At 37.1% G+C, this 115,343-nt stretch carries 121 protein-coding genes, 2 tRNA genes and 1 other annotated feature (1 of these 124 running past the window's edge); of the genes, 93 read left to right on the top strand and 30 right to left on the bottom strand.

The features are described 5' to 3' along the window. The 12 genes from BDR01S_RS03080 to BDR01S_RS03030 form a co-directional block, all read left to right on the top strand. A protein-coding gene (locus BDR01S_RS03080; protein WP_066256823.1) for an aspartate aminotransferase family protein crosses the window boundary here: on the top strand, positions 1-1,119 show its 3' portion. The gene continues 228 nt to the left of window position 1, outside the view; 1,119 of the gene's 1,347 nt are visible here — the last part of the coding sequence; its start codon lies off the left edge, out of view; it ends in the stop codon at positions 1,117-1,119. Between the two features lie 5 nt (positions 1,120-1,124). Further along, positions 1,125-1,817, top strand: coding sequence for a CoA transferase subunit A (locus tag BDR01S_RS03075; RefSeq protein WP_066256819.1), 693 nt, complete (start codon positions 1,125-1,127; stop codon positions 1,815-1,817). Then, positions 1,802-2,467, top strand: a complete 666-nt coding sequence (locus tag BDR01S_RS03070; protein ID WP_066256816.1) for a 3-oxoacid CoA-transferase subunit B — start codon at positions 1,802-1,804, stop codon at positions 2,465-2,467. Before BDR01S_RS03075 ends, BDR01S_RS03070 begins: the two co-directional genes overlap by 16 nt. 45 nt (positions 2,468-2,512) lie before the next feature. Next, entirely contained in the window at positions 2,513-3,766 is a 1,254-nt protein-coding gene (locus BDR01S_RS03065; protein WP_066260211.1) for a peptidase, read from the top strand. A gap of 148 nt (positions 3,767-3,914) precedes the next feature. Beyond that, positions 3,915-4,769 carry a putative beta-lysine N-acetyltransferase gene (gene ablB, locus BDR01S_RS03060; protein ID WP_066256814.1) on the top strand — a complete coding sequence of 285 codons (855 nt, stop codon included), beginning with the start codon at positions 3,915-3,917 and terminating at the stop codon, positions 4,767-4,769. A 65-nt stretch (positions 4,770-4,834) separates the two neighbouring features. Next, positions 4,835-6,235: a sigma-54 interaction domain-containing protein gene (locus BDR01S_RS03055; protein WP_066256811.1), complete on the top strand. Its 1,401-nt coding sequence runs from the start codon at positions 4,835-4,837 to the stop codon at positions 6,233-6,235. Between the two features lie 144 nt (positions 6,236-6,379). Next, positions 6,380-7,819 (top strand): lysine 2,3-aminomutase, encoded by a 1,440-nt coding sequence (kamA, locus tag BDR01S_RS03050; RefSeq protein ID WP_066256808.1) that lies wholly within the window; start codon positions 6,380-6,382, stop codon positions 7,817-7,819. Between the two features lie 11 nt (positions 7,820-7,830). Continuing rightward, positions 7,831-8,115: a YokU family protein gene (locus BDR01S_RS03045; protein WP_066256805.1), complete on the top strand. Its 285-nt coding sequence runs from the start codon at positions 7,831-7,833 to the stop codon at positions 8,113-8,115. Between the two features lie 138 nt (positions 8,116-8,253). Then, positions 8,254-8,478: a YozE family protein gene (locus tag BDR01S_RS03040; protein WP_174523426.1), complete on the top strand. Its 225-nt coding sequence runs from the start codon at positions 8,254-8,256 to the stop codon at positions 8,476-8,478. 19 nt (positions 8,479-8,497) lie between these two features. Continuing rightward, positions 8,498-8,815 (top strand): YodN-related protein, encoded by a 318-nt coding sequence (locus tag BDR01S_RS26790; protein ID WP_082797286.1) that lies wholly within the window; start codon positions 8,498-8,500, stop codon positions 8,813-8,815. Beyond that, positions 8,757-10,232, top strand: coding sequence for a recombinase family protein (locus BDR01S_RS03035; protein ID WP_066256801.1), 1,476 nt, complete (start codon positions 8,757-8,759; stop codon positions 10,230-10,232). The genes BDR01S_RS26790 and BDR01S_RS03035 overlap by 59 nt, the downstream gene beginning before the upstream one ends. A gap of 178 nt (positions 10,233-10,410) precedes the next feature. Continuing rightward, on the top strand, positions 10,411-10,758 hold the full coding sequence (locus BDR01S_RS03030) for a hypothetical protein (RefSeq protein WP_066256798.1): 348 nt from the start codon (positions 10,411-10,413) through the stop codon (positions 10,756-10,758). Between the two features lie 181 nt (positions 10,759-10,939). Here BDR01S_RS03030 and BDR01S_RS03025 read toward each other — a convergent pair whose 3' ends face one another. The 3 genes from BDR01S_RS03025 to BDR01S_RS03015 form a co-directional block, all read right to left on the bottom strand. Beyond that, positions 10,940-11,818 carry a DUF2971 domain-containing protein gene (locus BDR01S_RS03025; RefSeq protein ID WP_066256794.1) on the bottom strand — a complete coding sequence of 293 codons (879 nt, stop codon included), beginning with the start codon at positions 11,816-11,818 and terminating at the stop codon, positions 10,940-10,942. A gap of 282 nt (positions 11,819-12,100) precedes the next feature. Continuing rightward, entirely contained in the window at positions 12,101-12,997 is an 897-nt protein-coding gene (locus BDR01S_RS03020; protein ID WP_066256791.1) for an AbiTii domain-containing protein, read from the bottom strand. A gap of 205 nt (positions 12,998-13,202) precedes the next feature. Continuing rightward, positions 13,203-13,907, bottom strand: coding sequence for a hypothetical protein (locus BDR01S_RS03015; protein ID WP_066256789.1), 705 nt, complete (start codon positions 13,905-13,907; stop codon positions 13,203-13,205). A 239-nt stretch (positions 13,908-14,146) separates the two neighbouring features. Here BDR01S_RS03015 and BDR01S_RS03010 point away from each other — a divergent pair, with 239 nt between their 5' ends. From BDR01S_RS03010 to yodN, 12 genes are all read left to right on the top strand, one after another. After that, positions 14,147-14,329, top strand: a complete 183-nt coding sequence (locus tag BDR01S_RS03010) for a hypothetical protein (RefSeq protein WP_066256787.1) — start codon at positions 14,147-14,149, stop codon at positions 14,327-14,329. A 229-nt stretch (positions 14,330-14,558) separates the two neighbouring features. Continuing rightward, the gene (locus BDR01S_RS03005) at positions 14,559-15,026 is read left to right on the top strand and encodes a replication initiator protein A (protein WP_235846484.1); all 468 of its coding nucleotides are present in this window, start codon (positions 14,559-14,561) and stop codon (positions 15,024-15,026) included. A 97-nt stretch (positions 15,027-15,123) separates the two neighbouring features. Next, a complete protein-coding gene (locus tag BDR01S_RS03000) occupies positions 15,124-15,597 on the top strand; it encodes a hypothetical protein (RefSeq protein WP_066256782.1) in 474 nt (157 codons plus the stop codon). A gap of 387 nt (positions 15,598-15,984) precedes the next feature. Continuing rightward, positions 15,985-17,505, top strand: coding sequence for a phage major capsid protein (locus tag BDR01S_RS02995; protein ID WP_066256777.1), 1,521 nt, complete (start codon positions 15,985-15,987; stop codon positions 17,503-17,505). 92 nt (positions 17,506-17,597) lie between these two features. Further along, positions 17,598-18,014 carry a phage major tail protein, TP901-1 family gene (locus BDR01S_RS02990; RefSeq protein ID WP_066256774.1) on the top strand — a complete coding sequence of 139 codons (417 nt, stop codon included), beginning with the start codon at positions 17,598-17,600 and terminating at the stop codon, positions 18,012-18,014. Positions 18,015-18,089: 75 nt separating this feature from the next. Then, positions 18,090-18,311 carry a hypothetical protein gene (locus BDR01S_RS02985; protein WP_066256770.1) on the top strand — a complete coding sequence of 74 codons (222 nt, stop codon included), beginning with the start codon at positions 18,090-18,092 and terminating at the stop codon, positions 18,309-18,311. Positions 18,312-18,461: 150 nt separating this feature from the next. After that, entirely contained in the window at positions 18,462-18,992 is a 531-nt protein-coding gene (locus tag BDR01S_RS02980; protein ID WP_066256768.1) for a P27 family phage terminase small subunit, read from the top strand. Beyond that, positions 18,982-19,248: a hypothetical protein gene (locus BDR01S_RS02975; RefSeq protein ID WP_066256766.1), complete on the top strand. Its 267-nt coding sequence runs from the start codon at positions 18,982-18,984 to the stop codon at positions 19,246-19,248. The genes BDR01S_RS02980 and BDR01S_RS02975 overlap by 11 nt, the downstream gene beginning before the upstream one ends. A 215-nt stretch (positions 19,249-19,463) precedes the next feature. Further along, positions 19,464-20,441, top strand: coding sequence for an ABC-three component system protein (locus tag BDR01S_RS02970; protein WP_066256763.1), 978 nt, complete (start codon positions 19,464-19,466; stop codon positions 20,439-20,441). 16 nt (positions 20,442-20,457) lie between these two features. After that, on the top strand, positions 20,458-20,655 hold the full coding sequence (locus BDR01S_RS02965) for an ABC-three component system middle component 6 (protein WP_235846480.1): 198 nt from the start codon (positions 20,458-20,460) through the stop codon (positions 20,653-20,655). Positions 20,656-20,675: 20 nt separating this feature from the next. Beyond that, positions 20,676-22,373 carry a DUF2326 domain-containing protein gene (locus tag BDR01S_RS02960; protein WP_235846479.1) on the top strand — a complete coding sequence of 566 codons (1,698 nt, stop codon included), beginning with the start codon at positions 20,676-20,678 and terminating at the stop codon, positions 22,371-22,373. Between the two features lie 497 nt (positions 22,374-22,870). Further along, complete coding sequence (gene yodN / locus BDR01S_RS02955; protein WP_501193407.1) at positions 22,871-23,449, top strand: germination protein YodN; 579 nt, start codon at positions 22,871-22,873, stop codon at positions 23,447-23,449. A gap of 6 nt (positions 23,450-23,455) precedes the next feature. On the opposite strand, the gene BDR01S_RS25205 is transcribed toward yodN, so the two are convergent. Beyond that, a complete protein-coding gene (locus BDR01S_RS25205) occupies positions 23,456-23,620 on the bottom strand; it encodes a hypothetical protein (protein ID WP_157406096.1) in 165 nt (54 codons plus the stop codon). A gap of 195 nt (positions 23,621-23,815) precedes the next feature. On the opposite strand from BDR01S_RS25205, the gene BDR01S_RS24715 reads away from it, so the two are divergent. The 3 genes from BDR01S_RS24715 (at position 23,816) to BDR01S_RS02945 (ending at position 25,046) form a co-directional block, all read left to right on the top strand. Then, positions 23,816-23,989: a YozD family protein gene (locus BDR01S_RS24715; protein ID WP_066256754.1), complete on the top strand. Its 174-nt coding sequence runs from the start codon at positions 23,816-23,818 to the stop codon at positions 23,987-23,989. A gap of 181 nt (positions 23,990-24,170) precedes the next feature. Next, a complete protein-coding gene (locus BDR01S_RS02950; protein ID WP_066256751.1) occupies positions 24,171-24,548 on the top strand; it encodes a sporulation protein in 378 nt (125 codons plus the stop codon). A gap of 186 nt (positions 24,549-24,734) precedes the next feature. Continuing rightward, positions 24,735-25,046 (top strand): YodL domain-containing protein, encoded by a 312-nt coding sequence (locus BDR01S_RS02945; RefSeq protein WP_157406095.1) that lies wholly within the window; start codon positions 24,735-24,737, stop codon positions 25,044-25,046. 49 nt (positions 25,047-25,095) lie between these two features. Here BDR01S_RS02945 and yoyE read toward each other — a convergent pair whose 3' ends face one another. Continuing rightward, on the bottom strand, positions 25,096-25,224 hold the full coding sequence (yoyE, locus tag BDR01S_RS26455; protein ID WP_268874649.1) for a protein YoyE: 129 nt from the start codon (positions 25,222-25,224) through the stop codon (positions 25,096-25,098). 152 nt (positions 25,225-25,376) lie between these two features. Here yoyE and deoD point away from each other — a divergent pair, with 152 nt between their 5' ends. From deoD to BDR01S_RS02915, 6 genes are all read left to right on the top strand, one after another. Then, positions 25,377-26,081, top strand: coding sequence for a purine-nucleoside phosphorylase (deoD, locus tag BDR01S_RS02940; protein ID WP_066256745.1), 705 nt, complete (start codon positions 25,377-25,379; stop codon positions 26,079-26,081). A gap of 228 nt (positions 26,082-26,309) precedes the next feature. Beyond that, positions 26,310-28,502, top strand: coding sequence for a heavy metal translocating P-type ATPase (locus BDR01S_RS02935; RefSeq protein WP_066256743.1), 2,193 nt, complete (start codon positions 26,310-26,312; stop codon positions 28,500-28,502). 25 nt (positions 28,503-28,527) lie between these two features. Further along, on the top strand, positions 28,528-28,734 hold the full coding sequence (copZ, locus tag BDR01S_RS02930) for a copper chaperone CopZ (RefSeq protein WP_066256740.1): 207 nt from the start codon (positions 28,528-28,530) through the stop codon (positions 28,732-28,734). A gap of 170 nt (positions 28,735-28,904) precedes the next feature. Further along, positions 28,905-30,368 carry a lmo1851 family serine protease gene (locus BDR01S_RS02925; RefSeq protein WP_472460752.1) on the top strand — a complete coding sequence of 488 codons (1,464 nt, stop codon included), beginning with the start codon at positions 28,905-28,907 and terminating at the stop codon, positions 30,366-30,368. 79 nt (positions 30,369-30,447) lie between these two features. Beyond that, positions 30,448-31,362 carry a CobW family GTP-binding protein gene (locus tag BDR01S_RS02920; RefSeq protein ID WP_066256732.1) on the top strand — a complete coding sequence of 305 codons (915 nt, stop codon included), beginning with the start codon at positions 30,448-30,450 and terminating at the stop codon, positions 31,360-31,362. Positions 31,363-31,447: 85 nt separating this feature from the next. Further along, on the top strand, positions 31,448-32,269 hold the full coding sequence (locus BDR01S_RS02915) for a hypothetical protein (protein WP_066256729.1): 822 nt from the start codon (positions 31,448-31,450) through the stop codon (positions 32,267-32,269). A 57-nt stretch (positions 32,270-32,326) separates the two neighbouring features. Here the strand turns inward: BDR01S_RS02915 and BDR01S_RS02910 are convergent, their stop codons facing one another. Then, entirely contained in the window at positions 32,327-32,572 is a 246-nt protein-coding gene (locus BDR01S_RS02910; RefSeq protein WP_066256725.1) for a DNA alkylation repair protein, read from the bottom strand. 158 nt (positions 32,573-32,730) lie between these two features. On the opposite strand from BDR01S_RS02910, the gene yoyC reads away from it, so the two are divergent. Both yoyC and BDR01S_RS02900 read left to right on the top strand, forming a co-directional pair. Further along, positions 32,731-33,009, top strand: a complete 279-nt coding sequence (gene yoyC / locus BDR01S_RS02905; protein WP_235846478.1) for a protein YoyC — start codon at positions 32,731-32,733, stop codon at positions 33,007-33,009. 13 nt (positions 33,010-33,022) lie between these two features. After that, positions 33,023-33,481: a FixH family protein gene (locus tag BDR01S_RS02900; protein ID WP_066256722.1), complete on the top strand. Its 459-nt coding sequence runs from the start codon at positions 33,023-33,025 to the stop codon at positions 33,479-33,481. A 56-nt stretch (positions 33,482-33,537) separates the two neighbouring features. Here the strand turns inward: BDR01S_RS02900 and BDR01S_RS02895 are convergent, their stop codons facing one another. After that, the gene (locus tag BDR01S_RS02895; RefSeq protein WP_335582590.1) at positions 33,538-34,023 is read right to left on the bottom strand and encodes an Hsp20/alpha crystallin family protein; all 486 of its coding nucleotides are present in this window, start codon (positions 34,021-34,023) and stop codon (positions 33,538-33,540) included. 173 nt (positions 34,024-34,196) lie between these two features. Between BDR01S_RS02895 and BDR01S_RS02890 the strand changes: the two genes are divergently transcribed. Together BDR01S_RS02890 and BDR01S_RS25645 are read left to right on the top strand one after the other, a co-directional pair. Next, complete coding sequence (locus tag BDR01S_RS02890; protein ID WP_066256717.1) at positions 34,197-34,958, top strand: SDR family oxidoreductase; 762 nt, start codon at positions 34,197-34,199, stop codon at positions 34,956-34,958. Positions 34,959-35,060: 102 nt separating this feature from the next. Then, positions 35,061-35,207, top strand: coding sequence for a hypothetical protein (locus BDR01S_RS25645; protein WP_169801402.1), 147 nt, complete (start codon positions 35,061-35,063; stop codon positions 35,205-35,207). Between the two features lie 65 nt (positions 35,208-35,272). Here BDR01S_RS25645 and BDR01S_RS02885 read toward each other — a convergent pair whose 3' ends face one another. Next, entirely contained in the window at positions 35,273-35,833 is a 561-nt protein-coding gene (locus BDR01S_RS02885) for a GNAT family N-acetyltransferase (RefSeq protein ID WP_066256714.1), read from the bottom strand. Positions 35,834-36,138: 305 nt separating this feature from the next. Further along, complete coding sequence (locus BDR01S_RS02880) at positions 36,139-37,266, bottom strand: amidohydrolase (protein WP_066256712.1); 1,128 nt, start codon at positions 37,264-37,266, stop codon at positions 36,139-36,141. 169 nt (positions 37,267-37,435) lie between these two features. Between BDR01S_RS02880 and BDR01S_RS02875 the strand changes: the two genes are divergently transcribed. The 7 genes from BDR01S_RS02875 to dapF all read left to right on the top strand — a co-directional run bounded on the left by BDR01S_RS02875 (position 37,436) and on the right by dapF (position 42,648). Beyond that, positions 37,436-37,759, top strand: a complete 324-nt coding sequence (locus tag BDR01S_RS02875) for a DUF4870 domain-containing protein (RefSeq protein ID WP_066256707.1) — start codon at positions 37,436-37,438, stop codon at positions 37,757-37,759. Between the two features lie 102 nt (positions 37,760-37,861). Beyond that, positions 37,862-38,059 (top strand): PLD nuclease N-terminal domain-containing protein, encoded by a 198-nt coding sequence (locus BDR01S_RS02870; RefSeq protein WP_066256704.1) that lies wholly within the window; start codon positions 37,862-37,864, stop codon positions 38,057-38,059. Beyond that, positions 38,059-38,967: an ABC transporter ATP-binding protein gene (locus BDR01S_RS02865; RefSeq protein ID WP_066256701.1), complete on the top strand. Its 909-nt coding sequence runs from the start codon at positions 38,059-38,061 to the stop codon at positions 38,965-38,967. The genes BDR01S_RS02870 and BDR01S_RS02865 overlap by 1 nt, the downstream gene beginning before the upstream one ends. Further along, positions 38,964-39,743: an ABC transporter permease gene (locus BDR01S_RS02860; RefSeq protein ID WP_066256698.1), complete on the top strand. Its 780-nt coding sequence runs from the start codon at positions 38,964-38,966 to the stop codon at positions 39,741-39,743. Before BDR01S_RS02865 ends, BDR01S_RS02860 begins: the two co-directional genes overlap by 4 nt. Positions 39,744-39,832: 89 nt before the next feature. Continuing rightward, complete coding sequence (locus BDR01S_RS02855) at positions 39,833-40,687, top strand: patatin-like phospholipase family protein (RefSeq protein WP_066256696.1); 855 nt, start codon at positions 39,833-39,835, stop codon at positions 40,685-40,687. Between the two features lie 112 nt (positions 40,688-40,799). Beyond that, a complete protein-coding gene (locus BDR01S_RS02850) occupies positions 40,800-41,585 on the top strand; it encodes a hypothetical protein (RefSeq protein ID WP_066256694.1) in 786 nt (261 codons plus the stop codon). Positions 41,586-41,664: 79 nt separating this feature from the next. Next, entirely contained in the window at positions 41,665-42,648 is a 984-nt protein-coding gene (gene dapF, locus BDR01S_RS02845; protein WP_066256691.1) for a diaminopimelate epimerase, read from the top strand. An 8-nt stretch (positions 42,649-42,656) separates the two neighbouring features. On the opposite strand, the gene BDR01S_RS02840 is transcribed toward dapF, so the two are convergent. Next, entirely contained in the window at positions 42,657-44,495 is a 1,839-nt protein-coding gene (locus tag BDR01S_RS02840; RefSeq protein WP_066256688.1) for a DNA ligase D, read from the bottom strand. Positions 44,496-44,625: 130 nt separating this feature from the next. On the opposite strand from BDR01S_RS02840, the gene ku reads away from it, so the two are divergent. The 4 genes from ku (at position 44,626) to BDR01S_RS02820 (ending at position 47,366) form a co-directional block, all read left to right on the top strand. Beyond that, positions 44,626-45,456 carry a non-homologous end joining protein Ku gene (ku, locus tag BDR01S_RS02835; protein WP_066256686.1) on the top strand — a complete coding sequence of 277 codons (831 nt, stop codon included), beginning with the start codon at positions 44,626-44,628 and terminating at the stop codon, positions 45,454-45,456. A gap of 113 nt (positions 45,457-45,569) precedes the next feature. Next, positions 45,570-46,532, top strand: a complete 963-nt coding sequence (locus BDR01S_RS02830) for a nucleoside hydrolase (protein ID WP_235846477.1) — start codon at positions 45,570-45,572, stop codon at positions 46,530-46,532. Between the two features lie 241 nt (positions 46,533-46,773). Beyond that, positions 46,774-46,974 carry a cold-shock protein gene (locus BDR01S_RS02825; RefSeq protein WP_066256683.1) on the top strand — a complete coding sequence of 67 codons (201 nt, stop codon included), beginning with the start codon at positions 46,774-46,776 and terminating at the stop codon, positions 46,972-46,974. 188 nt (positions 46,975-47,162) lie between these two features. Next, the gene (locus BDR01S_RS02820; protein WP_174523423.1) at positions 47,163-47,366 is read left to right on the top strand and encodes a cold-shock protein; all 204 of its coding nucleotides are present in this window, start codon (positions 47,163-47,165) and stop codon (positions 47,364-47,366) included. Positions 47,367-47,410: 44 nt separating this feature from the next. On the opposite strand, the gene BDR01S_RS02815 is transcribed toward BDR01S_RS02820, so the two are convergent. Next, positions 47,411-47,704 (bottom strand): DUF6509 family protein, encoded by a 294-nt coding sequence (locus BDR01S_RS02815; RefSeq protein WP_066260197.1) that lies wholly within the window; start codon positions 47,702-47,704, stop codon positions 47,411-47,413. Between the two features lie 272 nt (positions 47,705-47,976). On the opposite strand from BDR01S_RS02815, the gene BDR01S_RS02810 reads away from it, so the two are divergent. From BDR01S_RS02810 to BDR01S_RS02795, 4 genes are all read left to right on the top strand, one after another. Next, a complete protein-coding gene (locus tag BDR01S_RS02810) occupies positions 47,977-48,654 on the top strand; it encodes a TorD/DmsD family molecular chaperone (protein WP_066256681.1) in 678 nt (225 codons plus the stop codon). Beyond that, the gene (locus BDR01S_RS02805; RefSeq protein WP_235846476.1) at positions 48,644-51,037 is read left to right on the top strand and encodes a DMSO/selenate family reductase complex A subunit; all 2,394 of its coding nucleotides are present in this window, start codon (positions 48,644-48,646) and stop codon (positions 51,035-51,037) included. Before BDR01S_RS02810 ends, BDR01S_RS02805 begins: the two co-directional genes overlap by 11 nt. Positions 51,038-51,049: 12 nt before the next feature. Beyond that, the gene (locus tag BDR01S_RS02800; RefSeq protein ID WP_066256675.1) at positions 51,050-51,637 is read left to right on the top strand and encodes a DMSO/selenate family reductase complex B subunit; all 588 of its coding nucleotides are present in this window, start codon (positions 51,050-51,052) and stop codon (positions 51,635-51,637) included. A gap of 76 nt (positions 51,638-51,713) precedes the next feature. Then, positions 51,714-52,619 carry a 4Fe-4S binding protein gene (locus BDR01S_RS02795; RefSeq protein WP_066256672.1) on the top strand — a complete coding sequence of 302 codons (906 nt, stop codon included), beginning with the start codon at positions 51,714-51,716 and terminating at the stop codon, positions 52,617-52,619. Between the two features lie 87 nt (positions 52,620-52,706). On the opposite strand, the gene BDR01S_RS02790 is transcribed toward BDR01S_RS02795, so the two are convergent. Next, positions 52,707-52,798 (bottom strand) — tRNA-Ser (locus BDR01S_RS02790). Between the two features lie 11 nt (positions 52,799-52,809). Beyond that, a tRNA-Gly gene (locus tag BDR01S_RS02785) sits at positions 52,810-52,883 on the bottom strand. A gap of 198 nt (positions 52,884-53,081) precedes the next feature. Here BDR01S_RS02785 and BDR01S_RS02780 point away from each other — a divergent pair. The 3 genes from BDR01S_RS02780 to BDR01S_RS02770 are packed head-to-tail and all read left to right on the top strand — an operon-like array spanning position 53,082 to position 56,625. After that, entirely contained in the window at positions 53,082-53,834 is a 753-nt protein-coding gene (locus BDR01S_RS02780; protein WP_066256669.1) for a DeoR/GlpR family DNA-binding transcription regulator, read from the top strand. Then, a complete protein-coding gene (gene pfkB / locus BDR01S_RS02775) occupies positions 53,831-54,745 on the top strand; it encodes a 1-phosphofructokinase (RefSeq protein WP_066256666.1) in 915 nt (304 codons plus the stop codon). Before BDR01S_RS02780 ends, pfkB begins: the two co-directional genes overlap by 4 nt. 17 nt (positions 54,746-54,762) lie before the next feature. Then, on the top strand, positions 54,763-56,625 hold the full coding sequence (locus BDR01S_RS02770) for a PTS fructose transporter subunit IIABC (RefSeq protein WP_066256663.1): 1,863 nt from the start codon (positions 54,763-54,765) through the stop codon (positions 56,623-56,625). Between the two features lie 40 nt (positions 56,626-56,665). On the opposite strand, the gene bcbE is transcribed toward BDR01S_RS02770, so the two are convergent. Next, entirely contained in the window at positions 56,666-57,943 is a 1,278-nt protein-coding gene (gene bcbE / locus BDR01S_RS02765) for a bacillibactin exporter BcbE (protein ID WP_066256661.1), read from the bottom strand. A gap of 217 nt (positions 57,944-58,160) precedes the next feature. Next, positions 58,161-58,412 (top strand) — a binding site (T-box leader). Between the two features lie 60 nt (positions 58,413-58,472). On the opposite strand from bcbE, the gene trpE reads away from it, so the two are divergent. From trpE to mnmH, 9 genes are all read left to right on the top strand, one after another. Then, positions 58,473-59,861, top strand: a complete 1,389-nt coding sequence (trpE, locus tag BDR01S_RS02760; RefSeq protein ID WP_066256658.1) for an anthranilate synthase component I — start codon at positions 58,473-58,475, stop codon at positions 59,859-59,861. Then, a complete protein-coding gene (locus BDR01S_RS02755; RefSeq protein ID WP_066256657.1) occupies positions 59,858-60,469 on the top strand; it encodes an anthranilate synthase component II in 612 nt (203 codons plus the stop codon). The genes trpE and BDR01S_RS02755 overlap by 4 nt, the downstream gene beginning before the upstream one ends. Continuing rightward, entirely contained in the window at positions 60,441-61,469 is a 1,029-nt protein-coding gene (gene trpD, locus BDR01S_RS02750; protein ID WP_066256654.1) for an anthranilate phosphoribosyltransferase, read from the top strand. Before BDR01S_RS02755 ends, trpD begins: the two co-directional genes overlap by 29 nt. After that, positions 61,470-62,261, top strand: coding sequence for an indole-3-glycerol phosphate synthase TrpC (gene trpC / locus BDR01S_RS02745; RefSeq protein WP_066256649.1), 792 nt, complete (start codon positions 61,470-61,472; stop codon positions 62,259-62,261). Further along, positions 62,258-62,875, top strand: a complete 618-nt coding sequence (locus BDR01S_RS02740) for a phosphoribosylanthranilate isomerase (protein ID WP_066256644.1) — start codon at positions 62,258-62,260, stop codon at positions 62,873-62,875. The genes trpC and BDR01S_RS02740 overlap by 4 nt, the downstream gene beginning before the upstream one ends. Positions 62,876-62,880: 5 nt before the next feature. Beyond that, positions 62,881-64,080: a tryptophan synthase subunit beta gene (trpB, locus tag BDR01S_RS02735; protein WP_066256642.1), complete on the top strand. Its 1,200-nt coding sequence runs from the start codon at positions 62,881-62,883 to the stop codon at positions 64,078-64,080. A 3-nt stretch (positions 64,081-64,083) separates the two neighbouring features. Then, entirely contained in the window at positions 64,084-64,869 is a 786-nt protein-coding gene (gene trpA, locus BDR01S_RS02730; protein WP_066256640.1) for a tryptophan synthase subunit alpha, read from the top strand. Between the two features lie 167 nt (positions 64,870-65,036). After that, positions 65,037-65,612: a hypothetical protein gene (locus tag BDR01S_RS02725; RefSeq protein WP_066256637.1), complete on the top strand. Its 576-nt coding sequence runs from the start codon at positions 65,037-65,039 to the stop codon at positions 65,610-65,612. A 205-nt stretch (positions 65,613-65,817) separates the two neighbouring features. Beyond that, the gene (mnmH, locus tag BDR01S_RS02720) at positions 65,818-66,909 is read left to right on the top strand and encodes a tRNA 2-selenouridine(34) synthase MnmH (RefSeq protein ID WP_066256634.1); all 1,092 of its coding nucleotides are present in this window, start codon (positions 65,818-65,820) and stop codon (positions 66,907-66,909) included. Between the two features lie 47 nt (positions 66,910-66,956). Here the strand turns inward: mnmH and sda are convergent, their stop codons facing one another. Beyond that, the gene (sda, locus tag BDR01S_RS02715) at positions 66,957-67,091 is read right to left on the bottom strand and encodes a sporulation histidine kinase inhibitor Sda (RefSeq protein WP_066256632.1); all 135 of its coding nucleotides are present in this window, start codon (positions 67,089-67,091) and stop codon (positions 66,957-66,959) included. Positions 67,092-67,317: 226 nt separating this feature from the next. Between sda and BDR01S_RS02710 the strand changes: the two genes are divergently transcribed. The 4 genes from BDR01S_RS02710 to BDR01S_RS02695 all read left to right on the top strand — a co-directional run bounded on the left by BDR01S_RS02710 (position 67,318) and on the right by BDR01S_RS02695 (position 69,028). Further along, entirely contained in the window at positions 67,318-67,521 is a 204-nt protein-coding gene (locus tag BDR01S_RS02710) for a DUF6501 family protein (RefSeq protein WP_066256629.1), read from the top strand. Positions 67,522-67,581: 60 nt separating this feature from the next. Further along, the gene (locus BDR01S_RS02705) at positions 67,582-68,172 is read left to right on the top strand and encodes a GNAT family N-acetyltransferase (RefSeq protein ID WP_066256628.1); all 591 of its coding nucleotides are present in this window, start codon (positions 67,582-67,584) and stop codon (positions 68,170-68,172) included. A 113-nt stretch (positions 68,173-68,285) separates the two neighbouring features. Continuing rightward, positions 68,286-68,678 carry a fluoride efflux transporter CrcB gene (gene crcB, locus BDR01S_RS02700; RefSeq protein WP_066256623.1) on the top strand — a complete coding sequence of 131 codons (393 nt, stop codon included), beginning with the start codon at positions 68,286-68,288 and terminating at the stop codon, positions 68,676-68,678. Next, complete coding sequence (locus BDR01S_RS02695; protein ID WP_066256621.1) at positions 68,675-69,028, top strand: fluoride efflux transporter FluC; 354 nt, start codon at positions 68,675-68,677, stop codon at positions 69,026-69,028. Before crcB ends, BDR01S_RS02695 begins: the two co-directional genes overlap by 4 nt. Positions 69,029-69,067: 39 nt before the next feature. Here the strand turns inward: BDR01S_RS02695 and yidC are convergent, their stop codons facing one another. The 4 genes from yidC to BDR01S_RS02670 form a co-directional block, all read right to left on the bottom strand. Continuing rightward, positions 69,068-69,862, bottom strand: coding sequence for a membrane protein insertase YidC (gene yidC, locus BDR01S_RS02690; protein WP_066256618.1), 795 nt, complete (start codon positions 69,860-69,862; stop codon positions 69,068-69,070). Between the two features lie 493 nt (positions 69,863-70,355). Next, positions 70,356-71,105: a pyruvate formate-lyase-activating protein gene (gene pflA / locus BDR01S_RS02680; protein ID WP_066256611.1), complete on the bottom strand. Its 750-nt coding sequence runs from the start codon at positions 71,103-71,105 to the stop codon at positions 70,356-70,358. A 57-nt stretch (positions 71,106-71,162) separates the two neighbouring features. Then, positions 71,163-73,388: a formate C-acetyltransferase gene (pflB, locus tag BDR01S_RS02675; protein WP_066260190.1), complete on the bottom strand. Its 2,226-nt coding sequence runs from the start codon at positions 73,386-73,388 to the stop codon at positions 71,163-71,165. A gap of 976 nt (positions 73,389-74,364) precedes the next feature. After that, positions 74,365-74,814 carry a cupredoxin domain-containing protein gene (locus BDR01S_RS02670; RefSeq protein ID WP_066256608.1) on the bottom strand — a complete coding sequence of 150 codons (450 nt, stop codon included), beginning with the start codon at positions 74,812-74,814 and terminating at the stop codon, positions 74,365-74,367. A gap of 313 nt (positions 74,815-75,127) precedes the next feature. On the opposite strand from BDR01S_RS02670, the gene mprF reads away from it, so the two are divergent. Both mprF and BDR01S_RS02660 read left to right on the top strand, forming a co-directional pair. Next, positions 75,128-77,656, top strand: coding sequence for a bifunctional lysylphosphatidylglycerol flippase/synthetase MprF (mprF, locus tag BDR01S_RS02665; protein WP_066256606.1), 2,529 nt, complete (start codon positions 75,128-75,130; stop codon positions 77,654-77,656). A gap of 132 nt (positions 77,657-77,788) precedes the next feature. Beyond that, a complete protein-coding gene (locus BDR01S_RS02660; protein ID WP_066256603.1) occupies positions 77,789-78,946 on the top strand; it encodes a D-alanyl-D-alanine carboxypeptidase family protein in 1,158 nt (385 codons plus the stop codon). 165 nt (positions 78,947-79,111) lie between these two features. Here BDR01S_RS02660 and BDR01S_RS02655 read toward each other — a convergent pair whose 3' ends face one another. Next, positions 79,112-79,354: a YkuS family protein gene (locus BDR01S_RS02655; RefSeq protein WP_066256599.1), complete on the bottom strand. Its 243-nt coding sequence runs from the start codon at positions 79,352-79,354 to the stop codon at positions 79,112-79,114. Positions 79,355-79,454: 100 nt separating this feature from the next. Between BDR01S_RS02655 and BDR01S_RS25200 the strand changes: the two genes are divergently transcribed. Further along, positions 79,455-79,586, top strand: a complete 132-nt coding sequence (locus BDR01S_RS25200; protein WP_098262041.1) for a YuzL family protein — start codon at positions 79,455-79,457, stop codon at positions 79,584-79,586. A 43-nt stretch (positions 79,587-79,629) separates the two neighbouring features. Here the strand turns inward: BDR01S_RS25200 and BDR01S_RS02650 are convergent, their stop codons facing one another. Next, complete coding sequence (locus BDR01S_RS02650) at positions 79,630-81,249, bottom strand: ABC-F family ATP-binding cassette domain-containing protein (protein ID WP_066256598.1); 1,620 nt, start codon at positions 81,247-81,249, stop codon at positions 79,630-79,632. Between the two features lie 380 nt (positions 81,250-81,629). Continuing rightward, positions 81,630-82,232, bottom strand: coding sequence for an SCO family protein (locus BDR01S_RS02645; RefSeq protein ID WP_066256596.1), 603 nt, complete (start codon positions 82,230-82,232; stop codon positions 81,630-81,632). A gap of 183 nt (positions 82,233-82,415) precedes the next feature. Here BDR01S_RS02645 and BDR01S_RS02640 point away from each other — a divergent pair, with 183 nt between their 5' ends. Together BDR01S_RS02640 and BDR01S_RS02635 are read left to right on the top strand one after the other, a co-directional pair. After that, the gene (locus BDR01S_RS02640; RefSeq protein WP_066256594.1) at positions 82,416-82,808 is read left to right on the top strand and encodes a CidA/LrgA family protein; all 393 of its coding nucleotides are present in this window, start codon (positions 82,416-82,418) and stop codon (positions 82,806-82,808) included. Continuing rightward, on the top strand, positions 82,792-83,469 hold the full coding sequence (locus tag BDR01S_RS02635) for an LrgB family protein (protein ID WP_066256591.1): 678 nt from the start codon (positions 82,792-82,794) through the stop codon (positions 83,467-83,469). The genes BDR01S_RS02640 and BDR01S_RS02635 overlap by 17 nt, the downstream gene beginning before the upstream one ends. Before the next feature lie 36 nt (positions 83,470-83,505). Here BDR01S_RS02635 and BDR01S_RS25640 read toward each other — a convergent pair whose 3' ends face one another. Continuing rightward, on the bottom strand, positions 83,506-83,646 hold the full coding sequence (locus BDR01S_RS25640; protein WP_169801404.1) for a hypothetical protein: 141 nt from the start codon (positions 83,644-83,646) through the stop codon (positions 83,506-83,508). Between the two features lie 45 nt (positions 83,647-83,691). Between BDR01S_RS25640 and BDR01S_RS02630 the strand changes: the two genes are divergently transcribed. Further along, positions 83,692-83,910 carry a cold-inducible protein YdjO-related protein gene (locus BDR01S_RS02630; RefSeq protein ID WP_207629681.1) on the top strand — a complete coding sequence of 73 codons (219 nt, stop codon included), beginning with the start codon at positions 83,692-83,694 and terminating at the stop codon, positions 83,908-83,910. 113 nt (positions 83,911-84,023) lie between these two features. Here the strand turns inward: BDR01S_RS02630 and BDR01S_RS25195 are convergent, their stop codons facing one another. Next, a complete protein-coding gene (locus tag BDR01S_RS25195; RefSeq protein WP_157406093.1) occupies positions 84,024-84,188 on the bottom strand; it encodes a hypothetical protein in 165 nt (54 codons plus the stop codon). Between the two features lie 145 nt (positions 84,189-84,333). Next, the gene (yhfH, locus tag BDR01S_RS24700; RefSeq protein WP_082797285.1) at positions 84,334-84,468 is read right to left on the bottom strand and encodes a protein YhfH; all 135 of its coding nucleotides are present in this window, start codon (positions 84,466-84,468) and stop codon (positions 84,334-84,336) included. Between the two features lie 299 nt (positions 84,469-84,767). Here yhfH and BDR01S_RS02625 point away from each other — a divergent pair, with 299 nt between their 5' ends. Together BDR01S_RS02625 and fdhF are read left to right on the top strand one after the other, a co-directional pair. Then, the gene (locus BDR01S_RS02625; RefSeq protein WP_066256589.1) at positions 84,768-86,924 is read left to right on the top strand and encodes a PAS domain S-box protein; all 2,157 of its coding nucleotides are present in this window, start codon (positions 84,768-84,770) and stop codon (positions 86,922-86,924) included. A gap of 124 nt (positions 86,925-87,048) precedes the next feature. Next, complete coding sequence (gene fdhF, locus BDR01S_RS02615) at positions 87,049-89,130, top strand: formate dehydrogenase subunit alpha (protein ID WP_335582589.1); 2,082 nt, start codon at positions 87,049-87,051, stop codon at positions 89,128-89,130. 128 nt (positions 89,131-89,258) lie between these two features. Here the strand turns inward: fdhF and BDR01S_RS02610 are convergent, their stop codons facing one another. Continuing rightward, positions 89,259-90,560, bottom strand: coding sequence for an MFS transporter (locus tag BDR01S_RS02610; RefSeq protein ID WP_066256581.1), 1,302 nt, complete (start codon positions 90,558-90,560; stop codon positions 89,259-89,261). A 231-nt stretch (positions 90,561-90,791) separates the two neighbouring features. Beyond that, positions 90,792-92,288: a nitrate/nitrite transporter gene (locus BDR01S_RS02605; RefSeq protein ID WP_066256578.1), complete on the bottom strand. Its 1,497-nt coding sequence runs from the start codon at positions 92,286-92,288 to the stop codon at positions 90,792-90,794. A 327-nt stretch (positions 92,289-92,615) separates the two neighbouring features. Here BDR01S_RS02605 and BDR01S_RS02600 point away from each other — a divergent pair, with 327 nt between their 5' ends. Both BDR01S_RS02600 and BDR01S_RS02595 read left to right on the top strand, forming a co-directional pair. After that, positions 92,616-93,953 carry a TrkH family potassium uptake protein gene (locus BDR01S_RS02600; RefSeq protein WP_066256575.1) on the top strand — a complete coding sequence of 446 codons (1,338 nt, stop codon included), beginning with the start codon at positions 92,616-92,618 and terminating at the stop codon, positions 93,951-93,953. Between the two features lie 34 nt (positions 93,954-93,987). Further along, a complete protein-coding gene (locus BDR01S_RS02595) occupies positions 93,988-95,136 on the top strand; it encodes an acyl-CoA dehydrogenase family protein (RefSeq protein WP_066256573.1) in 1,149 nt (382 codons plus the stop codon). A 42-nt stretch (positions 95,137-95,178) separates the two neighbouring features. Here the strand turns inward: BDR01S_RS02595 and BDR01S_RS02590 are convergent, their stop codons facing one another. Next, on the bottom strand, positions 95,179-95,358 hold the full coding sequence (locus BDR01S_RS02590; protein WP_066256570.1) for an H-type small acid-soluble spore protein: 180 nt from the start codon (positions 95,356-95,358) through the stop codon (positions 95,179-95,181). Positions 95,359-95,459: 101 nt separating this feature from the next. Further along, positions 95,460-95,642: a hypothetical protein gene (locus tag BDR01S_RS02585; RefSeq protein WP_066256566.1), complete on the bottom strand. Its 183-nt coding sequence runs from the start codon at positions 95,640-95,642 to the stop codon at positions 95,460-95,462. A gap of 456 nt (positions 95,643-96,098) precedes the next feature. On the opposite strand from BDR01S_RS02585, the gene ltaS reads away from it, so the two are divergent. The 3 genes from ltaS (at position 96,099) to BDR01S_RS02565 (ending at position 99,692) form a co-directional block, all read left to right on the top strand. Then, the gene (ltaS, locus tag BDR01S_RS02575; RefSeq protein ID WP_066256560.1) at positions 96,099-98,048 is read left to right on the top strand and encodes a lipoteichoic acid synthase; all 1,950 of its coding nucleotides are present in this window, start codon (positions 96,099-96,101) and stop codon (positions 98,046-98,048) included. Between the two features lie 96 nt (positions 98,049-98,144). After that, complete coding sequence (locus BDR01S_RS02570) at positions 98,145-99,050, top strand: thermonuclease family protein (RefSeq protein ID WP_066256557.1); 906 nt, start codon at positions 98,145-98,147, stop codon at positions 99,048-99,050. Between the two features lie 129 nt (positions 99,051-99,179). Continuing rightward, positions 99,180-99,692 carry an HD domain-containing protein gene (locus tag BDR01S_RS02565; protein WP_066256554.1) on the top strand — a complete coding sequence of 171 codons (513 nt, stop codon included), beginning with the start codon at positions 99,180-99,182 and terminating at the stop codon, positions 99,690-99,692. A 53-nt stretch (positions 99,693-99,745) separates the two neighbouring features. Here BDR01S_RS02565 and BDR01S_RS02560 read toward each other — a convergent pair whose 3' ends face one another. Next, positions 99,746-100,222 carry a hypothetical protein gene (locus BDR01S_RS02560; RefSeq protein WP_066256552.1) on the bottom strand — a complete coding sequence of 159 codons (477 nt, stop codon included), beginning with the start codon at positions 100,220-100,222 and terminating at the stop codon, positions 99,746-99,748. Between the two features lie 204 nt (positions 100,223-100,426). On the opposite strand from BDR01S_RS02560, the gene BDR01S_RS02555 reads away from it, so the two are divergent. From BDR01S_RS02555 to BDR01S_RS02505, 12 genes are all read left to right on the top strand, one after another. Next, positions 100,427-103,834, top strand: coding sequence for a DUF4956 domain-containing protein (locus BDR01S_RS02555; RefSeq protein WP_066256550.1), 3,408 nt, complete (start codon positions 100,427-100,429; stop codon positions 103,832-103,834). Between the two features lie 212 nt (positions 103,835-104,046). Beyond that, positions 104,047-105,225, top strand: a complete 1,179-nt coding sequence (locus tag BDR01S_RS02550) for a cation:proton antiporter (protein ID WP_066256547.1) — start codon at positions 104,047-104,049, stop codon at positions 105,223-105,225. Positions 105,226-105,423: 198 nt separating this feature from the next. After that, entirely contained in the window at positions 105,424-105,552 is a 129-nt protein-coding gene (locus tag BDR01S_RS26450) for a hypothetical protein (protein WP_268874648.1), read from the top strand. A gap of 247 nt (positions 105,553-105,799) precedes the next feature. Next, positions 105,800-106,795 carry an ABC transporter substrate-binding protein gene (locus BDR01S_RS02545; protein WP_066256545.1) on the top strand — a complete coding sequence of 332 codons (996 nt, stop codon included), beginning with the start codon at positions 105,800-105,802 and terminating at the stop codon, positions 106,793-106,795. Between the two features lie 122 nt (positions 106,796-106,917). Next, positions 106,918-107,949, top strand: a complete 1,032-nt coding sequence (locus BDR01S_RS02540; RefSeq protein WP_066256543.1) for an ABC transporter permease — start codon at positions 106,918-106,920, stop codon at positions 107,947-107,949. Continuing rightward, a complete protein-coding gene (locus tag BDR01S_RS02535; protein WP_066256540.1) occupies positions 107,924-108,718 on the top strand; it encodes an ABC transporter ATP-binding protein in 795 nt (264 codons plus the stop codon). The genes BDR01S_RS02540 and BDR01S_RS02535 overlap by 26 nt, the downstream gene beginning before the upstream one ends. 251 nt (positions 108,719-108,969) lie before the next feature. Continuing rightward, complete coding sequence (gene hppD / locus BDR01S_RS02530; protein WP_066256537.1) at positions 108,970-110,085, top strand: 4-hydroxyphenylpyruvate dioxygenase; 1,116 nt, start codon at positions 108,970-108,972, stop codon at positions 110,083-110,085. A 104-nt stretch (positions 110,086-110,189) separates the two neighbouring features. Continuing rightward, positions 110,190-110,810 (top strand): flavin reductase family protein, encoded by a 621-nt coding sequence (locus tag BDR01S_RS02525; protein WP_066256534.1) that lies wholly within the window; start codon positions 110,190-110,192, stop codon positions 110,808-110,810. 5 nt (positions 110,811-110,815) lie between these two features. Beyond that, positions 110,816-111,745 (top strand): fumarylacetoacetate hydrolase family protein, encoded by a 930-nt coding sequence (locus BDR01S_RS02520; RefSeq protein WP_066256533.1) that lies wholly within the window; start codon positions 110,816-110,818, stop codon positions 111,743-111,745. Positions 111,746-111,749: 4 nt separating this feature from the next. Beyond that, the gene (locus BDR01S_RS02515) at positions 111,750-112,913 is read left to right on the top strand and encodes a homogentisate 1,2-dioxygenase (RefSeq protein ID WP_066260186.1); all 1,164 of its coding nucleotides are present in this window, start codon (positions 111,750-111,752) and stop codon (positions 112,911-112,913) included. Between the two features lie 110 nt (positions 112,914-113,023). After that, on the top strand, positions 113,024-113,638 hold the full coding sequence (locus BDR01S_RS02510; RefSeq protein WP_066260185.1) for an NUDIX hydrolase: 615 nt from the start codon (positions 113,024-113,026) through the stop codon (positions 113,636-113,638). A gap of 183 nt (positions 113,639-113,821) precedes the next feature. Next, entirely contained in the window at positions 113,822-115,183 is a 1,362-nt protein-coding gene (locus BDR01S_RS02505) for an aspartate kinase (RefSeq protein WP_066256528.1), read from the top strand. Positions 115,184-115,343 lie beyond the last annotated feature (160 nt).

Raw genomic sequence — 115,343 nt, 5'->3', positions numbered from 1 at the left:
GCGGAAAGTTTAGCTGAAAAAATTGCTAATATGCTACCCGGAGATCTCAATTGGTGTTTTTTCGTCAACAGTGGTTCTGAAGCAACGGAAACAGCCATGAAAATGGCGATTCAATATTGGCAGGAAAAGGGTGTTCAAACGAAAACCAAGGTGTTATCAAGATGGGTGAGCTACCACGGGATTACCCTTGGAGCGCTTTCGATGTCAGGTCATCCTGGCAGGAGAGCAAGATTTGTACCACTTTTAGAGGATTTCCCAGTCATTAACCCCCCGTATTGCTACCGTTGCCCGTATAACCTCAAGGAAGCTAACTGTGGCTATTTATGTGCCCATGAGTTAGAAACAGCAATTAAGCGGATCGGAGCGGAGCAAATCGCCGCTTTTATCGCTGAACCAGTCATTGGCGCTGCTGGCGGAGCAATTGTCCCACCAAAAGATTACTACAAGGTCATTAAGAAAATATGTGAGGAAAATGACATCCTTTTTATCGCTGACGAAGTCATGACTGGCTGTGGCCGGACGGGCACAATGCTTGCTTGTGAACAGTGGGGGATCAGTCCTGATATTGTTGCCTTAGGAAAAGGAATGGGTGCAGGTTATGCGCCGATTGCAGCTGCAATTGCAACGGAAAAAGTCATCGAGCCGATCTTGGCGGGAACGAAGGTGGTTATGAGCGGACATACCTTAAGTGCCAATCCACAAGCCTGTGCGACGGCCTTGGCCGTTCTCAAGTATGTTGAACAAAATAATATTATTCATGAGGTGGAAGGTAAAGGAGCCTATTTACGATTACAGCTTGAAAAATTAAAATCTCTCTTCAAGTTTATTGGTGATGTCCGCGGGAAGGGGCTGTTACTTGGAATAGAATTTGTCCAAGATGCTGTATCAAAGACCCCATTTCCTAGAAACGCTTTAATTACCCAAAGAATTGTAGCACTCGCGAAGGAAAAAGGGCTGCTTGTGTACCCGGCTGGTGCCGGGATTGATGGAATAAACGGCGACTCAATTATTATTTCTCCTCCACTAACTATCAGTAAAAAAGAAATGGAGGAACTTGTTCATTTACTAAAAGAGACATTTAATGATTTTTCAAATCAACTGAATGATGGGAAGGGGTGAGGTAAATGGAAAATCCATTCGGAAAAATTACTACCTTAGCAGCTGTTATGGAATTTTTTCATGACGGGATGACATTGATGTTTGGTGGCTTTGGCGGGGTTGGTTCTCCTCCGGCATTAATTGATGGCATTCTTGAAAAGGGGGTGCGTGATCTTACTTTAATTGGAAACGACACAGGATTCCCGCATATTGGCATAGGGAAATTAGTGAGTCAGCAAAGGGCAGTGAAAGTGATTGCTTCTCATATAGGCTCCAACCCTTTCGCAGGCCAGTTCATGCATGAGGGAAAACTGGAGGTTGAGTTTTCGCCGCAGGGAATTTTAGCTGAAAGAATCCGTGCTGGCGGTGTTGGGCTGCCAGCCATTTTGTCAGATATCGGCATGGACAATGAACTGGTGGTGAAAGGTAAACCCTATTATTCTCTGGCGGATAAGAAATATCTTGTTGAAACGGCATTAACTGCTGAAGTGTCGATAGTGTATGCGAAAAAAGCCGATGCGTATGGGAATTTAATTTATGACAAAAGTGCCCGTAATACAAATCCGCTGGTTGCGATGGCAGGCGATATCACAATTGCGGAAGTTGAGGAAATTGTACAGCTTGGCAGTCTAGACCCCGATTCGATTATAACGCAAGGAGTGTTCGTGGATTATATCATTCCATCTAAGGGGGTGAACTGGAAATGGGCATGGCAGTAGATATTCGGAATCAAATGGCTAAAAGAGCGGCAGAGGAAATTCAAACGGGAATGGTTGTTAACCTGGGGATTGGAATCCCCTCACTCGTTCCCAATCATTTGCCAACAGAGACTATGGTAATGTTTCATGCCGAGAACGGCATTACTGGTATGGGACCAAGCCCAAGTATGGGAGAAGAAGATGAAAATTTATGTAATGCTGGAGGATTTCCAGTTACCCTGAACAAGGGTGGATCTTACTGTGATAGTGCGATTTCGTTTGGAATGATTCGCCGCGGCAGGGTGGATATTACGATTTTAGGGTCACTGCAGGTAAGTAAAAATGGCGATCTTGCTAACTGGATCGTCCCTGGAAAAAAGGTCCCGGGTATGGGCGGAGCGATGGAACTCGCTCAAAAAGCTAAAAAAGTCATTGTTGTCATGAATCATTGCGATAAACAAGGAAAGCCCAAAATTGTCAAATCATGTACGTTACCATTAACTTCAGCAGCCTGTGTCGATATAATTATCACCGATTTAGCTGTTTTCACGGTTAACGAAGAAGGGTTACTATTAACCGAATTGTTTGCCCCTTATAGTTTAGAAAATGTTGTTAACAAAACTGGCTGTAAATTCAAAATAAGGGAAACTGTTCGTATGATTCCGTACTAAGGTGAATCATTTTTTAAAGGAGTGAATCGTTTGGACACTAATGAAATGCGCATAAAACGATGGATAAAGGAGAATCGAGCGCGGGGAGCAAGATTGTTACAAATACTTGTCCGAGAAAATAGTACTCGCGGAAACGAAAGCAGTACACAAGCAATAATTATTGAAAAATGTCGGCAGTTAGGCCTAACTCTCGATATATGGGAAATCGGTGGTGACGAATTAAAATCCCATCCTGCCTATTGTTGTGATCGTCAAAGCTTCGGCGGGAATCCTAACCTCGTAGCCATTTTAAAGGGTACAGGAGGAGGTAAATCGATGATTTTAAATGGTCATATCGATGTGGTCCCAGTTGGGGATGAATTAAGCTGGAAACATGACCCATTTAGCGGGACCATAGAATGCGGCAAGCTTTATGGAAGAGGAGCCACCGATATGAAGGGTGGGAACGCAGCGCTGCTAATGGCGATTGAGTCATTAATAGCAAATGGTATTCAACTGAAAGGGGATGTGATTTTTCAAAGTGTGATAGAAGAAGAAAGCGGCGGGGCTGGCACCCTTGCAGCCGTCCTTAGAGGTTACCATGCAGACGGGGCCATTATTCCAGAACCAACCAATTTGAAAATATTCCCAAAGCAACAGGGATCGATGTGGTTCAGAATTATAGTAAAAGGTAAGGCGGCACACGGTGGAACAAGGTACAAAGGTGTAAGCGCCATTGAAAAAGCCCTATTAGTCATTCAAAATTTACAACAATTAGAGAAAGATAGAAATGCCAGAATTACAGACCCTCTCTTTGACAAAATCCCCATCCCGATACCAATTAATATTGGAAAGCTTACGAGCGGCGAATGGCCTTCTTCGGTGCCTGACACCGCCATTATTGAAGGGAGAATGGGAGTTTCTCCGGACGAAACGATTCAATCAGCACAGCTAGAGATGGATAAGTGTTTAAGTGAAATTGGTGAAGGAGATGAGTGGCTTAGGGAAAATCCGCTTAAATTAGAATGGTTTGGCGGCAGGTGGCTGCCAGGCAGTCTTGAAAATGACCATCCATTAATGAATGAATTAACAAAGAGTTTTATAGAAGTAAAGAGTGACCGTCCTATCATCGAGGCAAGCCCTTGGGGAACAGATGGCGGTATCCTTTCTACGCTTGGTAATACACCCGTTGTTATTTTCGGACCCGGGATTACAGAAACCGCACATGATGCCAATGAGCATATAGTCCTTGAAGATATGTTTATTGCAAGTGAGATCATTGCACTGACCTTATTAAAATGGTGTGAGGTAGCAGATTAATAATTGGTATTTTTTCGATTTATGATCAAAAGATTGGTATAATGTTGTTAAGGTGTTCGAATGGTGTATTGGAAATGTCTGGCTAATCTAGGCCAGACATTTTTTCACAGAATGCTAGAAATTATCGATAGACGCTGGGGTGAATTCAATGAACCAAACCGCATCCACTATTGTTCTAGAGGAGTCCAACTATTTCCTCGAAATATATCTTGATCCATTTAATAAGCGTATTCGTGTGGATGATTATCGTGGGAATACAAAATTGCTTATTGAGCGATCTGAAGAGCTCGCTGCAAAACAAAAGGCTGAAAAGTTAATTGTTAAGGTCCGCAGTGAAAATTTTCTTGATTTCTTAGAAAGAGGCTTTCAGCCGGAAGCAGTAGTCGATCGCTATTTTCTGGGTTCAGATGCTCATTTTTTTTCAAAGTTTTACACGGCGGAACGTAAGCAAAATGATCATTGGGTGACCGAAGACGGAATGATCCATAGTATCTACCAATTAGATACCTCGGTTCAGAAAGCTTATCCACCCAAGGAATATGAATTAAAAAAGGTTGACAAAAATTGCGCTGTGGAACTTGCGGCACTGTACCGGCAAGTGTTTCAAATTTATCCAACACCTTTGCATGATTCAGAGTATATAAAAAAGACAATCAAGGATGGGACCGTATATTACGCTTTTTTCCATCAAGGAAAAATCGTTAGTGCTGCTTCAGCCGAAGTTCATTCTTTTTATAAAAATGCAGAATTAACGGATTGTGCGACATTAACGGAACATCGGAAATATGGGTTAATGAAAATAATTCTTCAGGAACTTGAAGTTGAGTTGAAAAGGAAGGGCATCTTTTGTGCCTATTCCATTGCCAGGTCTTTATCCTTTGGAATGAATGCTGTTTTATTTCAACTGGGCTATTCGTATCGGGGCAGGCTGATGAACAATTGCTACATTTATGACAAGCTTGAAAATATGAATTTGTGGGTAAAGAATCTGGCAAACTGCTAAAATTTCGGCTTACCGTGCCAGTTTTTCGGCACCTTGTAAGATGTCAATGAAGGGCAGGTGAAGAAATGGTTCAGTTAACCGCTTTAACGCAAGAAGTTCTGACAGCTATTCTAAAAGGCATTGATGAAGGAATACATGTAGTTAACACGGCAGGGAAAACAATTTTTTATAATGAAGTAGCAGCAAAGCACGATGGGATGGATGTGAAGGAAGTGCAGGGAAAGTTTTTAATTGACGCATTTCCCTCCCTAACGGAAGACTCAAGTACCTTGCTGAAAGTAATCAAAACAGGAAAGCCGATTTACAATCAAACACAGGTTTATATGAATTTGCATGGGACAAGAATTGATACAATAAATACAACCCTGCCAATCTTTCTAGGGGAAGAAATCATTGGTGCTGTTGAAATTGCCAAAGATTATTCCCGGATGAAACTGCTGGCAGAACGACTATTAGATCTACAAAAAGGTTTGAATAAAAGCAGTAAAAAGAAGGCATTGAAGCAAGTTAACTATACTTTAAATGATTTGCTTACGAGGAGTACAGCCTTTCAAAGCATGAAAGACGAGGCTAAGAAGCTCGCAAAATCGGATTCCCCTATTCTCGTATACGGCGAGTCCGGGACAGGGAAAGAACTATTTGTTCAGGGAGTTCATCATGAATCCTACCGCTCATCTGAACCGTTTATTGCACAAAATTGTGCTGCCATCCCTGAAACACTGTTAGAAAGTATCCTGTTTGGCACGGCCAAAGGAAGCTATACAGGGGCAGTGGACCGCAAAGGTTTATTTGAATTGGCCGATGGCGGAACACTATTCCTTGATGAATTACATACGATGCCAATTGAATTACAAGCGAAGCTGTTGCGGGTATTGGAAGATGGAATGGTGAGGAGGGTCGGAAGTTCGCAAAGTATTTCTGTGAATGTGCGCGTCATTGCGGCAATGAATGTCATGCCAATCAAGGCCCTTCAAGAGCAAACGCTTCGTGCAGACCTTTACTATCGTTTAAATGTATTTTCCTTTTCACTTATCCCCTTAAGAGATCGAAAAGAGGATATTCTTTATTTAACAGATCATTTTATGAAGGATTTTAATAAAAAACTCTTTAAAAATATTAGCGGATATGAGAAGAAGCTTGAGCTTTTTCTTATCAATTATCAATGGCCTGGTAATGTAAGGGAACTTAAACATACGATTGAATACATGATGAATGTTTGTGAAAGAGAGCAGCTAATGTATGGAGATTTACCAAGCATGTTACGATGTCTTCCAGATACATCGCCAGCCATAAGTAATGGTTATCCTACCGAGAGTCTATCGTTAAGAAGAAATATCGAAGAACTAGAGAAAAAGCTTATCAGCAATGCCCTTGATTTATCAGAAGGGAACATTAACCAAGCAGCAAAGCTCTTAGAAATCCCCAGGCAAACCTTACAATATAAAATGAAAAAAATTGTGGACTAAGCAGCCGAGGATTCGGCACTTTTTTTTTTGAAAGAAGTTCTAAAATAACATAGATTTCATCAAAGAGTAGCCTCTAAGCCATTTTATAACATTGGCACACATCTTGCATATTATTTTAGTGAAGCAAGATGGGAGGAATTTACAATGAAGCAATTTTTATATAAACCAAAAAGGCATTGGAAGGATATTGAGCTTTGGAAAGATGTTACTTCGGAGCAGTGGAATGATTGGCTATGGCAGCTAACCAATACAATCCGGACCTTAGAAGATTTAAAAAAGGTGATACATTTAACACCCGATGAAGAGGAGGGGGTAAGAATATCAACGAAAACGATCCCCTTAAATATCACACCTTATTATGCTTCGTTAATGAACCCTGACGATCCTCGTTGTCCAATCAGAATGCAGTCTGTGCCTATATCGAAGGAGATTTATAAAACAAAATATGACCTTGAGGACCCATTATATGAGGATGAGGATTCACCCGTCCCCGGGTTAACGCACCGCTATCCGGACCGTGTTCTCTTCCTTGTTACCAATCAATGTTCGATGTATTGCCGCTACTGTACAAGGCGGCGTTTTTCAGGGCAAATTGGCATGGGGGTTCCCAAAAAACAGCTTGATGCAGCTATTTCCTATATTAGGCAAACTCCTCAGGTAAGAGATGTTTTAATCTCAGGCGGTGACGGGTTGCTGATTAATGATAATATTTTGGAATATATTCTTAAAAACCTGCGGGAAATTGACCACGTGGAAATTATTCGGATAGGGACAAGGGCACCTGTTGTATTCCCACAGCGAATTACTGAAAACCTTTGTAATATCTTGAAAAAATATCATCCAATCTGGCTGAATACTCATTTTAATACTTCAATTGAAATAACTGAGGACTCAAAACGGGCCTGCGAAATGCTTGCCAATGCTGGTGTTCCGATTGGTAACCAGTCGGTTATTCTTGCAGGAATCAATGACAGTGTGCCAATTATGAAAAAACTCATGCATGACCTTGTCAAAATCCGCGTCCGACCATATTACATTTATCAATGTGATTTATCCGAAGGAATTGGACATTTTAGGGCCCCTGTTTCAAAAGGATTGGAAATTATCGAGGGACTTCGCGGACATACCTCAGGTTATGCGGTTCCGACCTTTGTCGTCGATGCACCTGGTGGCGGCGGTAAAATTGCTCTACAGCCGAATTACCTCATCTCGCAAAGTCCGGGAAAAGTAGTCTTGCGAAACTTTGAAGGGGTCATTACTTCTTATCCGGAACCAGAAAATTATGTTCCGGGAAGAGCGGAGGGTTATTTTCAAGAGGTATACCCTGATATGGACAAGAAAAGGTCGCTTACAGGAATCTCAGGGATTATGAATGATCAACACTTTAACCTTGTTCCTGAAGGGTTAACTCGGCTAAATCGTCGCAAAGATTTCAACCAAGACCCTGAACATACTACATTAAAGGATAAGCGTGGCAAACGCGATGAGCTAAAGGATAAGAAATTTAAAGCACTCACGCAGAAGAAAGTAGTAGGTCAGAAACCTGCAAACGAAGGCACATCAGCCGAAACGATGAAGGATTAGGAGGAGTGTCATTGAAAATATTATGTGAGTGGTGTGAAAGCAAAAATGTTGAAAGAATAACAAGCTCAGTTTTTTGGGAACTCCCGGATGGGACGCGAGCGATTGAAATCAGTGAAACTCCCACCTTTTCCTGCCCTGATTGTGGGATGATTTATCAAAGCGAACCAATTGTAAAAGAGATAGAGAATCAGTTATATTTAATTGATTGTAAACCGCTTGGAAAAGTAGTCAGCTTCGAAGAGTTAATGGCTATTCCAAGGTTATTAAAGAAAAATTATTTTGATTTTTCATCATAATAAAAGCAGCCTACGATGTTAGGCTGCTTTTGAAAATGGCGGAATCGATAAACTCTGGACTCATTCTTTCGTATCCTTTATAGTATTCCATATAAATACTATCCGAGTAAATATGGATGAGAAAGGCGTTTATCTATGATTAAATCTTTTTATCATTTTTTAATGAAATATAGGCATCCTGCCCCAAAGGATGCTATAAGTGTCTTTGCTAATCATGCCTTTTTAGATCATAGTTTTCCTAAAGTCTCCGAGGACTATCATGAGTTAAGTACATATCTAGAATTGAATGGTCATTATTTAGAATCAATGTCAGTTTTTGATGAAGCATGGCAGCAATATATTCTAACTGAAAGCAAAATATAAAAAGGTAATCGTCTCTGAAATGAGGCGATTTTTTCATTTTACAATTCTCATGCGCTTTTATTTAAACGGCGCATATACTATTGTAATCAAAATTCACGACTTATTATTGAGAGGATGGGAGGAAATGGGAAATAGAAAAAAACCGAAGTATAAGATCGGTGATACGGTCGTGATTACTATTTATGGAACTGTTGGCAAGATAACAGATATTAAAATTCTATTTTTATTCGGTAAAAATTATGTTATCATTCTTATACCTACACTAGGAGTGATACAAAATGGCACTAGCCGCAATCTATCTCAGATTATCAAGAAACGAGCAAGAGTTAGATATTGATGAAATTCTAAACAGTCACCGAAATGCTCTTATTAAACTTGCTAAACAACACAAATTAACTTATGACCTTTACCAAGAAATATCAAGTGGTGTAAACACTGAAAGACCCCAATTGAATTTGCTTTTAAGTAAGTTAGACCAATATGATCATCTTCTTGTTATGGACATAGATCGAATTTCTCGTGAAAATGCTTATGCTGAACAAATTAAACAGATGTTGATTCTCAATGACGTTAAAATATTAACTCCATCTGGTGCAATTGATTTGTCACAAGAAAGCAATGAGATGCTTTTCTCATTCCAAGCAATGATGGCAAACTTTGAGTACAAACAGATTCGTAAGCGATTAGGAAGAGGACGATTAGCTGCAGCAGAACAAGGGCGTTGGACAATGAGTAACAAAGCCCCATTAGGATATGAAAAAGACAAAAATCAAAGACTTATTATAGTTGAAGAAGAAGCAAAAATAATTAGACATATCTTTCAAAAGACACTAGAACGAGTTAGTGCAAATGAAATAGCCAGACAATTAGATACATTAGGTTGGAGAAGTAGAAGCGGAAAAGTACTAACAACTTCTCATATTTCTTCTGCTAGAAAAAATGTTGTGTATCGTGGGGTTGTACAAGCTTGTAGACGAGTCAATAACAGAATAGTTGATGAAGTATTCGTCGAAGATGCTCATGAGGCAATTATTCCAAAACAACAATGGTTAGAAGTACAAAAGATTTTAGAAGAGAACAAAGATAAAAAGTTCTTTGATAAAAAGAAAGCGAATAGAAGGCTTCAAAATCTAATTTATTGTAATTGCTGTGGAAGAAAGAGATACATTCAATATGACGGTAAACAAGACTTTATAAAAAGTTGTAGTTACAAAATAAGTAATAATACATGTAAAGACAGAGGACACAAGTATCTTCCAGTTGAGGATTATGTATTGCAAAAGGTAAAAAGGAGGAAAGAAGAATTTGAGACAGCTCTTCAAAAGTTGAAATCATTAGATACAACTGATGTAGAAAATCAATTTTCAATTCAACGAGAATCATTAGTAAAGCAATTAGAAAAGTTTGAAAGAAGAGAGAGGAACTTAAAAGAAATGAGAATGGATGGAGAAATAAGCAAAACAGAGTTTGTTGAAATGAAAGAAGAAAATGGTGAGCAAATCAAACAAATTCTACAACAAATTGAGCTTATTGAAATTCAACGAGAAAACTTAAGCAACACTGATGAAGAACAAGAGAGATTAGAATATAACATTCAAACATTAGATAAGCTAGATGAGCTTGAACCAGAAGACTGCAATACTTTCTTAAAAACATTCATAAAAAAGATACATTTTTCTTCAAATGCGATTGCAAATCATAATACAAGAAATGGGGAAGAACAAGAAGTCACAATAGAAATTGCATGGCTTTAGGACAGCTCAACAAGGTCACAGAATGAGCGTGGTTAAATATGATTTGAGGGATAATATTAAATTATTATCTCTCTTTTTTTACCTTAAAATGAAAAAAATTTATGATTTTGCTTTACGTTCGTTATAAAGACCATATACTACCCTCGTAAGAAAAAAATAATTTACGGAGGTTATACATATGGAAAAACAAATGTCTGCTAAACTTAATACTTTAGGTGAAAATTGGATGTCACAACTTAATGAGAGAGAAGAAGGAATTATGCACCTATTACTTCAAGTTGGAACAAATTCACGAGCCGAAACATATATAACAGGAAATACAAAAATCTTTATGAGAAACGTAAAATCTTTTATTAAGAAGAACAAGATTCAAGGACCAACTCAAACTTTTCAACCTACATTAAGTGAAGTTTTACGCACAATTAAGAAGTTAGAGAAAATCGGCATGATGAAAATTGATAAAGAGGGACTCCCAAAATGGGGATATCAAGATTTTGATAAAATAATTGCTATGATTAATCAATGATCGAGCTTAGTCTCGGTCTTTTTTATTATAAAATCAATATTTTATTTAACTTCAAATGAAAAGCCACCCCCTTAAAAGGAGTGGCAAACAAGGTAACTGTAATTGTCAGTAAAAAAATGCCTTATTATAATAGAACCTAACAATTTGAGAAGTTAAACATCGTTAGAAACGAAAATCCTTGTTAATCCGTTTTCGAAGGGAAAGTTGGTTCACAATTTCGGATAAATAAGTCATAACTATTTGGCGTTCTGCATATCTCCTTAAACAAGACATTACTATGATTGCCATCATCAATGGCTTTTCGAATTACCTCTCGATCGGTTTCATTACAATTTAAACCAAAGATAACTTCAGAGATTCTTCCTTCCAATGGATACAAGCCATATGTTTCTTTTACTCCACGCCATTCACTCTCGTACATCCAATCATTTGTTTTTGTTCTAAGTGCTGTTTGTAAAGATGGATCATTAAACCCAATTTCAAGTGTATTATAGTTAGCATACATTTTGACAACGCTAATATAGCCTTTTAAATTAATTTCAGGGGTTTCACCAGGAGGAACATAATTGATTGGTTGATAAGCTCCGTCTGGAAAATCACTAATTCCAATAGCAATTCCTTTATGATTATCCCCATAGTGCGACCACATCAACGTATTTAAAGGATTTTCGCTAAGACTTAGTATCCCCACATTTCGAATCATAAGGTCAATAGAATCTAAAAATCCCTCAGCATTTGACAGCCTTCTTCCCCTCTGTTGATAAAAACTAACCATAAATCTATATTTTCGATCAAATCCTTTAAGTGTTTCAAGTCTCTTCAAAAGTCTTCGTTTTTCAGGATCGTCCTTTTGCATTGATAAACCCGTAATAAATCCTGAAAGTTGACTTTCTTTAGTCTTTTTTATAAAGTCTTCTGCCCCATGTGAGGTAATTTCCTTCACGAGTCCCTCATTAGGATCATTTAAGCTAGGTATACTCGCATACCAAATTTTATTATCTAACAGTATGTTTTTAGTGTTTTCATTTAAACTTCGATATTTATATAGCGTTTTACTCATTTCATATCTCGCCTACCCTACGTTTTTATCTAGAAATTAATTTCAACCTATACTATCAATAATCCTTTAAAATAATAATATTTTTTAATAAAATATTTTGGCCTGTTTCCAGTCAATATCTATGTTAAATGCAAAGGGTAAATAAAATTCTCATTTTATACCTTGATAAGAAACATTAGGAAACTTTTAAAGTGGTTGAATGTTTAATTAATGCTGATATGACGAGTGGAGATTAATAAAGGAACAAAAACAGATCGAACATCTTAATGCTCGATCTGTTTCTTAATTCGGAATGCCGAAGTAACTTGCTACTGCTTTCAACGTTAAGTCAATAACTCCGTCAGTAGCCTTTTCTTTTATAGATTCCAGCCATTTTTTTGTTTTAGGCCCAATTCCCCTGCCCGGTTCTTCTTCGTCTTCTGTTATCGATTCTTCTAATTTGTTAATATCCCTTTCAGTTATTCCTAAGGAAGTTAATGTCTTAATTAAACTCTCTAAATCATTTTGGACAATATTTTGTTGAATCCTAATATCATTTCCTTGTCCGCTATAAATAACTGAACTATCTCCATAAACATGGTAATGGAAAATTGCTTGAGCTCTGTCAGTAGGGATTTTAGGAAGCTTTTCATCTGTTGCAGTTAAATTTGGAAACTCATTCTGTAACTCTAAAACAAAACTTAAAAGTCTATTTCTAACTGTATCTAAAAGTTCAATAAGAGCTGAAATAGGAAATTCCTTGCGAGCAGATATGCATTGCATATCTTGGTATACTCCACTAAACCAGGGTACTGCTAAATCTACAGGTATTGGTGCTGAAAGGCTAAGATTTGTTTTATCTTCAACAATACTTTCATAAGCCCTAATCCCTTGAGACAAAGGAACTTCTCTCAACTTATCTCTATGTTCTTTGGGTAAATGACTTATAGGGATTTCAGCATTATTCACCATTGTTCCAAAACTTCCTGAGAAATTTCCTTTAATTATAACTGTGGTGCATCTTCTATAATCGGGAAGGTCTTCTAATTTATCTTGATAGCCATTTAACTCAAGTTCCACCCAATTTTTAAAATCTTCTAAATTCAAACGATACGCTAAAACTTTAGCTCTTCTAAGTGCAGTTGAAATACTTACATTAGGGTCAATTACATCATTTTGTAATTGGGTAATTAGGTCCACTATTTAATCTTTCCTTTCTCCAAAGGCCTTTTTAACAATCTTCTCATTATTCATAAAAAAAATAAAGAATGGTTTTAGTGTTTGGTATTAATAAAATCCTTATTTTATATTGGGTTTAGATTCTTTTGATCATAAGAAAAGACCACTTGATTGTGGTCAGAGTTCTTATTCTTCTTCAGCTAAAGCATTAGTTAATAAATATATTTTATGGTGTATCACCTACACCTATTGTTAAGCCAATCACTTGATATTGATCGCCTTCTAAATAATTATAAACAACAACAAATTTACCGTCTGAGCCTGAAAATAATTCAGAAACTTTTTGACTTTTATATTCCATCACTTTTCTAGGCACACCTATATCTTGTACATCTATGTATTCACGAATTAATTTAGAGTCAGAGGGTATGTACTTTTTTGTTACTTCCATTGATTTATCCATAGTCCAAGATGGTTCAGAAGTCATTTCAAATTGTAATTTAATGTTATATGCTCGTTTATTTAGAAACATTACTAAGATATAGTCATTTGAAAAACGTGAAATCATTCCTTCTCCAAGGTCTTTACCATATTCATTTATAAATGAATCTTTAGTATCTCCTAATCCAACTAAAGGGGCAATTGTATTGGAATTACTAACAGTGGAGTTTTTATCTTTTTCCTCTGCATTTTCAATCGCTGAAGTTTTAGGAGGGGTAATTTTAGTCGTCTTTTCTGAGTTATTTTCATTTGACTTCTGTTCATTTTCTGCATTCTTATTTTCAATTGCTAAATTCTCTTTATTTATTTCTTTTTTCTGTTCGCTCTTATAGTAGTCAGGTTCATCTAAAATTTCTGTTTCACTTGAACATCCAAGTAAGGCAGTGATACAAAAAACAAATAATAAACTTATTTTAAACTTTTTTTGCATTTCCAGACCTCTTTCTATTAATTTACATATAATTATTGTTCGAGAATATTCAATATTTCTCCTTCTAAATATCTATTTAGTTTAATTTTTTATTACTTAAACTTTTCAGCCTAGTTAGTTGAATAAAGGTATAAAATTCTCATATTAATACAAAAAAGTTTTCTGATTTGATTTACGTATTTGATGGAGCAGATACAAATGTATCGTGAGAGAAATAAATTATTCGGAGGAACTTAATTATGGAATATAACTACAATGAATTTACTCGTTCATTAATTAAAACTACGGTTAAACAGATGACTCAAATCAGTCGATACCAGAAAGCTCTTGGTTGGACTGAAAAACAAGTGGTCGAAAACTTGATTGCTGGAGCACGCAAAATCCTAGCGCTAGCTGAACAACTTGAAGAAGAACCGAAATAACTGCTTTCTTTTTTTACTGATTCAAAGGTGTTTCATTTTGGGAAATTAAGTCAAATTTTATTGGTTGTTTCATTTGAAATTAAGTTGTTCCATTTTGAAATTAAGTTGTTCCAAAATTGGACTCTATCAATACTAATATCAATACTAAATATCAAAACTATTTATTGCACGAATAAAACAAGTTTCTTCATGCAAGAGAAATAATATGGAGGAAATTAAAGTGGAAAATATGAAAGATAAGTTTATTAAAATACCAAAAAATATTTACAACCATTCTGAGATTCGAGAGTTAGATGGGGACTACATTTTCTATTATTGTTGGCTCTTAGATTTCTTACAGTACTCAAAAAAGAATCCGGACTATCAAGAAAATGGTCTTCCATATGTCATCTTCACTGAGGAAGAGGCATTGAAATTTTGTAATATAAAAAAGGGGAAGTTATATCGAATCAAACCGAAATTAAGAAGTCTTGGACTAATTGATTATAAAGAGCAACGTTCCAAAAAACAGGGTGTCAGCACTCCAATCTTCGTAACTGAATTTGACTTATGGGAAAAGAACAAGCAGTACTTAATAAATAAAAATTCAGGAAACAAAGTTAAGCAGCCAATTGAATCTGTTCATGGATTTGGAAGTAGAGAAACCGTCGGATCAATGTATGAAACTAAAACAGTGAAGATTGCTAAAGTCATATGAGTCATCGAAAGAAGGCATATTTTTTTGAAATCTCCTTTACGTTTTTGATGGACTGTATATAATAACAAAAATATTTAATAACTTGGAGGAAACTAACATGGCTTACTATTCATACAAACTGAAAGATGAAGATACAGGATTTGGTCAAAATCTTGACTGGAGAATCAATTGGAATGAGAATCTTCAGAAAGAACGAACTCAAGAAGAAAAGGAAATAAAAAGAAGAATGTCTAAATTTCAACAACAACAGAAATTGGAAACTGAAGAATTTATCAAGCCATTTCTAATGCATCCAATTTCAGAAGAAATCATTGAACAATTCAGAAAGATCGAACCTACAAATCGTAAGAGAGTTGACCCGGCTTATATCTTGGACAAGCAATTAGATATTATAGCTATGGTCGAATCTAAGAATCTTATTGGAAAATGGATTTTTGAAAATGGTCATAGCAAGAAAGAACTTGGTAGAACAACAGTTTTTGAGTACATCAGAAATAAATGGGAATACAAGAATACGCTCTATTTTGTTGAAGGAAAAAACTATGAAGAATTTATAAAGAAAATTGCTTAAGAAAGCAAACTGAACGTATGTTTGTTTATATTATTAATAGAGAGGTGTTTACTCCGAGCACCTCCTTTTCAGTAATTCTTTAATTTTGTAGTTGAGAGTTAGTGTTTCTTTTATTGCTTTTGATGCCTTAGCTAAGTAATCAAACCCTTTGATTTGAGAGTTGGTTACTCCTATTTCCAACTCTCCTCTTCTTTTTAAAACAAAATACTAAATGGGGCTACTATAAAGTAGCTACTAAATATATGGAACTACAGAATGAGTTCTATCTTGCCTATCGATTTTTTCTTTTTGGAAAGGCGTATCCTTCGGGGTACGTCTTTTTCTTTTTGACATTTTTCAGGTTTGCTTCGTGAAGCAAGCTCATTTTATACGGGGGTGAAAGAGATTATGAAAATGGAATTACGTGTTGCAAATACAAAGCTGGATGCTAATCAGGACAGCACTATGAATGTAAGTGGCTATGTGAATAAAACGGAACAACTGAGTGAGGTCTTGGGTGGTACTAAACAATTTGTTGAAAAAATTGCTAAAGGTACTTTTGCCCATGCAATTAAGAATGCAAAAGAAGTCAGCTTCTTAGCAGAACATGATTCGAAAAAAATCTTAGCTTCTACTAGAAATGGAAGCTTACAACTTCGAGAAGACGGTCAAGGTTTGTACATTGAAGCAACCATCGTTCCTACAAGTTATGGAACAGATGCTTATGAACTAATCAAATCTGGAATTTTTCAGAACATGAGTTTTGGTTTTCGTACAATTCGTGAATCATGGAAAGCTCTTGGTAATGGTCTCCATGAGAGAACTATTGAAGAGATGGAATTGTTTGAAGTCTCTGTTGTAAAAAATCCTGCATATAGCCAATCAACTATCGCAGCTCGTGGTATCAACTTGATTGAAAAAGTTGAGATTCCGAGTTTAGCAGAAAACAAAAAAGAAGAGGAGAAACACAAAATGGAAAAGACAGAATTTAGATATGGTAACAACAAGAACGAGGGAGAACTTAGTAAAGAAACAGAAATTCGTGAGTTCAACAATAGCTTCCGTGACTTGCAAAAGACTTCTGGAAATGAAGCGTTGATTCCTCAAACTGTGGCCGACATCATAGTTGAAAAGTTAGAAGAAACTTCTCCGGTTTTTGCTCGTGCTAGAAAAATTCCATCTGCAAGTGGTTCAGTAAAGATTCCAAGAGAAACAGCTGTTGGAGTTGGTATGTTCGTTGGAGAAGCACAGAACTTATCTGAGGAAGCTATGTCTTTAGGAGAGGTTGCTTTAAATCAAAAACGTGCTGGAGCATACATTGCTCTTACTAATCAATTAATTAACGATGCCGCAACTAACATGGTTGAATATGTTCCGAACTTACTTGCGAAGCGTACTTTTAAAGCAATTGAAAAATCAATTCTTCGAGGTACTGCTGCGGAGGAATTTCGTGGAATTGTTCCAGATACAACGATTGGCAAGTTTGATTTGTCTTTGGCTGCTACAAATGATCAGCTATTAGAAGTGTTGTTAGACATGGTTCTTAACGTACACCCTGAATATCTACAAAAGTCTCAATTCATTATGGCCAGTCCATTCTACAATCGAGTTGCTAAATTGCGTGACTCTTCAGGTCATTTTTATGTGCAGAATGGAATAGTTAATGGCAAACCAAATTACACTTTATTTGGCTTGGAAGTAGTTATTACTGATTCTTTAGAAGCTGGTGATACAATCGGACAAACTCCTGTTGTCCTTGGAAGTTTAGTGGATGGGTATGCAGTAATGGTTAAACAAGGTCCGAAAATGACTATGGTACAAGATACTGATCATGCTCTTCGTGGTTCAGTTGGTTTCCTGTTTGATGTTTATCTTGATGGTGCAGTTTACAATCCAGACGCTTTAACTAAGTTAACAGTGATTGCTTAACTATGATTATTTATGTGAAATATTTCACAAAGTTTCAGAGTAGATTATTCTGCTCTCTTTTTTATTTTCAATAAAAGAATGAGGTAGTATAAATGGCTGGAAAAATATCTGGGATGAAATGCAAAGTTTATATTGAAGAAGCTTCAACAGGAAAGATACTCGCAGGACAACGTAATGCAACTCTTTCTCGTTCTGCTGAATCAATTGATGCAACATCAAAAGACACAGAAGGATTCTGGAAAGAACCTGTCGCTGGATTTAAAGAGTGGAGCTTGGATTGTGACGGTGCATTTGTTCAAGATGATGCTGCTTACAATATATTAGAAACTAAATTCATTAATAGTGAGAATGTAAACGTATATATTGAGTTACCTTCTGGCACTAAATATAAGGGCAATACAACTATTACTGATTTTTCATTAGAGATGCCATATGACGATTTAGTAACGTACAGTATTTCTCTTCAAGGTAGTGGGGCACTAACTGTCGAAGAAGTAGCACCATTTTAATTAAATATATGAGGACTAAGAGTGAATGCTTTTAGTTCTTCTTATTTCATTATTATATAGAAAGGAGATAATCAAATGGGTGAGAAGTTGTTCTATTTAAAGCAGATTCGTGAAGATATAGGTGAAGAGCAATTTAGATTTGCTGCTGCTGCTATTGTTGCTAATCACTTTACTGATCTAATGAAATGTAAAGATAAGAAGCTCGATAGAATGAAGTTGTTAGATCGTGTGAATCTTACTCTCTGTGACATGAGTTGCTCCGAAGTAAGCTATGGATTTGTTAGAAGTTACTACTAAGTGTTTAAGTTGATTGATTCTAACCACCAAGACATACCGCCTACCTTTTTTGAAAAAAAGCTTAACTACCATTTAATAACTAGGAGAGTATAAATTTTACTACGTGTACATTTTGAGACCTCCAGTGAAAATAACTGAAAGGGAGATTAGATGAATATTAAACCGGCTCATCTTAAAAAAGATTCAAATCCATTTAGACAAAAGCAAAATGAACAGAACAAAAAAGAAATGAAAGAACAATTCAAATCAGTTGATTTATCTAAGCCACAATATTTCCACTTACGCAATGAACTTGTCTACCATCTTCTAATTGCAAACCTTGAGAAACTTTCCTTAAATGTTCACCTCAAAGAAATCGATTCATTTGCTTTGGTATCCCTTGCTAACACAATTGATTTGCTAAGTGAAGTTGAAAGAGACTTACAAAAGTATGGAACAACTACGATTGGAAAAGACAAAGATGGAATGAAGAAAGTCATTGCTAGCCCGCTAGTTTCAATGCGAAATACGACTCTAAGTACTTTGAATCAGCAATTGAAACAACTTCAATTAGATCCTCAAACTAGACAGTTGCTCACAAGTTCTGTTCTCAATGACGTAAACATGTTTGAGTTCGACGTGGATTCTTTAGAAGAGGATAAAGATATTCAAGCCCTAATTTTGAAAGCTATTGGTAAGTGATATGATGCAGCAATATTTGATGAATGCTAGTCAAGGTAAGTATACAAAAGAACAAGCAATGAAGATTTTGATGAATGAACCGACAATCTTTCTAGAACCTTTGCCATTTACCATATTTAAACATGACTCAGGATTAAATTTAAGTCTCCACGATTATGCGACAGTAATTATGAAACAAGCTAAACAGAAACAAAATCAAAAGATGTTCCGACTTGCTAAAGATGCTTGCGAAATTGGAAGAAATCTGGATATTTGATTTCTAAACATTTCATTTTTATTATAGGAAATCATTTAATTGAAGTAATTTCTGAAAATCTGGAGTAGGCTGAAAAATAGCAGAAATAATTGGCTTAAAGTTATTAAATAGTAGATAGTACTCCAAATGTTGCAAAGTTTTCCAATATCCTCTTCAAAAAATCTAGATTTATAGTAAAATAGGATAAAAGTTTGTTGTAAGCAGAGGAGAAGCTTATGAATAGGGATTTCTATTTTTCTTATATATCAGAAAAGATTGAACTTTTATCTTCTAGAATTAAGAGCATGGGGAAATTGAATATATTAAACCTTAATATTCATGCAGAATTCTTTTATAGAGACTTATGTAATTTAGTGTATGGATTTAATTTCCAAAATGCAAATGTAGAGAAACAAAATATTGCTGCAATTGATTTGCTTGATAAGAACAAAAAAATATTGATTCAAGTCTCTTCTACATGCACAAAGGAAAAAATCAACAGCACTCTTTCTAAAGATAACTTAGAAGAGTATCAGAAAAATGGTTATAGTCTAAAGTTTCTCTTCTTTTCTGATGCTAAGAATTTAAGAACCAAAGTGTTTGATAATAAATACAATATTAAATTCAATCCGCAGATAGATATTTGGGATAAAGACACTATTTTAAACGATATCTTAGAATGTACAGCCGATAAGCAAAGAGAAATATATGAATTAGTTATGGCAGAACTTGGAGAGAAACCAAACCCATCTAAAATATCTTCAAATTTAGCTGACATAATAAAGACGCTTTCTGAGGAAGATTTGGATTCACCTCCAGAGGTAAATAATTTACACGAATACAATATTGATTTGAAAATACAATTTAACAATCTAAAAAAAGTAAAAAGGATTATAAATCAATACAAAATATACTATTCAAAAATAAACGGGATATATACTGAATATGACAAGCAAGGTAAAAATAAAAGCCTGTCAGTTTTTAATAAGCTTTCACGTTTCTACACTGAAGAATTAATTGACGATGATTCTAATGAGAGTCAGAAGTTTTTCAACATAATTAATAAAACGGTCACACACATTAGGAAAAGTGACAATTACAACGACTTACCAGATGAAGAGCTTGAACAGTGTGTCTCGATAATAGTTGTTGATGCATTTATAAGGTGTAAAGTATTTGAGAATCCGGAGGGGTATAACCATGTTATTGCCTAGAGATGTAAATCCTGACTTGAGTATATACTACAACGGATCACTTATCTTACAACAACTTATTAAACAGGATAATGTAGGTATCATTAACTTATATAAAAGTGTGAAGAGTGAAAGTGGCATGTCCTTGTCTACTTATATGCTTTCTTTAGACTGGCTCTTTTTATCAGATATTGCAGTTGTTACTGAAAGTGGTGAAGTTAAGCTATGTTCATAAAGTATCTAAAAATAGAAGATATGAGCGGAACTATTAGAGAAATTGAGTTCAAAAAGGGAATAAATTTAATCGTTGACGAAACTGTGAATGTCACTGATAAAGAGACGGGAAATAATGTTGGAAAAACCACAGTATTAAAGTTAATTGATTTTTGTTTAGGTGCGGACTCGAAGTTAATTTACACGGACAGTGAGAATAAAAAGGAAATTGATTTAATTAAAAATTATTTAGTTAACAATCGAGTTTTAATTACACTCGTACTAAAGCAAGACCTTGAAATTGAAGAATCTAAAGAAATTGTTATTAAAAGAAATTTTTTAAGTCGAAAAAATAAGGTTATGAGTATAAACGGTGAAAACCTCCCTGGCAATGACGGCAAAGATTTCGAAAACAAGCTGGATACATTAATAATAGGGGAGAGGCAAGAGAAAAAGCCATCCTTTAGACAGATTATTTCACATAGTATAAGGTATACTGACGAACGGATAAATAACACGCTAAAAGTTTTGTCAGCATACACTTCTCTTGCTGAGTATGAAATTTTATACTTATATTTATTTGGAATTACAATAACAGATAGATCTAAAATACTTAAGAAGATTAAAACTGAGAAAGAGTATAAAAAAAGAATTGAGAAGAAGCAAAGTAAATTTGAACTAGAACTATCGCTTGCAATGATAGAAGATACACTTTCTAATCTCGAGATAAAGAAGAAAACCTTAAATATAAACTACAATTACGATGAAGATTTAAGTAATTTAAATGAAACTAAATATCAAATTAGTACTATTAGTTCTAAAATAAGTGAATTGAGCCTACGAAAGAAAATTATTTGTGAAGCTGAAGAAGAACTAATGGCAAATAAGTCAAATATCGATTTACAACAATTGAAAATGATTTATAACCAAGCAAGTAAGTATATGGAAAATTTACAAAAAACTTTTGAAGAACTGGTTTCTTATCATAATAATATGATAGTGGAAAAAATCAGGTTTATTACTCAAGATATACCGGACATTGAGTCAGAAATCTCAGCATTGCATAATAGTTTAAAGAAGTTATTATCTCAAGAAGAAGAGTTAACCACTAAGATAGCAAAAAGTGACACTTTTAAGGATTTAGAAGCCATTATCAATGAGTTAAATGAAAACTATCAACGGAAAGGAGAAATTGAAAATTCAATTTCTCAAATTGATGAAGTTGATAATAAAGTGTCTTCTTTAGAAGAAGAACTAGATATTATCGATCAAGGGGTTTTTTCTGGGGATTTCCAAGAGAAAATAAAGGATCAATTAAAGAAATTTAATAAGTACTTTTCTGAAGTTTCGAATGAACTATATGGGGAGCACTATGGTATTTCGTTTAAAGTCAAAGAGGATAAGAAGACAGGTAAAGGTATATACGTATTTGATTCCTTTAATGCAAATAGTAGTTCGGGTAAAAAACAAGGAGAGATATTGTGCTTCGATTTAGCTTACATTCTATATGCAGACGATGAGGATATACCTGTTTTGCATTTTGTATTAAATGACAAAAAAGAACTTATGCATGATAATCAGTTAGTTAAGGTAGCAAATTTTATTGAGAATAAGGATATTCAATTGATTTTTTCAATACTAAAAGATAAACTCCCTCAGGAATTATATAATGAAGAAAATATTGTTTTACGACTTTCTCAGAAGGATAAACTCTTTAGAATTGAAAGCCGCAAAGAGTAAAGGGTGGTAAAGGCATAGCGATAGCTTTGTCTTTTTTTTGTATAAAATATCCAATTTTATTTTAGACTGAACGAATGCTCAATTTATCTTAACTGATTAGTTGGGCATTTTTTGTCATTCTCCAAACTTTTTTCGATTTCCGATTTACACTCTTCGTGGAGCAGATACAAGAATATTACAAGGAGGACAACGTACCAATTGTTGATCCCTTGAATATCATATTCTGAGGTGTTGTATCATGAAGGTTAAATACAAGGAAATTGGTACATTTGATGCTGAAAAAGCTGCAAAAGGCCTTATTGAGTTAACAAATAAAATAAAGAAAAAAGATAAAAAAGAAAATGAAAAAGCAAGTTAAACTCGTACTCTTATTGGGTACGAGTTTTCTTTTTTTTGATATAATTAAATTAATGGGTGATAAATATTTTTTTGTTTAACCGAATAAATTTAGAACATTAACAGATGTGAAATGGCTGGACGGAAAGTATGTTTATGAAGTGAATAAGAGTGATGGATTATTTATAGAAACCGCCTTACAGTTACTTTCCGAATATGAAGGCGTTGTGATGGAACAAGAACAAATTGATATCGAATATAGTTTTTTCTTTGGCGATTTAGTTCAAGTGAGCGGTTATGGTGCAGACTTGTTTAAGGTAGTAGGCTTCCGTACAGAAATTTGGAGATATAAAGAAGATGCTTGGGAAGATGTCATTTATGAGTTATCAAGGGTAAGTGATGGCGAATGGCTTGAAGCAGGTGAAGAAGAGTTAACACTTGTCGCCGATGCTGAAAATGCCGATACATTCATTCAAAAGCTGGGTCTCTTATACTTAGTGAATAAACAGGAAAAGGTAGTTGAAAATCCAAAGGTCCAGAACATGATTAGAAAAGCTGAATTCGAAGAAATTGAACGAAAAAAGGATAAAAAGGAACTAATTGACAACTTATTGGACATATTTAATGATTACCGGATTTTATATGAAATGTTTCAGGACCAGGAATATTATCAAGTCATGCGTGTGATTCTCCGGAAATTAGAAAGTCTTGTCAGTAACGATGGCAAGAGCCACGTCTAAGTAAACCTACCACTTTGAAATTTCGAATAGTAAATAAATAACAAACGGGATACCAGCCCACTTAATAAGGAAAAACATCACATCTAAAAGCTTCTCAAATGCTCGGAGGGTGAGTCCATCCTCCTGATTAACATCATCTATCCATGCCTCTAGTTTTAATTGTAAATTCAACATGATATCACCTCGGAAAAGTTCTTTTGATTCATCCTATGCTTGTCCAATTAAAAAAAGACATCTTCTCCTATATAAATCTTGGGGTTTAATAAATCGTCGTTTCTGTGGAAATAGGTACGCAGGAAGCTCCTCAAAGTAAATAGCATGAAACGGCCATGTACATCATACATTCTCTAAAAAGGGGGCGATGCTATGAGAGAAATTGAAGTATTTATTGATACCGAAGAGATTGCCGAATTTTTCTTTCATGAGCTTGTGAAAAGGGGATACGTTCCTAGTGAAGAGGAATTAGAAGAAATTGCAGACATAACCTTCGAATATTTGATCGAGAAAAGTATTATCGATGAGGAAGAAGAGGATGAATAAGAAGATAATTAATCAAATAGAGGAAAGCGGTATTTTCCTTTTAAATAGATTAATACGAAAGACGAGCCTTTGTGCTCGCTTTTTGTTGTGTTCAGGAAATTTATTAGTGCTTCATCGATCAAAAATTTTCATTATAAACACAACAACTTAGGCCATCATCATTATAAAAAGAAGTATAAAAGTGGAAGTTTTACCAAACCAGCTAATGTCTGCTGTGTTTAAGACAATCGAAAACTTAGGCTTTAGAATTCGGGAAGCTGATTGCGAAGAGGCACCGCGCCGATTACGGGGACGTTTACCATTTGTTCAAGAATTTGAGTTTGTCCCAACTTCAGGATTATTTCGTGGCAGATTAGATGAACTAGAAGTAGTTTTCTTCCCGTCTGGAAATGGCGCGCTTGACATCATGCTCCAAGTAGACCGGCGGGCAAGAGGGTTAGCTGGATTATTCTCAGAGGCAATTGGAGCAGATGAGACCAACGTACGTATGTCCGTTTCAAATGCAGATATCCCTAATTTACAACAAAAAATCCAAAACGTAATTCAAAGATATGCATAAAATCCAGACAATAGGTCCTTTTTAGGTCCTATTGTTTTTTTATTGAATAGCTTGATTCGATAAAAAACAGCCTCACGGGATAAAAAAAGTGCGATTCGACAAAAAAAGTGGAATTTTCATGGAGGATTCGACATTGTTCATAGCTAATTATTAGAATAAGCGATTAATTCTAATAATTGGAGGTATATGATGATCAAGGTATTAACAAAAAGAGCAAGTATACAATATGATGTGACCATCTTTCAAACTCCAAAGTACCGTGAAAATAAAGGACATTCAGAGGTTTATCGAACGACTATTCCCGCAAATAGTCGAGAGCAATGCTTAGCAGAGACTTTTAGCCGCTTTAATGTTACTGACAGAATACCTGCAAATTATCAAGGGAGATTTCTTTCCACAGGGGATATCGTGTTAATCGACGAAGGCCGCGGGGGCCAACACTATTATCAATTAAAGCCAGGCGGCTGGTTCCCTATTAACAGAATAGTTCTCCTCTAATCTAAAAACCTAAGGACAAATCCCTTAGGTTTTTTCTACTTTTTCTAGCTTAGTGCTTACGCCCACCGGTTGCGTTGTGCTCTTTTGCATGTGCATTGTGTTCCGCCTCAATGGCCTCGGCAGGGATATGATTATTTTTCTTCGGTGAGTTAGTACGGCTTCGATGTTTTTTACCCATGAATAGCTCCCTCCAATCTAAAAATAGCTTCCCACAAAATTATAAATTTCATGTCTGTTTCATTGAAGAGTTTCTCATTAGAAAATGTTTATGTTATATTGTCATTGATACAGTTTAAGGACTGTTGTAGTTAATGATTGGAGGAATATGAAATGAGTGTACATATTGGTGCGAAAGAAAATGAAATTGCTGAAACAGTGTTATTACCTGGGGATCCACTTCGGGCAAAATATATCGCAGAAAATTTTTTAGAAGATGCAAAATGTTACAATGAAGTACGAAATATGTTTGGTTTTACGGGGACATATAAAGGAAAACGAATTTCGGTTCAAGGGACTGGAATGGGGGTTCCTTCCATTTCTATTTATATCAATGAACTCATGCAAAGTTATAACGTTCAAAATCTGATTCGAGTTGGTACATGTGGAGCGATTCAAAAAGATGTAAAGGTTCGTGATGTCATTTTGGCAATGACAAGCTCCACCGACTCTAATATGAATCGTCTTACCTTCGGTCATGTTGATTTTGCCCCTACTGCAAACTTTGATTTACTCCGTAAGGCATATGATGCAGGGGTAGCAAAAGGACTTAACTTGAAAGTAGGTAATATTTTTACTGCAGATTCATTTTATAATGATAATTCAGAACTTGAAAAATGGGCTAAGTATCAAATACTTGCGATTGAAATGGAAACCACTGCCCTATATACAATAGCGGCTAAATTTAACCGCAAAGCACTTTCAGTTTTAACCGTAAGTGATCACATTCTAACAGGTGAAGAAACAACAGCAGAAGAAAGACAATTAACCTTTAACGATATGATCGAAGTAGCATTAGAAGCTGCGATAAAAGAATAACCAATAATGAGCCTCTTCCAATAGGATGAGGCCTTTTTAATTTTTCTATATAACAGGAAAACACTGCCAATGTAGAGAATAAATAAAAAACAAAACTCTTCTGTGACAAAAATCATCGAAAGACCGCATCATAACGCTTAAATTAAATATAGAATTAATTTTTGGTAAAATTCCTTTGACTAAATATACACTGCGGGGGTATAGTATATATTATAAGAGGTGATCAAAATGAGGGAGCAGCTCAAATTAGATATTACCGGAATGACCTGTGCAGCCTGTTCAACGAGAATTGAAAAAGTACTTAATAAGATGGACAGTGTTGAGGCAAACGTCAATTTGGCAATGGAGAGTGCAGCTATTTCTTTCGATAAAGAACTTGTTTCCAGTCATGATATTATTACTAAAATAGAAAAACTTGGATATGAAGCAAAAGAAAAGGCTAACAGGAACACCAAACAACAGTATAAAGAAGAGGAGATAAAACAGAAAAAACGAACGTTTCTTCTTTCGGTTATTCTGTCAATCCCCCTTTTATATACAATGCTTGCACATTTGCCTGTGGATCTTGGTTTACCTATGCCGCATATACTAATGAATCCTTGGTTCCAATTGCTATTAGCAACACCAGTTCAGTTTTATATAGGTGGTCCTTTTTATTTAGGTGCCTATAAAGCCCTGAAAAATAAAAGTGCTAATATGGATGTTCTGGTTTCGTTAGGAACTTCTGCCGCTTATTTCTATAGCCTGGCTGAAGGATTGAAAACAATTGGAAACCCTGCTTATATGCCACATCTTTATTTTGAAACAAGTGCTGTTCTGATTACTTTAATTCTATTGGGAAAATTATTTGAAACGATGGCAAAGGGGAAAACAACGATTGCCATTTCGAAGTTGTTAAGTCTCCAAGCAAAAGAAGCTACGGTCCTAAGGGAAGGTAAGGAACTTCGAATTCCACTTGAAGAAGTGAACGTTTCTGATTACCTGTTAGTCAAACCAGGGGAAAAAATACCTGTTGATGGATTGATCAGCTTAGGGCAATCTTCTATTGATGAATCCATGATTACTGGTGAGTCCATCCCCGTTGAAAAATCCGTTGGCGACAGTGTTATTGGTTCGACAATAAATAAGAATGGTACTCTTACTATTAAAGCAATAAAGGTTGGCAAGGACACAGCGCTTGCATCAATTATTAAGATTGTCGAGGAAGCCCAAGGCAGCAAAGCACCAATCCAACGGGTTGCGGATACAATATCAGGTTATTTTGTCCCTGTAGTGGTTGCTATCTCACTATTAACATTCTTGATTTGGTACTTCTTCGTGAGTCCTGGAGATTTCCCTTCTGCATTAGAAACATCCATTGCTGTTCTAGTTATTGCCTGTCCATGTGCGCTTGGATTAGCAACTCCCACATCTATCATGGTTGGTACAGGTAAGGGGGCGGAAATGGGTATCCTTTTTAAAGGTGGGGAGCATTTAGAAACAGCTCATAAAATTAATGCAATCGTCCTCGATAAAACAGGCACGATTACAAAAGGACAACCTACTGTAACCGATTTTATAGCTTATCAAGACGAAAAAAAGGTAATCCAATACCTCGTTTCAGCAGAGAAGTCTTCAGAGCATCCACTTGCTGAAGCGATTGTGAAATATGGAGTTGAAAAAAGATCAAGTACCCTGCCAGTGAAAAGGTTTAAGGCTGTCCCTGGATATGGTATTGAAGCAAAAATAGGTGAGGATGAAATATTTGTCGGCACCCGTAAACTGATGACTCTAAAAAATATTCCCAGCATGGTCGGTGAACAAGATCTGGCACGATTGGAAAACGAAGGGAAAACAGCGATGTTCATTGCCATAAATTCCAATATAATGGGTGTTGTGGCTGTTGCTGATACGGTTAAAGAAACAGCGAAACTGGCGGTTCATCAATTAAACCAATTAGGAATTAAGGTGTTTATGTTAACGGGTGATAATGAACGAACAGCCAAAGCCATTGCAAATCAAGTCGGAATAACGAATGTTATTGCAGAAGTCCTTCCTGAGGAAAAAGCCAATCATGTCAAAGAACTACAGCTTAAAGGGTTGAAGGTGGCCATGGTAGGCGATGGAATAAATGATGCACCTGCCCTAGTCGTTGCGGATATTGGGATTGCAATCGGTACGGGTACGGATGTGGCGATTGAAGCGGCTGATATCACCATTCTTGGTGGAGAATTAACCTTGATTCCAAAGGCAATGGCGTTAAGTAAACTAACGATGCAAAATATTCGCCAAAATCTTTTTTGGGCCCTTGTTTATAATACAGGGGGAATTCCCATTGCAGCCCTAGGTTTGTTAGCCCCATGGGTGGCTGGCGCAGCGATGGCATTTAGTTCCGTATCCGTTGTGTCTAACTCACTTCGATTGAAGCGAGTTAAAATATAAATAAAAATAAAGTGAGGTAATCTTCATGGAGAAAACAACATTACAGGTATCAGGAATGACTTGCGGACATTGTGAAAAGGCAGTGAAAACTGCACTTCTTAATGTAGAAGGTGTAAGTGAAGTAAGTGTTTCTTTAAAAGATGGCAAGGTTGAGGTTGGACATGATGGAAGCAAAGCACCTCTTGGAAAGTTAAAAGAAGCCGTCGAAGATCAAGGTTATGATGTAGTATAAAAATAAACGGTACTTACCATTTGGTAAGTGCCGTTTTTTAAATTAATAATTTCACTAACTTTTCTTTGTTAATTTTATGTAAAAGATGTTATCCTAATCACTAAGGGTTATTTTTATGGTTAATGAAAGTGGTGAAGGCTTTGAAAGACGAGAAGAATGATCAAGCAAAAGTGGAAGAATCAATTATTGAACACGGGCAAGAAACAGAAATTAAATCAGGATACATACGATTAAAGAAATTTCATTTTATCATGCTGTTGTTTTTGGTTGTGTTTCTATCGGCGGGTATAACAACATTTGCCCTTGCATTTGGAGATGAAAAGGTCGTTACAGTTGGAACAGAAAGACCAGAATTTGATAAACTCTATGAAGCATTTGATACATTGAAAAGTGGTTATTATAAGAATATTGACCAAAAAAAGGCCATCAATGGTGCAATTAATGGAATGGTGGAGTCACTCGATGACCCCTATTCAGATTATATGAGTAATGAAGAAGCCGAAAGTTTTCATGGCAGCATTTCTTCATCTTTTCAAGGGATTGGTGCTGAAATTCAGGAAAAGGACAGCCATATCGTTATTGTTTCTCCAATCAAAGGTTCTCCTGCTGAAAAAGCAGGGTTAAAACCAAACGACATGATTATGTCCGTGAATGGAAAAAGCCTTCAAGGAATGAATTCTACTCAAGCGGTAACGCTCATTCGTGGAAAAAAGGGGACAAAGGTGGAGTTGTCTATCCAACGTCCCGGAACAGATGCACCAATGACTGTGCCAATTATCCGTGATGACATACCGATTGAAACCGTTTATGGTGAAATGGTAGGTGACAGTATTGCGAAGGTTCAAATTACCAGCTTCTCAAGCAATACATCAAAGGAGCTAGTTAAAACTTTGAATGAGTTAAATGGGAAAGGAATGAAGGGTCTAGTTTTAGACTTGCGCCAAAATCCAGGCGGTTTATTAGACCAAGCCATTTCGATTTCGAGCATGTTCGTTCCAAAAGGGAAATTAGTATTAAAAGTAGAAGATCGAAATGGAAAGATTAAAGAATATCCTTCACAGAATGAAGGAAACCCAAATCTTCCATTGGTAGTTTTAATTGATAAAGGAAGTGCCAGTGCATCAGAAATACTTGCTGCAGCAGTTAAAGAATCCGCAGGTGTGAAATTAATCGGAGAAAAGTCTTTTGGGAAGGGAACAGTACAGACTGCTTCAGATTTCAAGGATGGCTCAAACCTTAAATTCACAACAGCAAAATGGTTGACACCGAACGGGAATTGGATTCATAAAAAGGGGATCAATCCTGATGTAGCAGTTTCCTTACCTGAATTTGCAACCTTAACAATTATTAATCCTGATAAGGAACTAAAACTAACTACATCATCGACTGAAGTTCAAACGGCTCAAAAAATGCTCAAAGCAATTGGATATAATCCAGGACGGACAGATGGATTTTTTGATGAAAAAACAAAAGCTGCCGTTACTGCCTTCCAAAAAGCTAATAAGCTCCCAGCCAATGGAGTTTTAAAAGGTGATTCCACCATGAAACTAATGGAGTTATTAAGAGATAAAATCAAAACCAGTGATACGCAAATGCAAGAGGCAGTCAAAGTATTAAAAGGAACGATGAAATAAACAAGAAGTGACCCGACTCTCTAGAGTTGGGTTCATTTTTTTAGATTACAATTTTTGATTGTTAGAAAGGGAATAGAGAATGAAAAAAGCTGAGGTTTATATATTATCTGGATTTTTAGGTAGCGGGAAAACAACCCTATTAAAACGATTGTTAGAAGATGAACAGAAATCAGGAAGAAAAACAGCCGTTATGATGAATGAACTAGGGAAAGTCTCGATCGACTCTGATGCAGTTTCGGGGGAGGATGTTTCCTTAAAAGAGCTGCTAGGCGGCTGTATATGCTGTTCCATTCAAGACAAGTTTGAAGCCCAGCTGCAAGGCTTGCTACTAGATGAAAAACCCGACGTCATTTATATTGAAACAACTGGTGCTGCACACCCTGTGGAGGTTATAGATGCAATCCTTTCTCCATTGTTTGCAGATAAATTATTGATAAAAGGCATACTAACAACAGTAGATGGTACAAGATGGATGGACAGAAAATTATTAAGTCCTCAGCTTCAGCAATTGATTCTCGAGCAAGTTAGGCATGCGGACTTTATTGTTATTAACAAAATGAATGAATTAGAAGCGAATGAACAAGCAAAGATAACTTTCGAAATTCAATCGATCAATCCCTATGCTAGATGCCTTCTCACTAATTATTCACAGGTGCCACTTGATCAGTTGCGAAAGCTTACTGTTTCTTTCGAAAAGGGTGAGCAAAAATCACAACAAATAAAATTAAATCTATCGACCTTTGTATATCAATTTAAAACTGCCATTAGCCATACCGAATTTGAGAATTTTTTAAAAAGTTTACCTGATAGTATTTACCGAATTAAGGGTTATATAAAATTTGACTATTCGGATTTTCCTTTCTTATTTCAATATTCATATGGGATGCCGATTTATTTAAAAGAAGACATGAATATGCCATTAAACCTTGTGTTTATTGGTGAAGATATAAGTTGGGGAGAGATTGAAACGCAACTAGGGAATCTTGAACTGTAAGAAAAATACCATGATTTTATGAATGATAAATTCCTCTTCAGGTAATTCTTTTAATGTAGCAAAGTTTTTGTACAAGGAGGATACGATGAAGAGGGTAGCGACTTGTATTATGTTTATTTATATCCTCCTATCTGGTCAAGGGGTTCAAGCAAAATCAACAATCAGTTATAAAATCGAGATGTTGAACTGGAAAGAAGTAAATCAAATTCTCCCGAAGTACACGAAATTTACAGTATTGGATGTGGAAACGGGAAAAAGGTTCAAGGTGCAACGACGGGCGGGAAGCCACCATGCGGATGTCCAACCATTAACCTCCAAAGACACAAAAGTAATGAAACGAATTTATGGTGGAAAATGGAGCTGGAAACGCCGTGCCATTATTGTTATCCATAAGGATCAATGGATAGCGGGCTCGATGCATGGAATGCCTCATGGTGCTGGGGCCTTAGCGAATAACTTTCCGGGTCACTTTTGTATTCATTTCTATGGTAGTACGACTCATCGTACTAACTCAATGGACCTATCACATATGCTGATGGTTTTAAAAGCATCCGGAAAGCTAAATCAGTATTTAGGAAAGGCAAATCCCTATGAGGTAATCAATGCCTATATTGCAGGATTGAAACAGCAAGATGCCCGGATTACCTCACAAGCTTCATTACAACAAATCAAATGGAAGCCTATTTTAGCGATTGTAGAAAATATTAGAATTTCTCGAATGGAATTTTTACCAGCAGAGGATTTAACAAATGAAATTAGTTTGGATGTACCGATTGAAGTGGACTGGTACATAAAAGATAGGGGCCGGCAATCCTTTAGAGGCGACATACATCTGATAAGATTTTCACCAATGGATGCGTGGAAAGTGGATTCTAAGGATTTTTTAAAAGAAAATAACCTTAAATAAAAAAACATCCTTTTTGTTGGACTCCCCCAATAAAAAGGATGTTTTTTTTGAAATAGGCTAAATCGGTTGTTCGCCAAATTTAATAAAGGTACGTTCATCTTCTATTAGTCCGCAGGTACCGCATTGAACTCGGAACTCTGGACCTTTATAAGGAAGATGGAAGGGTTCTAAATTATCTTCGCCATATTCTTGAATGACCGCTCCCGATTGAGGGTCAAGCTTAACAGAATGGGAAACTTGTTGAATCACATTAAAGCGGCTCCGATTCGTTTTGCAATTTGGACATTTATAAGGTGTTGACATATAAGCTTTCTCCTTTCATGGTGTCTAGTTCCATCGCCTTGAGACAAGTGGAAGGGCTAAATAGACGATTTCACTTTTCAAGACTTGTTAATATCTATGTTTTGCAATGATGATGGTAAATATGTAACAATGCAAGTGAAGACAAAGGAGGGGGTTATTTGTCGATAGAAAAAATGTCCTTTGATGATCTTTTAAAAGAATATCGGATGATTTGGAATAATCGTTTACTAGATACCGAGGGCCGTAATAGTAAGGAGACTTTGTTCGATGCCATTAAAAGGGAGCTTCAAGATGCAAACTCACATCCTCGAACCAGGAAAAATAAGTATGAGAAATACTATTCTGCCATCAAAAGAGTAATCGATTCAACGGTTTCGGAAGAAGACAAGCTATTGATAATTAAAATCCATAATCAAGTGATGGAAGAATTAAGTTAGGAGAGAGGGAACGATGAAAAAGCTGTTTGTATTTTTGATGACTGTCTTATGTTTAAGTATTGTTATTTCTTGCAGTAATAAAAAGGAGCAAGCTGATAATTTACCGCAGATGGTAGATGTAGCCTTAACCGTTAAACCAGATCCGGGAAAAATGAATGAGCCGATAACATTTGAAGCGAAGGTTACACAAGGGAAAGATAAAGTAGCGGATGCAGAGGTCATTTTTGAGATTTGGCGGTCTAAGGCTGACAAGCATGAAAAGGTAGAAATTAAACATACCGAAAATGGAATCTATCGCCTTGAAAAATCCTTCTCTCAAGAAGGAACGTATTATATCATTTCTCACGTTACAGCCAGAGATATGCATAATATGCCTAAAAAGGAATTTACGATCGGGTCACCGAGTGAACCAGAGGATGCTGCCAAGAAGGACTCTATGGATGGGATGGAGATGAATGGTGAAGGTCATTAAAACAAAAGGGTAGGACAGTCGATTTTGGCTGTCCTTTCAATCCCCATAAGGGTCTTTTAAAAAATTTCAGTTACGTCAATTTGTGAATACTGCAGATCAACATTTTTGGGGATTTTTACTTCAAGCATGCTATCTTTGAAGGTAGCTGTTGCTCCTTTCTTTTTTACAATCGCAGGGAGGGTTATCGTGTGCTTATCTTCATGATGAGGAATATGTTCGACGATTAGTTGATTGGATGTATAATAAATTCGAAGTTGTTTCACCCAGTCCTCTTGTTTCACTGGAATTCTAACATACACAAAATCGTGGGTCTCAAAGACCGATGAATTTAGAATACCCTTGGTCGAGTCCAGCGGTTGTCCCGATGGTTGTAAATTTTGAAATAATTCTTGAGGATTCATAACCCCCTTCATGTTTGCAGGCATGAATTTCCCCATTAGTTCTTGAACATAATTATTTATTTCTTCAGGCTTCATTTTTGTCATTTTATCTTTCATATCCTTATTAAAAGGGAATATATTCCAAGGTAACACTGGTCTCATCCTTTCCGTCTGTTCAGATATCTTATCCTATGCTAATGATTGCCCATCCGCTATAAAAACTTTGTCTTAGTGCAAAGTAAGTTATCACAGTGGTAATTATAATTTGCATTAATAATTGTTTCTTTTTAACATATAGTTAAGAGAGAAATTCAAAAATAGAGAGGTAATGATTCGTGAGAAAGAAAACGGCTTTGATAACGGGAGGAGCTTCTGGTATTGGCAAAAAAACTGCTTTTTATCTTGCAGAAAATGGGTATCAGTTAGCCATTAATTATCGTAAAAGTAAATCCGAAGCTATTTCTTTAGCAAACCAACTGACTACTCGTTATGGAACAAAGAACATCGCAATCCAAGGAGATGTATCGAACAAAGAGGAGTGCATCCGCATTGTAAATGAGGTCCTGTCCTCTTTCCCTACGGTTGATGTTTTAGTTCATAATGCCGGTCCATACATACATGAAAGAAAAAAGCTAACAGATTATTCCTTCGAGGATTGGAACTATATATTACAGGGGAATTTAAGTGCTGTTTTTTATTTATCAAAACTAATTATTCCTTCCATGCGAAACCAAAAATGGGGGAGAATAATTACCATTGGATATGATCGTGTAGAAACCGCACCAGGTTGGATCTATCGTTCGGCCTTTGCCGCAGCCAAAACAGGTGCTGCCTCTCTTACAAGGACAATTGCTATCGAGGAAGCGGAGCACGGAATCACGGCAAATATGGTCTGTCCAGGTGATATAATCACCGAATGGAAAGAACGTGATATAGAAGATACCAAGGGAAATGATTCAATTGGACGACAGGGAACAGGAGAAGATATAGCTAGAGTTATTGCCTTCCTAATTGACGAAAAATCGGACTTAATTACAGGGAGTATTATACCTGTGACTGGTGGAGTAAACGTATTAGGTAAAGTACTTAAGAATTAGTATAATTTTTGAACTATTTGATTTTCAAGAATGAAAACTGCTCCCTTTGTAGACAATATAAAGTAATCATCTATGAAAGGGGCAAAGAAAATGAGTTTTAATATGAATAGAATCAATCCTAATCAAACCCAAGTATTTTTTCATGATGGCCGCTTTGAAACATTGACGAATGAGGAACTAGATGAATTTTTGCTCCAAATGGGTCTTAGTGACGTGAACGAAAGCATCGAGCAAAATATAACGGAATAATAGCAGATATTTATTATTTATTGAACATGCAAAAAAAGCAAACGGCCGTAGCCATTTGCTTTTTTTTATGCTTCAAGTAATTGTGAATCGTCTGATTGAACAGCACCATTTCGCATAAGGTAAAAGGTGTACTGATCCCTTGGAATCTCATATATATCATATACTTCATCATTTGCGTTTAATTGCTCATATATTGCTTTTCTAGTTTCATTTGCTTTGATAACATAAGGAAGTTTTTCCGCAGCTTTGATGGAGCGAATATTCACCTTGCGGATGCGCATAAAAACTGTCTCAATCCCTATTTCATAAAAAATTTCTTGAAAAAAGGCATCCTTAGCCGGGCAATTATAACCCTTGCCATGATAGGGCTTGCCAAGCCATGTTCCTAAAAAACCAGCATTGTCTTCAATATCAAATAGATTAATCGTACCGATTGGTGAGCCCCATTCATCGAGAATGGTCCGTGAAATTAATTCACCGCGTTCTTCGGCTTCAATGGTTTGTTTGGTCATAAATAAGAATTCTTCATAGGAATCAGCTTTTTGGCGTACAAAGGGGAAGACATCAGGGTGCGTCATTAATTCGTACAATGTGTGGCTGTCATGAAGATCACGTTTTTTAAGCATGAATATCCCTCCATTAGGGCATTCCGATCCCATGTCAAAAGAAGCGGTCCACCCTCGAAATTTTTTATAAAGTTACTAAAAAATTCCGGGGTGGGAATCGAACCCACTAGAACCAGTAAAACTGGTGGCGCACCATTTGCCTTCCCTATATCATTTTTTTGTTAACAGAATGTGTTCGTAAACCCCCAAAGTATTCAGGTCTCTAAAACATTTCACTTAGAGTATAATACAAGAAAAATGTTAAAAAATAAATAGGTTTTTTGTGTATTTTTCGATAATATTTATTACCAATTTTCTACAGGATTTTAGGTTCCTAGATGGATCATTTCACCGCCAATCATCGTCCACTTAGGCTTTGCCAAGTAATGAAATGGATGATGGCTCCAAAGCACTAAATCTGCCTCCTTACCCTCTTCGATACTTCCGAGTTTATGGTCTAATTTCAAATTCTTAGCTGGTAGAATTGTAATTCCCTCTAATGCTTTTTGCTCGGATAATCCTTCACGAACCGCTAAACTCGCACAAATATTTAAATACTGAATTGGTGTATATGGATGGTCGGTAATAATCGATACTTCGACACCGTGATTCGTTAGTTCTTGATAGGTTTTCCACGTTTTATTTTTTAATTCGACTTTGGATCTTCGCGTCAATGTTGGCCCAACAGAAACCTTTAAACCCAATCCTGACAACTCACTAGCGATTAAATGTCCTTCCGTGCAGTGTTCAATTCGTAAATCAAGATTAAATTCTTCTGCAAAACGAAGTGCAGAAATAATATCATCCGCACGATGGGCATGGATTCTAACTGGAATTTGTCTTTTTAAGGCCAGTACGATAGGAGCGACTCTGGGTAAATCCGGATTATCTGTATGGATTGCTTGGTAGAAGGCTTCCCTAAGCATCCCCATAATCCCCATTCTTGTAATGGAATCATTGTTGCCATGGCTATGAATTCTTTTTGGGTTTTCCCCCAAGGCAATTTTTAAACCTGAAATCCCTTGAATAATCATTTTTTTTATATTTTTACCAGTCGTTTTGATAACAGAGGTTGTACCGCCAATAACGTTGGCGCTTCCCGGCATGACATGGACCGTCGTTATGCCGCTTTTGACTGCATCCGTGAACGCGGGGTCCAAGGGGTATACCCCATCGATTGCCCGAATGTGGGGTGTGAGGGCTTCAACCGTTTCATTTGCATCATTCCCAGCCCAGCCCGTGCCTTCATCATATAGACCTAAGTGAGTATGAACATCGATAAAACCCGGTAAAAGATATAATTCGCCACAATCAATTATTTTTACATTTAAATCTGTGGTTATATTTTTTCCGATTTTCTTAATTTTTCCTTCTTCAATAAGGACATCACATTGATGGATGGGTCCTGAAGTAATTGGATATACCGTTGCGTTTTTTAGAAGTATTTTTGTCATAATAAAACCTTTCTGCACGTTGTTTATAGTTATTTTATTGATTTTAACAAGTTTCGTGCCTTAGGAGAAGTTGATCCGATAAATTTTTTCACGGATTATGAAACCTTTTAAATGAAGTGGCGTAAATAATAATGAATATTAAAAATATATTCCAATGGGGGAATAGAAAATGGTAAATAATGATGAAAGGTTAATGGCTGCTGGTATTTATGTGTTAAGTATATTTTTCCCAGTAATCGCACCACTAGTAATCTGGTTAATAAAAAAGGATGAATCATCATTTATTGATTATCATGGCAGGGAATATTTCAACTTTTTGATTTCCTATACCGTTTACTTTTTTGTCAGCGGAATCTTAACCATCGTCTTAATAGGATTTGTTGCCTTAGCGGTATTAGGGGTAATGCTCTTTGTGTTTACTATTATTGCCGCAATTAAAGCATATGAAGGGAATGAATATCGATTCCCGTTGATTTTTAGACTGATTAAATAACCTGCAAATAGAACCCGACAAAGAATTTTTTCGGGTTTTACAGGTTTTTCGGTTCAAATGTAAAATATAGTAATAGGAAAGAAACGAAGGGAGTGGGGATTTATGGACGTACTGGTAAATAATTTACCGATTTTAGCACCTATCTTTATCATTCAACTGATACTTATTATCGTTGCCATTATTGACTTAATACGAATAGAGACTACAAATGGTCCAAAGTGGTTATGGGTACTCATCATTTTATTCATTAACATTCTTGGACCGATTCTCTATTTCGTGATTGGAAGGAAGCGGTACTGATGTCTCTCATTCAAATTAATCATTTAAAAAAAAGTTTCAGAGGGACAGAAGTGATTAAAGGGATTGATTTCCAACTAGATAAAGGGAAATGTATCGCTCTTTTAGGACCGAATGGGGCGGGGAAAACAACCACATTACGGATGCTTTCGGGGCTAATGGAACCGACGGATGGTACGATCATTTTTACTGATGCCAAAAAAGGAGAAGACATCCGCGAATTAATTGGGTACCTGCCGCAATTTCCAGTTTTTTACGAATGGATGTCAGGCCTTGAATTTTTGTCCTATGCAGGCAGACTTGCGGGCTTAGGTCGTAAGGAAGCCAAGGATCGTTCTTTAGAGCTTTTAAAATTGGTAGGGATATTGGAGGCGAAAAATCGCAGAGTGGCAAAATATTCAGGCGGGATGAAACAAAGGTTGGGAATTGCCCAAGCACTTATTCATCGCCCCCAGCTTATTATGCTCGATGAGCCGGTATCTGCATTAGATCCAATCGGAAGAAGAGAAGTATTGGATATGCTTGAAGGGCTAAAAAAGGAAACCACGATTCTTTTCTCCACTCATATTCTCAATGATGCGGAAGAAATATGTGATGAGATTTTATTTCTGCATAATGGAAAAATTGTCGAGTCAGGATCCATGGCAGAGCTTCGGGAACGACATCAACAACCCAAAATTGATTTATTCTTTACGGGGAAGTCAGGGGAATATGCTGAAATATTTTCAAATCATAAACTTACTCATTCCATCAGTGTCGAAGGGAATAGAGTTAGTGTTTTTGTAACAAACATCGTTCTAGCCAGGCAGGCTTTTCTGAGGTTAATCGCGGAACAAAACTTGCCCCTTGAAAGGTTTGAAGTCAGCAGTATGACCCTTGAAGATGTATTCATGAAGGTGGTGGGGAAATGAACCAATGGTCGACTTTATTCCAAAAAGAGTTAATAGAAATGTGGCGGAATTTCAAATGGGTTTGGGTACCGATTACCTTTATTTTATTAGGTGTTTCAGAGCCAGTATCTAGTTACTATCTGCCGCAAATTATTGATTCACTTGGCGGTTTACCTGAAGGAACGGTAATCGAAATCCCGCCACCAACTGCATCGGAGGTTTTAATACAAGGGTTGAGCCAATACACGACCATCGGTGTATTAATTATCGTCCTTTCAACGATGGCAATCATTGCGGGTGAAAGAAAAAGCGGTGTGGCTGCTATGATATTAGTAAAGCCTGTTTCCTATTTTTCTTTTATCACAGCTAAATGGGCTGGTGGCTTCTTATTATTATGGGTTTCTCTATTAATTGGCTCAATTGCGACTTGGTATTATACCGGTATCTTATTTGACTGGATACCAATCGATCTATTTTTTCAGTCGTATTTATTATATGGCTTATGGCTTACGGTAGTTTTGACGTTGACGGTCTTTTTTAGTGCCTCCCTATTGACACCTGGAATTGCAGGATTTACCTCTTTAGCAGTGGTGTTTGTTTTTACTTTAGTAACAGGTCCTCTATCCAATTGGCTTGAATGGAGCCCGTCACAACTTACCAACTATGCAAATGAGCTGCTATTGTCAAGTGCAATTCCGGATGATACTCTGCCTGCAAGTCTATTAACACTAGCCTGCATCATCATCCTGCTTTGGCTTAGTGTGTTTATTTTTAGAAAAAAAGAGCTAGCCTCTTAAGGAGTCGTTTCATTTTGTATATTAAAGTGGAAGGACTATAATGACAATTAACTATTAAGTTTAATGTTAACAAGAAGGGGCGTTGCAACATGGAAAATCAAGTTGGTTTGGTACTAGAAGGTGGCGGGATGCGCGGAGTTTACACTGCCGGAATCCTTGAATACTTTTTAGAATCACAGTTGTTTTTTCCTTATGTCATTGGGGTTTCTGCAGGAGCGTGTAATGCCGCCTCGTATTTGTCAAAGCAAAAAGGGAGAAATAAAACCGTTACAATTGAATATGCTTCTGACCCAAGATATATTTCATGGAAAAATTACTTTCGTAATCGACAGTTTTTTGGCATGGATTTCATTTTTAACGAAATTCCTAATAAACATGTACCCTACCATTATGATGTATTTTATAATAGTCCCTCTGAGTTTGTCGTCGGGACAACCGATTGTCACACAGGAGAACCTGTTTATTTTAAAAAACAAGAATATGGGAATGACCTGTTAACCGTGTTGCGCGCATCAAGCTCGTTGCCGTTTATTGCACCGGAGGTTCGTTTTAAGGACAAACTTTTACTTGATGGTGGTATCAGTGATCCCATTCCAATTAAAAAAGCACAACTGGATGGGTTTCTAAAAAATATTGTCATCTTAACTAGAAATCAAGGCTATCTGAAAAAGCCCTCAAAATTTCATTTTCTTGTAGATCGGAAGTACCCTGATTACAAAGGCTTGCAACAGTCACTTCGAAACCGATACCAAATCTATAATGAAACCGTCGAATACATTGAACAGGAAGAAAAAGAGGGAAATGTATTGGTCATCCGCCCCACAAAGCCGTTAAAGGTCGGTAGAATGGAACGAAATCCGCAAAGATTAGAAGATCTATACAATCAAGGTTACGAGGATGCCAAAACTTCAATGACCTCTATTATTAACTATATCAATGCTTAAGAGAAGGGACCAAACTGTCTCTTCTTTTTTGTTGTGAATTCAAATCTTCTATCATTTTTTTAGCTTATATTAAATAAACTAAAACTAGAGGAATTGATAAGGAGTTTTCTAGATGAAAATAAATGAATATTACCGGGATACAGCTAATTTGAACCTAAATGGTAGTATTGCTGCTCTAGTTCCAGCCATCATCATTGTTGCTGGCAATCTTTTTTTTATTAAAAACAACGAAATAATGATATTAATGATTCCATTCCTGATTTATAGTCTGATTTGTTTTCAAATCTCCCTTTTTAGAATGAGGCAGTCATTGTCAATAGACAGGAATTTGATGCATTCAGAGCGAAGCTTTCAGTCCTTATTTGAAGCACGCCATTTACTAGTATTATTTTTGAATACCAAATCCTCACGCCTGCTCCTCTATTTTCCGGATGGGCATCTGGCAGGAATGATTGAGAGGTTCTATGGCAAAGGTCTAAAGAAATTGAGCCATTCGAAAATTTTTGCACTCTACCATTTGGATAATGAAGCAATCGGATATTTCAAGGTGAGTGGCCGAAAGGTTATTAAAATAGATGTATTTGATCATAACAGACAATATTTAGGCCGCTTTGAAAAAAGGAAACTCGATTGGAGAACAAATAAAAAGAAATTACTAGATCCGAAGGGGAGGTATATTGGTGCTATCGAAGGATCTTCTACTTTTATGGATGAACAGATTATAACAAGCAATCCGCTTCCGGACGGTCGGCTTCGCCGGGGATGGATGCCAATCGAATGGAGTCCGCTATTTCCAGAGCCCAATACGCCAGTCCTCTCATTAAGGGAGACATTATCTGAGCAGGACAAGCTCCTCCGGATGTCTTTTATCATTAACGAATATTTTATCGAAAGATAGAAGAATCGACAGTTTCCCTCACGTACATTGTTTGATATGATAAATAAAACACTTTTATCAATTTTGTGGGGGTTTTACGATGCAAATCAAGTTAATAAAAGGTCATGGATCGGGAAATGACTTTCTAATCATCGACGAAATATCGAATGGATATGCTTTTACGGAAAAAGAACGTGCAGACCTCGCGAAGTTGTTATGTAATCGCCAATCTGAATTAGGTGCGGATGGCATTCTTTTCGTTATGCAAAGCGAGAACGCCGATGCTAGAATGCGTGTATTTAACGCTGACGGTTCGGAGGCTTCGATGTGTGGAAATGGACTTCGACTTGTGGCTAGATATGTTTGTGAACAACTGGGGCGGAGTAAAGCTGTGATTGAAACGATGAAAGCGAATTTAAAGGTAAGCAAGCAAATGGAGCTTGAGAAGGATATCCACACCTACCAGGTGGAAATTTCCCCTGTCTTGTTTGAATTAAAAGCTCTTCCATTAAATTTAAATAAACCAACACTATACAATGAAAGAATTGAAGAACTTTCAGAGGATTTAAGGTTTACAGCACTTGCTGTTCCGAATCCCCATCTAATTGCCATTGTGGAAACTGAACAGCTTCAAGGAGACCTGCAAAACCAACTAAGTGAAAAAGTGAATGGACCTAATGAGTTGTTTCCGGACGGTGTTAATGTAAGCTTTGTTAAACACTTACAACCTGGTAACATTTATGTAAGAACCTATGAGCGCGGTGTTGGTTTTACGAATGCTTGTGGTACAGCCATGTCAGCCTCGACACTCGTCACTTGTTTACACGGATTAAATACCTTCGAAGAAGTAGTCAATGTTTTTAATAATGGTGGCAGAGTACAGTGTGTCGTCCATCAAAACGAGGGGAAATACACCATCGACTTGATTGGAAATGCAACGTATCTTTATCATGCAACAGTCAATGTGGACCTCGAGCAGGGAGCGTTCACTGTCTCTTCGAAAATGGAATTGATGGAACAGTCATCCTATGAGAAGTTCCAATCAGAGACACAAAGATATCTCAAAACAGAAATCAAAGGATAGGGTTTTCCCTATCCTTTTTTGCCCTTTTTTAGGATCTCTAATACAGGGGCAAATGGCTGAATTGATTTTGTTTGAAAGTATTTTGAAAAAGGATCACCTTGCTGGCGAATACGTTTGATTGCATTTTCCATATTAAACGAAACAGACACGAGTTTTTCATTCACTTCCTCCCAATAAAGCGGGGTAGCAACACCACCATGTTCATTTCCACGCATTGAATAAGGTGCGACAATTGTTTTTCCTTCGCTATGTTGCACATAGTCAACATAAAGCCTGTTCCCACGCTTTTTTTTCATCCTTTCAATCGTAAAAGAGTCAGGATCCTTGGAAATTAAAAATTCCGCAATAAAGCTTGTAAATAACCTGGTATCATCATATGTAAATTCATTTTCGGGCAGCGGGAGATAAATTTGCAGCCCTTTGTTCCCGGAGGTTTTAATGAACCCTATTAAATTTAATTGATCGAGGACTTCTTTAATGTACAATGCTGCTTTTATTGCCAATTGAAAGTGGTCCCTAGAAGGGGGGTCTAAATCAAAGACAATTTCACCGGGCCCGCTGCTATGAATGGTTTGAAATGGTACATGAAACTCAATTGCTAATTGGTTGCCGAGCCAAACGAGGGTTTTAAGATTATTGCATAGAATATAGTCAATCCCTTCGGAAGAATGTGTTTGCACAAATTCCGGTGCATAATCCGGGCAGTTTTTTTGATAAAATGCTTCACCGAACATCCCGTGTGGAAAACGGATGACAGTTAACAAGCGGTCTTTTAATAAAGGGAGCATATACGGTGAAATTTCTCTTAGATAAAGGATATAATCAGCTTTTCGGATCGAAAGTTTTTCCCAAAGTGGTTTATCCGGATGGGTAATATCTAAGTCTTCCGGCAGGTTTTTTTGGGCGAAAATAAAACGATCATAGGTACATAAAGATGGTTCTAGATCAAAGCGAAACCGATCAAAATGCGGTTCACGCAGCTGATTTTCATAGAGTTCTAAATATTTTACCTCTATGCAAATGGCTGGCTCAACGGTAATCATTTGTGCATCTTCTCGGATCATGTTTTGTTTTATCGTTTTCTGCAAAGCTTGTTTTTCCTCAGGTTTAAAGCCAAAAAGAACTTGACCGATTGAGAAAATTTTATTTTCCTTATAGACACTGACATAAAAATAACCATTTGTTTTATCATATGAGCTAATAAAGCAGCTGACAAATTTCCAGTTTTTATATTTCAACCATTGTAAGGACCGCTTTCCTTCTTCCCAAAGGCTGTTCTTATGTTTGGCAATAATTCCTTCTCCATCATATAAAACAACCTTCTCCCACAGCAATTCAAAATTATCATAGGCCTGGACGAGCTGAAGTAATTGTTCATCATTAGGGTCTGCCTCTAGTCCCAACCCGATTTTTTGAAACAGTTTGATGAGTTCCTTCTTTCTTTTATGAAAAACAAGGGCATGTAATCCTTTGCCAGCGATCATCAGCACATCAAACACCATCAAGCGGCAGGGGGATTTGTTGGCTTGGTCGCTAATTTTTCGTTCCGATCTTAATCGTCCCCGAACTTGGATCATCGAGAAATTAGCTTTGTGTGTATTTTCTAATGAGACGAGTTCCCCATCTAATTGAAGGGGCAAGTAGGGCTTAAATTGTTCTTCATAGTTTAACAAAAAATCTTTTATTTCTGGAAATTGTGCGAGAAGTGACTTTCCGTTTCTGCTGGTCAGTTCGATTCCTCGTGAATTCCATTCCAAAATAGCTCGAAATCCATCATATTTTACTTCGTATAGCCAATCAGGGTGAACAGGCAAATCAAATGTAAGGCTTGGCAGCATCGGCTTCATCGTAAATTTGTCCCTTCTTTTTGTTTATTTTGTTTAATTATCATCGGATTCATCCTTTTTCCAATTGTTTTTAGGAATGTGGTTGTTCACATGACGTACAATAGAAACAAAAAGAATGGAGAATTACTAGATGCATACGATGTGGAAGGGTAGTATTAGTTTTGGGCTTGTTAACATTCCCATCAAGCTCCATACGGCGACAGAGGATAAAGATATCAAGCTCCGGACTCTGCATAACAAATGTCACGCCCCAATAAAATATGATAAAGTTTGTTCTGTTTGTGAGGAAGAAGTAAAACCTGAGGATATCGTTAAGGCCTATGAGTATACAAAGGGTAAATTTGTTGTCCTTGATCATGACGAACTCGAAAAGTTAAGAAAAGAAAACGAAGAGAAAGCCGTTGAAATTATTGATTTTGTCAAAATGGAACAAATTGATCCAATCTATTACGATCGAAGCTATTATATGTCTCCAAGTGAGGGAGGGGGAAAAGCCTATTCCTTGCTTCGAAAAGCATTGCAGGAGTCCCAAAAAGTGGGTCTTGCCAAAATTATTATTCGCTCCAAAGAGCAATTGGCCGTTATTCGTGTATATGAAAGTGTATTAGTCATGGAAACGATTCATTATCCTGATGAAGTTCGTAAAGCGGGGGATGTTCCAAGTGTGCCTTCAGAAGATAAAGTGACGAAAAGGGAGTTAGACACCGCTATATTACTGATTGACCAATTGACAACAGAGTTTGAACCAGAAAAATACACAGATGAATATCGAACGGCACTGCTGGAATTGATTGAATCGAAACGAAACGGCCAAGAAACAGTATCAGCCGCAACGAAGGAAGTAGCATCAAACGTCACTGACTTAATGGCGGCATTACAGGCATCCATTGATCGGACAAAACCTAAAAAAGCCGCAGCACCTAGAAAGAAAGCGGCATCAAGAATCAAAAAGGAAGCATAGGGAAAGTGTTAACGACCGATTCGAATTTTCGAATCGGTTTTTGCAGTTCTTGCATCCATCGATACTGCATATTTTTAATAAATGTATTTATTGTAAATATTGGGGGAGATACTTTGGCTGTTAATGTACTCATGATCACTGATCCGGGTATCGATGATTCATTTGCAATCATGTATGCCTTACTAAATCCAAAAATAAACTTGGTTGGCATTGTCAGTGGTTATGGAAATACACCAAAAGAAAAATCGGTTAAGATTACAGCCTACCTGTTAACTTTAGGAGGAAGAGAGGATATTCCAATCATAGCTGGTGCCGCAGGACCTCTATCAGGTGAACCAATCGTTTATTATGCTGAGATACACGGCAAAGAGGGATTAGGACCAATCAAGCCCCCCGATACAATTCAGAATGTAAAAGTTTATGATATTAACAAAGTTCTTGAAATTGTAAATCAGTATAAAGGCGACCTTGTGATTGTCTCTGTAGGAAGACTGACAGAGTTAGCATTAATGTTTATCCTATATGGGAATGATGCTTTAAAGGGAGTAAACGCATTTTATATTATGGGAGGGGCTTTTCTGGTCCCCGGGAATATTTCTGCTGAGGCAGAGGCGAATTTTTTTGTTGATCCGATTGCGGCAAACACAGTCATGGAAAAGGCTCATAATATTTATTTATTTCCGTTAAATATTACAAATAAAGCACTCATAACTCCAGATATTATTGACTATCTAAGTAAAAACAGCCCGACACCTTTCAAGCCGTTGTTAAAACCAGCCTTTGATTATTACTATAAAGCCTATCAGAAGAATGTACCCGGAATTAAAGGAGCGCCTCTTCATGATGTGGTCCCTTTAATGGCAATAACGGAACCGGATTTAGTAAAGTATATCCCGAGAAGAGTAAGAGTTGAGGAATTTGGCAATGCCAAAGGCAAAAGCATCGCTGATTTTCGACCAAAACCTGATAAAGAACCGGTTAATACTCTTGATTATATTGGCATGGAAGCTGATATACAAAAATTTGTCGTCAATTTCATTGAAATATTTTTACAAGGTGATTTTAATAAACACTAATGAAACAAAGAAAGGGTTTCATCAGTGTTTATTAATTTCCTGCATTTTGAAATTTTATTGACTGTAAGGCTAAAATAGGGTAAAATAAAGTTACGCTTTTAAGTTAGTTAAATATTTATAGTTTAGTAGTCGTAACTGCACGGAAAATGTGGGTGATGTCTATGCCCAAACGTGTCAGTACGTCTTTTTTATTTTTTATATGTAATAAATTAAAAGTGAACTATATTTTGGGGGTTTTTTCATGAACAACGGTAAAGTTAAATGGTTTAATGCAGAAAAAGGATTTGGATTTATTGAAGCTGATGGCGGTCAAGACGTATTCGTTCACTTTTCAGCAATTCAATCTGAAGGCTTCAAAACATTAGAAGAGGGCCAATCAGTTTCTTTTGAAATCGTTGAAGGCGCTCGTGGACCACAAGCTTCTAACGTTAAAACAGTTTAATTCTTTTATAATAAAGGTGATGCACCATTTTTAGCATCACCTTTTATCTATATGATATTTTTACTGCGAGAAAAGTAGACTCAAAGTCAATAGGCTGCTGCTAAATGATGTTTGATATTTTCCATATTATTTAGCTAACAAACATAGTATTTAAAACAGTCATGCACTAATTACAAGGGGTGATCGTTTTGGCGTTTGGTAGAAAAAATGATGAGGAAATCAAATTAGAAGAAACTAAAATCTGGGTATGTAGTTCAGACACGTGTAAATGCTGGATTCGCGACAATTTTAAAAGCACTGAAGTGCCTTTATGTCCAATCTGCAAAAGTGAAATGACTGAAAGTACTAAAGAATTACAAGTTATTCACAACCATAGTAAGAACTTTATGTGATCAATAGGTAAGCAGGGAGATTTCATCACTCCCTGCTTTTTTATTTATTCTTTTGCATTTTCTTTACAATATGCTAGAACTAGTGCTTCTTCATCCTCTTCGAGTTCAAAATCAAGCACCTTTTCGCTACCTTGTTCATAAAGATAAAAGTTGGTAATTTTGTCTCCATTTTCATCGCTTACAAAAATGGCTCTAAGGCCCACTCCTTTATCCGAGTAAAGCTCATCCTCTTCATCCACAGCGAGTTCTAAGAAAAACTCATAACGGTCACCTGATAATAAACCAAATGGATCTTCTAATTTTTCAACTGAGTGTCCAGTAATATTCAAAAATATCATCCTCTGCAAAGTATTCATCCTTACTATTATACACATTTTTAATTAAACAAGAAAAACTGTGTAGCATTGATATCAATATTTTTCTCGTGTTGTAGAAATTTCCATAATTATTTCATACCATTTTGAAATAAATGTGAATAATTCCATAATGGGATTCCTATATTGACGGAATAAGGTAAGATAAATTTGTAAAAAAGTAATCATGACAAAGAAAGTGGTGACAGGTATTAACTATACTTGTGAATTATTTCACAAATAGGGAGAGAGAAGAGATGACTACAACGACAACGACAGAAACATTACATATTCAATTACAGCCGTTTTTTTTATCAAGAAAAAAATATTTTCAGCTCCTTCATTTGCTATTTTCGGTGCCTGCTACGGGTGAGTTATTAGTGGGAATTCAAAATAATGGTAACTTGCAGGAATTAGAAGAAATTCATGATGGCGGAAAAATACTTCGCAATTTTTTTGAACATATGACAGCTGAACAAATTGACAGGGAGAATGAAGAATATCAACGCCTTTTTATTGGGCCGGGCCCGCTAGTAGCACCACCTTGGGAGTCTTATTATCGGAGTAGAGAGCACTTGCTATTTGAGGAATGGACTTATCAAATCAGGGAGCAATACCATCTTTTTGGACTTCAATATAAAAACGAGAATAATGAGCCTGATGATCACCTATTACTTGAATTGGAATTTATGATTTATCTTGTAGATTCATGTTTACAAGAAACTAAGACTGATAGACTAGTGGAATTAATATCAAGCCAAATTCACTTTCTTGAAAACCATTTAACGATGTGGATTCCTTATTTTTGTAAACGAATAATTGAACAGACAAATAGTCAGTTGTACCTCGGAGCATCCATGCTTCTCGAGGACTTATTAACCTTTGATTTAACCACTTTACTTGAAGTAAGGGAGGCATTACCCGATGTCAGATAAGAATACCTTGAAGGATCTATTATCAAATAAAATGCAGCGTCGGACATTTTTGAAATGGTCAGGGGCGATAGGAGTTCCTGTTATTGCCGGCGGTATTGGTACGAAGATGCTTGTTGATCATAAAGAAGAGACAAAGACAGCTAAAGCAAAAGATACAGAGAAAATTATTTCAACATGCAGTATTAATAATTGTGGTGGCCGCTGTGTTATCAAGGCACATGTTAAAGATGGAATGGTTGTTCGCGTAAGTACCGATACACAAGAAAGCGGCGATTTATCAACACCTCCACTTAGGGCGTGTGTGAGGGGGAGAAATTATCGAAACATGCTATATGATCCAGATCGCTTAAAGTATCCTATGAAAAGGGTTGGGAAACGAGGCGAAGGGAAATTTAAAAGGATATCTTGGGAGGAAGCGATTGAAACGATTGCTTCTGAAGTGAAACGAATTGGTGATAAATATGGTCCTGAATCAAGATATGTAAACTATGCCTCCGGTCAAAGTTGGGGATTACATGGCGGGAAAAATGCAGCAAGAAAATTATTGTCTCTTACAGGCGGCTTTTTAAACTATCGAAATGACTATAGTTCCGGAGCGGGAAATGTAGCCACACCCTATACATATGGCACGAATAATACAGGCAGCAGCTTTGATAGTCTTTTACATTCAAAGTACATAATTTTATGGGGTCAAAACCCTTCGGAAATGATTTTTTCAACTCCATACCGAGAATATTTAATGCAAGCAAAGAAAAACGGCGCTAAAATCATTGTTATAGATCCGCGTTATACCGATACAGCCATAGCTTTTGCGGATGAATGGATTCCGATTCTTCCGACGACTGACAATGCGCTGATGGATGCAATGGGTTACGTTATCGTTAAAGAAAAATTACATGACCAAGCATTTCTGGATAAGTATTGTATTGGATTTGACGGAGACCATATGCCGGTTGGTGTAGCAAAGAGTGAATCCTTAAAAAGCTATTTATTGGGCGAAAAAGATGGGATCGAGAAAACACCTGAATGGGCCGAGAGAATTTGCGGCGTCCCTGCAGGGAAAATTCAAGAAATTGCACGGGAATATGCTAAATCTAAACCTGCTGCACTTATTCAAGGCTGGGCAGCACAGCGACAAGCTTATGGTGAACAATTCATGCGTGGTGGGGCCCAGCTTGCCTGCCTAACAGGAAATGTTGGCAAGTTAGGTGGTTGGGCAGCCGGGACCGGATATTGGAGCCGTTCGGACATTGTTTATCCATTTTCATATGAAAACCCTGTTAAAGCTTCGATTCCATGCTTTCTTTGGACAAAGGCTGTTGAAAAAGGAACAGAAATGACAGAAGCGGATGGATTAGAAGGAACTGATAAATTAACGACTAACATCAAATTAATTTTCAATATGGCAGGAAATATGCTAATTAATCAGCATGCTGATATCAATAAAACAACCAAGCTTCTTGAAGATGATAGTAAAGTAGAGTTCATTGTAGTCAGTGATATTTTTATGACACCAAGTGCAAGATATGCGGATATTTTACTTCCGGGAACTACCTTCTTTGAACGATATGATATTGGCGTCCCTTGGTGTTTTGGTGATTACGTAGTATTTGGTGATAAAACGATTGACCCGCTGTTTGAATGCCGAGATGAATACGATGTGTTTGCAGAAGTGGCAGATAAATTGGGACTAAAGGAAAAATTCACTGAAGGAAAAACGACACTTGACCTTGTTAAAGAAAGTGTGGAGAGAACTAGGAAAGAGTTGACACCTGACTTCCCTTCGTTTGAGGAATTCCGAAGAAACGGGGTTCATCATTTTAAATATGACTCACCACTTATCGGTTTTAAAGAGCAAATTGATGATCTTAAGAAACATCCGTTCGAAACTCCTTCATGTAAAATTGAGTTATTCTCGAAGGCATTATGGGATATGAATCAGCAGGATGAAATTCCAGCGATTGCGAAATACATTTCTTCATGGGAAGGACCACAAGACCCAATTATTAACAAGTTTCCGTTGCAGTTGATTAGCTGGCATTATAAACGGAGATGTCACTCTACCTATGATAACCAAGCGTGGCTCGAAGAAGCTGCTAAGCAAGAGATGTGGATGAACCCAAAAGATGCAGAGAAACGTGGTATAAAAAGTGGTGATCGAGTTCAGGTATACAATGAGCGAGGCTCAATCTATATCGATGTAAAGGTAACTCCAAGAATCACTCCGGGCGTGGCGGGTATCCCTCAGGGAGCATGGTTTACGCCTGATAAAGATGGACTTGACCAAAGGGGTTCTGTAAATGTGCTGACTTCACAACGGCCAACAGCCCTCGCCAAATCAAATCCACAACTAACGAACTTGGTTGAAGTGAAAAAAGCGTAGGGAGTGAATAAGTTGGCACAGTTAGGATTTTATATTAACCAAAGTCTCTGTTCAGGGTGTAAAGCCTGTAGTGTGGCTTGTAAGGATAAAAATAATCTCGATGTCGGAATTAATTTCCGAAGGGTATACACATATGAAGAAGGGTCTTATATTCAGCAGCCGAACAAGGGGATAGTCCATAACATCAAAGCTTATTACTTTTCGATTGCCTGTAATCATTGTACCCACCCGAAATGTTTACCCAGCTGTCCAACAGGGGCAATTGTAAAGAATAAAGACACTGGTGTAGTAACAATTGATCAAGAGATTTGTCAAGGGGTTCAATTATGTGTTAAGGCGTGTCCTTACGGGGCTCCGCAATATAATAAAAAGGTTTTTAAGTCGGATAAATGCGATTTTTGTATGGATCTACAGAAAAAAGGCGAGGAACCTGTTTGTGTATCTACCTGTCCAATGCGGGCGATTGAATTTGGCCCTGTCGAAGAGTTAAGAAAGAAGTATGGAAGTGTAAGTCAAATTAAAGGGATGCCAAGTAATGCGATTACCCATCCTAACATCGTGATAACTCCGCACAAAGATGCGAAAATGTCCAGTTCATGAGGCGTAGAAACTAAGAAATAGCTAGCTGCAGAACTAAGGATGAAACGTCCTGCAGCTTTTTATAGCAGGTGATCAGATGTCTTTTTTAGTAAAGTGGCTTGAAAGTATGCATGTAGATTTGAAGATTACCAATAAATGTTCACGAAACAGAAATGTTCGATCCAACTGCACCTTATGCTTTGAATCGTGTAAGTGCGGGGCATTAGAGATCAATCAGCAATCCATAGAAATAAATCAGTCACTTTGTACATCATGTGGCGATTGTGTCATCGCCTGTCCGTTGTCAGCAATCGAAGGAATTGTCGTATCGAGGGAATTTGAAAAGAAGACCCTTATATATAAGGAAGATTACACACCCATTGAAAAGGAATTGTTGATCTATAAAAAAAGAGGTCTAAACGCGATTATACTTAACGGGGCACCACTAAATGATAAATGGAAATTTGTATTAGCTGAGACCAATAGAAAGCTAAGTCAACTCGATCAAAGCCCCATTGAGGTGGTTCAGAGAAAGAATGATGAAAAACTTTCGCGAAGAGATTTATTCACATCAATGCAGTCAGGTGGAAAAAGGCTAGTTAAAAGTTTGACACCGGCTTTATGGAAATTGGAAGCAAATGAGTGGAATCTAGCAAACTATTACCCGGAATATCAATTTTACACAGTAGAGCTGGATAAGGACAAATGTACATTATGTAAAGCTTGTTTTACCTTTTGTAGCCAAAACGTGTTTCAATTAAAGGACACTAGTTTACAAATCGAAAGTAATAATTGTGTAAACTGCACCGATTGTGTAGATATTTGTCAAGAGAGTGCCATCCAAATCAACACAGAAATAAAGGGGAAAATTGATTATCAGGAACCTATTCATGCTAAGAAATGCTTGGATTGTGGTCAATCCTTTAACTCGTTACAACCAGAAACGGTGAAATGTCCGATCTGTGTGCATAGGAATCCTGAATGGTTAAGTCCCTATCAATAAGTCTACGAAAAAACGCCGGAAATCTCCGGCGTTTTTTTAAATTAATAAAAACACGATAATCCGTCGTGTTTTTTGAAAGAATATGTATGGAGGAGAAGATGAGATTCGAACTCACGCAACGGTTACCCGTCCTAGCGCATTTCGAGTGCGCCCCCTTATAACCACTTGGGTACTTCTCCATTTCATATTATGGAGCGGGTGAGGGGAATCGAACCCCCGCCGTCAGCTTGGGAAGCTGAAATTCTACCATTAAACCACACCCGCATTATCTCTTAAATAACCATATAAATTGTATCATATTAATTAAATTTTGTGCAGAAAAAATTTTGCAATCCAATAAAATCTCAAATAACATTCAAAAACATTCAAACATTGATTGTTTTTGAAAGAAAATGATTGATTTATGGAATCGTTTTCAGTATTATGTAATTATGAATAATAAAAAATTTAGGTGGTGATGACTTGTTAACGCCAGAGCGTCATCGAATTATAATGCAATTATTAAAAGATAAAAATGTAGTTAAAATAAATGAAATTATGGAGTTAACCGAGTCTTCGGAGTCAACAATTCGCCGAGATCTCTCACAATTAGAGGACCAAAAGTTCTTAAAGAGAATCCATGGAGGTGCCTCAAGATTACAAGGAAAGCTTCAAGAGCCCAGCATGATTGAGAAATCATCCAAAAACCTTCAAGAAAAACGGTTGATTGCCCAATATGCAGCCAGTTTAGTTGAAGAGGGTGATTGCATTTATCTTGATGCGGGGTCAACTGTGATTGAAATGATTGAATTCCTACCGTTAAAGGATATCGTTGTTGTCACAAATGGGTTAATGCATTTAAAACCATTATTGGATAAAGGCATCTCAACCTATTTAATTGGCGGCTTAGTAAAGCAGAATACAAATGCTTTCATCGGGAGGGGAGCTTTAGCGGGCCTAGATCTATACCGTTTTGATAAATGTTTTATGGGTGTTAATGGTATCCATCCACAATTTGGCTTTACAACTCCAGACCAGGAGGAAGCAATGGTGAAGCAAAAGGCAATTGCTCTTTCAAGAGAAACCTATGTATTAGCGGATCATACAAAGTTTGCTGAAATCTCGTTTGCCAAAATTGCCGATATCCGAGAGGCAGCCATTATTACCGATGTAGTAGATGATGAAACGCAGATGCAATACGTAAATAGAACAACTATAAAGGTAGTGACATCATGATATATACATTAACTTTAAATCCTTCAGTGGACTATATAGTCAAACTCGAGAGCTTTCAGCTAGGAGAGTTAAATCGTACAGTAAATGAAGCAAAGTTTCCGGGCGGAAAAGGAATCAATGTCTCAACTGTATTAAAACAATTTGGATGCAAAAGTAAGGCACTTGGGTTTATTGGTGGCTTTACTGGAGCTTATATCGACCAATATCTTCAAAATGAAGATATTGATACGGATTTTGTTCAGGTTGATGAAGATACACGCATCAATGTAAAGATTAAAACGGGTCAAGAGTCAGAAATTAATGCCTTGGGTCCAAACATTTCAGAACAAAACTTCGCACTTCTAAAACAAAAAATTCAACACTTAGGAGCAGGCGATTTATTAGTACTAGCTGGGAGTATCCCTGCTAGCTTACCTAAAACAACCTATGAGGAACTTGTAAAAATTTGCAGTGAAAACGGAGCACAATTTGTTGTGGATGCAGAAGGCGATTTATTAAAAAAGGTCCTTCACTATCATCCATTTTTAATCAAGCCGAATCATCATGAGCTAGGTGAATTATTTGACACAAGCATTACTACCGCAGAAGAAGTGATCCCTTATGGCAAAAAGCTTGTAGAAATGGGTGCGGAAAATGTCATTGTTTCATTAGCTGGTGCAGGGGCGGTGCTGATCAATAGCGAAAAAGTAATTTTCGCAAAAGTTCCAAGTGGTGAAGTGAAAAATTCAGTTGGTGCGGGGGATTCTATGGTTGCAGGTTTCTTGGCAGCATATGAACAAACTGGAAATATTGAAGAAGCTTTTCGGTATAGTGTTGCATCAGGTAGTGCAACTGCCTTTTCACTAGGCTTATGTTCGAAGGGAAAAGTAGAAGAACTTCTTCCGCAAGTTCATATTAAAGAGATTCGTTAAGGGAGAGAAAATCAATCATGAAAATTACTGAATTATTATCAATAAATACGATTCTATTAAATATTGAAGGTAACCAAAAAGAAGAAACGATTGATCAGCTTGTTGAGGTCCTTTTTAAGGCGGGGAAAATATCGGACCGTTCTGAATTTAAAGCAGCAATCTTAAAACGTGAAGAACAAAGTACAACAGGTATTGGGGATGGAATTGCCATTCCGCATGCGAAAACAAAGGTAGTAAATGAAGCAGCGATTGTCTTTGGAAAATCAGCCGCAGGTGTTAATTATGAATCATTAGACGGGAAACCTGCACATTTATTCTTCATGATTGCTGCCCCGGAAGGTGCGAATAATACACATTTAGAAGCATTAGCAAGACTATCTGGTTTGCTGATGAAAGCGGAAGTAAGATATGAGCTTTTAAAGGCAACTACTCCTGAAGAAATCATTGAAACCATTAACCGTTATGACAAAGAGGAAAAACAAGAAACGGTTTTAACTAATAAAAAGAATTTTATTGTGGCAGTTACCGGTTGTCCTACAGGTATTGCCCATACCTATATGGCTGCCGATTCCTTAAAAGCTAAGGCATCTGAAATGGGTGTAGATATAAAGGTAGAGACAAATGGTTCAGGCGGTGCCAAAAATATCCTGACAAAAGATGAAATTGAAAATGCGACAGCAGTTATTATTGCAGCCGATATCAATGTTGAGATGGAAAGGTTCAAAGGTAAGCACGTGATTCAGGCAGCGGTTGCTGAAGGAATTCGTCGTCCAGAACAATTAATAGACAAAGCACAAAAACAAGATGCCCCTATTTTTAAAGGTAATAACAGCCAAAGTGAAAGAGCAGTGGATCAAAAAGGTTCTCGCAATGGCTTTTACAAGCACCTAATGAATGGTGTTTCAAACATGCTTCCCTTTGTTGTTGGTGGTGGTATATTAATCGCAATAAGCTTTATGTTTGGATATAATTCAGCAAATCCAGATGACCCATCCTACAATCCAATTGCTGCTGTAATTAAGGCTATTGGCGGAGATAATGCATTTGCATTAATTGTCCCTGTCCTTGCAGGATTTATTGCTCTCAGTATTGCAGACCGTCCAGGTTTCGCCCCTGGTATGGTTGGAGGAATGATGGCAGCTCATGGTGGAGCCGGATTCCTTGGTGGTTTGGTTGCAGGTTTCCTAGCAGGTTACATTGTATTGCTGTTAAAGAAAGTTTTTGCAGGACTTCCACGTTCTCTTGAAGGAATTAAAAGTATCTTAATTTACCCACTCTTAGGAATAGCGATTACGGGATTTATGATGCATTATGTCATAAACAATCCTGTTGCATGGGTAAACAAGGAAATTGCAGATTGGTTAACAGGTCTTGGAACAGGGAATGCCGTATTATTAGGGATTGTGCTTGGACTTATGATGTCTTTTGATATGGGTGGCCCAGTAAATAAAGCAGCCTATGTATTTGGAACAGGCCTTTTAGCAAGTGGTGTTTATCAGCCAATGGCAGCAATTATGGCTGCTGGTATGGTACCGCCGCTAGCGATTGCACTTGCAACAACCTTCTTTAAAAATAAATTTAATGAGCAAGACAGAGATGCTGGAAAGGCTTGTTATGTTATGGGCTTATCCTTCATTACTGAAGGGGCAATCCCATTTGCCGCAACAGACCCATTGCGTGTCATTCCTTCGGTTATGGCAGGTTCAGCAATCGCAGGTGCGCTGTCAATGGCCTTCGGGATTGGACTCCGTGCCCCGCACGGCGGAATATTTGTAGTCCCATTGGTTGAAAATGGTGCCCTTCAATACGCACTAGCTATTTTAGTTGGTTCAGTAGTATCCGCACTATTAATTGGTTTTCTAAAAAAACCAGTGAAATAATGACAAAAATGAAAGGGCTGAGGAAATTTCCTCAGCCCTTTTATTCCTGTCCTTGGGGCTTGATAGCTAGCAAAGCAACAATCGCTGCAATGATACTGAGACTACCCAATAGAATAAAAATCCAATGAGTCGCATTTTTTAATAACAAGGCAATAATCGGAGGTCCTGCAGCCACTCCAATGAATCTCATCGAACTGTAGATAGATGAGATCGTTCCTCTTTCTTCTTTTTCAACGCCTTCGGTAATTAATGCATCTAAGCATGGAAGACCTGCACCGATACCAACTCCGCTGATAAGAAACATGGTGATCATGTACCAAAGCTTGATTGAAAACCATAATGCACCAATGGATAAGGCGGTAGCGATAATTCCAGCAAATGTTATCCATTTCATCAAAACTTTGTTTTTCTTGATCACCTTGCCGCTTATAAAGGATGAAAGACAAAGTGCACCGAGTGGTAAGGCCAGAAAAAATCCTTTTTTAATATCTTTAATATCGTATTCCTTTTCGAAAATCTCCGAAAGGTAAAACAATATCCCAAATAGGACAAGCATTAGGATGCCGCCAATAAAAAATATAGCATAAAGCCAACGGCCCTTTTCTGTAAAGGTTTTCTTCACATTAATGAAAAAATCTTTAAAGGGAATTGGTTTATTAGTTGATTTTGGACATTTGACCAGAAACATTATCATTAAGACAGAAATTACACAAAATATTGGAAAGGAAAAAAACGGCAAATACCAAATGAATCCCGCTAGAAAAGCCCCTAAAATAGGGCTTAATACCTTTCCAAACGTATTAGATGTTTCTATTAGTCCCAAACAACAACTAACATCATCATCATTCTTAAACATATCACCAACCAAGGGCATGACAATAGGGGCAGCTCCGGCAGCACCGACCCCTTGGAGGGCTCGGCCTGCTAAAATAATCCAATACGCATCATCGAGTTTCCATGCGGCAAATCCTGAGATAAGTCCGCCAATTCCTGCTATGATGAGGCTAGGGATAATAACCTTTTTTCGACCAATATGGTCTGATAAATATCCTGCAACAGGTATTAAAAAAATAGCAACAATCGAATAAACCGTAATAATCATACTTGTTTGGAAAGAAGATATGGATAATTTACTTTCCATTGAAGGTAGAACTGGTATTAACATTGAATTCCCCAATGTCATGACTAAAGGAATGGAAGACAGTGATAGTATCGCCCACTTTTGATTAGATATCTCATCGGACCGCTTTTGTCCAGCTGCAGATTGTTTCTTTTTTGCAGCTTTTGGATTTTGGCTTAAATGTTCAATATGTTCCATTAATCTTCTATCCCGCCTTCATGTTTATGCTATTATTACTATTAGCTTATAGATAAAAAAAAACCCCGGAATAGGGTTCCTTTAATTGGAATAAGCTAAATAACAACTGTTTTGGAAAATCATAAGTTTTTTTCCATTTAGAATATTCAAAAATTTACTCTTGACATTAATGGTATTTTTGCGTAGGATAAATATCAATCAATAGTAATTATTAATACTTAACTCGTTGAGCAAGAGGAGTACACTAATTTTATTCTTTCAAGAGAGTCGGGGTAGGTGGGAGCCTGATAAGAATGGATTTGTGGAATGGACTTGTGAGAGGCATCTTGAAATTATCAGTAGGGATGCACGGAGCTCCACCGTTAAAAGGATAGGATATCGAACAAAAATGTTCCGTATCTGAAGAGGAAGCAGGTTTTCTATCTGCTTCAAATGGAGGTGGCACCACGACCATAGAATCGTCCTCTATATGCGTAAATTTTTGCGCATATAGAGGACGATTTTTTTTATTTTCGAAGGGAGTCGGAAAATGGAAGTAAAATCTGGTTATTTGATAAAAGAGATCAAAGGAGACACGCTTACACCAATCTCCATTTTACAAAAAATGAGTGGGAATAAGAAGTTTTTATTGGAAAGTTCCCATAAGTACAATGATTCTGGAAGATATTCCTTCATCGGTGCTGATCCAGCCTTTGAGCTCATTTCGAGCGGTGATAGCAACGAGATTATTTCGAGGAATGGGAACAAGGAAGTTATAAAGGGTAACACTCTCGAAGTGTTAAAAAAACTAATCCGTCCCATCGATCATGAGGAATTTCCCTTTCCGTTTATTGGAGGGGCTGTAGGATATGTGGGGTATGACATTATCAGGCAATATGAAGTGATTGGAGAGGAACATCCAAACGGAATGGAGATGCCGGATGTACATTTAATGTTTTATGAAGAGGTCATTGTCTTTGATCACCTTGAAGATAAGGTTTTGATTTGTGGTTGTCCTTTATCAGAGGAGAGCGATATTGCTTTAATTGAAAAAAGGATTAATGAAAGGATAGAGGAACTAAAGAAGCCAACATTTTATGCAACAGACGATCCATTTTATTTTTCCGGATTTGTCTCAGAAACAACAAAAGAAGCTTTTATCAAGAATGTAGAAATAGCCAAAGAACATATTTTAGCTGGAGATATTTTTCAGGTGGTCCTTTCAAGACGAATGAAATCAACATTTAACGGAGAACCTTTATCACTTTATCGTAAGCACCGTGCGAATAATCCCACTCCTTATATGTTCTATATCGATTTTGAAGCTTATACCGTTATTGGTTCATCTCCCGAAAGCTTAATTAAAACAAGAGCTGGATCAGTCATTTCGAATCCCATAGCTGGAACAAAAAGAAGAGGGAGAACGACTGAAGAAGATTTGCTGATAGAAAATGAATTGAAAAGTGATGAAAAGGAACTTGCAGAGCATAAGATGCTTGTGGACCTTGGCCGAAATGATCTTGGGAAAATCTGTGAGTTCGGCACCGTTAAAGTGGATAAGTATATGACAGTAGAAAAATACCGCCATGTTATGCATCTTGTGTCAGAAGTAAGCGGCCAATTAACTACAGGTAAAACGGCAATCGATGCTCTTGCTGCCTGTCTTCCTGCAGGGACCGTTTCGGGGGCTCCTAAGGTTCGGGCCATGGAGATTATTAACTCGTTGGAAAAATCAAAACGAGGCTTATATTCAGGGGCCGTTGGATACTTATCAGCAGATGGAAATATGGATTTTGCCCTTGCGATTCGAACCATGGTTTTAAAAGAGGGTTCGGCCTATATTCAAGCGGGTGCGGGAATCGTGTTTGACTCGAATCCTGAGTCAGAATATCAAGAGACGATAAATAAACTTAATTCTTTCTTGGAGGGTGTGAAATGATTTTACTGATTGATAATTTTGATTCGTTTACATTCAACCTCTATCAATACCTTGGAGAATTAGGGGAACAAATTACGGTTTTTAGAAATAACCAGTTAACCATGGAGCAAATCAAAGATTTAAATCCCAAAGCAATTATTCTATCCCCAGGGCCAGGGAAACCAGAGAAAGCCGGGATTTGTATTGAAGTGATTCAAACCTTCTATAATAAAATCCCGATTTTAGGGATTTGTCTTGGTCATCAGGCCATTGGTGCTGCTTTCGGTGGAAAGATTCAAAGAGCAGCACTCATCAAACATGGTAAAACATCGATGATATCGCATCATCGAGTAGGGCTTTTTAAGGGGCTTCCCAACCCTCTAGATGTGATGAGGTATCATTCCTTAATTATTGAAAAAGGTAGTGTTCCTGACGTACTAGAGTGTATCGCGTATTCTGAAGAGGATCAGGAAATTATGGCCATAAAACATCGTCAATTTCCTGTTTACGGTCTCCAGTTTCATCCCGAGTCAATTGGTACTCCTTCGGGAAAGGAAATCATCAAGAACTTTTTAAATGAGATAGAAAGGATGAAGAAAAATGAAGAATTACTTACTCCAATTAGCTGAACGTGAATCATTTTCTGAAAACGAGATGAAAGAAGCCGTTAATTTTATTTTGGGTGAGGAAGTTTCAGAATCTGAAATTGCTGCCTTTTTAATGGGTTTGAAATCAAAAGGAGAAACAGTCGAAGAAATTACCGGGATTGTAAAAGCCATGAAAGCAAATACTTTGAAATTTAAAGAGGAATTTCCAGGTGTTCTTGATAATTGTGGGACTGGAGGAGACGGATCTTCGAGTTTTAATGTGAGTACCACTTCAGCGTTTGTTATTGCTAGTGCCGGAATCCCTGTTGCCAAACATGGAAACAGAAGTGTCTCAAGTAAAACAGGCAGTGCCGATGTCCTTGAATACTTAGGAGTAAATTTAAATCTATCTGCGCAAAGAACGGAAGAAATTCTGCAGGAAATCGGAATATCCTTCTTATTCGCACCTAATGTTCATCCCAAATTGAAGAAAGTAATGATGGTTCGCAAACAACTTAAGATTCCAACGATATTTAATTTTATCGGCCCGCTAACTAATCCGATTGAGTTGGACTATCAATTGCTAGGCGTGTATCGGAGAGATCTTTTAAATGTGTTTGCTGAAGTTCTTCAAAAGTTGGGCCGCAAGCGTGCCATTGTCGTTAATGGAGCTGGCTTTATGGATGAAGCATCACTCCAGGGTGAAAATCATTTAACCATTTTAGAGGATGGGAAGATTACCAATCTGACATTTAATCCTGAAGAAGTAAATCTACCTCAATACGATAACAGCAATATTAAAGGTGGGGACTCTAAGGAGAATGCTGAAATATTAATCAATGTCCTAAAAGGAGAAAAAGGTGCGTACCGAGATACAGTATTACTAAATTCGGGACTTGGTATTTACACAGCGGGGAGAGCGAACTCCATTAAGGAAGGTATCCTAATAGCGAGTGAAATCATTGATTCTGGTGCTGCATATGAAAAATTAAACAAGGTGATTGAGAAATCAAATGCAGCAGGTCAGAAAGAGGCGATATAAGTGGCGACAATTTTAGATAAAATCATTGATGAAAAGAAAAAAGAGGTCCGTCTCCTTCGAGAAGTAAACCAACCAAAACTAGATACTGTGCACCCTAAACGGTCTTTTATACAAAAGCTGCATACAGCCGGTGAAATATCGATTATATCTGAATTTAAACGCGCATCTCCATCAAAAGGAATCATTAACAACACAATTGACCCATCCTATCAGGCTTCGATATACGAAGAATATGGTGCTTCAGCGATTTCTGTCCTTACAGATCAAACCTTTTTTAAGGGATCTTACTTCGACTTAAAAGCAGTTCGGAGCAAAGTAAACCTGCCGATTCTATGTAAGGATTTTATCATTGATCGGCTCCAAATTAATCTTGCTGCGTTTCATGGGGCAGATATTATTTTATTAATAGTAGCAGCTTTAGATGATGATAGCTTGCGAGACCTATTTGAATATGCTAAAAGCTTAGGCCTGGAGGTATTAGTTGAGGTCCATAATGAGCAGGAACTCGACAGGGCCCTAAAAATGGGCGCAAAGCTGATTGGCGTGAATAATCGGGACTTAAAAACGTTTCAAGTTTCGCTGGAAGTAACAGAAAAGTTAGCTTCTACTGTAAAAAACTCTGGGGCTTACCTTATTAGTGAGAGCGGAATTCAACATCCAGAGGATGTAAAGCGAGTCAGGAATGCAGGAGCAAACGGGATATTAGTTGGAGAAGCTTTGATGAAAAGTTCAGATGTAAAGCAATCATTTTCGGACTTTCGCATACCGCTTAAAGAAGGTGTAAAAAGGTGAAAGTAAAAATTTGTGGAATAACCGATGTTGAGACGGGGATTGCGGCCGCTGAATACGGGGCAGATGCGCTGGGGTTTGTGTTTGCTGAAAGTAAGCGCAGAATTTCCATTGAGAAAGCAAAAGAGATTATTGCACATTTGCCCAAAGAGGTCTTCAAGGTCGGTGTGTTTGTCAATGAAACAAGAGAGAACATAGAAACAATCGCTTCTGCTGTTGGGCTTACACATATTCAATTACACGGAGACGAGAGTGCTTCATTCAGTGAATCGCTTTCACTGCCGGTCATAAAAGCCATTAGTTTTCAAGGAAATGAAAGTTTAGCCGCTTTGGTTGATTTATCAAACGATTTCATCCTGCTAGACAGCCCCAAAGGGAAATACAGAGGTGGAAATGGGACGGTATTTAATTGGGATGAGGTTAATCCTCATTTGCTTTCTAGCAAAAAAATCATCCTTGCCGGCGGGTTGCATGCAGACAATGTTGAAGAGGCAATAAAAATTATTAGGCCTTTCATGGTAGATGTAAGCTCCGGTGTAGAAACCGATGGGAAGAAGGATATAAAAAAGATTCAATCATTTATTAATATAGCAAAAAGCACATTTGTGGGGAGGTAAAGGGAATGAACACATATACATTACCAAATGAAAGTGGACACTTCGGTATTTTTGGAGGAAGATTTGTCCCGGAAACATTAATGAAGGCAGTAATTGAACTAGGTGAAGCCTATGAAAGTGCTAAAAAGGATCCTTCCTTTCAAGCCGAGATAGGGCAGCTGTTAAAAAACTATGTTGGTAGAGAAACGCCATTGTACTTTGCAGATAACTTAACCCGCCATGCGGGAGGAGCTAAAATTTTTCTGAAAAGAGAAGATTTAAACCATACTGGAGCTCATAAAATTAACAATGCCATTGGGCAGGCACTCCTTGCGGTACGGATGGGAAAGAAGAAAATTGTTGCTGAAACAGGAGCTGGTCAGCACGGTGTAGCAACTGCCACCGTTTGCGCTTTATTAAATCTCGATTGTATCGTTTTTATGGGTGAGGAAGATATCAAAAGGCAGGCACTAAATGTATTTCGAATGGAATTGCTAGGTGCAAAGGTTGTCAGTGTTACTTCTGGAAGTGCGACATTAAAAGATGCAGTAAACGAAGCATTAAGATACTGGGTAGAAAATGTAGATGATACCCACTATTTATTGGGTTCTGTTATGGGACCACATCCGTTTCCACAAATGGTAAGAGACTTTCAAAGTGTGATTGGAAAGGAAACAAAACTACAATTCCAATTAAGTGTAGGAACGCTTCCAGATGCTCTGGTCGCCTGTATTGGCGGTGGGAGCAATGCAATGGGGATGTTCCACCCTTTTATTGAGGATGAGAGCGTCAGTCTATATGGAGTGGAAGCTGCAGGGCAGGGCGTTGATACAGAATATCATGCAGCATCGTTAACAAAAGGGAGTCCGGGTGTATTACATGGTGCACTGATGTATCTTTTACAAGATCACAATGGCCAAATTCAAGAAGCGCACTCCATTTCGGCTGGCCTTGATTATCCAGGCGTTGGACCAGAACATAGCTATTTACATGACATTGGTCGAGCAGCCTATCACTCAATTACAGATAAAGAAGCGCTAGACGCATTTCAGCTTTTATCGAAACTTGAAGGGATCATTCCTGCATTAGAGAGTGCACATGCCATTGCTTTTGCTGTAAAACTAGCTGCAGAAATGGACGAATCAAAAAATATCGTCGTTTGTCTATCAGGACGCGGTGATAAAGATGTTGATACCGTTAAATCACGGCTGAGAGAGGAGAGATAAATAATGAACCGTTTCGAGCAAGCATTTTCAACATTGAAAGAAAATAAAAACAAAGCTTTTGTACCCTACATAATGGCAGGGGATGGCGGGTTGGATTGTCTGGTTGACCGTCTTATATTATTGGAGAAATATGGTGCAACTGCCATTGAAGTGGGGGTCCCTTTTTCAGACCCTGTTGCCGATGGACCAACCATTCAACGGGCAGGTATTAGGGCACTTGAAAACGGAACCACTTTACAGGGGATTATTGCAGAAATAGGAAAAGCGCGGCAGGAGGTTTCTGTTCCAATCCTTCTGATGACCTACATGAATCCCATTTATTCCTATGGAATCAATGAATTTGTCAAAGATATTCGCCAGGCCGGTGTGGACGGGTGTATTATTCCGGATTTGCCAATCGAAGAAGAAGCAATCATTACGCCACAGCTTGAGGAAGCAGAAATAGAATTGATTCGACTTGTTACGCTGACAACACCGATGGAGAGAATTAAGACCATTTCAAGCAAGGGAAAAGGTTTTTTATATACGGTTACCATTAAGGGGATAACGGGGGCAAGAAATGAATATGATTCCGAATTGAATCAATTTTTAATGGCAGTAAAAGAAGTGAGTCCCATTCCTGTATTGGCAGGCTTCGGTATTTCAAGTCAAGATCAAATAATAGACTTAACAAAATACTGTGATGGAGTTATTGTCGGTAGTAAAATTGTCGATTTATTTAACAGTCAAAACCTGTTAGAGCTAGAAAAGTTGATGTCAGTGTTCAAATCAAAATCAGAAATCTTATAGGAAAAAGGTCTACTCTCTTCCACGTGAGTAGACCTTTTAAGTGCAACGTGTCATTTGTTACTGCGGGAATCTCCTATTATTACTATAATTTAGTTTACGGAAGTGTTTTTTTTAACTGCTGTTGCTTAACAGCTAAACTAACCAGCTTTTAGTAAGGATGAGGGATTATGAGGGTTTATGAAACGATACTTTCTATTCTAGAAGAAAAAGGACCATTACCTATTCCCGCAATTTGCCAAGAGGTCAATCAGGTTCTTAATTCAAATCGCGAAAAACCAATCCTTCCTGCACAGATTATATCGATTGTCACAAGAAAAAAGGATTTATTTCGCATAAACGGTGGAAGAATTTCAATTCACCCAGATAAATATCCATTTTCATTAATTGCTTCTCTTGAAGGGTTTGGTGACATTTCTTACCAAGTTCGCGTTAATTTCGTGAAAAATCGTTTTGCAGCTTTGGTGTGGCGAAATAAAGAAAATCATCAGCCCTTTTCGGATTTCCAAGCGATAGTTCCTGGCGACGTAGAAGAATTTAAACGGGAACTTTATAGTATGAATATCTGGGAGTGGAAACCAACCTATCGAAGTGAAGACGGAATAATTATCGAAGGGAAATACTGGTCTGTAAAGTTAATCACAAAAGGTAAAGTCTATGAAAGTGAAGGAACTAAGAGCTTTCCGGAAAACTGGAATCAGTTTTGTAATGCAGTCGAAAGATTAACAGGAACACCATTTCACTAGTAGAAAAAATATCAATTATATGCAGTAATTGCCGGTTTCTTGAAAAATGGGGATATATCTTATATAATGTGTTTATACTTATTTGAGGAAATAAATTTTTGATCATGTTCGTTTTTCCAAAACTTCCCATTGTGGAAGTTTTGTTTGTTTAAACCAGATATTGTATTTTTCGAGAAATAATACTTATACGAGGAGCGTAGATTATATGAAAGAAATGGCGGTTGAAGACCTTTTTACGATAAAGAACCCGGTAATCATTGATATACGCTCACCGATTGAATTTAATGATGGCGCAATTCCGGGGGCAATCAATGTTCCCTTATTTACAAATGAAGAACGGCAAATAATTGGAACCATTTACAAACAAGAGGGATCGGCAGTTGCAAAATGGAAAGCAATGGAAATTGTCTCTCCCAAAATTCCTGAACTCCTTCAAACGATAAAGAAATGCGGTTCCAGCGATACGGAGCTTATTATCCACTGCTGGCGCGGTGGAATGCGAAGTAAGGCCGTGGTTACATTTTTAGAGTTTGCTGGAATTTATTCATGGCGTTTAGTAGGTGGTTATAAAGCATACCGTCACTATATCCTTGAACAACTGCCGACCATGCTTCCTAACAAAGCAATTGTCCTCCACGGATTGACTGGTGTTGGAAAAACAGAGGTCTTAAAGATATTGGAAAAGAAAGGTTACCCCATCTTAGATCTTGAAGAGATGGCGGGGCATCGCGGGTCGATATTCGGAACGATTGGTCTTAGTGACGGCCATAACCAAAAAACCTTTGATTCCCTTTTATTTAAGGGACTTTTAGACATAAAAGATGCCGATTATTTTCTGGTTGAAGCAGAAAGCAAAAGAATTGGAAAAGCTGTTCAATCTGAAGAATTAATGGATAAAAAAATGGAGGGTATTAACATTAATCTCAACACCCCCATTGAACAACGGGTAAAACATCTTGTTTCCGAGTATGTAGAGCCATACCAGGAGGAAACATGGTATTTCGATAAGATTTCTGATGGTATTGAAAAGGTGTTAAGACGTATTAAGGATTCTGACATAAAAAAATCACTCATTGATACGTTAACAGCTCGAAATTATCCTGAAATGATTCGAATTTTGCTTGAACATTATTATGACCCACGCTACGATCATGCAAAACAAGAGTACGAAGGGGAATTCTTTGAAATATACGCAGAACACCCAAGTGATGGAGCAGACAAAATTGCTGCAAAGCTTAATCAGTTATCCCTTTATCCTATACAGGAACTAAATCTTCATAATCGTATGATAAAATGATTGAAAAACCGCTGATTTCTGTCAGCGGTTTTTTCATTGGGTTTATGCTATCGATTTTTAAATGGTTTTAATCCACGCCGTTTGATTTCATCCTTTAAAATCTTAATCCATTCTTTTTCCTTGTCAGACTTTAATGCATCCCGATACGAAAAAACTAACTGCTCATTACTCATAATTTTCATTTTATGAATGCCTCCTCGGAAAATGAATTGAATATTCAGTTTTTATAATTGTAATGGTTTTTACACGTTTTGAGAACCAAAAATTAATAAATTTTAAAATCGTTCACATTTAAAAACTAAAACACAGACTTTATTTTTATAATATTGATTATTCCCTGGTTGCACAACTGTGCTTGTATTGATTATACTAGAAATTGGACAATGACCGAAAGGAACGGTGGCAACAATGATTCATCTATCATGGCGTGATCGTGAAACAGTTAAGAAAATAAAATGCGTTCATACTGATGCTAAAAAATTTCTAGTCAATAATGCCTTAACGGCTGGAAAAATCTATGATGTAAAAAATGAGACGGAAGAGTTTTATTACATTATTGATAATACTGGAAAAGTAGGCGGTTTTTACAAGGAATATTTCCAGGATGCATAAATAAACAGGACTGTGGAGCATAGACCGCAGTCTTTTCTTATGGAAAAAGGAGCTAGAAAAATGACTAAATTGTGGGACGAACTATTTTCGTTACAAGGGGAAACAGTAAAATTAATTCCAATCAGCATGGACCATGTAGAGGACTTGTGGGAAGCAGCCCAACCAGATGAAATCTGGACGTATATGGCCACAAAGGTTCGCTCGAAAAAAGAAATGGAAGATATGATAATTTCAGCATTAAAAGCCAGAGATAATGGAACAGAATACACTTTCACAGTTGTAAACAATGAAAATCGAGTGATTGGCAGTACCCGATTTCTAGACATACTCCCACGACATAACAGTGTAGAAATTGGCTCGACGTGGTATCACCCTGATGTGTGGCGGACTAAAGTAAATACAGAATGTAAATTTCTTTTATTAAAGCATGCTTTTGAGGTATGGAACTTTACTCGTGTTCAATTAAAAACGGATTCTCGAAATATACGATCTCAGCATGCGATAGCTAGAATTGGGGCGATAAAAGAAGGCGTATTACGGAAGGATCGGATCATATCAGATGGCTACGTAAGGAATACAGTCTTTTTTAGTATCCTTCGTGATGAATGGAAGGAAGTAAGTACTCAATTAAAAATGATGCTTCAGAGTTGAAAAAAATACTAGGCACATTTTGTTAGGCATTTATTAATCAGACTTCCTAAGGCCTTCAATGTAAATAATAATAAAGATTATATATAAATATTCTTAAACTAGGGGTGTAACCGTTGATATATTTCTTGGTTGGACTGGGTGGGATTGCTGGCAGTTTGTTCCGCTATTTATTATCAGTAATGGCAGTTGCAATCTGGGGAAAGGAATTTCCAATCGGAACCCTCTTTATTAATGTAACTGGTGCCTTTTTGCTTGGTTTTATGACAAATTACTTTGTGGGTTCCAATAAGATTCATCCGTATCTGAATACTGCACTTACCACTGGTGTCATTGGTTCATATACAACCTTTTCAACATTTTGCTATGAAACGGTTCATTTATTTGAAACAGGAAAGATTATATTTGGTGTCTTTTATTTATTTGCCAGTTTATTAGGGGGACTCTTTTTCGTTAGGGCAGGTATGAAACTTGGTGAGCAAGTAAAAAGTACGAGGAGCGTTCTATGAAAGAAATAATATTTATTTCAATTGGGGGTTTTATTGGGGCAATCGGCCGTTTTGTAATTAGCAAATCAATGCACAATAACAAAGGTTTTCCTATGGGCACTTTAACAGTCAATTTAATTGGTGCTTTTCTTTTAGGCCTCTTATTCGGTTTACATGTACAGGGGTCCCTATATTCTTTGTTGGGAATTGGATTTATGGGCTCGTTTACGACTTTTTCAACCTTAATGCTTGATGCGGTAAAACTTAATAAGGAAAATAAGAAAAAGTTATATTACATTTATTTGCTTAGCAGTTACACGATAGGAATTTTACTTACTCTTTGTGGGCTTTGGTTAGGTAGGAAGATGTAAAAAAGAAGCATCCAATGATGCTTCTTTTTTACAAAAAATTTATTTTTGTTTAACTTGAACTTTCGGTGTCTTATTCGTTTGATAAAGGGCTTTGCTGATCATTGTTTGTACAATCAAGAATGTACCGCCAACTACCCAATAAAGAGGCAGGGCTGCAGGAGCATTAAAAGAAAACATGACAATCATTAAAGGTGACATTAATCCCATGTATTTCATTTGGGCTTGCTGTGCAGAAGGCATATTGGACTGGGAAACTTTGAACTGAAAATAGTATATAACCCCAGCAATAATTGTAATAATGATATCCGGATTCCCCAGACTAAACCATAAAAACTCGTGGGTTTTGATCTCTTGTGAACCGCGAATCGCATAATAGAAGCCAGTCAGAATAGGCATTTGAATGATCAATGGCAAACAGCCCATATTTAATGGATTAACACCATGCTTTTTATAAAGGCCCATCATTTCAGCTTGAAGTTCTTGTTTCTTCTTAGGATCCTTTTCCGTTTTCATCTTCGTTTGAATAACGTCCATTTCAGGCTTTAAGACATCCATCTTTTCTTTCATACCCATTTGATTTTTATACTGTCTGAGCATTAACGGCATTAACAGAAGTCTAATAATTATAGTAACAAGAATGATTGCCAAGCCGTAGTTTCCATTAAAGAATTCTGCAACGGAATGGATAGATATTGAAAAAGGATTGACAATATAATGTTGGAAAAATCCAGTATTGTTAGTTCCTTTTTGTGCTTGAGATGAACAAGCTGATAATAATAATGTGGTTAAGCCGAGCAGTGAGAATAGTAATAGTGAAGATCGTTTTGTTTTCATATTTCCTCCTAAAATGTTGTGTAATTATTTAATAAGCGAATAGGGAGGAAATAGGTTCTTCGGTATCATCCTGAGAATATTCTTTTCTACGAAAATATATAAAAATTCTTTTCAGAATAAAGCTTCCATTTAAACAACTTTTCTTTCGGTAAAGAACTAAAGGGTGAGTAATATTTGTCCTAGCCGGATCAGATAAGGAACCAACGAAAGAATATTCCACACTCCATGCCCATAATAATTTTAATGCAATTCCTAAAAAGATACTTACGTATAGTGCGTTTAGAGCATTGATATCTGAACTATCAATAAGCAATTGAAACAAATATTATCACCTCACTTAAATGTCAATGATATGAGTATATCTGAGATAGGAAAAAGAATCAATTTAATAATTGCGTTACTGCCATATTTTGAAGACATTACTAAATAGTAAAAAGAAAAAATGACCACTTAAACCTTTTTACTTTTAAAAAAACACTGATTCAAAAGTGAATCAGTGTTCGATCGGTGCCTTCCAGTGTGCTGTAATCAATTTATAAGCAAACTCGACCTTTTCTTCGCTAGGGGGTTCAACAGAATTAAGTTGATATTCATGTCCAAGCGCTTCCCACTTATACACTCCGAGTTTGTGATATGGCAGAATTTCAATCTTTTGGACGTTTTTAAGCGTACCAATGAACTCACCAAGTTTTTCTAGATCTTCCGGATCATCGGTAACAGTAGGGACAAGCACATGGCGTACCCAAATTGGTACTTGATAGTCTGATAAAAAAGTAGCAAATTCTAGAATATGATCATTAGCCATACCAGTTAACTGGATATGTTTTTTCCGATTAATATGCTTTAAATCAAGAAGAACTAAATCGGTATACTGCAAGAGTTCTTCAAGCTGCTCGATAAAAAGCTTGGAATGGGAAAAGCAGCCACCGGAAGAATCAATGGTTGTATGAATTCCTTTCTTTTTGCATTCCTTGAACAATTCTATTAAGAAAGGAATTTGCAACAATGGTTCACCACCACTTACTGTAATTCCTCCGCCCGAAGATTGAATAAAAGGGAGGTAGGACATAAGATCATCCATGATATCGGAAACAGCCATTTCCTTGCCTGTGCCGATTTCCCAAGTATCAGCATTATGGCAAAACTGGCACCTTAATAGGCAGCCTTGTGTGAAAATCACATAACGGATTCCTGGTCCATCGACTGTCCCTAATGTTTCAATTGAATGAATATTTCCGTTCATGATGATGATCCCCCTTAGTATAACTTGAGCCCTACTTAAAGGGCCCCAGTTTTATTCTTATAGTGACTCGTGGAATGTACGATTAATTACATCTAATTGTTGTTCTTTAGTTAATTTAATAAAGTTAACTGCATAACCAGAGACACGGATAGTTAATTGTGGATAAAGCTCTGGGTGTTCCATTGCATCAATTAGTGTTTCGCGATTAAAGACGTTAACATTTAAATGATGACCAGCTTTGATGGCATAACCATCTAGGATAGATACTAGGTTGCGTACTTGGCTTTCTTCTTCTTTACCTAATGCTTTAGGAACGATAGAGAAGGTATTTGAAATTCCATCCATTGCATAGTTGTAAGGAAGCTTAGCAACAGAAGATAGGGAAGCTAATGTTCCTTTTGTGTCACGTCCGTGCATTGGGTTAGCACCCGGTGCAAACGGTTCACCCATCCGACGTCCATCAGGAGTGTTACCAGTTTTCTTACCATAAACCACATTTGATGTAATCGTCAAGATAGAAAGTGTATGAACTGAGTCACGGTACGTTTGATGCTTGCGAAGTTTTTTCATGAATGTCTTAAGAACTTCAACAGCAATCTCATCTACACGGTCATCATTGTTTCCGTATTTAGGGAAATCACCAGTTGTTTCAAAATCAACTGCTAGACCATTTTCATCACGGATTACTTTAACTTCACCATATTTAATGGCACTAAGTGAGTCAGCAACAACGGATAGACCAGCAATACCTGTTGCCATCGTACGAAGGATCTTCGTATCATGAAGAGCCATTTCAATTCTTTCATAGCTGTATTTATCATGCATATAGTGAATAACATTTAATGTATTAATATATAGACCAGCAAGCCATTCCATCATTAGATCAAACTTCTGCATAACTTCCTCATAATTTAATACTTCAGAAGTAATTGGCTGATATTGTGGTCCAACTTGGATTTTTAATTTTTCATCCACGCCGCCGTTAATGGAGTAAAGAAGGGCTTTGGCTAGGTTTGCACGAGCACCAAAGAACTGCATTTGCTTTCCAATTTCCATTGCTGATACACAGCAAGCAATTCCATAATCATCGCCATATTCAGGACGCATAATGTCGTCGTTCTCATATTGAATCGAGCTAGTTTTAATCGACATATTGGCACAATACTTTTTAAAGTTTTCAGGAAGCTGTGGTGACCATAATACTGTTAAGTTTGGTTCTGGTGCAGCACCTAAGTTTTCTAATGTATGAAGGAATCGGAATGAGTTTTTCGTTACAAGTGAACGACCATCATTTGCCATACCGCCGATGGATTCTGTTACCCATGTTGGGTCTCCACTGAATAATTCATTATAGTCTGGTGTACGAGCAAATTTAACAAGACGAAGCTTCATAATAAAGTGGTCAACAATTTCTTGAACCGCTTCTTCAGTTAATGTTCCGTTTTGTAAGTCTCTTTCTACATAAATATCTAAGAATGTTGATACACGACCAAGGCTCATCGCAGCACCGTTTTGTTCTTTAATTGCAGCTAAGTAACCAAAGTAGACAAACTGGAATGCTTCAACAGCATTTTTTGCAGGCTGACTGATATCAAATCCATAGCTGTTAGCCATTTCCTTTAGTTCTTTTAAAGCGCGGATTTGTTCAGCAAGTTCCTCGCGTAAACGCATATTATCTTCAGTCATTACTTTACTAGTATTCTTTTGATCCTTTTGCTTTTCTTGAATTAAGAAGTTTACACCATATAATGCAACTCGACGATAATCGCCAATAATACGGCCACGGCCATATGCATCTGGAAGTCCTGTAATAATTGCTGCTTTACGAGCAAGCATCATTTCATCAGTATAAGCATCGAAAACACCTTGATTGTGAGTTTTACGTAAGTCAGTAAAGAACTTTTCAATTTCAGGGTTTAATTGATAACCGTAAGCTTCACAAGCTGCTTTCGCCATGCGAATTCCACCAAACGGCTGCATTGAACGATTAAAAGGTTTATCAGTTTGTACACCAACAATTTTTTCAAGATCTTCATTAAGATATCCAGGACCATGTGAAGTAATAGTAGAAACGGTTTCTGTGTCCATATCCAACACGCCGCCATTTTCACGCTCTTGCTTGGTTAATTCCATTACTTGATCCCAAAGTTTCGTAGTTGCTTCAGTAGGACCTGCTAAGAAAGAATCATCTCCTTCAAAAGGAGTAAAGTTTTTAAGGATAAAATCTCTAACGTTAACTTCTTTTGACCAAACACCTTTAGTAAATCCGTTCCAATGTTCCATCATTTTTCACCTCATATTTTTTATAAAAACTATATAACAGTTTCTCTATGAGTAGAGTATAACAGATTATTTGTGAAAAAAGGCACATATAATAGTAATTAATTGTTAAGGTTTTGTGAAGTCTTATTTAAAGGGGTATTTTTCAATATCTTAGGATTGGTTATTAGAGAGTTTAGAACATCTATGCAAAACTGTACTATAATTATTTAGGTTAATTCGGAAACTGTTATATAAGAAGAAAGTGATTGTAACAAGTTAATAATAGTATTAACCAGCCAAGGAGAACTAACTACCCAAATAAAAAAGCAGGAGAAGAATCTCCTGTCAGATTTTCGCGTAAGGGTATTTTTCTTGGCAATTTTTTATTGGTTGATTGTCTCTGAAATGGTCTGTTGATTTCCGCTACCTGCACTCGCTTTCCGCGGGGAGGTCCTGGAGCCTCCTCGGCGCTTTGGCGCCTGCGGGGTCTCCAGTGACCTCTCTATCCCGCAGGAGTCGAGTGCCCTCCGCTCCAATCAACAGGGAGGTAAAACAACCTAGAGCATTGCAACATACATTACCCAGCTATGATATTGTGTGCTGCAATCTTTTATATTTTGGTAGGTCGTAGAATAACCCCTACTTATTGACCTAGACTCTTTTGGTTTATCCATTGACTTCATCGTTTATTTTAAATTTTTTATGAGTTGAGTGTATTAAATGCATATTACACTCTGTTGATTGGCGTGGAAGGCACGAAGACTCCTGCGGGAGTACGGGGCAGGGGAGACCCCGCAGAAGCGAAGCGCCGAGGAGGCTTCCCGGCACGCCCGCGGAAAGCGAAGCGCCTGGAGCGCCAATCAACAGACATGTAGAAAAACCAATTTATATTATATAAATTTAAAACAAATTAACGCGGTGGAATATTAAAGAAGGTGGATTAATGAAAAGGCTATCGAACGTTTTTCGATAGCCTTCTGGAGAAAGATCTCCTGCTTTAATCCACGACTATATATGCAATCATTGGACCATTTTTTGATCGATCGGAATGAACCTTACAAATCAATCGATAAGTACCTTCTTTTTCAAACTGGAGCGGAACAATCGTTTCTTCACCTTTTTTCACCTTCCCTTTTATTTTAGTACCTTCTATATAAAAAGGATGCTCCTCGCCGTTTATCCCACTAATAACTAGCCGCACCTTTTCCCCTTTTTCCAAGAAAACTGTACCGGGATCCCAACGATAAGCCTCCATTTCTTTCCCGTTTTTCATTTTTGTACTAAATTCAGCAGTAACCATGTGAATTTCGCGGATACCTTTTCCTTCCTGATTAAAGACAGTTGTATCTCCAGCTTTTAACATAAACCATGCGGATAGGGAAAAAAGTACAACACCAATAGCTAAAAAAAATAGGATTGTTTCCTTTTTAAAGACTACAAATTTCATTACATACCTCCTCGGATATTTGTCCTACTTTATACTTATGCTTAGTAGGTTAGGAAACTTGTCTCTTTTGTGTAACTTTTGTGCTCTTTTTGAAAAATGCTCTCGTTGAACTTGTCCATTTTCCATGGTTGAACAGTAAAAAAAATGTCTACAATGGGGATAAATACTTAGAACTTTGAAAATGTATTTCTTTGTTTTTCCTGTTGAAAAGTTTATAGTAAAATGAGGAATAAAATGAATAATTCGAATGTGGACTTCTGAGTCAAACATTAGACTTAGTTGAATAAGCTAAAAAAAATAGGTGGTTAGCTTGTTGGGGATTAGAAGAGAAAAGATTTTAAAAATCGTAAAATTTATTTTCCCGTTGTTACTGTTAATCTTTGCAATGATCGAAATGAAAAAGTTTACCAAAAATTTAAATATGGAATTACTGAAGGATGAACTAAGTCAGCTTAATGTCGGGCTTCTTCTATTAATAATAGCAATCACCTTCGTGGCTGTTTTACCGATGTTGCTTTATGATGTGGTATTAGTAAGGATTTTAAAATTAAAAGTCTCTTTAAGGATCCTTTTAGAACAATCGTTCATTGCGAATTCTTTTTCTAATTTAATCGGCTTTGGTGGAATAATAGGGGCAATGCTACGGACGTACTTCTTTCATAAACTCGAACAGGATAAGCGAAAGCTATTAGGGGTTATTGCTTCAGTATCCTTATTTTATTTAACGGGGATATCAGTGCTCTCATGGCTTGTTACCATTAAATATCGGAACTTTCCACTGTTTGTTGATACTAAATGGCTTTATTTTGCAGTTTTAGGTGTAGGTTTATATTTACCGCTTTTTATTATTATACATATGATTAAGTCACAAAAGGGCAGTCAGTCACTGATAAGTCCAAGTATTACTTTAAAACTTATTTTGGTATCGATTTTCGAATGGCTGGCAGTATTTTTTGCGATTGTGATTTTGTGCAGAATATTGGGGATAGAAATCACTATTGAGCGTCTATTTCCTGTCTATATTGTAGCTGCTTGCGCTGGGATAATTAGCATGATTCCAGGCGGGCTGGGATCTTTTGATTTAGTGTTTATTTGGGGGATGCAAGAGTTACTTGTTCCCGAAGAAAAAGTGCTTGTTTTACTGTTATTTTACCGGATTGGTTATTATTTTTTACCCTTCCTATTAAGTCTGGTTTTCTTTGTTAAACTGTATTGGGAGAAATGGAATCAAACCTGGAATGACCTTCCGAAAGCAATTGTCCAAGGTTTTAGTCATGTCTTGTTAACGATGCTGGTTTTTTTATCAGGACTAATCCTACTTTTATCTGCAAGTGTTCCGGGAATTACGTCCAGACTAAAGGTAGCTCAGGAGCTTTTAACGTTTCCAATCATTAACATTTCACATCAATTATCTGTTGCGGCAGGGTTTTTGTTATTAGGATTATCTAGAGGTATTGAATATAGTGTTAAGAGAGCGTATGAGTTGACGATGTTCGCCCTAGTCCTTGCAGCCTTATTTTCTATTTTTAAAGGGATTGATTATGAAGAAGCCATATTTCTAATTATCGTCGCTTTATTACTTAGAATGTCAAAGGGTCAATTTTACCGCGAAAGTTATGTCCTTACTTGGGGGAAAACGGGCTTTGATATTACCCTTATTTTAATGATTACTACAATGTATCTCTTAATAGGGTATGCCAATTTACCAATTTCAAAAATTGAGATCCCTACTAGGCTTTTGCCTTATGTAATTGTCGATTATCGGGATTTATTTATGAGTGCAGTAATAGGACTTGTGATTGCCTTATTAATTCTTTTGTTTGGCTATTTGATCAGTTTGCCTAAAAAGTGGACATTAGAGAGGTCGATTGGTCGTGATGAAGAAATAATTGCTCATTTATCCAAGTATCAAGGAAAAGTACTATCCCACTTAATTTTTTTACATGACAAATTTATCTTTTGGAACAGTAAAAAAAATGTTTTAATATCTTATCAACCATATGCAGACAAGTTAGTTATTCTCGGTGACCCGATCGGAGAGAAAAATGAATTATCTAATGCCATTGAAGAATTTCAGGAAATAGCCGATTTACATGGTTTTACTGCTGTTTTTTATCAAGTCAGTGACGAGATGCTTCCATATCTCCACGGGCACGGCTTTGCTTTTTTCAAATTGGGTGAAGAGGCGTTTGTAGATTTGAAAAGGTTCTCCTTATCAGGAAACAAAATGAAGGGTTTACGGGCATTAAGAAATAAATTAGCTCGAGCAAATTATACTTTTGAAGTAGTTGAACCTCCTTTTACAAGTGGGCTAATGGAAGAACTGAGAGAAATATCTAATGAGTGGCTCGTCGGGAGAACTGAGAAGGGTTTTTCATTGGGGTTCTTTGATGAAGACTATTTAAAGAAGGCTCCAATTGCTATTGTAAAGGATGAAAAAAAGCAAATACTTGGCTTTATGAGCATTATGTATGTTTACGATGACTATCAAACCATTTCTGTCGATTTAATGAGATTTAGACCTGAAGTCTCATCAGGTACGGTTGATTACCTCTTCCTATGTTTATTTGATTGGGCAAAGGAACAGGGGTACAGCCGCTTTAATATGGGGATGGCCCCACTTGCGAATGTAGGATTATCAAGGTTTTCTTTTCTAAGTGAAAAAATTGCCGCACAAATTTTCTTACATGGACACTTTATTTACCATTTCCAAGGTCTGCGCAAATTCAAACAAAAATACACAAATATTTGGGAGCCTAAATACTTAGCGTACCGAAGGAATTCGTCTTTACTATTTATAATGGCGCAAATAACTTTATTGATATCGAAAAAAAGAAACTAATTTCTTTTCCGGTGGGGCATACCTGCCGGTTTTTCATTTTCTACATTAATAATATCCACTTTTAAACTATTATTTAGCAAAGTAATCTGGTAATATGGAATAGGAAATAATGTAAAAGTTGGGTGTTATCTAATGAAAAGGTTTGTATCCGTATTTATACTATTGCTACTCATTTGTACTAATCATTTAACCACTTATGCGGCTAAAAATGGACCACTGGAACTGAAAAGTAAGGGAGCTGTACTATTAGATTCAGATACAGGAGCCGTACTCTTTACGAAAAATGCTGATACGAGAATGTACCCAGCTAGTCTAACAAAAATAGCGACTGCAATTTATGCAATCGACAAGGGGAAATTAGACAGCATCGTCACTGTTAGCAGTAATGCAGTGAGACAAGATGGGACAAGGGTTTATTTAAATGAAGGGGAGAAAGTCCCTTTAAAGCAATTGATACAAGGTATGCTCGTTAATTCCGGAAATGATGCGGCCGTTGCAATTGCAGAACATTTAGATGGAAGTGTCGAGCAATTTGCTGTTAATTTGAATGGGTATTTAAAATCAACAATTGGTGTCAATAATACCCATTTTATTAATCCTAATGGTTTGTTTGATAAAAACCACTATACGACAGCAATGGATTTAGCTATTATAACTAATTATGCTATTAAAAATCCTGTTTTTGCAGAAATCTTCGGGACGAAAGTCCTCAAATGGAAAGGGCAATCTTGGAAAACGAATATCCTAACACATCACAAAATGCTAAAAGGGGAATTTGCTTACCCGGGAGTAACGGGCGGGAAGACCGGGTACACAGTCAAAGCAAAACAAACGCTTGCTACTACTGCTAGAAATGCGAATATAAAGTTGACCGCAGTCGTTTTGAATTCTGAACAACAAAGAGATAAATATGATGATACGACTCTTTTGTTCAATTATGGTTTTAAGAACTTTCAGCATGAAATATTAAAGCAGGGTGAGATTTATAAAAAGGATAATAAAGAATATTATCCTGAAAGGGATACCCTTATCACAGAGTCAATCAGCGGGACAATCAAAGAGATAAGTAATGACGGGAATTTATCAATAAAAAATCATAACGGACAAGTTGTCCAGTTAGTAACACTGAAATACAAAGAACCAGTTCCTAAGAAGGTTCCAGTTAAAAGTGAAAAAATTACTGCAAAGAAAGAGCAGGTTTCCCATCTTAATGCCATATACGGTTTGGTGATTATTGCCTTAGCTGTAATTTTTGTTGGTGTAAGGAAGAAGATTATTAAAAAATTCTAGTTGAACGATTAAAGCCATGAAAAGGATGAAACCCTCTCATGGCTTTTTTGTGTTACATTAGTTGCAAGTATCATTAAAGATTTCCATTAATGCATCGTCGAGTTTTGCCACTGAAATAAAAAAAGACTAAAGTAAAACCTTTAGTCTTTTGAGAAAATTACTTGATTATTGTAGTCTACTTTCGACTTGTTGACATACTTCGTCAGCAGACAGGCCGCTTGCGTCAATAACTGAGCCCTTTGTAAAGGTATCCTGCATCCCCATTACGTTTGAATCTAGTCCTGTTACTACACAGCAATCACAATTCTGAGCGTCTGACTCCTGTTTTAATTCAACTACATCATGACCTTTTTCACGTAAAGCTGCCTGAACTTGTCCAAGAGATTGTTCTACACCAATTTTTGCCATACAAAACACCTCCTCCTCTAGATTATTTTGCTTAACTTTAGCTAAATTATTCGGAATAAGTAGCTTTAATCATCCAAAAGCTAATAGGGGAGGTGTAAAAATGGGAAAACGTAAAAAGGATCCTTCAACCATCGGATTGGCTTCCTCGCAAGTAGAAGGCCAGGGAACAACAACTACTGAAACAGGTTCACGTACTGAACCATCATCGAGAAGAAAACAGAAAAAAGATTAAAAAAACAAGCACCCACTTATTGTATGTGGGTGCTTGTTTTTTTTTAAAGATACATTTCTGCAATTTGCTTTTGTATATCAGCATTTTCAAGGTATTCATCATAAATCATTTGCTTATCTATTAAGCCTTTAGGTGTTAATTCAAAAATTCGGTTTGCAATGGTTTGGATAAATTGATGATCATGCGACGCGAAAAGCAATGAACCCTTAAAGTTAATTAGACCATTATTAAGTGCGGTAATAGATTCTAAATCTAAATGGTTAGTCGGCTCATCAAGCAGGAGGACATTCGCTCCATTTAACATCATTTTTGAAAGCATACAACGAACCTTTTCTCCCCCGGAAAGGACACTTGCCTTTTTTAGAACTTCTTCACCAGAGAAAAGCATTCTTCCTAAAAAGCCTCGTAAAAAGCTTTCACTATCATCTTTAGGAGAGAACTGACGAAGCCAGTCGACAAGGTTTAAGTCACTGTTCTCAAAATACTCGGAGTTATCCTTAGGGAAATAAGCTTGAGAAGTAGTAATACCCCATTTATAGGTGCCACTATCTGCTTCCATTTCACCCATTAGGATCTTGAAAAGTGTCGTTTTGGCAATTTCATTTGTTCCGACAAGAGCAATTTTATCACCCTTATTGACAATAAAGCTGATGTTATCGAGGACTTTCACACCATCAAGCGTTTTTGTTAATCCTTCGACACGTAACAAATCATTCCCTATTTCACGGTCTGGGGTAAACCCGACAAATGGATAACGTCTTGATGAAGGGCGAATGTCATCCAGTGTAATTTTATCAAGTAACTTCTTCCGAGAAGTAGCTTGTTTTGATTTTGAGGCATTGGCACTAAACCGTGCAATAAAGGCTTGTAATTCCTTGATTTTTTCTTCCTTCTTTTTGTTAGCGTCTGAAGTTAATCTAGTAGCTAATTGGCTTGATTCATACCAAAAGTCATAGTTTCCAACATAGACTTGGATTTTTCCAAAATCTAAATCGGCAATATGTGTACAAACTTTATTGAGGAAGTGACGGTCATGGGATACAACAATAACGGTATTTTCAAAGTTAATTAAGAAATCCTCAAGCCATTGAATCGCTTTGATATCCAAGTGGTTTGTAGGCTCATCAAGAAGTAAGACGTCAGGTTTGCCAAACAATGCTTGTGCGAGAAGCACTTTTACTTTTTCTGAACCGGTGATTTCGGCCATCTTCTTATCATGAAGCTCTTCGCCGATCCCAAGTCCTTTGAGAAGAATAGCAGCTTCAGGTTCTGCTTCCCAACCATTTAATTCCGCAAATTCACCCTCAAGTTCAGCAGCTTTCATACCGTCTTCATCTGTGAAGTTTTCCTTCATATAGATTGCGTCTTTTTCTTGCATTACCTGATAAAGTCTCGTATGCCCCATAATAACAGTCTTTAATACTTCAAATTCTTCATATTCAAAGTGGTTTTGTTTTAACACAGCCATCCGTTCATTTGGCCCAAGCTGGACTGTTCCCGACTGTGCTTCAATTTCACCAGATAGAATTTTTAAAAAGGTTGATTTTCCGGCCCCATTTGCACCGATTAACCCGTAGCAGTTTCCAGGGTTAAATTTAATGTTTACATCTTCGAATAACTTCCGGTCTCCATACCTTAAACCTACGTTACTTACAGTAATCATATTCAAAACATCCTCCAAGAACAAAATATCTACTGATTATACCATTAAAATAGAAGAAGAGCGAATTCTTTAAGTTAGAGTTCATTTTTAAAGAAAAATTTTCTAAAAAAATTTCTCGGATTTCACACTTTATTCATATTTTTGTTGTAGAATTGGGGTATATAGCAAGTAAAAGAAGGTGTGAGAAAGATGACAAAAAATCAACTGACTGAACTCGTAAACAAGTTAAAAAAGGCCGGTATAAAAGCGAGTTTAACCAAACCGAAGTCTAATTACCTTATTTCTTTACAGCAATTAAAAAAATACCCTTCATCTGTTAATTAAATAGGAAGCAAAATTAGTAAAAAGCGATTAATCCCAAGTGGGCTAATCGCTTTTTTTTATTCAATCTTATCCATGACCTTGTTGTAAACTTCTTTTTTATCAAAGCCTTTTCCCATCGGAAATTTGGCAATAAATTTATTATTCTCATCAACCAAAAAAGTAAAGGTTGAATGGACGAATTGACCATTACCTGGGTCTTTAAATTGAAATTGCATTGCATCCGTCACTTTTTTTAGTTGTTGTCTATCCCTTTTAATGTTTGCCTTTTCTCCTGTTAAAAACAACCATTGTTTGTTGTTATCTATCTCAAACCCCTTCATATAATCAGTTAAGACCTCGGGTGTGTCTCGATAAGGATCGATGGTAATTGTTAAAAATTCAATCTCCTTACCAAAAACACCGACCTTTTCAAAGTCACTTTTCAAGTCAATCATTTTTTGTGTAGTGGTTGGACATATATCAGGGCAATGTGTGTAGATGAATTCAACTAGTTTTAATTTAGTCCGGTCCTTACCAAAATTATATGAATCACCATTTTGGTCTATCAAGGTAACTTCTGCAGGTATTTTCGCATTTGCATCGCGAACGAGAAAGAAAGAAATTCCTGCTGCAATCCCGATTAGTACTGTAAGACTGCATATTAAATAGATCTTCTTCATATGTATCCCTCCTACCTTTAAGATAAAGAAGTTAATAGAAAAAAGATATGGATATTTTGTGAACAAAAGTTAGTGCAAAGTATAAGTGATTCCTATATACTGTATTATTATTGAATTAACTTTTAAAATATTCTGAATACTATATGCAGGATCTGGTAAACCAGGGAATAGGAGGGGCATTGTGTGAAAAAAATACTGATATTTCTTAGTCAACTATTGATATTAATTGTGATTTATCAGATTGGAACTCAAATCGGACGAATTCTTCATTTGAAAATCCCAGGAAATGTAATCGGTATTTTACTCCTATTATTTTTACTCTGGACACGTGTAATAAAAGTGGAACAAATAGATGTTGCAGCCACATGGTTATTAAAACATTTAAGCTTTTTTTTCATTCCAATAGCAGTAGGATTAATGACATTAGGGCCAATCTTCCTTCATAAGGGAATGATTATCCTCTTTGTATTAGTAACAAGTGCATTTATTGGATTGTTATCAGCTGGAAAAGCTACGCAATCTGTTATTTTGAAAAAAGAAAAAGTAAATGTAAATTCCCATGATCACAGCTTATAGTATTTTGTTAACGACTATCGTTTATAAATTATCGCGGAGGCTTGGTCAAAGATATTCCTCTCCATTAACTAGTCCAGTGTTTTTAAGTACAGCAATCGTTATTTTCCTGTTACTTGTATCACATATTAATTATCAGGAATATATCCCTGCAAAAAAAATCATGACTTATCTGCTAGGACCAGCAACCGTAGCATTAGCAGTGCCAATCTATAAGAATCGGGAGTTGATTTCGAAGTACCTGATTGCTGCTTGTGTAGGGCTTTTAATTGGAACATTTACAACGATTACCTCTGCCATTGTTATTGCGAAGTGTTTTTATTTCTCTAAAATGTTCCTTCTTTCATTAACGATTAAGTCTGTTACTGTTCCAGTTGCAACAGAAATTGGCAAAATAATAAAGGCAAACGTATCACTCATTGCCGCTTTTGTTATTATTACAGGAATGATTGGAGCCATGTTTGGGCCTAAGCTGTTGAGTATGTTTAAAATCCATCATCCCTTTGCGCGTGGTTTGTCAATTGGGACAATCGCTCATGGAATAGGGACAGCAGAAGCCGTCAAGGAGGGCGACATCCAGGGAGCCGTTGCAGGTGCAGCTATGGGAATTGCTGCGTTATTAGTATCGTTAATATTACCCTTTTTACTTCCGTATTTCATCTAGAAGGAAAGCCTTCCTATTAAGGAAGGCTTAAAATTTTTAGTCTTTCTTTTTATTATCAAAATACCTTTGCGCCAGTAAATTCTTGACTTCATTGTAACTCAAGCCGGATTGGCTGTTTAACTTTTTCACTTCTTCGATATCCGTTCCCACATTCGTATATCTTTTTTGATTCATCATTCTTTTTATCACTCCTAAGGTTTCTGGAAATGAAAAGTCACTTTTTTGTACATACTAATAAAAAAGGAGGCGGTTCCCATTTTTTATGGTAAAAGAGCGAAAGAAGAAGAAATTGAAACAATCTTGGTTGATACTGAAATTTATTCATGTATTGATGAAGCATGTATAGGTTGGATGAGGAAGGATTTTGTTGCAGATGACTTACTCTGCCCAATGTGTGGCAATGAAATGCTACAGGAAATGAGAGAGCTTCCACAAATTTAATAAATTAAATATTTATAAAGACTGTCATTAAGAATTGACAGTCTTTTCTTATTCACAAAATCGAAAAAATGTGCATCATATTTCAATCATTCCCATGTGGTTTAAGCGCCTCTCTATAAATTTTCATTTTGTTGTTGAATTTCATCCCCACTAATCAAGGTATTAGCTTCTTCAAGATTTCTAAGCTCATCTACAGAATCCCCGGAAACCGTTTTGGTATTATCGGCAAACGTTTCTTTTAAAGATTCTCTAGATCGGTCCTTACGAAAATTAAACATTCATTTCAACTCCTTATCTTAAGGTTTCGCTTCGCAGATAGGGTTTATGCTTGGCTAATTCTCTCCAAAACGGAAATAAATTGAATATATACCATCATCTTCGCATGACAACAAAAAACTCTCCAAAAAGGAGAGCTTTGAAGTTCTATTCTTCTTTTTTTGCTAAGCAGCGGTCACATTCCATAAAGTAACTTTCTGCTTGTTCCTCCATATGCTGACCACATTCACAACATTCCTTTTTTTGCAAAGTACGGAAAAACTCAACTGGATTCATTAACATAATAAAACTCCTCCTTTATTAATACAGTTTATTTATGACGTTCTTGTTATAGTACAGTATAGCTGAAATAAATAAAAATGTGTAGGCTTTTTTTTAAAAAAATTGCCCCATTTTAATAAATAAGGCTTTTATCACAAATTCGAATTTATTCCATTTTTAAAAGGTTTAATGGAAAAAATAATTTATCGGTTAAAATATAAGGAAAATGACAATCTTCGATATTTAATGCTTCCATAACATTGCGATTTCCATTACAATCATAGTAGAAAAGCAATGTGGAAATAGGGGGAGGCTGGTAAATGAATGCAATGATTGGGACTTTTCAGCCTTATTTCATTATAATTGCCATTGGTTTAACCATCATGGCAGCTTATACTGCATTAGATATGTTTACTTTAATAAAGTCATCTGAACAGAATAAAAATAAGAGACTTCTCTTTTTATGCGGAACGCTATCTATGGGAGTCGGGATATGGATTATGAACTTTATTGGTCTCATTTCCGCAGATACCAATCGGTTTGCGAGCTATCATATTCCACTAACATTACTTTCAATGGTCATAGGAATTGCCTTTACAGGAATGGCTTTCCTCTCATTTTATGGAAAACAAATTAAATTTAACCATTTAATCCTCGGGAGTGTATTCCTAACCTTTGCAGTAATTTCCATACATGTCATCGGTTTATATGCTATGAATGGAAATATTAAATATAATTTCTTATTGCTTCTGATTTCAGGACTCTTAATCTTTGGTTCCTTTTTATTTTCTCTCTGGATACTTTTTTCATCAAAAAGCTTTACCAATAGCAATCAGGTTTGGTTAAAACCTATAAGTGCGATAATTATGTCATTAGCAATTATCGAAGGACATTTTCTGTTAACAAGAGCCACGATTACGACAACGACTCTAGATAGTTCAAGTGTGGATAGTCCGCTTTTCTTATACTTGGTACTGTTCGTATCTATTTTAATAATCGGTGGATTAATCTTATCGAGTACATTAATTAGTAAACAATTAGTGACATCAGATACTAACTTAAAGGACATCAAAGCTGCTTTAGATGCTTCAACCATTGTTGCCATTACGGACCCTGTTGGAAATATTATCTATGTAAATGATAAATTCGAAGAAATTTCCAAGTATAATCAGGAAGAGATTATCGGAAAGAACCATAGAATTTTAAATTCGGGCTTCCATTCCAGAGAGTTTTTCAAAGACTTATGGAGTACGATTCGATCGGGGAAAATCTGGCGTGGGGAAATCCGAAATAAAGCAAAGGATGGCACGTTTTATTGGGTCGATACCACCATTGTTCCTTTTTTGAATAATAAAGGTAAACCTGTTCAATATATTGCAATACGGTCAGATATTTCTGATCGAAAACTGGCAGAAGAGCATCTTAAAGAAACAATCAAAGAGAATATTGATATAAAATTTGCTCTTGACCAATCCTCGATTGTTGCATTTACTGATGCAAGAGGAATGATCACCAGTGTTAACGACAAATTCTGTGAGATATCTAAATACAGTCGAGAAGAGATACTCGGTAAGGACCACAATATTCTAAATTCCGGTTACCACTCAAAGGACTTTTTCAAAAATCTTTGGAAAACGATTGGGTCAGGAAATGTCTGGAAAGGCGAAATCCGAAATAAAGCTAAGGATGGTAATTATTATTGGGTGGATACAACGATTGTTCCATTTATTAATGGTCAAGGAAATCCCTACCAATACCTTGCTATTCGAAATGATATTACTGAACGGAAGAGAACAGAAGAGGTAATCAACCGACAGGATAAACTAGCAGCGGTTGGTCAATTAGCTGCGGGTGTTGCCCATGAAATTCGCAATCCACTTACTTCAATGAAAGGCTACGCGGAATTCTTACAATTAGATGAAAAAGATCCGGAGCGAATGGAGTTTTTAAATATTATTCTCGATGAAATTGATCGGGTTAATACCATTGTAGAAGACTTTATGGTATTAGCGAAACCAAAGGCTGTTGAATTAGAAGAAAAGAATGTTGTGCCTGTTATTCAGAATGTAGTCTCGTTGCTAGAATTTGATGCAAGGAAGAAAAATGTTCGTTTGACTTTTGATTGTAATCAGGAAATTATTCAGATTGAATGTGATGAAAATCGTTTAAAGCAGGTATTGTTAAACTTCATCAAAAATGGTATTGAAGCTATGCCAAATGGTGGCGAACTTCATGTGAAAACAATGATCCAAGATAACAATGTTCAAATATCCATTCAAGACACCGGTGTCGGAATTTCCAAAGAAAAATTAAAGAAACTTGGAGAACCCTTTTACACAACGAAGAAAAATGGTAATGGCTTAGGCTTAATGGTTAGCTTTAAGATTATTGAAAGCCATAACGGTAAGGTCTTTGTTGAAAGTGAACCAAATAAAGGAACAACCTTTAATATCCTATTACCAGCAAAAACAGCCTAAAGCGGGGGAGCAAATCTCTCGTTTTTTTTATTTCCAAATTTTTCATTCAAGAAATAGACAAATAATTCTTCGAAAAGGAATCAATAATCTTCATAAATAGATTAATATGTTTATATAGGTAATTATGTTTTTAAGGGGAGTGAAAATGGTGGGAGAAGCAAATTTTGTTAAAACAATCTGCGGATACTGTGGTACTGGTTGTGGCTTAGTCCTTGAGGTCAAAGACAACCGAATTATGAAAATCCGTGGCGACAAGGAAGCACCAGTAAACAAGGGGCAAACATGTGTAAAAGGTGCATTTGCCTATGAATACGTACATGCGAAAAATAGATTAACGTCTCCACTCATCCGAAAAGCAGGTAGGCTAGTCGAAACGACTTGGGATGAAGCTTATCAATTCATTGCCAGTCAATTATCCAATATAAAAACTGCTTGGGGTCCAGACTCGATTTCCATGTTCGCTTGCGCAAGAAATACAAACGAATCCAATTTTGTTACCCAAAAATTTATGAGGGCGGTTATTAATAGTAACAATATTGATGGCTGTAACCGTACTTGACACGCTTCTAGCGTTGCCGGTCTGGCAACTGTTTTTGGAAGCGGTTCACCAACTAATACATTAGATGATATTGATCGAGCAGAAGTGCTACTTTTGATGGGATCAAATACAACCGAAGCACATCCTATCATTGCAAATCGGATGAAAAAAGCTGCAAAAGCAGGCTTGAAAATAATTGTGGTAGACCCAAGGAAAATTGATATGGTAAAATCCTCACATCGTCATTTGCAATTAAATGTGGGCTCAGATATTGCTCTTATCAATGCCATTATTCGAGTGATCCTAAAAGAAGGTTTATACAATCCAGAGTTTATCCAACAAGTTACGATTGATTTCGAAAAGTTAGAAAAACAAGTTGAGCCTTTTACTTTAGAATACGCTGCATCAATTACCGGTTTAAGTGAGGAAGATATTGCTGCAACGGCAAGAGAGTATGCTGCTTCAAACGGTTCCATGATTGCATATACGCTCGGGATTACAGAGCATCACTGTGGTGTTAATAATGTATTAGATATTGCAAATCTTGCTTTATTAACTGGAAATATTGGGAAACCAGGCGCTGGTGTCATGCCGCTTAGAGGTCAGAATAATGTTCAGGGTGCAGGAGATATGGGATGTTTGCCAAACCAACTAACAGGTGGAATGAGCATAGCAAATAATGATTCCCGGGCCAGGTTTGAAAGGGAATGGAATGTTGAACTAAACCCTAGAGTTGGTGACACACAAACAAGAACTTTTGATCGAATTGAGACGGGTGAATTAAAGGCGCTTTATGTGATTGGTGAAAACCCGCTCCTTGCCGATGTTCACATGAATCATACACAAGCATTGTTTGAAAAGCTTGACCTATTAATTGTTCAAGATATTTTCCTAACGGAAACAGCAAAAATGGCTGATGTTGTATTGCCAGCACGTTCATGGGGGGAAGTGGATGGAACATATACCAACACCGACCGTAGAGTTCAACGGGTTCGTAAAGCAGTAGAGCCACACCCTAATGTGAAAGAAGACTGGAAAATCCTTTGTGAATTATCAACGTTAATGGGTTATCCAATGCACTACAATAACAGCGAAGAAATCTGGGATGAGGTCAGAAAACTAGCTGCCGAGATGTACGGTGGCATAACTTATGAAAGACTTGATAAAGAATATGGAATTCATTATCCTTGCCCTGATGAAAACCACCCAGGAACACTTATCTTGCATGAGAGGTTCCACCAACCAGAGTCGGTAGCAACAAAATCAGCATTTGTACCAGTTGATTATACGGCACCATTAGAACTACCTGATGCTGATTATCCGTTTGTTCTAACAACTGGAAGGCGTTATGAATCTTACAATACTCATTCTCAGACACGCCATTATGCTGCTGGAGTTAAATTAAAACAAACGGAAGAAACTGTGGATATCCATCCCAATGATGCAACAGCTTTAGGGATAACAGATGGTGAAGTGGTTCAGGTTCGCTCAAGAAGAGGAGAACTGCAGGTAAAGGCTAAGATAACAGAACAAGTAGTCCCAGGGCTCGTTTTTATGAGCTTCCATTGGAGTGAGACACCGACCAATGTCTTAACCCTAAATGAGTTTGATCCTATCTCAGGAACTGCCGAATTTAAGGCATGTGCGGTTGCGATATCGAGGATATAAAGAATTTTTTAAACAACGCAGCTTAATCACTGCGTTGTTTTTTTGGTGACACAATTTTAATTGGAGCGGAGACCTAGGAACAAAAAGTTGCAGACAATATTAGCTGCCTATAAAAAAACAAGCCGGATTTATCCGGCATGCTGTGTAAGTGATTTTGATGCAGTGGCTTTTCTTTGATAGAAATACCAGTTGAGCCCAAATGCAACTACATAAAAACCGATAAAGAAATAAAAGGCAGTAACTGGAGTACCTGTTGCTTTAACAGACCATCCGAAAAGCTTTGGAATAAAGAATGAACCGTAAGCTGCAAATGCAGCTGAAAATCCAATAACGGGTGCTGCTTCTTTTGGAATAAAAAGGTTCGGGATCATTTGGAATGTCGAGCCAGATCCAATACCAGATGCAATAAATAGGATTAAGAAGGATAATAAGAATCCAGCAAATTGTTTTCCATCTAGGAAGAAAATAACTCCTGATGCCCCAATTCCCATAATGACTAAGACATATGCAGTAACCTTTGCACCACCCAGTTTGTCTGCCATCCAACCGCCAACAGGTCTAGCTGCTGCAGCTACTAATGCACCAAGGAAGGCAAGTGAAATATATTCAGGAAATTGCGATCTTAATAAAAGTGGAAATGCCGCAGAATAACCGATGAATGAACCAAAAGTTGCGACATAAAGGGCTGTCATAATCCATGTGTGCTTTCGTTTTACAATCACAAACTGTTCCGCAACGGATTGCTTTGCCCCTGGTACACTATCCATTTTGAACATGGCTAGAACCGTTAAGATGACTATTGGAATGACCCAAATAAATGCTGCGTTCTGTAACCAAACTTCTTGACCATTTGCTAAAACTTGCTTATCACCAACTAGTGCAAAAGTTCCTGAAGTAACAATTAATGGTGTAACGAATTGCACCACAGATACTCCCATGTTTCCTAAACCGCCATTAATACCTAGTGCTGTTCCTTTTTCCTTTTTTGGAAAGAAGAAGCTAATATTTGCTGAAGAGGATGAGAAATTACCGCCGCCAAGACCACAAAGGGCCGCAAGCAATAACATAATTGAAAATGGTGTTTCCGGGTTTTGGACCGCAAATCCAATCCCAATCGCTGGGATCGCCAAGACTGCTGTTGAAATAACTGTCCAGTTTTTTCCTCCAATCGAGCCGACTGCGAATGTATAAACAAAGCGAAGAGTTGCACCAACAAGACCTGGAATAGCGGCAAGTGTAAAGAGCTGTTCTTCAGTAAAATGGAAGCCGATGTCGTTAAGTCTAACAGCTACGACTGACCAAATCTGCCAAACGATAAATGCCATCATTAAAGAAGGGACAGATATCCATAGATTTCGTCGAGCATGCTTTTTTCCTTCTGCGTTCCAGAATTTTTCGTCTTCTGGATTCCAATAATTAATTCGCGCCATTTTGTATTCCCCCTAAATTGTTCTCCAAATTTATTTTAATAAAGTTAGTGTTCTTGTTTGTGTTTTTACTATAAACCAAAGGAGAACATGAATTTTGTGACGTACGTCACAAAAATAGTGAACGAACTGTGAACACATAAAAGCCGACAAAAAGTTGTAATAATTTGATCAACTTTATGAAAAAAAAAGGAGAACTTCCACGGGGAAGGTCTCCTTTGGTTCTGCCTTTTTCTAGGATTTTTTGTTATCTTCATAAAACATCCCAACAAAGTTTTTTATTTCACCTGCATCGTCTTTAATAGCTGTGATGGTTAGCCATTCTCTATATATATCATTGTTTTTCCGCTTATTCCAAATATACCCTTCCCAAACTCCGCTTGACTTTAAACTATCCCACATTTTGTTGTAAAATTCATTGTCATGTTCACCGGATTGAAGAACACTTGGGGTTTTACCGATTACCTCAGTTTGACTATAGCCAGTAATTTTTGTGAAAGCGGGATTGACGCTTTGAATTATACCGTGAACATCTGTTACACAAATGCCATCTAACGCATGGTTAACAATCTTTGCTGAAATATCCAGCTTATCTTGATAATATAACCATACGACAATAACCAGACTTGCTAAGGAAAATTCAGATAAGGACATAAACCCGATTGCATAATGACCGGTCCAATTAAAGAGAATGGTGAGAATGATTGGCGGAAAAAAACCACCAAGCCCACCCATAGCTGAAACAATTCCATTCACAATACCCGCTTGCTTAGAAAAATATAAGGGAACAAGCTTAAAGATTGCCCCATTTCCTAATCCCGCGAAGAACGCAACTAATAAGCAGCCAAAGGAATAAATCGGCAAAGAAGGAGTAAATGATAAAAGAAATCCTGCAAAAGTAAGGCTAAAGAAGACTGCCATTAAAATAAGGAAAGGATTAATTTTATCGCCTAACCATCCTCCTATCGGTCGAAAAAAGGTTGCCAAAGCTATAAAACCGGCAGTCCTAAGTCCTGCATCCACTTTGTCTAATTCAAAGTGATTAACTAAAAATGAAGGTAAATAAATAGTGAAGGCGACAAAGGAACCGAAAGTGATAAAATAAAATAAACTTAGAAACCATAGTTTTGGATTTTTATATACCTCTTTGATTTGGTCTGTTAAGGAAATGTTAACTTTTCGTTCTTTTCTGTCACCAAAAATAAAGTTTAAAAGTGCAAAGATTAATACAACGATTAGGAATATTTTAATCGTGGTTCTCCATCCGTACGCATTAGCAAGTACTGGTGCGGAAAAGGATGTTATCGCTGTTCCGATATTACCGGCACCGTAAATTCCGTTAATAAAGCCATGCTTTGTTTTTTCATAATATTTGGGTAGTGAAGTAACACCGACGGAAAAAACAGCGCCGCCAATCCCAAGTAAAAATCCACCCAAAATTAATGTTAGCAGTGAATTGGCATAGCTTAACAAGGCAATTGGAATAATCAGTACAATAAAGCTGATGGTAAATAATGTTCGAGCACCATAGCGATTGGTCCAGTAACCTATTGGAACACGGAGCAGGGATCCGAGGATTACCGGGACGGCCGTTGCCCAGGCAATTTGAGTAGAAGTAAGATTTATATCTGCTTTAATAAAAGGCATAAGTGATGATATTAGTACCCAAACCATAAAACCTGCTACAAGGCTTCCAGTTTGTACAATTAGTTGTTTAGTTCCTTGCTTCATAAAAATCCCCCTTTAATTCCCATATTCTTGTATTATTCCTCAAACTGCTACTTTATATCTTAAGAAAGTTTGTTCGAAAACATGGAAAAATTTACTTCTTGTATTATAGAACAATATGTGAGCGTTGAACAGTGAGTTATGACACACATTTGACACACTTTAATAATAAATTTTGTAAGGGGTTTATTATTCGAAATTGTATAGTTTTCCTGTATTATTGATTTACGATTATTTAAAATAGTGAAACTAGGAATAAAATAATAAAATCAGAGGTTCACATGATTATTAATTGCTTTCTATAACCATATTTTGAAAAGGGAGAAAATTATGCTGCGTAAAAAGGTATATCTTGATCCGCCGAAGATTCTAGTTCTGGGTTTTGGTTTAATTATTGTCATAGGGGCTTTTTTACTAACCTTGCCGGCTTCGACTGCAAATGGGCAGGGTTTGCCATTTTTAAATGCCCTGTTTACTGCCACCTCAGCAACATGCGTAACCGGTTTGGTTGTCGTCGATACTGGCACCACTTTTACGATGTTCGGGCAAATAACGATATTATGCATGATTCAAGTCGGTGGCCTTGGATTTATGACGTTTGCTACGTTCTTTGCCTTCTTAGTTGGGAAAAGAATTTCTTTAAAAGAAAGGATTTTACTTCAAGAATCACTAAATAATCTATCAATGGAGGGGATTGTTCGCTTAACAAGACGAATTTTGATTTTTACGGCCGTAATTGAGTTAGTCGGTGCCATGCTTTTATCTATTCGTTTCTCATTTGATATGCCAATCGGGAAGGCAATTTATTATGGAATATTTCATTCGATTTCCAATTTTAACAATGCCGGGTTTGACTTAATGGGTGAGTTTCATAGTTTAACAAGTTATGTTGACGATCCAACTGTTACTCTAACGGTAAGTGCATTAATTATATTAGGTGGGATTGGCTTTATCGTTATGAATGAACTATTTGAATATCGTGTTTCAAAACGGTTATCACTACATACAAAGATTGTCTTAATGACAAGCACTGTATTAGTTGTAGTTGGGACTGCAGGTGTTTTTCTGCAAGAATATTCCAACAGTTTAACGTTAAAACCCTTATCGTTTTTAGGTAAAATACTTGGGTCATTATTTCAATCTGTAACAGCTAGAACAGCAGGTGCTAATACGTTAAATATTGCCGATCTGACTCAATCATCTTTATTATTAATCGTCCTGCTAATGTTTGTTGGAGCATCTCCCGGATCGACGGGAGGCGGAATAAAAACAACTACATTTACAACGCTCATTGGTGCAGTTTGGTCGCAAATTCGCGGGAAAGAAGATGTGATATTTTATCGTCAGAGAATTGAATATGAAACCATTTATAAAGCGTTAACGGTTACATTTAGTGGATTATTTTTAGTTATGCTGATGACACTAATTTTAACTATTTCTGAACATGGGCAAGATTTTTTAACAATCGTATTTGAAGTAACTTCTGCCTTTGCTACAGTGGGGCTCTCGATGGGATTGACACCGGAATTATCACCTGTAGGCAAGGCATTAATTATTTTTACCATGTTTGTTGGCAGGGTAGGACCATTAACGATTGCTTATGCAGTGACTATACGCAGAAAGCCTGATGCATTCCGATATCCTAAGGGTAAAATCACAATTGGGTAGTATACACACCAGTAATGAGATTGGAGAGATGAAAATGAACTTTCAAGAACTAGATACATTGGATGAACGATTAGATCTTATGAGAAAGCTTGCAAAAGATTTCCTCGTACGAGCACATCAGGTTGACATAGAAGGCAGTTTTCCGTTTGCAAATATCCAGGACCTAAAAAATACAGGATACACGACTTTAACTGTTCCATCTATGTATGGGGGGAAGGAGATCTCACTCTATGAGTTAATTCGACTTCAAGAAACGATGGCGGAAGGTGACGGAGCAACCGCTCTTTCCGTTGGCTGGCATATGGGGATAATCATGAATTTACATGAAAAAAACTCATGGAAGGAGTCAATCTTTAGATATCTTTGTGAACAAGTGAAAAATGGTGCACTAATCAATAGTGCTCAAAGTGAACCAAAGACAGGTAGTCCAACGCGAGGCGGCAGACCAGAAACAACGGCTGAAAAAGTAAAGAATGGCTGGGTTATTAATGGAAGGAAAACATTTACGACAATGTCCCCCGTCCTAGATTTCTTTATTGTTAGTGCAACAATCAAAGAGACAAATGATGTCGCCAATTTTCTTATTCCACGATCAACAAATGGATTGAATATTGAGGAAACCTGGGATAGTATCGCATTAAAAGGAACAGGGAGTCATGACTTAATTTTGGATAATTGTTTAGTAGAAAGTGAATATCTAGTCGAGGAGTTTAGTTCCAACGCAAAAAGGGCAAATGGCTGGCTCCTCCATATACCAGCATGTTATCTTGGTATAGCAAAAGCAGCGCAAAGATATGCGATTCAATTCGCTAAGGACTATTCACCGAATAGTATTGTCGGACCAATCATCGATTTACCAAATGTTCAGCAAAAACTTGGTGAAGTTGAGTTAAAATTAATGCAGTCCGAATACATCTTATATGGAGTTGCAAGACAATGGGACCTTACAAACGATGATGGTCGGGAAAAGATGGGAGCAGCTTTAGGAGCTGCCAAATTATCTGTTACGAATATGGCAATCGAGGTTGTTGATTTGGCAATGAGAATTGTGGGTGCAAAAAGTCTTTCTATGAAAAATCCGTTACAACGATATTATCGAGATGTAAGAGCTGGCCTGCATAATCCACCAATGGATGATATGACGATCCAATTATTAGCTAAGAATAGTATTTTAAACCATTAATATAATAGACCATCTTTTCTTTGAAAAGATGGTCTGAATAAATTAGTCTTCGATAAGTTCTCCAATATCTACTACGGAGCGTTCTTCCAAAGGGCCGCGTAAATGTACTGTTGCTGTATGTCCCTCTTCATTTAATTGATCAATCCATACAGATGCACCATTATATTTGACTTCAATATCTGCAGATGATGATAGAATTTGTTTTACTCGGTTAATATTCATTACATTCACTCCTATAGAAATAGTCATTTATTTAACATCATTTCATTCCATTCAAATCCAATCGCAATCGCTTTCTTCTATTATATAGCAGGCTTTATACTTTAATAGGGATAGTCGATATGTATACCATTGATAGTTCCTGGCTCGTCAATATCTCCTAAGCTATTCAGATAATTATCTAGCTCAACCTGGAGATCGTTCGGAGCACCAGGCTTTAAGTGCCAATTTCCCGGTTCATCAACAAAATACGGACTTTTTGTGAATTCAGGCCTAATTCTGGGCATAATGTTCTCCTTTTTAAATTTTTCTGCTTTCCTTTTGTTTATGCTAACCAATGTTAGATGAGTTCATTCACGAAAATCGTTCAGCTTATAGCTGCTAAAGATAAGTCTATATTCATATTGCTCCCTAAACCATTCAGGTTTATGATAGGTTGAAATGAAGTCTTATGAAAAAAATGAAACTAAATATCATTTATTTCGTCTTACATTATGGAAGATTGAAATCAGTCATGTCCAACTGATAACTGACATAAAAATAAAATATGATAAATATGAAATGACCAATCAATTTACAGTGATGAATGTGTTTGTCGAAAAAGATAATCCGTGTAGATTTTTGTTGGAAAGAGGAGATAAAAACAGCATGATATATGTTTTTATTTTTATTAGAAATGTGGTATAGTAATTGAGGTTCGTTTACCGAAGCTTAATTGGTAAGTGAGGGGAGAATTTTTTAAAATGAATAAAATTAGACTACCTAAAATATTAAAAAATAGTCATATTACATTCTTTGCAGCGGCTGTATTTTTATTTTGGATCAAGACCTATGCTGCATATCAAATTGAATTTAACTTAGGTATTGAAAATAACCTGCAAAAGTTTTTGCTTTTGATTAATCCATTAAGTTCAGCGCTCTTCTTCTTTGGTCTAGCACTGCTTTTTAAGAAACGCTCGAAGATGATCATGATTTTTATTAATTTCTTGTTATCATTCTTATTGTACGCGAATATTGCCTATTATCGTTTCTTTAATGATTTCATTACAGTGCCAGTGTTAATGCAAACCAAAACGAATGCCGGACAGCTAGGGGACAGTGCACTGTCATTAATGTCACCATTTGATATTTTTTATTTTACCGATATGTTCATCTTGATTGCATTAGCACTAACAGTTTTCAAGAAAGTTACGGTAACGAGCAGAAAAACCTATAAAATCGTCCTATTATTTTCAATCACTACTTTTCTATTTAATTTAGGTTTAGCTGAGAAAGATCGTCCACAGTTGCTGTCACGTTCTTTTGACCGAAATTATTTAGTAAAGTACCTTGGTGCATACAACTTTACCATTTATGATGTTATCCAAAATATTAAATCATCAAGTCAGCGTGCGTTGGCTGATAGCAGCGATATTACAGATGTTGAAAACTACCGAAAAGCAAACTATGCCGCACCTAATCCGAAGTATTTCGGGAAAGCTAAGGGTATGAATGTCGTCTATATTTCAATGGAATCTTTTCAAAGCTTTATGATTGATTATAAAATGCCTAACGGACAAGAAGTCACGCCATTTTTGAATTCTCTGGCACATGATAAAAATACCTTCTATTTTGATAATTTCTATCATCAAACAGGTCAAGGGAAAACATCGGATGCCGAATTCCTGATGGAAAATTCATTATATCCTATGGCACAAGGTGCTGTATTTGTTAACAAAGCCCAGAACACCTATCAAGCTATGCCTTCTATTCTAAAAGGCCAGGGATATAGTTCGGCAGTGTTACACGGAAACTATAAAACCTTCTGGAACCGAAACGTAATTTATAAAGCATTTGGATACGATCAATTCTTTGATGCTGAGTACTACAGCATGTCTGATGAAAATACAAAAAACTATGGAATGAAAGATAAACCTTTCTTTAAAGAATCTATACCACTGCTTGAAAGCTTAAAGCAGCCGTTCTATACAAAGTTCATTTCATTATCTAATCATTTCCCATTTGAAATGGATCCGGAAGATACCAATTTCCCTGCTGGGGATTATGGGGATACCGTTGTAAACCAATATTTCCAATCCTCAAACTATATGGATCAGGCATTTGAGCAATTCTTTAATGACTTAAAAGCAAACGGTATGTATGATAATACAATCATTGTTATGTATGGTGACCATTACGGTATTTCTGAAAACCATAATGATGCAATGGCAAAGGTTTTGGGTGTCGATGAAATTACTCCTGCAATCAATGCTAAATTACAACGTGTACCATTATTTATTCACGTCCCTGGTGTAAAGGGTGGAGTTCACCACCAAGTTGGCGGGGAAGTAGATGTCCGTCCAACCATTCTTCATTTATTGGGTATTGATACGAAGGATTATATGGAATTTGGTTCTGATTTACTTTCAAAACAACACCGTAATTGGGCATTATTCAGAAACGGTGACTTTGTAACCTCAGATGTTATCCAGATTAATGAAAAATGTTATGCATCTGAAACTGGACTATTATTAGAAGACAGTACTGCATGTAAAGATGTTGATACCAAGGTTAATACTGAATTAAACATGTCTGATGAAATTGTTTACAAAGACCTGCTGCGGTTTTATAAGCCAGAAGGATATACACCAATTAATCCAAATGATTATGAGTATTTGGGGCCTAAAGGTGATAAAGTGATAGAAAAAAAGTAACATTATCAAAGAGAGAGGAGAATCGCTAACTTCTCTCTTTTTATTTTTGATTTTTAATAAAATAGATGGAATAAATCATTCTAAGGGGTACTAGTTATGAACAAAGGATTTCTCCAATTAATATTTTCTCTAATTGTAATGATCCCTATTCTACTCGGAGGTTGCTCTGGAACTGAACCAACTAAAGTAAAAAGTGAAGATAAAACTTCCTCCGTTGTAAAAAACAATGAAGATCACACAAATGAAACGAACGAACCAAAGGCTCAATCACAATCTCAAACAGAAGTACCTGCTAAATCGAAAATCACTAATAAAAAATTACTCCCTGCAACCATCGTTAAGAATGTCGATGGAGATACCATTAATATTAGCCTTAATGGAAAAATTGAAAAGGTAAGAATGCTTTGTGTTGATACTCCTGAAACACATCACCCTCGGTTAGGGGTTCAGCCATTTGGACCGGAAGCATCCGCGTATACCCAAAAAATTCTCCCCGTTGGGACCAAAGTTGAAATTGAACCTGGTATAGGGGATGGCCGAGATAAATATGGGCGCTTACTTGCCTATATTTATGTCAATGGAAAAATGTTTAATGAAATGCTGCTTGAACAAGGACTAGCTCGTGTGGCTTACATTTATGCGCCAAATACCCAATATGTAGATGAATTTTATGCAATCCAAAAGAAAGCACAAAAAAAAGGTGTGGGAATCTGGTCGATTGAAAATTATGCTCAAGAGAATGGGTATAATACAGATGCTGTTGACAAACCGAAAGATACAAGTACAAATTCAAAAGCTCCTTCAGAGAACAACTATCAAAATAACCCAAGTGATGATCAAGAAACAAACTTAGATTGTAAAAGCAAGATTAAAGGGAACGCGAATTCCCATATCTACCATGTACCGGGTGGGAGTTTTTATGACTCTACCACCGACAATATCGTCTGGTTTTGTTCAGAAAAAGAAGCACAGGATAAGGGATACAGAAAGTCTAAGAGATGAGATATTTTCTTCAATTGAACAGAGGGCATTTAGATGCCTTCTGCTTTTTTTTTATAAAAAATAGCCATGTACCAATTGTTATCATATAATAGATAAAATAATTATTTTGAAAAAGTTAGGAGAGATCGCATGAGAGACGTTACCCTATTAAATATATTTGAACATCATATTGCCCAAAAATATTTGAACCGCTCAGGTCTTGCCCATGCGATTGCTGTCGCTTATCACGCCTTCCAGTTAGGAAAAGAGCATAATTTAGATGTGGATATTGCCGCAAAAGCAGGCCTGCTCCATGATATGGGCCATTATACATGGTATAAAAATGGTAAATGGGATTATGACCTATACAAACAAAACGATATTCATCCAATAAAAGGGGCAGAGCGGGCACATAAGCTCCTAATTCGACTCGGTGAAAACCCAATCAAAGCAAAAACAATTGCCCTCGCTATTTTATTTCATACTGACTCTTTTCTCCCATCAAACGATATCGTTCGAACCCCGTTACAACAAATTGTTAAATGGGCAGATGAAAAAGATGAAGAAGAAGGCGGCATGCACCATTACCGAACCATTGAATATGAACGTGCAAAACAAAGCATTATCCGTTTAGACGAATGGATTGACAATGAAATAATATAGACTAAAGAAAAGGCGGTGCATTAGATGCATCGCCTTTGTTTATAGATTTAGATTTACTTTCTAGTAAATCCTTCTTCCTGAAGAAACGTCTCTGCTTCCTCATAGGTATCAAAACTTGCATCAAGGTTCAGGCCAAAATATATATTCCAAGAATCATTTTCATTAATTAAAACGAGGAGATTTTTCTCACTATCGACCCAGCGTTCCTCCTTTGAATCACCGATAATTGCTTCTTCCGTCGTTGTTTTCTCGACTGGAGATAGGGCTTGAATCGATTGTTTTAGCACTTTACGGAGCTGTTCATCGGAGAAATCACGAATATTGACCATCCCCTTTTCATCCGTATCATAATTTTCCAACATTCCTGCATAAACAAATCCATTCCCATTTGGGTGTAAATGATAAACAATGTTTTTCTTATCTGAGATACTGCCTTCGAATTGAAAATTGATGCGTCCAAGAGACACATTTTTGCGCTCCAATTCTGGAAATGATTCGATTATAGCTAATTTTTCATTAAATGTAAGCATAGTTTCCTCCATTATTTAAGTCAATCTTATTCATCATACAGATATTTTACCCAAACGTAAAACCTTTAAAAAAAAAGAGTCGCTGCGGAGATGATTTTTAGAGAATATATTGAAAATATTTATAGATAGTGTAAAATTACACTATAGAGGAAAAATAAGGATACTGATTTTTAAGGAATCCATTATGAAGGTGGGGAGTTTTTTATGGATCCGAATCAAAGCGAAGAGCGGAGAAAAAATTTTAGAAAAGAGTTATTTTTATTACGAGAGGAGGGCTATCTTTCAGAGGCAATTGTCGATACGGTGGCAAGAGCACATCATCAGTATCATTTGGATTTGTTAGAAATGGAGTTAGAACCTCCATCCACTGAAATAAATGTGGCTAGTAAGGTGGCTGCTCCAGAGAAACCGCAAAAAGTGAAAAAAAAGTTAACCCCGGAAGAAATTCGTGAGCGGAATATTACTTGGTTATTAAATATCGGTGTAATTTTCTTATTAATCGGTGGTTTATTTGTTGCCACAAGTAATTGGGAATCGATGACCAGTTTTATGAAAAGTGGATCTATTGCAGTCGTTGCCTTATTATTTTACGGTACTGCTTTTTTAACCAGGAAAGTATTGAAAATTGAAAAGACTGCCTTTGCCTTTAGTGTCCTTGGAAGTTTGTTTTTGCCCATTTTTATTCTATCACTCGGATGGTTTGGTCTTTTGGGTACATATTTATCAATAGATGGGGAGGGGCGGTATCTTCTCGGAATGCTGGGGAGTTTGCTGCCGATCATTGTTTACTATTTATTTGCAAAAAACTTAGGTTCCAGATTATTTGTTTGGTTTACTTATGTCTCGATATCACTAGGAACCGCCTTTCTGTTAGCGAACTTCCATCTGAAGATTGATCTCTTTTACCTGGGAATGATGGTTTTTAATGCGATTTTTATTATTGTATATCATCAGTTTAAACATAAGGAATCGTTTAAATTATTTACGATTGAATTTATTCCGTACGTCCAAGTTAATCTTGTTCTTTGTACACTTATGATGCTTTTTTTATATGATAACCAGGTCTTATATAGTTTCAACCTGCTGTTAACAGCGATTATTTATTTATCGATGATGTATGTGAGCGGGCGAAAAGAATACCATTTCATTTTTAGTATCATGATTGTGTATGGAGCCTATCAATTGATTGAACATAGCTTCCTTGATAATTTTGGAGCGATTGTTTATGCTTTAATCGGATTTGGGATGGTCTTCGTTCCAAAGGCTTTGAATGATCAGTTTACATTAAATAAGGCCTTCCAATATACAAGTGCTGTAATTTCCGGTTTGGCATTTATTTATATTAGTCTTGAAGGAATTCTCCTGCGTGCAGGTAATCAATCGATTGTGCTCATGGTTGCCTATTTTATCATTGCAGGTAACTTTATTTATTTGTCCCATAACGCTTCAAGAAAGTTATTTCCTTATTTAAGCGCGTTTTTTGCAGCGGCTGGAATTTATGAAACGGTTGCCTTATTGAGTCAGCCATTCGATAAAATCAATTTTTCTCTTCAGTTGTCAATCACAGGTTTTATCCTATTTAGTGTGTTAGGCATCTTACGCCTTTCAACGTATGTAAGGATTCTTCAGATTCCTTCTAGAGACGTGGGCATATCCATTATAGTGCTCGCGATGGTGACTGCCTTGCCGTTGCTGTTATGGTGGGAACTAGGAGTCATGTTATTCCTTTTTGTAGTTGCTGCCTTTCTGCTGTATAAGAATGAAACAAGGATGATCTTAAAGGAAGCGGCTTTATGGGTAATTCCTAGTTTTCTTGGTTTTTCTTTCGTAGCTTTTGGAGAAGAAATTAATACTAATTTCCCCGCGTACCTTAATTTATATGGTTATGCTATTAATTTTGCTATTGCTGCAATCTTGGTCTTATTATCAAGTTTTGTTTGGAAAAAAGCTGGGGAAAAGGAATTGGATAAGAATTCTTTATATACCTCACAGGCTCTTTATTCATTTGCCATTTTCTATGCATTGTTAAGTCCGATTAATGCATTATGGGTTCAGCCGCTTGTTTTGATCGTTGGAATCTGCATGTATTATTACTTGTATAAAAAAATTGGTACGATGTGGGTCCCATTTTTAGTAAGTATTGCAGCATTGCTTTCGTATTTTTCTATTATTCAAGCGGTTATGATGAAAATTACTTTTGATCAAACAACTCATTCATTTATCGCTTCTACGAGTGCAGTCATAATGCTAATAATCGCATTCCTTATTAGGAAAAATGACTTGAGTTTGTCACATGCGTTTGGATGGGTAGGACACTGCATTTATCCATTAGCACTCATGTATACATGGTTTGCATTTCAGTCAGACTCAGGTTATAGCTTTATCATAGCAATGTTTGTTTATGCTTTTAGCACAAAGTTGACTATACTAGAATGGAAAATAAAAGTTTTCCTTTATGGCAGTTTTACTTCCATATTCTTTATTGTTTCTACTGGATTAGAACAGTTACTTAATCAATATTTTGGAAATTATGAGTTTCCAATCACAAGTGGTTTTATTCTTCTATTTGCACTAATCGCAAAGGATGAATTTAAGAAACGGACAGCATATTATTTAGTCCCATTTTCAATGATCGGCATTTTGTTTACTGCTATGACCTATCCATTTGATTTGCTGCCTTATCTGGTAACACTTGCCTATATTCTGGGTTCAATGATTTATTTGCATAAGATTAAATGGGATTTTCTGGGGGTCGTTCCCTTATTCTTAGCATTTATCGCAACGGTTGAATACACATATTTTAGTGAATTAAATGAACTTGATAAAATGCTCTTGTCTGGAGGATTAGGAGTAGTTCTAGCAATGATTGGCCCATTCATTTACAAAAAGCTCGTTATATATGGACCGAAAATTCACCTGTCAAAAATAGACGGCTATACGTTTGTTTCATTCTTATTTTTCATCCTTATGTACAGTTTCGAGATTCAATCCATCTGGAATCAAGCACTGCCAGGCGTTCTGATTGCCGTTTTACTTTTGAGGCAAAGAAATAGAGTACCTGCAAGGTTCTCTGTCTTTATGACAATACTTGGCGGAGCCTATATATTACAACCATACTATTCAATAATAGCAAACCTTCATATTCCGTCTCTTTGGGAGCGGGAAGTGTTTGTTCTTCCATTTATTATTCTAATCATTTTCATCCGACGTTGTTTAAAGGGGCAATATTCGGATATCACGAAAGCTGTTCAATGGGGAGTCCTAATCATTGTATCGCTATTATTAATCCAGGATGGTTTAGCGAGCAACACAATTTATGATGCGCTTATTTTAGGAACACTCTCCTTGTTGTCGCTGCTTTCAGGCATGTTCCTGCAAATAAAGTCCTACTTCTTTGTTGGAGCAGGGGTATTATTATTAAATGTATTCCTGCAAACTAGACCCTACTGGGGGAATATGCCGTGGTGGTTCTATTTATTAATTGCAGGTATTATCTTGATAACAGTGGCAAGCTTTAATGAATGGAATAAGCAAAAAATGAATAAAGGTGAATCGACATTTATTACCCGTTTGAAGGAAAAGGTAATAGATAAGATAAAAAAGTGGGACTAATAGGTTAACTGCGGGTCAATTTTTATTGAATATTAACATAAAGTTTGTTATAATAGGAGTAATTAAATAATCAACTTACTATAATTGGAGGAGCCTGTCACCAAGGGATATTTATGTCCCTTGGTTGACAGGCTTTTTTTGTTTTCTCTCAAAAAGGGTCTGTTTATAAAATAGCAGACCCCTTTAATTTTTGACTAAGGAAAGGTGATTGGATGGAATTAATTTTTGAATTAGCCATTATTTTATTTGCCTCAAAGATGGCTGGGGATCTTTGTGTTAAGTTGGGTCAGCCCTCGGTTCTAGGGAAGTTGTTAATAGGGGTTATTTTAGGACCTGCTGTGTTAGGGCTCGTATCAGATACGAAGACCTTAGCTGATTTAAGCCAAATTGGCGTCATCTTGTTGATGTTTATTGCCGGTATGGAAACTGATTTGAATGAATTTAGACGGACCTGGAAAGCGTCAACCTTTGTCGGTATCAGCGGAATCATTGTACCTTTAGGGTTGGGTTACGTAGCTGGAATTTTGATAAATATGACAACTATCCAAGCATTATTTTTAGGGTTATTACTTTCTGCAACAAGTGTTAGTATTTCCGTTCAAGCACTTAAAGAGTTAGATAAGCTGCAATCGAAAGAAGGGACCACGATTTTAGGTGCAGCGGTTATTGATGATGTCCTTGTCATCGTCGCATTGGCCTTTTTAATGAGTATGGCCGGCGGAGAAGTAAATTTAAGCATGATGATTATGAAAAAGGTACTCTTTTTCATGGGTGCTATTTTAGTAGCTTGGAAGGTAGTTCCATGGGTACTAAAGAAATTTGCACCATTAAAAGTCACTGAGTCACTTGTTTCGGGTGCATTAATCATTTGCTTCCTGTTTGCCTATGTTGCTGAAATAACGGGTGTAGCGGCTATTATTGGGGCGTACATTGCCGGGGTAGCTATTAATCAAACAAATTATAAGAAAAAAATATTTGCGAAAGTGGAAACGATCAGCTATTCCATTTTTGTACCCGTATTTTTCACCTCGATAGGGGTAGCAGTAAGCTTTGACGGTATCTCAAAAAATTTCGGGCTAATTATTGGTTTTAGTATATTAGCCATATTAACAAAGTTAATCGGTGCAGCACTAGGTGCAAAACTTGCTCACTTTTCATGGAAGAATGCACTTGGAATTGGTGCGGCTATGGTCTCGCGCGGCGAGGTTGCCTTAATTATTGCGACGATTGGTTTGGAGACAAACTTAATCAGTCAGGAATTATTTGCTGTTTTAGTAGTGGTAGTCCTAATTACTACTATCGTTACACCGCCAATGATGAAGTTTTTTTTCAACGAAGGCGGTAAACGAACAGAAATGAAAAACACTGAATTAAGTAAAATTGGAATTTAGGTAAATAAAAATCCAGCCAAACCCTTGGCTTGATTTTTTAAGAAACCGATTGGAAGGGATTAGATTCATTTTTCTTCCCAGCATTTTTCAAATTTTTTTATCAAGTTTGTGTTAATCGAAAAAGTACCCCCATTAATAGGATGGATTAGTCGAATAATCTTTCAAAGCAATAAAATGACTAAATTCAGGAGGTTAGAAATGGGAACTATGATCATTGATATCGACAAATTACTGGAAGCAACGTCAAATCTAACATCTGAGAAAAACAACAATAAAGTGAAAAAAGTTGAAATAGATCTCTTACTTGAAAATACCCGTGATTGGTAAAAATAATATTGAACTAATAGTTTCTTAAAATGCCTTCTATATTAAAAGAAGGCATTTTTTGTTGTTTTTAGAAGAATAAATAGTAAGTGAACAATTTAAAGAAAGCCGATAGGATTATGCCGCTTTAAAGCAAAAAAATATTTTCAGCAAATCTATTGCTTTTCCTACGAAAAAATACTAGAATAATTTCTAATATATTAAATTTTTAGAAAATTGGTATTTTGATATTTAAGGGGGATTAAGCAAGATGAAGAACAAAGGTAAAGTTTTGTCAGTTGCCTTGGCAGGAATGATGCTGCTTGCAGGCTGCGGAAGTAAAGAAAAAGCAGGGGGTTCTGAAAAAGCAGGAGCAGATAAGGAGTTTAAAGTTGGAATTACTCAATTTGCACCACATCCATCTCTAGATGCTGCAACTGAGGGCTTTAAAAAAGCCTTAAAGGATAAAGGAATTAAGGTCAGCTACGATGAACAGAATGCACAGGCAGATATGAACAATACACAAACCATTGCCAAAAATTTTGTCGGCGACAAAGTCGATCTAATTTTTGCTAATGCTACTCCAAGTGCAACTGCTGCATTGAATGCAACCAAGGAAATTCCGATTATCTTCACATCGGTAACAGACCCAGTGGGAGCTGGATTGGTTGAATCCTTTGATAAACCGGGTAAAAACATTACCGGTACAACCGACAACCATCCAGAGGCAACGAAAAAAACGATTAGCTTTATTACAGACGAAGTGAAAGCGAAAAATATTGGAGTCATCTATAACTCCGGTGAACAAAATTCTGTTGTACAGGTAAAAGAAGTGAAGAAAATAGCAGAAGAGAAGGGTGCTAAGCTTGTAGAAGTATCTGTTTCAACTACAGCAGAAGTAAAGCAAGCAGCAGAATCATTAGTTGGACGAGTTGATGCCATTTATGTTCCAACTGATAATACAGTTGTTACAGCTCTAGATTCAGTAATTGCTGTTGCCAACAGCAAGAAGATTCCACTTTTCGTTGGTGAACTTGATTCCATGAAAAAAGGTGCAGTTGCAGCCAGCGGATTTAGCTATTTCGATCTTGGCTATCAATCCGGAGTAATGGCGGCTGACATTTTAAGCGGGAAGAAGAAGGCTTCTGAAATCCCGGTAGAGCTTCCTAACAGCCTCAAACTTGTGATTAATAAAAAGGCCGCTGAAGCTCAAGGCTTAACAGTTAATGATGCTTGGAAAAGCTTAGGTGAATTTTTCGAAGAATAACATAATATTATTCATAGAGTGAGCCTTCAAATGAGGGCTCACTCTATGAACCCTACATAAGCTTGATATAGGTTTTTGCATCTTAGACGCAGGCTTAATGATTTAAAGAAAGGATGATCTCAATGTTTACAGCTATATTTGGATCATTTGAAGCAGGTATTATCTATGCGATTATGGCTCTGGGCGTCTATCTTTCCTTCCGTATTCTGGATTTTCCAGATTTAACGGTGGATGGGAGTTTTGTCACGGGAGCAGCGATATCAGCAATGTTGATAGCTGGAGGAACGAATCCATTTTTAGCAACAATTATTGCATTATTCGCTGGTTTTGCTGCAGGATGTATGACAGGGCTTCTTCACACCTTTGGAAAGATTAATAACCTGCTTTCAGGTATTTTAATGATGATTGCATTATATTCAATCAATCTTCGTATCATGGGGCGCTCTAATATCCCCTTATTGAATACAGATACAGCTTTTACAAAAATCAGTGGTTTTTTTGAAAAAACAGGGATTGATTCATTTTTCAATAATATTCTCACCAAGGTCGGTCTCGGCGACAGCCTGCCGGAAACATGGGGAATTCTTATTTTTATGATTGTGGTAACTTTCGTCATTAAGTTCCTTACCGATTTGTTTTTAAAGACCGAAATTGGCCTTGCTGTCAGGGCTACGGGAGATAATAAACGGATGATCCGCAGCCTCTCTGCTAATACCAACCTTCTGGTTGTGCTTGGCTTAGGTCTTTCAAATGCGCTGGTAGCTTTCTCTGGTGCCCTAATTGCCCAACAAGGTGGATTTGCAGATGTGGGTATGGGGATTGGAATGATTGTGATTGGTCTAGCCTCTGTTATTATCGGTGAAGCCTTATTTGGTACAAAAACAATTGCCAGAACCACGTTTGCGGTAATTGGAGGTTCGATAATTTATCGAATTGTTGTTACGTTAGCTTTACGTGTTGATTTCTTGGACCCAGGTGATATGAAGCTGATTACTGCTCTCATTGTTATTCTTGCTCTTACGACGCCAAAAATCATTGAAGGTTCCAAAGAGAGAAAGCGGAAAGCCCGCAGAAGAATAGAAAAAACAAACATCATGCAGACATCTGGTCAAGGGAAGGGGGACCATCATGTTACAATTAAATCAAATTCATAAGATTTTTAATGAAGGGACACCTGATGAAAAAATTGCGATTGACCATGTGAACCTAACCCTTCAGCCAGGGGATTTTGTGACAGTTATCGGCAGTAATGGAGCAGGGAAATCGACATTGATGAATATCATATCGGGTGTTCTGATCCCTGATGTAGGGGAAGTATTAATTGGTGGAAAAAATGTCACCAATAGGTCAGAGTTTAGCCGCTCAAAAATGATTGGACGTGTATTTCAGGATCCAATGGCAGGTACGGCACCAAGTATGACGATTGAAGAAAATCTTGCGATGGCCTATTCACGGAACAAAATGAGAACGCTTCGGCAAGGAGTAACAAAAAAGCGACGTGATTATTTTCGTGAGGTTTTAGAATCGCTGCACCTTGGCCTCGAAAACCGCCTAAGTGCAAAGGTAGGTTTGTTATCTGGCGGAGAACGTCAAGCGTTATCACTGCTAATGGCTACCTTTACAGAGCCTTCCATCCTCCTCCTTGATGAACATACAGCAGCGCTTGATCCATCAAGAGCGGAATTAATAACGAACTTAACGAGAGAAATTGTCGACAAATACAAACTAACTACCTTAATGGTTACACATAACATGCAGCAAGCAATTGATTTAGGTAACCGATTAATCATGATGGATAAGGGTCAAATTATATTAGAAGTCAATGAAGAAAATAAGAAGCACCTAACCATTGAAGGGCTATTAATGGAGTTTAAAAGGATTCGTGGTGTCCAAATGGCAAGTGATCGTGCCATTCTTTCATAATAAAAAATATTTTTTTTAATCAGTCTTTTTTAGAATTGCAATAATAAAAAGTATTTCCAGTATTAATACAGTAGAAACTTCCTGCTATGGGTAAGTTTCTTTTTGTTTTTCAGGGAAATATTTCACATGTTTAGAAAATTCCTTTAGTACAAAAATGCGTTATTGCTTTACAACCCATCCTTGAAAGGACAAGATTCATTCATTTAGAATTAATTCAGAATATTATTTTTTAAACAATGGGGGGGTTCTAGATGAAAGAAAATAGAGTAAGGAAAGAACAATTAGCTGATGATTTTTTTCCGGTCCGAGATGTGGATTATATTGAGATTTATACAGGAAATGCCAAGCAGGCCAGTCACTTTTTTTGTACTGCTTTTGGATTTCAGCCAGTCGCCTATTCAGGTCTAGAAACTGGTAATCGTGAAACCGCTTCCTATTGTTTGAAGCAACGGAATATTCGTCTCGTCCTTACAGGTCCTTATAGTGAAGAAAGTGCTGTAGCCCAATTTGTAAAGAAACACGGCGACGGGGTGAAGGACGTAGCCCTGGTAGTCGATGATGTCGAGAAAGCGTTTGAAGAGGCAGTGAAAAGAGGGGCTATTGCCATTGATGCCCCGTTTGAAATGAAGGACGAAACAGGTGTGGTTAAAAAAGCCGTTCTTGGTACATATGGTGACACCATCCATACGTTAATAGAACGGAAAAATTATAATGGTACATTTTTGCCAGGGTTTATTGCATACTCCGCGTCACTACCTGTTAAAGATGCCGGTTTAATTGGGATAGACCATGTGGTTGGTAACGTGGAGAGGATGGAGGAGTGGGTCGAATATTACGCTAAGGTAATGGGCTTTAAAGAAATGAAACATTTCTCTGACAAGGACATCACGACGGAATATTCAGCCCTTATGTCAAAGGTTATGCACAATGGAGGACGGATTAAATTTCCGATTAATGAACCAGCAGTGGGGAAACGAAAATCACAAATTCAGGAATATCTAGAATTCTATAATGGTCCTGGTGTCCAGCATCTGGCGATATTAACGGAAGATATTGTAGCTACTGTCGCCATCTTAAAACAAAATGGGGTAGAATTCCTGAATACTCCAGCAGCATATTATGAGTCCTTAGGAGAACGCATCGGCAAAATTGATGAAGAAATAGAAAAGCTTCGCGAACTTAATATTTTAGTAGACCGCGATGATGAAGGCTATTTACTGCAAATTTTCACCAAACCTATTGTAGACCGACCAACATTATTTGTTGAAATTATTCAACGAAAAGGGGCACGTGGTTTTGGTGAAGGAAACTTTAAGGCTTTATTTGAGTCAATAGAACGGGAACAGGAGAGACGTGGGAATCTATAAATATAGAAAGATTTAAAAGAGGGAAAGTATTGAGCGGTTTCGGAAAAGGGAGAGATATATTTCTCCCTTTTTTAAAAATTTAATGTAACGGAGGTGAAATGGTTATGGAAATCTCACCGGAAACATTGGAATGGAGAGAGGCCTATAAATTATTAGTCGGTTCCATCCTTCCCCGTCCCATTGCCTTTGTTTCAAGCATCGACGCAAATGGGATTGCGAATGCAGCACCGTTTAGTTTTTTTACGGCAATTTGTGCAGACCCGATGCTGATCTGTTTTTCACCGATGAGAAGAGGAACAGATGGAGCTAAAAAAGATACACTTGTAAATATTGAAAGCACAGGTCAATTTGTCATAAATATTGTAAGTAACAGCATGGCCGAGCCAATGAATGACTGTGCGATTGAATTCAGTGCGGATGTTGATGAAATAGCAGAAGTGGGTTTAACGAAAGAACCAAGTATAAAGGTGAATGTGCCGCGTATCAAGGAGTCGCTCGTCCATTTAGAATGTGTACAGGAGCAAGTATTACATTTTGGTGATACCCCTGGTGCCGGGAGCCTGGTAATCGGAAGAGTAGTACATGTCCATGTGAATGATGAACTTTTTGATAAAGGACGAATCGATTCGGCCAAGCTTAACCCTATCGGTAGAATGGCAGGTAATATCTTTACGGACCCTTTAGCAAAAATGTTTGAAATGAATCGTAAAACGAAGAAAGAGTGAATGCCGTGAAATTTGTAACGTTTGAAAAAAGGGATGGGACAATCAGAGCAGGTTGGTTACTTGACCAACACCATGCCGTAGATATGTATGAAGCATCTGGTGGGATGCTGCCAAGTAATCTATTAGCTTTTTTAGAAAATAGTGACGCCTTTTTAAAAAGGATAGCTAGTTTATCCCCATACACAAAGGAACATAAAGGGGTTTACCCATTGAATGAACTCCGATTGCTGGCACCACTCCCTATCCCCAAGAGTTTTCGTGATTTTTATGCATTTGAGCAGCATGTGAAAACCGCAAGGGAAAATAGGGGTCTTGAAATGATACCTGAATGGTACGAAATCCCAGTCTTTTATTTTTCCAATCATCTTGCCATTAAGGGACCAGGAGAGGAAATTATCAAGCCTGCAATATGTGATTGGCTTGATTATGAACTGGAGATTGCCTGCATTATTGGAAAAGAAGGTAAAAATATCTCTGCGGATGGGGCAGAGGAATATATCTTTGGCTATTGTATTTTAAATGATTGGAGCGCACGCGATCTGCAAAGGAAGGAAATGAAGGTTGGACTGGGACCCGCTAAGGGGAAGGATTTCTCGACATCCATCGGACCGTGGATTGTTACAAAAGATGAGTTAGAACCTTTTAAATTGGGGAAGGGCTATGATCTTTCGATGAAAGCTCGCGTCAATGGGGTTCTTCTTTCTGAGGGGAATATGAAAGATCTCTATTATTCTTTTGCTGAGATGATTGAGAGGGCGTCAGAGGGAGTTACTTTGTATCCGGGAGAGATGATCGGTTCCGGTACAGTTGGAACAGGATGTATCCTTGAACTGGGGGAAAAGGTACACCGCTGGCTCACCCCTGGTGATCAAATAGAATTAGAGATTGATCAGCTTGGTGTATTACAGAATGAGATAATCGTAGAAGAGAGGTGAAATGATGTTCTACCGTCAAATGGGGAAGATACCACATAAACGGCATACAATGTTCAAAAAGGCTGACGGGAGTCTTTACAGAGAGCAGGTGATGGGCACACGTGGATTTTCGGGAACCCAATCGATCTTATATCACCAATTTATGCCGACAGAAGTCGTGAAGACAGAAATAGTGGGCAATTATATGCCTGAATATGAAGACCAGCAGCCGCTTAAGCACCGTCATTTTTTTACAAGTAATGTGTCCGCTAAAGGAGATGCCCTAGAGGCTAGGGAGTATATATTGGGGAATCAGGATTTATTAATCGGAACAGCCACTGTAACGATACCGATGAATAGCTTTTATCGGAATGGTGACGGCGATGAAATGCTCTTTATCCACTACGGCTCCGGAAAATTAGAAACAATGTTCGGGACACTTTCCTACAGGCCCGGTGATTACCTGAACATTCCGATAGGAACCATTTATCGGCTAATTCCAAACGAAAATGAAGAGACGAAAATGCTGTTTGTTGAATCGTTCAGCCAAATTACGACACCGAGGCGGTACCGCAATGATTATGGTCAGCTTTTGGAGTATAGTCCGTTTTGTGAAAGAGACCTTCGCGGGCCTGAAGCTTTGGTGACGTTTGATGTAAAAGGTGAATTTGAGGTGTTAACCAAATCACGAGGAATGATTACCTCGCATATTTTGGGGCATCATCCATTAGATGTCGTTGGCTGGGATGGGTATTTATATCCTTGGGCCTTTAACATAGAGGATTTCGAACCAATCACAGGAAGAGTTCACCAGCCGCCACCGGTTCATCAAACCTTTGAGGGGAATAATTTTGTCGTATGTTCATTTGTCCCAAGGCTGTATGACTATCATCCCGAATCGATTCCTGCGCCATATTATCATAGTAACGTGAACAGTGACGAGCTCCTCTATTATGTGGAAGGCAATTTCATGAGTCGGAAAGGGGTACAGGAGGGTTCTATTACGCTTCATCCAAGCGGAATTCCGCATGGCCCGCATCCAGGTAGAACGGAAGCAAGTATTGGAAAAAAGGAAACGCTTGAACTGGCCGTTATGATTGACACCTTTCATCCTCTAAAAATTGTCAAATCTGCACAAGCTATAGAAGATGTTAACTACATGTATTCTTGGTATGAAAAAAAGGAATAATGATTTTTGGAACAATCCAACAGATAAATTGTTGGATTGTTTTTTCAATCAAAAGTAAAAAGTGGTATGGTAGTAATAAGGAAAATTTGTAAATGAATAGAGGTGAAATCATGGAGTTGGAATCGATAGTAAGTATTTTACAAACTCATACTCCTAAGATTCTTGGAAGTGAGAAATTTTCAAAATACGCTGTGATGGTGCCACTCATTAAAAAAGAGGATGGAATCCATGTCTTGTTAGAGGTTCGTTCGCTTGAATTAAGGAGGCAGCCTGGCGAAATTTGTTTTCCAGGAGGAAGGATTGACGCACAAGATATCGATGAAAAAAATGCAGCTATCCGAGAAACGGTTGAGGAATTGGGTATTAATAAAGAGCAGATTTTAAACATACACCCACTAGATTATATGATTTCACCTTTTGGAATGATCATCTATCCTTTTGTGGGCCATATTATTAATCCAAAAAGGATTGTTCCAAATCCATCTGAAGTCGGGGAGATATTTACTGTACCTTTATCCTTTTTTATTCATAATGAACCAGAGATTTATAACATTGAATTTAGGGCAGAACCGGAAGTGAATTTTCCCTTTGACCTAATTGTCGGCGGAGAAAATTATAACTGGAGGACACGTGGGATTGAAGAATATTTCTACCGCTATCAGGGAAAAGTGATTTGGGGATTAACCGCTAAGATACTTTCCCATTTTATTGAAGTGATTCGTTAGTGTTAATCAGCGACAATAGAAAACGACCTCTAAAACAGTGGATTTCTAAAATGAACTCCACTGTTTTTGTAGGTATGTCCTCGTACGGCACACAAATGTGTTTTCGGAAGAGAAAAAACTTGATTATTTTCTGAATACAGTTAAAATTAAAATTATATTTTTAGATATTAGGGAGATGTAGGGATGAAGGTCGTAAAGTTTGGCGGGTCCTCGTTAGCATCCGGAAAACAACTGGAGAAAGTATTTAAGATTGTTGTCTCAGATTCTGAGCGAAAGGTAGTTGTGGTTTCTGCTCCCGGAAAAAGGTTTGCTGATGATAACAAAGTAACAGATTTATTAATTGAATGTGGAGAGCTCTGCTTGCAAAGCAAAGATCCAAAAGAAAAATTTGAGGCGGTCATCGAAAGATATTCCTATATAGCAGAAGAACTTGCATTACCTCGAGATATTATAAACGAAATTCATGATGATTTAACAAAGAGATTGAGCAGTGATAAAACAGAGCCTGAACGCTTTCTTGATTTGTTAAAAGCAAGTGGAGAGGACAATAATGCCAAATTAGTAGCGGCCTATTTTCAGGCGCAGGGTGTTGAAGCTTATTATGTGGATCCAAAAGAAGCGGGTCTTCTTGTCAGTGATGAGCCTGGAAATGCCCAGGTTTTACCAGAGGCGTATGATCAGTTATACTCGCTCCACGAGCGATCCGGGATTTTAATTTTTCCGGGATTTTTCGGCTATAGTAAACAAGGAGAGGTATTCACTTTTTCGCGGAGCGGGTCCGATATTACAGGTTCAATCCTTGCTAATGCCTTAAAAGCAGACCTTTATGAAAACTTTACCGATGTAGATGCTGTTTATTCTGTGAACCCTTCGATCGTAAAGAAGCCTAAGGAAATAAAGGAACTGACTTACAGGGAAATGCGCGAGCTTTCCTATGCTGGATTTACTGTGTTGCATGACGAAGCACTCGTTCCGGCATTTAGAGCAGGAATACCTGTTCACATTAAAAATACAAACAATCCAACTGCACCGGGCACGAGGATTGTTTATGAGCGGGATAATACGAATGGTCCAGTGATTGGTATTGCCAGTGATCAAGGTTTTTGCAGTATCTATGTAAGCAAATACTTAATGAATAGAGAGATAGGTTTTGGACGAAAGCTTTTAAGTATCTTAGAAGACATCGGGCTATCCTATGAACATACACCTTCCGGAATTGATGATGTTTCTGTGATCCTCCGTGAAAATCAAATGAGTGCTGAAACGGAGAAGGCAATAAAAGAACGAATTGAATCTGAATTACATGCGGATCTAGTGAAATTTGAACATAGTCTAGCGCTCATCATGGTTGTAGGCGAGGGTATGCGTCATAATGTGGGCACAATGGCAAAAGCCTCCAAAGCCTTGGCACAAGCTCGTATTAATATTGAGATGATAAACCAAGGTTCGTCGGAAGTAAGCATGATGTTTGGGGTTAAAGAAGTGGATGAAAAAAGAGCGGTTCAAGCTCTTTATGAGGAATTTTTTGTGGCTGTAACAGTTTAAGCTGGATATTAGATTATTGAGAAATAACTCACTCTCTTTTAGTTAAGATGCTTTATCCTTAATTGAGTAATCAGCAAAAGTAAAATAAGCGGAGATTTTCCGCTTAGATGCAGAATAGAGCTCGTTTCGGGGTAAATAAGGGGAGGTTTTCCGCCTAATC

The organism is Neobacillus drentensis NBRC 102427 (genome assembly GCF_001591445.1).
GTDB classification, from domain to species: Bacteria; Bacillota; Bacilli; order Bacillales; family Cytobacillaceae; genus Neobacillus; species Neobacillus drentensis.
This window is presented reverse-complemented; position numbering and strand designations above follow the sequence as displayed.

What these genes read in the sequence shown, in the direction of transcription:
- BDR01S_RS02810 (WP_066256681.1), top strand. Translation starts at nt 47,977, where the DNA reads ATGACTACAACGACAACGACAGAAACATTACATATTCAATTACAGCCG.
- BDR01S_RS02565 (WP_066256554.1), top strand. Translation starts at nt 99,180, where the DNA reads ATGAGAGACGTTACCCTATTAAATATATTTGAACATCATATTGCCCAA.
- BDR01S_RS25640 (WP_169801404.1), bottom strand. Translation starts at nt 83,646, where the DNA reads ATGATGAATCAAAAAAGATATACGAATGTGGGAACGGATATCGAAGAA.
- BDR01S_RS02540 (WP_066256543.1), top strand. Translation starts at nt 106,918, where the DNA reads ATGTTTACAGCTATATTTGGATCATTTGAAGCAGGTATTATCTATGCG.
- BDR01S_RS25645 (WP_169801402.1), top strand. Translation starts at nt 35,061, where the DNA reads ATGAATAGAATCAATCCTAATCAAACCCAAGTATTTTTTCATGATGGC.
- BDR01S_RS02710 (WP_066256629.1), top strand. Translation starts at nt 67,318, where the DNA reads ATGATTCATCTATCATGGCGTGATCGTGAAACAGTTAAGAAAATAAAA.
- BDR01S_RS02755 (WP_066256657.1), top strand. Translation starts at nt 59,858, where the DNA reads ATGATTTTACTGATTGATAATTTTGATTCGTTTACATTCAACCTCTAT.
- BDR01S_RS02805 (WP_235846476.1), top strand. Translation starts at nt 48,644, where the DNA reads ATGTCAGATAAGAATACCTTGAAGGATCTATTATCAAATAAAATGCAG.
- yhfH (WP_082797285.1), bottom strand. Translation starts at nt 84,468, where the DNA reads ATGTTAATGAATCCAGTTGAGTTTTTCCGTACTTTGCAAAAAAAGGAA.
- BDR01S_RS02995 (WP_066256777.1), top strand. Translation starts at nt 15,985, where the DNA reads ATGAAAATGGAATTACGTGTTGCAAATACAAAGCTGGATGCTAATCAG.
- yoyE (WP_268874649.1), bottom strand. Translation starts at nt 25,224, where the DNA reads ATGGGTAAAAAACATCGAAGCCGTACTAACTCACCGAAGAAAAATAAT.
- BDR01S_RS02770 (WP_066256663.1), top strand. Translation starts at nt 54,763, where the DNA reads ATGAAAATTACTGAATTATTATCAATAAATACGATTCTATTAAATATT.
- BDR01S_RS02920 (WP_066256732.1), top strand. Translation starts at nt 30,448, where the DNA reads ATGAAAAAAGCTGAGGTTTATATATTATCTGGATTTTTAGGTAGCGGG.
- deoD (WP_066256745.1), top strand. Translation starts at nt 25,377, where the DNA reads ATGAGTGTACATATTGGTGCGAAAGAAAATGAAATTGCTGAAACAGTG.
- BDR01S_RS03025 (WP_066256794.1), bottom strand. Translation starts at nt 11,818, where the DNA reads ATGAGTAAAACGCTATATAAATATCGAAGTTTAAATGAAAACACTAAA.
- BDR01S_RS02550 (WP_066256547.1), top strand. Translation starts at nt 104,047, where the DNA reads ATGGAATTAATTTTTGAATTAGCCATTATTTTATTTGCCTCAAAGATG.
- BDR01S_RS02910 (WP_066256725.1), bottom strand. Translation starts at nt 32,572, where the DNA reads ATGTCAACACCTTATAAATGTCCAAATTGCAAAACGAATCGGAGCCGC.
- ku (WP_066256686.1), top strand. Translation starts at nt 44,626, where the DNA reads ATGCATACGATGTGGAAGGGTAGTATTAGTTTTGGGCTTGTTAACATT.
- BDR01S_RS25195 (WP_157406093.1), bottom strand. Translation starts at nt 84,188, where the DNA reads ATGTTTAATTTTCGTAAGGACCGATCTAGAGAATCTTTAAAAGAAACG.
- BDR01S_RS03015 (WP_066256789.1), bottom strand. Translation starts at nt 13,907, where the DNA reads ATGCAAAAAAAGTTTAAAATAAGTTTATTATTTGTTTTTTGTATCACT.
- mnmH (WP_066256634.1), top strand. Translation starts at nt 65,818, where the DNA reads ATGAAAGAAATGGCGGTTGAAGACCTTTTTACGATAAAGAACCCGGTA.
- BDR01S_RS02510 (WP_066260185.1), top strand. Translation starts at nt 113,024, where the DNA reads ATGGAGTTGGAATCGATAGTAAGTATTTTACAAACTCATACTCCTAAG.
- BDR01S_RS03070 (WP_066256816.1), top strand. Translation starts at nt 1,802, where the DNA reads ATGGGCATGGCAGTAGATATTCGGAATCAAATGGCTAAAAGAGCGGCA.
- BDR01S_RS02585 (WP_066256566.1), bottom strand. Translation starts at nt 95,642, where the DNA reads ATGCCCAGAATTAGGCCTGAATTCACAAAAAGTCCGTATTTTGTTGAT.
- pflA (WP_066256611.1), bottom strand. Translation starts at nt 71,105, where the DNA reads ATGAACGGAAATATTCATTCAATTGAAACATTAGGGACAGTCGATGGA.
- BDR01S_RS02870 (WP_066256704.1), top strand. Translation starts at nt 37,862, where the DNA reads ATGGACGTACTGGTAAATAATTTACCGATTTTAGCACCTATCTTTATC.
- BDR01S_RS02945 (WP_157406095.1), top strand. Translation starts at nt 24,735, where the DNA reads ATGATGATCAAGGTATTAACAAAAAGAGCAAGTATACAATATGATGTG.
- BDR01S_RS02855 (WP_066256696.1), top strand. Translation starts at nt 39,833, where the DNA reads ATGGAAAATCAAGTTGGTTTGGTACTAGAAGGTGGCGGGATGCGCGGA.
- BDR01S_RS02990 (WP_066256774.1), top strand. Translation starts at nt 17,598, where the DNA reads ATGGCTGGAAAAATATCTGGGATGAAATGCAAAGTTTATATTGAAGAA.
- BDR01S_RS02605 (WP_066256578.1), bottom strand. Translation starts at nt 92,288, where the DNA reads ATGAAGCAAGGAACTAAACAACTAATTGTACAAACTGGAAGCCTTGTA.
- copZ (WP_066256740.1), top strand. Translation starts at nt 28,528, where the DNA reads ATGGAGAAAACAACATTACAGGTATCAGGAATGACTTGCGGACATTGT.
- BDR01S_RS03075 (WP_066256819.1), top strand. Translation starts at nt 1,125, where the DNA reads ATGGAAAATCCATTCGGAAAAATTACTACCTTAGCAGCTGTTATGGAA.
- BDR01S_RS02595 (WP_066256573.1), top strand. Translation starts at nt 93,988, where the DNA reads ATGAACTTTCAAGAACTAGATACATTGGATGAACGATTAGATCTTATG.
- BDR01S_RS02895 (WP_335582590.1), bottom strand. Translation starts at nt 34,023, where the DNA reads ATGAGACCAGTGTTACCTTGGAATATATTCCCTTTTAATAAGGATATG.
- BDR01S_RS03065 (WP_066260211.1), top strand. Translation starts at nt 2,513, where the DNA reads ATGCGCATAAAACGATGGATAAAGGAGAATCGAGCGCGGGGAGCAAGA.
- BDR01S_RS03035 (WP_066256801.1), top strand. Translation starts at nt 8,757, where the DNA reads ATGGCACTAGCCGCAATCTATCTCAGATTATCAAGAAACGAGCAAGAG.
- BDR01S_RS02875 (WP_066256707.1), top strand. Translation starts at nt 37,436, where the DNA reads ATGGTAAATAATGATGAAAGGTTAATGGCTGCTGGTATTTATGTGTTA.
- BDR01S_RS02635 (WP_066256591.1), top strand. Translation starts at nt 82,792, where the DNA reads ATGATCACAGCTTATAGTATTTTGTTAACGACTATCGTTTATAAATTA.
- BDR01S_RS03030 (WP_066256798.1), top strand. Translation starts at nt 10,411, where the DNA reads ATGGAAAAACAAATGTCTGCTAAACTTAATACTTTAGGTGAAAATTGG.
- BDR01S_RS02600 (WP_066256575.1), top strand. Translation starts at nt 92,616, where the DNA reads ATGCTGCGTAAAAAGGTATATCTTGATCCGCCGAAGATTCTAGTTCTG.
- BDR01S_RS03000 (WP_066256782.1), top strand. Translation starts at nt 15,124, where the DNA reads ATGGCTTACTATTCATACAAACTGAAAGATGAAGATACAGGATTTGGT.
- BDR01S_RS02570 (WP_066256557.1), top strand. Translation starts at nt 98,145, where the DNA reads ATGAACAAAGGATTTCTCCAATTAATATTTTCTCTAATTGTAATGATC.
- BDR01S_RS02560 (WP_066256552.1), bottom strand. Translation starts at nt 100,222, where the DNA reads ATGCTTACATTTAATGAAAAATTAGCTATAATCGAATCATTTCCAGAA.
- BDR01S_RS02980 (WP_066256768.1), top strand. Translation starts at nt 18,462, where the DNA reads ATGAATATTAAACCGGCTCATCTTAAAAAAGATTCAAATCCATTTAGA.
- BDR01S_RS02670 (WP_066256608.1), bottom strand. Translation starts at nt 74,814, where the DNA reads ATGAAATTTGTAGTCTTTAAAAAGGAAACAATCCTATTTTTTTTAGCT.
- BDR01S_RS02705 (WP_066256628.1), top strand. Translation starts at nt 67,582, where the DNA reads ATGACTAAATTGTGGGACGAACTATTTTCGTTACAAGGGGAAACAGTA.
- BDR01S_RS02625 (WP_066256589.1), top strand. Translation starts at nt 84,768, where the DNA reads ATGAATGCAATGATTGGGACTTTTCAGCCTTATTTCATTATAATTGCC.
- kamA (WP_066256808.1), top strand. Translation starts at nt 6,380, where the DNA reads ATGAAGCAATTTTTATATAAACCAAAAAGGCATTGGAAGGATATTGAG.
- BDR01S_RS02725 (WP_066256637.1), top strand. Translation starts at nt 65,037, where the DNA reads ATGAGGGTTTATGAAACGATACTTTCTATTCTAGAAGAAAAAGGACCA.
- BDR01S_RS02645 (WP_066256596.1), bottom strand. Translation starts at nt 82,232, where the DNA reads ATGAAGAAGATCTATTTAATATGCAGTCTTACAGTACTAATCGGGATT.
- BDR01S_RS02865 (WP_066256701.1), top strand. Translation starts at nt 38,059, where the DNA reads ATGTCTCTCATTCAAATTAATCATTTAAAAAAAAGTTTCAGAGGGACA.
- BDR01S_RS02555 (WP_066256550.1), top strand. Translation starts at nt 100,427, where the DNA reads ATGGATCCGAATCAAAGCGAAGAGCGGAGAAAAAATTTTAGAAAAGAG.
- BDR01S_RS02525 (WP_066256534.1), top strand. Translation starts at nt 110,190, where the DNA reads ATGGAAATCTCACCGGAAACATTGGAATGGAGAGAGGCCTATAAATTA.
- BDR01S_RS02590 (WP_066256570.1), bottom strand. Translation starts at nt 95,358, where the DNA reads ATGAATATTAACCGAGTAAAACAAATTCTATCATCATCTGCAGATATT.
- BDR01S_RS02935 (WP_066256743.1), top strand. Translation starts at nt 26,310, where the DNA reads ATGAGGGAGCAGCTCAAATTAGATATTACCGGAATGACCTGTGCAGCC.
- BDR01S_RS02505 (WP_066256528.1), top strand. Translation starts at nt 113,822, where the DNA reads ATGAAGGTCGTAAAGTTTGGCGGGTCCTCGTTAGCATCCGGAAAACAA.
- BDR01S_RS02970 (WP_066256763.1), top strand. Translation starts at nt 19,464, where the DNA reads ATGAATAGGGATTTCTATTTTTCTTATATATCAGAAAAGATTGAACTT.
- BDR01S_RS02985 (WP_066256770.1), top strand. Translation starts at nt 18,090, where the DNA reads ATGGGTGAGAAGTTGTTCTATTTAAAGCAGATTCGTGAAGATATAGGT.
- trpB (WP_066256642.1), top strand. Translation starts at nt 62,881, where the DNA reads ATGAACACATATACATTACCAAATGAAAGTGGACACTTCGGTATTTTT.
- pfkB (WP_066256666.1), top strand. Translation starts at nt 53,831, where the DNA reads ATGATATATACATTAACTTTAAATCCTTCAGTGGACTATATAGTCAAA.
- trpD (WP_066256654.1), top strand. Translation starts at nt 60,441, where the DNA reads ATGAAGAATTACTTACTCCAATTAGCTGAACGTGAATCATTTTCTGAA.
- BDR01S_RS26790 (WP_082797286.1), top strand. Translation starts at nt 8,498, where the DNA reads ATGAGGCGATTTTTTCATTTTACAATTCTCATGCGCTTTTATTTAAAC.
- trpE (WP_066256658.1), top strand. Translation starts at nt 58,473, where the DNA reads ATGGAAGTAAAATCTGGTTATTTGATAAAAGAGATCAAAGGAGACACG.
- BDR01S_RS02880 (WP_066256712.1), bottom strand. Translation starts at nt 37,266, where the DNA reads ATGACAAAAATACTTCTAAAAAACGCAACGGTATATCCAATTACTTCA.
- BDR01S_RS02850 (WP_066256694.1), top strand. Translation starts at nt 40,800, where the DNA reads ATGAAAATAAATGAATATTACCGGGATACAGCTAATTTGAACCTAAAT.
- BDR01S_RS02960 (WP_235846479.1), top strand. Translation starts at nt 20,676, where the DNA reads ATGAGCGGAACTATTAGAGAAATTGAGTTCAAAAAGGGAATAAATTTA.
- ablB (WP_066256814.1), top strand. Translation starts at nt 3,915, where the DNA reads ATGAACCAAACCGCATCCACTATTGTTCTAGAGGAGTCCAACTATTTC.
- dapF (WP_066256691.1), top strand. Translation starts at nt 41,665, where the DNA reads ATGCAAATCAAGTTAATAAAAGGTCATGGATCGGGAAATGACTTTCTA.
- BDR01S_RS03010 (WP_066256787.1), top strand. Translation starts at nt 14,147, where the DNA reads ATGGAATATAACTACAATGAATTTACTCGTTCATTAATTAAAACTACG.
- BDR01S_RS02535 (WP_066256540.1), top strand. Translation starts at nt 107,924, where the DNA reads ATGTTACAATTAAATCAAATTCATAAGATTTTTAATGAAGGGACACCT.
- BDR01S_RS02695 (WP_066256621.1), top strand. Translation starts at nt 68,675, where the DNA reads ATGAAAGAAATAATATTTATTTCAATTGGGGGTTTTATTGGGGCAATC.
- BDR01S_RS24715 (WP_066256754.1), top strand. Translation starts at nt 23,816, where the DNA reads ATGAGAGAAATTGAAGTATTTATTGATACCGAAGAGATTGCCGAATTT.
- BDR01S_RS02885 (WP_066256714.1), bottom strand. Translation starts at nt 35,833, where the DNA reads ATGCTTAAAAAACGTGATCTTCATGACAGCCACACATTGTACGAATTA.
- BDR01S_RS02655 (WP_066256599.1), bottom strand. Translation starts at nt 79,354, where the DNA reads ATGGCAAAAATTGGTGTAGAACAATCTCTTGGACAAGTTCAGGCAGCT.
- BDR01S_RS02900 (WP_066256722.1), top strand. Translation starts at nt 33,023, where the DNA reads ATGAAAAAGCTGTTTGTATTTTTGATGACTGTCTTATGTTTAAGTATT.
- ltaS (WP_066256560.1), top strand. Translation starts at nt 96,099, where the DNA reads ATGAATAAAATTAGACTACCTAAAATATTAAAAAATAGTCATATTACA.
- pflB (WP_066260190.1), bottom strand. Translation starts at nt 73,388, where the DNA reads ATGGAACATTGGAACGGATTTACTAAAGGTGTTTGGTCAAAAGAAGTT.
- BDR01S_RS02840 (WP_066256688.1), bottom strand. Translation starts at nt 44,495, where the DNA reads ATGAAGCCGATGCTGCCAAGCCTTACATTTGATTTGCCTGTTCACCCT.
- BDR01S_RS02915 (WP_066256729.1), top strand. Translation starts at nt 31,448, where the DNA reads ATGAAGAGGGTAGCGACTTGTATTATGTTTATTTATATCCTCCTATCT.
- trpA (WP_066256640.1), top strand. Translation starts at nt 64,084, where the DNA reads ATGAACCGTTTCGAGCAAGCATTTTCAACATTGAAAGAAAATAAAAAC.
- BDR01S_RS02515 (WP_066260186.1), top strand. Translation starts at nt 111,750, where the DNA reads ATGTTCTACCGTCAAATGGGGAAGATACCACATAAACGGCATACAATG.
- BDR01S_RS02660 (WP_066256603.1), top strand. Translation starts at nt 77,789, where the DNA reads ATGAAAAGGTTTGTATCCGTATTTATACTATTGCTACTCATTTGTACT.
- hppD (WP_066256537.1), top strand. Translation starts at nt 108,970, where the DNA reads ATGAAAGAAAATAGAGTAAGGAAAGAACAATTAGCTGATGATTTTTTT.
- BDR01S_RS02545 (WP_066256545.1), top strand. Translation starts at nt 105,800, where the DNA reads ATGAAGAACAAAGGTAAAGTTTTGTCAGTTGCCTTGGCAGGAATGATG.
- BDR01S_RS02825 (WP_066256683.1), top strand. Translation starts at nt 46,774, where the DNA reads ATGAACAACGGTAAAGTTAAATGGTTTAATGCAGAAAAAGGATTTGGA.
- BDR01S_RS02860 (WP_066256698.1), top strand. Translation starts at nt 38,964, where the DNA reads ATGAACCAATGGTCGACTTTATTCCAAAAAGAGTTAATAGAAATGTGG.
- BDR01S_RS02815 (WP_066260197.1), bottom strand. Translation starts at nt 47,704, where the DNA reads ATGATATTTTTGAATATTACTGGACACTCAGTTGAAAAATTAGAAGAT.
- sda (WP_066256632.1), bottom strand. Translation starts at nt 67,091, where the DNA reads ATGAAAATTATGAGTAATGAGCAGTTAGTTTTTTCGTATCGGGATGCA.
- BDR01S_RS02610 (WP_066256581.1), bottom strand. Translation starts at nt 90,560, where the DNA reads ATGGCGCGAATTAATTATTGGAATCCAGAAGACGAAAAATTCTGGAAC.
- yidC (WP_066256618.1), bottom strand. Translation starts at nt 69,862, where the DNA reads ATGAAAACAAAACGATCTTCACTATTACTATTCTCACTGCTCGGCTTA.
- BDR01S_RS26450 (WP_268874648.1), top strand. Translation starts at nt 105,424, where the DNA reads ATGGGAACTATGATCATTGATATCGACAAATTACTGGAAGCAACGTCA.
- BDR01S_RS25200 (WP_098262041.1), top strand. Translation starts at nt 79,455, where the DNA reads ATGGGAAAACGTAAAAAGGATCCTTCAACCATCGGATTGGCTTCCTCG.
- BDR01S_RS02795 (WP_066256672.1), top strand. Translation starts at nt 51,714, where the DNA reads ATGTCTTTTTTAGTAAAGTGGCTTGAAAGTATGCATGTAGATTTGAAG.
- bcbE (WP_066256661.1), bottom strand. Translation starts at nt 57,943, where the DNA reads ATGGAACATATTGAACATTTAAGCCAAAATCCAAAAGCTGCAAAAAAG.
- BDR01S_RS03005 (WP_235846484.1), top strand. Translation starts at nt 14,559, where the DNA reads ATGAAAGATAAGTTTATTAAAATACCAAAAAATATTTACAACCATTCT.
- BDR01S_RS03055 (WP_066256811.1), top strand. Translation starts at nt 4,835, where the DNA reads ATGGTTCAGTTAACCGCTTTAACGCAAGAAGTTCTGACAGCTATTCTA.
- BDR01S_RS02650 (WP_066256598.1), bottom strand. Translation starts at nt 81,249, where the DNA reads ATGATTACTGTAAGTAACGTAGGTTTAAGGTATGGAGACCGGAAGTTA.